The 115,343-nt window shown below is 49.9% G+C and carries 107 protein-coding genes, 1 other RNA gene, 2 pseudogenes and 1 riboswitch (1 of these 111 running past the window's edge); of the genes and pseudogenes, 99 read left to right on the top strand and 11 right to left on the bottom strand.

Features of this window, described 5'->3' with window-relative positions; genetic code table 11:
• The first annotated feature begins 112 nt into the window (after positions 1 to 112).
• The 6 genes from LAJLEIBI_RS01350 to LAJLEIBI_RS01375 all read left to right on the top strand — a co-directional run bounded on the left by LAJLEIBI_RS01350 (position 113) and on the right by LAJLEIBI_RS01375 (position 3,109).
• The gene (locus LAJLEIBI_RS01350) at positions 113 to 478 is read left to right on the top strand and encodes a DUF2089 domain-containing protein (protein WP_006444342.1); all 366 of its coding nucleotides are present in this window, start codon (positions 113 to 115) and stop codon (positions 476 to 478) included.
• Positions 479 to 503: 25 nt separating this feature from the next.
• Positions 504 to 881, top strand: a complete 378-nt coding sequence (locus LAJLEIBI_RS01355) for an SHOCT-like domain-containing protein (protein ID WP_040435776.1) — start codon at positions 504 to 506, stop codon at positions 879 to 881.
• Positions 882 to 892: 11 nt separating this feature from the next.
• On the top strand, positions 893 to 1,156 hold the full coding sequence (locus LAJLEIBI_RS01360) for a hypothetical protein (RefSeq protein ID WP_006444340.1): 264 nt from the start codon (positions 893 to 895) through the stop codon (positions 1,154 to 1,156).
• Between the two features lie 110 nt (positions 1,157 to 1,266).
• Positions 1,267 to 1,719 carry a LytTR family DNA-binding domain-containing protein gene (locus tag LAJLEIBI_RS01365; protein WP_006444339.1) on the top strand — a complete coding sequence of 151 codons (453 nt, stop codon included), beginning with the start codon at positions 1,267 to 1,269 and terminating at the stop codon, positions 1,717 to 1,719.
• A 7-nt stretch (positions 1,720 to 1,726) separates the two neighbouring features.
• Positions 1,727 to 2,416: a LiaF transmembrane domain-containing protein gene (locus tag LAJLEIBI_RS01370; protein WP_006444338.1), complete on the top strand. Its 690-nt coding sequence runs from the start codon at positions 1,727 to 1,729 to the stop codon at positions 2,414 to 2,416.
• Between the two features lie 15 nt (positions 2,417 to 2,431).
• Positions 2,432 to 3,109: a Crp/Fnr family transcriptional regulator gene (locus LAJLEIBI_RS01375; RefSeq protein WP_006444337.1), complete on the top strand. Its 678-nt coding sequence runs from the start codon at positions 2,432 to 2,434 to the stop codon at positions 3,107 to 3,109.
• 3 nt (positions 3,110 to 3,112) lie between these two features.
• Here the strand turns inward: LAJLEIBI_RS01375 and rd are convergent, their stop codons facing one another.
• Both rd and LAJLEIBI_RS01385 read right to left on the bottom strand, forming a co-directional pair.
• Positions 3,113 to 3,274 carry a rubredoxin gene (gene rd, locus LAJLEIBI_RS01380; RefSeq protein ID WP_040435774.1) on the bottom strand — a complete coding sequence of 54 codons (162 nt, stop codon included), beginning with the start codon at positions 3,272 to 3,274 and terminating at the stop codon, positions 3,113 to 3,115.
• Positions 3,275 to 3,322: 48 nt separating this feature from the next.
• Positions 3,323 to 3,694: a desulfoferrodoxin family protein gene (locus tag LAJLEIBI_RS01385; protein WP_006444335.1), complete on the bottom strand. Its 372-nt coding sequence runs from the start codon at positions 3,692 to 3,694 to the stop codon at positions 3,323 to 3,325.
• A gap of 270 nt (positions 3,695 to 3,964) precedes the next feature.
• On the opposite strand from LAJLEIBI_RS01385, the gene LAJLEIBI_RS01390 reads away from it, so the two are divergent.
• The 9 genes from LAJLEIBI_RS01390 (at position 3,965) to cytX (ending at position 10,727) form a co-directional block, all read left to right on the top strand.
• Positions 3,965 to 4,591 carry a DUF2975 domain-containing protein gene (locus LAJLEIBI_RS01390; protein ID WP_006444334.1) on the top strand — a complete coding sequence of 209 codons (627 nt, stop codon included), beginning with the start codon at positions 3,965 to 3,967 and terminating at the stop codon, positions 4,589 to 4,591.
• A gap of 100 nt (positions 4,592 to 4,691) precedes the next feature.
• The gene (locus LAJLEIBI_RS01395; RefSeq protein WP_006444333.1) at positions 4,692 to 4,904 is read left to right on the top strand and encodes a helix-turn-helix domain-containing protein; all 213 of its coding nucleotides are present in this window, start codon (positions 4,692 to 4,694) and stop codon (positions 4,902 to 4,904) included.
• Positions 4,905 to 5,015: 111 nt separating this feature from the next.
• Entirely contained in the window at positions 5,016 to 5,657 is a 642-nt protein-coding gene (locus LAJLEIBI_RS01400; protein WP_006444332.1) for a cyclase family protein, read from the top strand.
• Positions 5,658 to 5,730: 73 nt separating this feature from the next.
• Positions 5,731 to 6,234 carry a transcription elongation factor GreA gene (gene greA / locus LAJLEIBI_RS01405; RefSeq protein ID WP_040435896.1) on the top strand — a complete coding sequence of 168 codons (504 nt, stop codon included), beginning with the start codon at positions 5,731 to 5,733 and terminating at the stop codon, positions 6,232 to 6,234.
• 72 nt (positions 6,235 to 6,306) lie between these two features.
• Positions 6,307 to 6,416: riboswitch (TPP riboswitch) on the top strand.
• 60 nt (positions 6,417 to 6,476) lie between these two features.
• On the top strand, positions 6,477 to 7,298 hold the full coding sequence (thiM, locus tag LAJLEIBI_RS01410) for a hydroxyethylthiazole kinase (protein ID WP_040435772.1): 822 nt from the start codon (positions 6,477 to 6,479) through the stop codon (positions 7,296 to 7,298).
• Positions 7,285 to 7,926, top strand: a complete 642-nt coding sequence (gene thiE / locus LAJLEIBI_RS01415; protein WP_040435770.1) for a thiamine phosphate synthase — start codon at positions 7,285 to 7,287, stop codon at positions 7,924 to 7,926. Before thiM ends, thiE begins: the two co-directional genes overlap by 14 nt.
• Positions 7,923 to 8,585, top strand: coding sequence for an HAD family hydrolase (locus LAJLEIBI_RS01420; protein WP_006444328.1), 663 nt, complete (start codon positions 7,923 to 7,925; stop codon positions 8,583 to 8,585). The genes thiE and LAJLEIBI_RS01420 overlap by 4 nt, the downstream gene beginning before the upstream one ends.
• Positions 8,586 to 8,688: 103 nt before the next feature.
• A complete protein-coding gene (gene thiD / locus LAJLEIBI_RS01425; protein ID WP_040435769.1) occupies positions 8,689 to 9,516 on the top strand; it encodes a bifunctional hydroxymethylpyrimidine kinase/phosphomethylpyrimidine kinase in 828 nt (275 codons plus the stop codon).
• Positions 9,516 to 10,727, top strand: a complete 1,212-nt coding sequence (gene cytX, locus LAJLEIBI_RS01430; protein WP_006444326.1) for a putative hydroxymethylpyrimidine transporter CytX — start codon at positions 9,516 to 9,518, stop codon at positions 10,725 to 10,727. The genes thiD and cytX overlap by 1 nt, the downstream gene beginning before the upstream one ends.
• A 48-nt stretch (positions 10,728 to 10,775) precedes the next feature.
• Here the strand turns inward: cytX and LAJLEIBI_RS01435 are convergent, their stop codons facing one another.
• Positions 10,776 to 11,357 (bottom strand): LysE family transporter, encoded by a 582-nt coding sequence (locus LAJLEIBI_RS01435; protein ID WP_006444325.1) that lies wholly within the window; start codon positions 11,355 to 11,357, stop codon positions 10,776 to 10,778.
• Positions 11,358 to 11,522: 165 nt separating this feature from the next.
• Between LAJLEIBI_RS01435 and LAJLEIBI_RS01440 the strand changes: the two genes are divergently transcribed.
• The 14 genes from LAJLEIBI_RS01440 (at position 11,523) to LAJLEIBI_RS01505 (ending at position 25,370) form a co-directional block, all read left to right on the top strand.
• Positions 11,523 to 12,074, top strand: coding sequence for a helix-turn-helix domain-containing protein (locus tag LAJLEIBI_RS01440; protein WP_006444324.1), 552 nt, complete (start codon positions 11,523 to 11,525; stop codon positions 12,072 to 12,074).
• A 199-nt stretch (positions 12,075 to 12,273) separates the two neighbouring features.
• Positions 12,274 to 13,626 carry a sensor histidine kinase gene (locus LAJLEIBI_RS01445; RefSeq protein ID WP_006444322.1) on the top strand — a complete coding sequence of 451 codons (1,353 nt, stop codon included), beginning with the start codon at positions 12,274 to 12,276 and terminating at the stop codon, positions 13,624 to 13,626.
• Positions 13,604 to 14,290 (top strand): LytR/AlgR family response regulator transcription factor, encoded by a 687-nt coding sequence (locus LAJLEIBI_RS01450; RefSeq protein ID WP_006444321.1) that lies wholly within the window; start codon positions 13,604 to 13,606, stop codon positions 14,288 to 14,290. Before LAJLEIBI_RS01445 ends, LAJLEIBI_RS01450 begins: the two co-directional genes overlap by 23 nt.
• Positions 14,291 to 14,378: 88 nt before the next feature.
• Entirely contained in the window at positions 14,379 to 15,668 is a 1,290-nt protein-coding gene (locus tag LAJLEIBI_RS01455) for an ABC transporter permease (protein ID WP_167534365.1), read from the top strand.
• Between the two features lie 13 nt (positions 15,669 to 15,681).
• Complete coding sequence (locus LAJLEIBI_RS01460) at positions 15,682 to 17,166, top strand: ABC transporter permease (protein WP_006444319.1); 1,485 nt, start codon at positions 15,682 to 15,684, stop codon at positions 17,164 to 17,166.
• Positions 17,167 to 17,178: 12 nt separating this feature from the next.
• Entirely contained in the window at positions 17,179 to 17,817 is a 639-nt protein-coding gene (locus tag LAJLEIBI_RS01465; protein WP_006444318.1) for an ATP-binding cassette domain-containing protein, read from the top strand.
• A 320-nt stretch (positions 17,818 to 18,137) separates the two neighbouring features.
• Positions 18,138 to 19,616 carry a ribosomal protection-like ABC-F family protein gene (gene abc-f / locus LAJLEIBI_RS01470; protein WP_040435768.1) on the top strand — a complete coding sequence of 493 codons (1,479 nt, stop codon included), beginning with the start codon at positions 18,138 to 18,140 and terminating at the stop codon, positions 19,614 to 19,616.
• Between the two features lie 181 nt (positions 19,617 to 19,797).
• Positions 19,798 to 20,229 carry a hypothetical protein gene (locus LAJLEIBI_RS01475; protein WP_040435767.1) on the top strand — a complete coding sequence of 144 codons (432 nt, stop codon included), beginning with the start codon at positions 19,798 to 19,800 and terminating at the stop codon, positions 20,227 to 20,229.
• A 19-nt stretch (positions 20,230 to 20,248) separates the two neighbouring features.
• Positions 20,249 to 20,569, top strand: coding sequence for an MGMT family protein (locus LAJLEIBI_RS01480; protein WP_006444314.1), 321 nt, complete (start codon positions 20,249 to 20,251; stop codon positions 20,567 to 20,569).
• 109 nt (positions 20,570 to 20,678) lie between these two features.
• The gene (locus LAJLEIBI_RS01485) at positions 20,679 to 21,353 is read left to right on the top strand and encodes a response regulator transcription factor (protein WP_006444313.1); all 675 of its coding nucleotides are present in this window, start codon (positions 20,679 to 20,681) and stop codon (positions 21,351 to 21,353) included.
• Complete coding sequence (locus LAJLEIBI_RS01490; protein WP_006444312.1) at positions 21,341 to 22,603, top strand: HAMP domain-containing sensor histidine kinase; 1,263 nt, start codon at positions 21,341 to 21,343, stop codon at positions 22,601 to 22,603. The genes LAJLEIBI_RS01485 and LAJLEIBI_RS01490 overlap by 13 nt, the downstream gene beginning before the upstream one ends.
• Positions 22,604 to 22,676: 73 nt before the next feature.
• Entirely contained in the window at positions 22,677 to 23,555 is an 879-nt protein-coding gene (locus tag LAJLEIBI_RS01495) for an ABC transporter ATP-binding protein (protein WP_040435765.1), read from the top strand.
• Positions 23,555 to 24,793 (top strand): ABC transporter permease, encoded by a 1,239-nt coding sequence (locus tag LAJLEIBI_RS01500; RefSeq protein WP_006444310.1) that lies wholly within the window; start codon positions 23,555 to 23,557, stop codon positions 24,791 to 24,793. Before LAJLEIBI_RS01495 ends, LAJLEIBI_RS01500 begins: the two co-directional genes overlap by 1 nt.
• Positions 24,750 to 25,370 carry a hypothetical protein gene (locus LAJLEIBI_RS01505; protein WP_006444309.1) on the top strand — a complete coding sequence of 207 codons (621 nt, stop codon included), beginning with the start codon at positions 24,750 to 24,752 and terminating at the stop codon, positions 25,368 to 25,370. Before LAJLEIBI_RS01500 ends, LAJLEIBI_RS01505 begins: the two co-directional genes overlap by 44 nt.
• Positions 25,371 to 25,769: 399 nt before the next feature.
• On the opposite strand, the gene LAJLEIBI_RS01515 is transcribed toward LAJLEIBI_RS01505, so the two are convergent.
• Entirely contained in the window at positions 25,770 to 26,873 is a 1,104-nt protein-coding gene (locus tag LAJLEIBI_RS01515) for a hypothetical protein (protein WP_006444308.1), read from the bottom strand.
• A gap of 209 nt (positions 26,874 to 27,082) precedes the next feature.
• Between LAJLEIBI_RS01515 and LAJLEIBI_RS01520 the strand changes: the two genes are divergently transcribed.
• The 4 genes from LAJLEIBI_RS01520 to glmM all read left to right on the top strand — a co-directional run bounded on the left by LAJLEIBI_RS01520 (position 27,083) and on the right by glmM (position 32,148).
• The gene (locus LAJLEIBI_RS01520; protein ID WP_006444307.1) at positions 27,083 to 27,796 is read left to right on the top strand and encodes an IMP cyclohydrolase; all 714 of its coding nucleotides are present in this window, start codon (positions 27,083 to 27,085) and stop codon (positions 27,794 to 27,796) included.
• 14 nt (positions 27,797 to 27,810) lie between these two features.
• Positions 27,811 to 28,989, top strand: coding sequence for a phosphoribosylaminoimidazolecarboxamide formyltransferase (locus tag LAJLEIBI_RS01525; RefSeq protein ID WP_006444306.1), 1,179 nt, complete (start codon positions 27,811 to 27,813; stop codon positions 28,987 to 28,989).
• Positions 28,990 to 29,248: 259 nt separating this feature from the next.
• Positions 29,249 to 30,640 (top strand): NAD(P)/FAD-dependent oxidoreductase, encoded by a 1,392-nt coding sequence (locus LAJLEIBI_RS01530; protein WP_006444305.1) that lies wholly within the window; start codon positions 29,249 to 29,251, stop codon positions 30,638 to 30,640.
• A 161-nt stretch (positions 30,641 to 30,801) separates the two neighbouring features.
• Entirely contained in the window at positions 30,802 to 32,148 is a 1,347-nt protein-coding gene (glmM, locus tag LAJLEIBI_RS01535) for a phosphoglucosamine mutase (protein WP_040435761.1), read from the top strand.
• Positions 32,149 to 32,268: 120 nt separating this feature from the next.
• Here glmM and LAJLEIBI_RS01540 read toward each other — a convergent pair whose 3' ends face one another.
• Positions 32,269 to 33,111, bottom strand: coding sequence for a YitT family protein (locus tag LAJLEIBI_RS01540; protein WP_006444303.1), 843 nt, complete (start codon positions 33,109 to 33,111; stop codon positions 32,269 to 32,271).
• Positions 33,112 to 33,237: 126 nt separating this feature from the next.
• Here LAJLEIBI_RS01540 and LAJLEIBI_RS01545 point away from each other — a divergent pair, with 126 nt between their 5' ends.
• From LAJLEIBI_RS01545 to LAJLEIBI_RS01575, 7 genes are all read left to right on the top strand, one after another.
• Positions 33,238 to 34,353: a 4-hydroxybutyrate dehydrogenase gene (locus LAJLEIBI_RS01545; protein ID WP_006444302.1), complete on the top strand. Its 1,116-nt coding sequence runs from the start codon at positions 33,238 to 33,240 to the stop codon at positions 34,351 to 34,353.
• Positions 34,354 to 34,415: 62 nt separating this feature from the next.
• Positions 34,416 to 35,723 carry a phosphopyruvate hydratase gene (eno, locus tag LAJLEIBI_RS01550; RefSeq protein WP_006444301.1) on the top strand — a complete coding sequence of 436 codons (1,308 nt, stop codon included), beginning with the start codon at positions 34,416 to 34,418 and terminating at the stop codon, positions 35,721 to 35,723.
• Positions 35,724 to 35,824: 101 nt separating this feature from the next.
• Positions 35,825 to 36,067 (top strand): preprotein translocase subunit SecG, encoded by a 243-nt coding sequence (gene secG / locus LAJLEIBI_RS01555; protein ID WP_040435760.1) that lies wholly within the window; start codon positions 35,825 to 35,827, stop codon positions 36,065 to 36,067.
• A 92-nt stretch (positions 36,068 to 36,159) separates the two neighbouring features.
• Positions 36,160 to 38,313, top strand: coding sequence for a ribonuclease R (rnr, locus tag LAJLEIBI_RS01560; RefSeq protein WP_006444299.1), 2,154 nt, complete (start codon positions 36,160 to 36,162; stop codon positions 38,311 to 38,313).
• Entirely contained in the window at positions 38,300 to 38,767 is a 468-nt protein-coding gene (smpB, locus tag LAJLEIBI_RS01565; protein ID WP_040435758.1) for an SsrA-binding protein SmpB, read from the top strand. The genes rnr and smpB overlap by 14 nt, the downstream gene beginning before the upstream one ends.
• A gap of 35 nt (positions 38,768 to 38,802) precedes the next feature.
• A complete protein-coding gene (locus tag LAJLEIBI_RS01570) occupies positions 38,803 to 39,039 on the top strand; it encodes a hypothetical protein (RefSeq protein WP_006444297.1) in 237 nt (78 codons plus the stop codon).
• Between the two features lie 18 nt (positions 39,040 to 39,057).
• The gene (locus LAJLEIBI_RS01575; protein ID WP_006444296.1) at positions 39,058 to 39,696 is read left to right on the top strand and encodes a magnetosome magnetite crystal formation protein family; all 639 of its coding nucleotides are present in this window, start codon (positions 39,058 to 39,060) and stop codon (positions 39,694 to 39,696) included.
• A 119-nt stretch (positions 39,697 to 39,815) separates the two neighbouring features.
• Here LAJLEIBI_RS01575 and LAJLEIBI_RS01580 read toward each other — a convergent pair whose 3' ends face one another.
• On the bottom strand, positions 39,816 to 40,241 hold the full coding sequence (locus LAJLEIBI_RS01580) for an Hsp20/alpha crystallin family protein (RefSeq protein ID WP_006444295.1): 426 nt from the start codon (positions 40,239 to 40,241) through the stop codon (positions 39,816 to 39,818).
• A gap of 480 nt (positions 40,242 to 40,721) precedes the next feature.
• Between LAJLEIBI_RS01580 and LAJLEIBI_RS01585 the strand changes: the two genes are divergently transcribed.
• Entirely contained in the window at positions 40,722 to 43,640 is a 2,919-nt protein-coding gene (locus LAJLEIBI_RS01585) for a leucine-rich repeat protein (protein WP_147570540.1), read from the top strand.
• A gap of 121 nt (positions 43,641 to 43,761) precedes the next feature.
• On the opposite strand, the gene LAJLEIBI_RS01590 is transcribed toward LAJLEIBI_RS01585, so the two are convergent.
• The 3 genes and pseudogenes from LAJLEIBI_RS01590 to LAJLEIBI_RS19455 all read right to left on the bottom strand — a co-directional run.
• Positions 43,762 to 44,586 (bottom strand): class II fructose-bisphosphate aldolase, encoded by an 825-nt coding sequence (locus LAJLEIBI_RS01590; protein WP_006444292.1) that lies wholly within the window; start codon positions 44,584 to 44,586, stop codon positions 43,762 to 43,764.
• Positions 44,587 to 44,598: 12 nt separating this feature from the next.
• Positions 44,599 to 44,862: pseudogene (locus tag LAJLEIBI_RS19450) on the bottom strand (PfkB family carbohydrate kinase); the annotation flags it as partial.
• 55 nt (positions 44,863 to 44,917) lie between these two features.
• Positions 44,918 to 45,403, bottom strand: a pseudogene (locus LAJLEIBI_RS19455) (aldehyde dehydrogenase family protein); the annotation flags it as partial.
• Between the two features lie 286 nt (positions 45,404 to 45,689).
• Between LAJLEIBI_RS19455 and LAJLEIBI_RS01605 the strand changes: the two are divergent.
• The 10 genes from LAJLEIBI_RS01605 to LAJLEIBI_RS01650 all read left to right on the top strand — a co-directional run bounded on the left by LAJLEIBI_RS01605 (position 45,690) and on the right by LAJLEIBI_RS01650 (position 57,322).
• Positions 45,690 to 46,289, top strand: coding sequence for a helix-turn-helix domain-containing protein (locus LAJLEIBI_RS01605; RefSeq protein ID WP_006444289.1), 600 nt, complete (start codon positions 45,690 to 45,692; stop codon positions 46,287 to 46,289).
• A 227-nt stretch (positions 46,290 to 46,516) separates the two neighbouring features.
• Positions 46,517 to 46,868: a transfer-messenger RNA gene (gene ssrA / locus LAJLEIBI_RS01610) on the top strand.
• 240 nt (positions 46,869 to 47,108) lie between these two features.
• Positions 47,109 to 47,915 (top strand): phage baseplate protein, encoded by an 807-nt coding sequence (locus tag LAJLEIBI_RS18880; protein ID WP_006444288.1) that lies wholly within the window; start codon positions 47,109 to 47,111, stop codon positions 47,913 to 47,915.
• A gap of 236 nt (positions 47,916 to 48,151) precedes the next feature.
• Positions 48,152 to 48,856 carry a response regulator transcription factor gene (locus LAJLEIBI_RS01620; RefSeq protein ID WP_006444287.1) on the top strand — a complete coding sequence of 235 codons (705 nt, stop codon included), beginning with the start codon at positions 48,152 to 48,154 and terminating at the stop codon, positions 48,854 to 48,856.
• Positions 48,857 to 50,266 carry a sensor histidine kinase gene (locus LAJLEIBI_RS01625; RefSeq protein WP_006444286.1) on the top strand — a complete coding sequence of 470 codons (1,410 nt, stop codon included), beginning with the start codon at positions 48,857 to 48,859 and terminating at the stop codon, positions 50,264 to 50,266.
• A 45-nt stretch (positions 50,267 to 50,311) separates the two neighbouring features.
• Complete coding sequence (locus LAJLEIBI_RS01630) at positions 50,312 to 52,843, top strand: ABC transporter permease (protein ID WP_006444285.1); 2,532 nt, start codon at positions 50,312 to 50,314, stop codon at positions 52,841 to 52,843.
• A gap of 19 nt (positions 52,844 to 52,862) precedes the next feature.
• Positions 52,863 to 53,549, top strand: a complete 687-nt coding sequence (locus LAJLEIBI_RS01635; RefSeq protein ID WP_006444284.1) for an ABC transporter ATP-binding protein — start codon at positions 52,863 to 52,865, stop codon at positions 53,547 to 53,549.
• A gap of 94 nt (positions 53,550 to 53,643) precedes the next feature.
• A complete protein-coding gene (locus tag LAJLEIBI_RS01640) occupies positions 53,644 to 54,357 on the top strand; it encodes an ATP-binding protein (protein ID WP_006444283.1) in 714 nt (237 codons plus the stop codon).
• 76 nt (positions 54,358 to 54,433) lie between these two features.
• Positions 54,434 to 56,371 carry a sensor histidine kinase gene (locus LAJLEIBI_RS01645; RefSeq protein WP_006444282.1) on the top strand — a complete coding sequence of 646 codons (1,938 nt, stop codon included), beginning with the start codon at positions 54,434 to 54,436 and terminating at the stop codon, positions 56,369 to 56,371.
• A 240-nt stretch (positions 56,372 to 56,611) separates the two neighbouring features.
• Positions 56,612 to 57,322 carry a cell wall hydrolase gene (locus LAJLEIBI_RS01650; protein WP_006444281.1) on the top strand — a complete coding sequence of 237 codons (711 nt, stop codon included), beginning with the start codon at positions 56,612 to 56,614 and terminating at the stop codon, positions 57,320 to 57,322.
• A gap of 432 nt (positions 57,323 to 57,754) precedes the next feature.
• On the opposite strand, the gene LAJLEIBI_RS01660 is transcribed toward LAJLEIBI_RS01650, so the two are convergent.
• Positions 57,755 to 58,996 carry an MFS transporter gene (locus LAJLEIBI_RS01660; RefSeq protein ID WP_006444279.1) on the bottom strand — a complete coding sequence of 414 codons (1,242 nt, stop codon included), beginning with the start codon at positions 58,994 to 58,996 and terminating at the stop codon, positions 57,755 to 57,757.
• A 455-nt stretch (positions 58,997 to 59,451) separates the two neighbouring features.
• On the opposite strand from LAJLEIBI_RS01660, the gene LAJLEIBI_RS01665 reads away from it, so the two are divergent.
• The 26 genes from LAJLEIBI_RS01665 (at position 59,452) to hflX (ending at position 91,899) form a co-directional block, all read left to right on the top strand.
• A complete protein-coding gene (locus tag LAJLEIBI_RS01665) occupies positions 59,452 to 60,909 on the top strand; it encodes an FAD-binding oxidoreductase (RefSeq protein ID WP_006444277.1) in 1,458 nt (485 codons plus the stop codon).
• 3 nt (positions 60,910 to 60,912) lie between these two features.
• Positions 60,913 to 61,743 (top strand): electron transfer flavoprotein subunit beta/FixA family protein, encoded by an 831-nt coding sequence (locus tag LAJLEIBI_RS01670; RefSeq protein ID WP_006444276.1) that lies wholly within the window; start codon positions 60,913 to 60,915, stop codon positions 61,741 to 61,743.
• Positions 61,740 to 62,672, top strand: a complete 933-nt coding sequence (locus LAJLEIBI_RS01675; protein WP_006444275.1) for an electron transfer flavoprotein subunit alpha/FixB family protein — start codon at positions 61,740 to 61,742, stop codon at positions 62,670 to 62,672. The genes LAJLEIBI_RS01670 and LAJLEIBI_RS01675 overlap by 4 nt, the downstream gene beginning before the upstream one ends.
• Before the next feature lie 18 nt (positions 62,673 to 62,690).
• Entirely contained in the window at positions 62,691 to 64,133 is a 1,443-nt protein-coding gene (locus LAJLEIBI_RS01680; protein ID WP_006444274.1) for an FAD-binding oxidoreductase, read from the top strand.
• Positions 64,130 to 64,927, top strand: a complete 798-nt coding sequence (locus LAJLEIBI_RS01685) for an electron transfer flavoprotein subunit beta/FixA family protein (protein ID WP_006444273.1) — start codon at positions 64,130 to 64,132, stop codon at positions 64,925 to 64,927. Before LAJLEIBI_RS01680 ends, LAJLEIBI_RS01685 begins: the two co-directional genes overlap by 4 nt.
• Positions 64,924 to 65,943, top strand: a complete 1,020-nt coding sequence (locus LAJLEIBI_RS01690; RefSeq protein ID WP_006444272.1) for an electron transfer flavoprotein subunit alpha/FixB family protein — start codon at positions 64,924 to 64,926, stop codon at positions 65,941 to 65,943. Before LAJLEIBI_RS01685 ends, LAJLEIBI_RS01690 begins: the two co-directional genes overlap by 4 nt.
• Positions 65,918 to 66,433 (top strand): hypothetical protein, encoded by a 516-nt coding sequence (locus LAJLEIBI_RS01695; RefSeq protein WP_006444271.1) that lies wholly within the window; start codon positions 65,918 to 65,920, stop codon positions 66,431 to 66,433. The genes LAJLEIBI_RS01690 and LAJLEIBI_RS01695 overlap by 26 nt, the downstream gene beginning before the upstream one ends.
• 4 nt (positions 66,434 to 66,437) lie before the next feature.
• A complete protein-coding gene (locus LAJLEIBI_RS01700) occupies positions 66,438 to 68,039 on the top strand; it encodes a BCCT family transporter (RefSeq protein WP_147570539.1) in 1,602 nt (533 codons plus the stop codon).
• Positions 68,040 to 68,045: 6 nt separating this feature from the next.
• The gene (locus LAJLEIBI_RS01705) at positions 68,046 to 68,621 is read left to right on the top strand and encodes a glycerol-3-phosphate responsive antiterminator (RefSeq protein WP_040435755.1); all 576 of its coding nucleotides are present in this window, start codon (positions 68,046 to 68,048) and stop codon (positions 68,619 to 68,621) included.
• 16 nt (positions 68,622 to 68,637) lie between these two features.
• Positions 68,638 to 69,522 (top strand): damage-control phosphatase ARMT1 family protein, encoded by an 885-nt coding sequence (locus tag LAJLEIBI_RS01710; RefSeq protein ID WP_006444268.1) that lies wholly within the window; start codon positions 68,638 to 68,640, stop codon positions 69,520 to 69,522.
• A gap of 246 nt (positions 69,523 to 69,768) precedes the next feature.
• Positions 69,769 to 70,554 (top strand): SDR family oxidoreductase, encoded by a 786-nt coding sequence (locus LAJLEIBI_RS01715; protein ID WP_006444266.1) that lies wholly within the window; start codon positions 69,769 to 69,771, stop codon positions 70,552 to 70,554.
• Between the two features lie 45 nt (positions 70,555 to 70,599).
• On the top strand, positions 70,600 to 72,030 hold the full coding sequence (locus tag LAJLEIBI_RS01720) for an FGGY-family carbohydrate kinase (protein ID WP_006444265.1): 1,431 nt from the start codon (positions 70,600 to 70,602) through the stop codon (positions 72,028 to 72,030).
• Positions 72,031 to 72,120: 90 nt separating this feature from the next.
• Positions 72,121 to 72,903 carry a 5'/3'-nucleotidase SurE gene (gene surE, locus LAJLEIBI_RS01725; RefSeq protein ID WP_006444264.1) on the top strand — a complete coding sequence of 261 codons (783 nt, stop codon included), beginning with the start codon at positions 72,121 to 72,123 and terminating at the stop codon, positions 72,901 to 72,903.
• A 180-nt stretch (positions 72,904 to 73,083) separates the two neighbouring features.
• Positions 73,084 to 78,453 (top strand): InlB B-repeat-containing protein, encoded by a 5,370-nt coding sequence (locus LAJLEIBI_RS01730; RefSeq protein ID WP_040435753.1) that lies wholly within the window; start codon positions 73,084 to 73,086, stop codon positions 78,451 to 78,453.
• 161 nt (positions 78,454 to 78,614) lie between these two features.
• A complete protein-coding gene (locus tag LAJLEIBI_RS01735) occupies positions 78,615 to 79,295 on the top strand; it encodes a response regulator transcription factor (RefSeq protein WP_006444262.1) in 681 nt (226 codons plus the stop codon).
• Positions 79,296 to 80,762, top strand: coding sequence for a HAMP domain-containing sensor histidine kinase (locus tag LAJLEIBI_RS01740; RefSeq protein ID WP_006444261.1), 1,467 nt, complete (start codon positions 79,296 to 79,298; stop codon positions 80,760 to 80,762). It begins immediately after the preceding gene.
• A 39-nt stretch (positions 80,763 to 80,801) separates the two neighbouring features.
• Positions 80,802 to 81,407 carry an imidazole glycerol phosphate synthase subunit HisH gene (gene hisH, locus LAJLEIBI_RS01745; protein ID WP_040435752.1) on the top strand — a complete coding sequence of 202 codons (606 nt, stop codon included), beginning with the start codon at positions 80,802 to 80,804 and terminating at the stop codon, positions 81,405 to 81,407.
• 13 nt (positions 81,408 to 81,420) lie between these two features.
• Positions 81,421 to 82,182, top strand: coding sequence for an imidazole glycerol phosphate synthase subunit HisF (gene hisF, locus LAJLEIBI_RS01750; RefSeq protein ID WP_006444259.1), 762 nt, complete (start codon positions 81,421 to 81,423; stop codon positions 82,180 to 82,182).
• A gap of 67 nt (positions 82,183 to 82,249) precedes the next feature.
• Positions 82,250 to 82,918 carry a uracil-DNA glycosylase gene (locus LAJLEIBI_RS01755; RefSeq protein WP_006444258.1) on the top strand — a complete coding sequence of 223 codons (669 nt, stop codon included), beginning with the start codon at positions 82,250 to 82,252 and terminating at the stop codon, positions 82,916 to 82,918.
• A 27-nt stretch (positions 82,919 to 82,945) separates the two neighbouring features.
• Positions 82,946 to 84,373, top strand: coding sequence for a dihydrolipoyl dehydrogenase (gene lpdA, locus LAJLEIBI_RS01760; protein WP_006444257.1), 1,428 nt, complete (start codon positions 82,946 to 82,948; stop codon positions 84,371 to 84,373).
• A gap of 89 nt (positions 84,374 to 84,462) precedes the next feature.
• Positions 84,463 to 84,993 (top strand): hypothetical protein, encoded by a 531-nt coding sequence (locus tag LAJLEIBI_RS01765; protein ID WP_040435751.1) that lies wholly within the window; start codon positions 84,463 to 84,465, stop codon positions 84,991 to 84,993.
• A 264-nt stretch (positions 84,994 to 85,257) separates the two neighbouring features.
• Positions 85,258 to 87,660, top strand: coding sequence for a heavy metal translocating P-type ATPase (locus LAJLEIBI_RS01770; protein WP_083790645.1), 2,403 nt, complete (start codon positions 85,258 to 85,260; stop codon positions 87,658 to 87,660).
• A 169-nt stretch (positions 87,661 to 87,829) separates the two neighbouring features.
• A complete protein-coding gene (locus LAJLEIBI_RS01775; protein WP_006444253.1) occupies positions 87,830 to 88,189 on the top strand; it encodes an ArsR/SmtB family transcription factor in 360 nt (119 codons plus the stop codon).
• Between the two features lie 43 nt (positions 88,190 to 88,232).
• Complete coding sequence (locus tag LAJLEIBI_RS01780; protein WP_227056339.1) at positions 88,233 to 90,083, top strand: heavy metal translocating P-type ATPase; 1,851 nt, start codon at positions 88,233 to 88,235, stop codon at positions 90,081 to 90,083.
• Between the two features lie 8 nt (positions 90,084 to 90,091).
• On the top strand, positions 90,092 to 90,619 hold the full coding sequence (locus LAJLEIBI_RS01785; RefSeq protein ID WP_006444251.1) for a tetratricopeptide repeat protein: 528 nt from the start codon (positions 90,092 to 90,094) through the stop codon (positions 90,617 to 90,619).
• Between the two features lie 5 nt (positions 90,620 to 90,624).
• On the top strand, positions 90,625 to 91,899 hold the full coding sequence (hflX, locus tag LAJLEIBI_RS01790; RefSeq protein WP_006444250.1) for a GTPase HflX: 1,275 nt from the start codon (positions 90,625 to 90,627) through the stop codon (positions 91,897 to 91,899).
• On the opposite strand, the gene LAJLEIBI_RS01795 is transcribed toward hflX, so the two are convergent.
• Complete coding sequence (locus LAJLEIBI_RS01795; RefSeq protein WP_040435749.1) at positions 91,845 to 92,690, bottom strand: AraC family transcriptional regulator; 846 nt, start codon at positions 92,688 to 92,690, stop codon at positions 91,845 to 91,847. The two genes, hflX and LAJLEIBI_RS01795, sit on opposite strands and share 55 nt — an antisense overlap.
• A 167-nt stretch (positions 92,691 to 92,857) precedes the next feature.
• On the opposite strand from LAJLEIBI_RS01795, the gene dapF reads away from it, so the two are divergent.
• The 22 genes from dapF to LAJLEIBI_RS01900 all read left to right on the top strand — a co-directional run.
• Positions 92,858 to 93,715, top strand: coding sequence for a diaminopimelate epimerase (gene dapF / locus LAJLEIBI_RS01800; RefSeq protein WP_040435748.1), 858 nt, complete (start codon positions 92,858 to 92,860; stop codon positions 93,713 to 93,715).
• A 27-nt stretch (positions 93,716 to 93,742) separates the two neighbouring features.
• A complete protein-coding gene (addB, locus tag LAJLEIBI_RS01805; protein WP_006444246.1) occupies positions 93,743 to 97,093 on the top strand; it encodes a helicase-exonuclease AddAB subunit AddB in 3,351 nt (1,116 codons plus the stop codon).
• Positions 97,090 to 100,704: a helicase-exonuclease AddAB subunit AddA gene (gene addA / locus LAJLEIBI_RS01810; protein ID WP_006444245.1), complete on the top strand. Its 3,615-nt coding sequence runs from the start codon at positions 97,090 to 97,092 to the stop codon at positions 100,702 to 100,704. Before addB ends, addA begins: the two co-directional genes overlap by 4 nt.
• A 624-nt stretch (positions 100,705 to 101,328) precedes the next feature.
• Positions 101,329 to 101,652, top strand: a complete 324-nt coding sequence (locus tag LAJLEIBI_RS01815) for a PadR family transcriptional regulator (protein ID WP_006444242.1) — start codon at positions 101,329 to 101,331, stop codon at positions 101,650 to 101,652.
• On the top strand, positions 101,649 to 102,335 hold the full coding sequence (locus tag LAJLEIBI_RS01820) for a DUF1700 domain-containing protein (RefSeq protein WP_006444241.1): 687 nt from the start codon (positions 101,649 to 101,651) through the stop codon (positions 102,333 to 102,335). Before LAJLEIBI_RS01815 ends, LAJLEIBI_RS01820 begins: the two co-directional genes overlap by 4 nt.
• Positions 102,336 to 102,338: 3 nt before the next feature.
• Positions 102,339 to 103,172, top strand: a complete 834-nt coding sequence (locus LAJLEIBI_RS01825) for a DUF4097 family beta strand repeat-containing protein (RefSeq protein ID WP_006444240.1) — start codon at positions 102,339 to 102,341, stop codon at positions 103,170 to 103,172.
• A 44-nt stretch (positions 103,173 to 103,216) separates the two neighbouring features.
• The gene (locus tag LAJLEIBI_RS01830) at positions 103,217 to 103,408 is read left to right on the top strand and encodes a PspC domain-containing protein (protein WP_006444239.1); all 192 of its coding nucleotides are present in this window, start codon (positions 103,217 to 103,219) and stop codon (positions 103,406 to 103,408) included.
• Positions 103,409 to 103,577: 169 nt separating this feature from the next.
• The gene (locus tag LAJLEIBI_RS01835; protein ID WP_006444238.1) at positions 103,578 to 103,772 is read left to right on the top strand and encodes a small, acid-soluble spore protein, alpha/beta type; all 195 of its coding nucleotides are present in this window, start codon (positions 103,578 to 103,580) and stop codon (positions 103,770 to 103,772) included.
• Between the two features lie 109 nt (positions 103,773 to 103,881).
• Positions 103,882 to 104,580: a WecB/TagA/CpsF family glycosyltransferase gene (locus tag LAJLEIBI_RS01840; RefSeq protein WP_006444237.1), complete on the top strand. Its 699-nt coding sequence runs from the start codon at positions 103,882 to 103,884 to the stop codon at positions 104,578 to 104,580.
• Between the two features lie 214 nt (positions 104,581 to 104,794).
• The gene (locus LAJLEIBI_RS01845) at positions 104,795 to 105,883 is read left to right on the top strand and encodes a PucR family transcriptional regulator (RefSeq protein WP_006444235.1); all 1,089 of its coding nucleotides are present in this window, start codon (positions 104,795 to 104,797) and stop codon (positions 105,881 to 105,883) included.
• 17 nt (positions 105,884 to 105,900) lie between these two features.
• Complete coding sequence (ftsE, locus tag LAJLEIBI_RS01850) at positions 105,901 to 106,587, top strand: cell division ATP-binding protein FtsE (protein ID WP_006444234.1); 687 nt, start codon at positions 105,901 to 105,903, stop codon at positions 106,585 to 106,587.
• A complete protein-coding gene (ftsX, locus tag LAJLEIBI_RS01855; protein WP_006444233.1) occupies positions 106,577 to 107,485 on the top strand; it encodes a permease-like cell division protein FtsX in 909 nt (302 codons plus the stop codon). Before ftsE ends, ftsX begins: the two co-directional genes overlap by 11 nt.
• Before the next feature lie 17 nt (positions 107,486 to 107,502).
• Positions 107,503 to 108,612, top strand: a complete 1,110-nt coding sequence (locus tag LAJLEIBI_RS01860) for a M23 family metallopeptidase (RefSeq protein ID WP_006444232.1) — start codon at positions 107,503 to 107,505, stop codon at positions 108,610 to 108,612.
• Between the two features lie 16 nt (positions 108,613 to 108,628).
• Complete coding sequence (locus tag LAJLEIBI_RS01865) at positions 108,629 to 109,813, top strand: S41 family peptidase (protein WP_006444231.1); 1,185 nt, start codon at positions 108,629 to 108,631, stop codon at positions 109,811 to 109,813.
• Positions 109,814 to 109,908: 95 nt separating this feature from the next.
• A complete protein-coding gene (locus LAJLEIBI_RS01870) occupies positions 109,909 to 111,195 on the top strand; it encodes a dihydroorotase (RefSeq protein ID WP_006444230.1) in 1,287 nt (428 codons plus the stop codon).
• Positions 111,196 to 111,207: 12 nt separating this feature from the next.
• A complete protein-coding gene (pyrF, locus tag LAJLEIBI_RS01875) occupies positions 111,208 to 112,134 on the top strand; it encodes an orotidine-5'-phosphate decarboxylase (RefSeq protein WP_006444229.1) in 927 nt (308 codons plus the stop codon).
• On the top strand, positions 112,127 to 112,900 hold the full coding sequence (locus tag LAJLEIBI_RS01880; RefSeq protein ID WP_006444228.1) for a dihydroorotate dehydrogenase electron transfer subunit: 774 nt from the start codon (positions 112,127 to 112,129) through the stop codon (positions 112,898 to 112,900). The genes pyrF and LAJLEIBI_RS01880 overlap by 8 nt, the downstream gene beginning before the upstream one ends.
• A complete protein-coding gene (locus tag LAJLEIBI_RS01885) occupies positions 112,900 to 113,802 on the top strand; it encodes a dihydroorotate dehydrogenase (protein WP_006444227.1) in 903 nt (300 codons plus the stop codon). The genes LAJLEIBI_RS01880 and LAJLEIBI_RS01885 overlap by 1 nt, the downstream gene beginning before the upstream one ends.
• Positions 113,803 to 113,817: 15 nt before the next feature.
• A complete protein-coding gene (pyrE, locus tag LAJLEIBI_RS01890; protein WP_006444226.1) occupies positions 113,818 to 114,492 on the top strand; it encodes an orotate phosphoribosyltransferase in 675 nt (224 codons plus the stop codon).
• A gap of 14 nt (positions 114,493 to 114,506) precedes the next feature.
• Positions 114,507 to 114,659, top strand: coding sequence for a hypothetical protein (locus LAJLEIBI_RS18020; protein ID WP_006444225.1), 153 nt, complete (start codon positions 114,507 to 114,509; stop codon positions 114,657 to 114,659).
• Between the two features lie 25 nt (positions 114,660 to 114,684).
• The gene (locus LAJLEIBI_RS01895) at positions 114,685 to 115,173 is read left to right on the top strand and encodes a VanZ family protein (protein WP_006444224.1); all 489 of its coding nucleotides are present in this window, start codon (positions 114,685 to 114,687) and stop codon (positions 115,171 to 115,173) included.
• A protein-coding gene (locus LAJLEIBI_RS01900; RefSeq protein ID WP_006444223.1) for a DUF6142 family protein crosses the window boundary here: on the top strand, positions 115,133 to 115,343 show its 5' portion. The gene runs 188 nt beyond the window's last position; only the first 211 of its 399 coding nucleotides appear in the window; it begins with the start codon at positions 115,133 to 115,135; its stop codon lies beyond the right edge, outside the window. Before LAJLEIBI_RS01895 ends, LAJLEIBI_RS01900 begins: the two co-directional genes overlap by 41 nt.

Consider the following 115,343-nt stretch of genomic DNA (forward strand, 5'->3'; position numbering starts at 1 on the left):
AATTAAACAATAAACTCAAAAATATTAATATAATAATTAAAATAATTAATATAAACATTGACATTTTTAAATATTGGTATTATATTGTTAATATGAGAAAGGAAGTGAACGTATGAAGAAAGTGATCAGCCAGTGTCCGGTCTGCAGTGGAGAACTGAAAGTGACCCGTCTGAAGTGTTCAGACTGTGATACCGTGATTGAAAATGACTTTACATTGAGTAAGTTTGATTATCTGTCCGGAGAGGAATTGTATTTTACCGAGACCTTTATCCGGTGCAGGGGAAACATCAAGGAGGTTGAAAAGGAGCTTGGAATCTCGTATCCGACCGTCCGGGCGAAGCTTGACGGTATCATCAGGAAGCTCGGATATGAGGAAGACGCGAAACAAGATGAGGAGATGCAGAAGCGCGAGGCTGTGCTGAAAGCGCTCGAGCTGGGACAGATCACGGCGGAAGAGGCGATCCGCCGGCTGAAATAGATCAATAGAAAAGAGGAGAATGGATATGGATGAAAGATTGAGAGTTTTAAAGATGATAGAAGAAGGTACGATCACGGCGGAACAGGCGGCAGAACTCCTGAATGCAATGGGTGTGGAAGAGGCAGGAGAGCCGCCGGCCAGAACGAACTATGACAAAAAGATGTTCCGCATTATCGTGGACGGAAGCGGAGACAAGGTAAACATTCAGTTCCCGGTCGGGGCTGTGAAAAAGATACTCAAGGTTACGGGGAGGCTTCCTATCCCGGAGAAGGAGCTGCAGGGGGTGAATCTGGAAGAAATGATGGATGCCATTTCCGACTGCCTGGACGGCGAGATAGAGGGCGACTTAGTCAGTGTGGAGGCAGCAGACGGTACGAGAGTAAGAATATACGTAGATAAATAGGGGACGGATATATGAAAGTAATAGTAAAGACGAAAGACTTGAACTTCCGTATGCCGGTCCCGCTGAGAATGGCAGGGTTTCTAATAAAAAAGCTGCCCCGGTCTGCTTTTGAGAAGATGCGCGCAGAGGTACCCGAACCTTACGCATGTCTTATCACAAAGGAGAATATATGCATGATCGTGGAAGAGTGTACGGATGTGCTGAGGGAGAACAAAGGACTGGAAGTCGTGCATGTGGAGGCAGAAGACGGAACATTTGTGTCCATACGGCTGTGATATGTTGAGGGAGGCTTTTATACCACTTACCTGCAAAAAAATACCACTTGCCCAAATATCGTTTACATTCCTGCCTCATTGTGGTTATATAGGACCAGGGAGAGGGAAAGATGAAGATACGGATCGAGATTGAAGACAACTTAAAAGAAGCAGAGATCATCATCCGCAGCAGCGTGCTGAGTGAAGAGGTACAGAAGATCCAGAAAGCAGTTGCAGATGTCGTATCCATGGAGCAGAGGCTTGTGTTCTACAAAGGAGATACTTCCTATTATCTTCCGCTGGAGGAAATTCTGTTTTTTGAGACGGAGGATAATGAAGTGTATGCGCATACGAGGAAGGAAATATACCGGACAAAATACCGGCTGTATGAACTGGAAGAGATGCTGCCCGGCTTTTTTATGAGAGTGTCCAAATCCGCGATCCTGAACACGCGGAAGATCTATTCCATGACAAAGTCACTCCCCGCTTCCTGTACGGTAGAATTTCAGGGAACGCACAAGCAGGCGTATGTTTCCAGATATTACTACAAGCCATTAAAAGACCGATTAGAAGAAAAGAGGTAGATATAGTATGAAAAAAGAACGGATATTCTGGGGATTATTTTTTATCGTGAGCGCGGTATTCCTGATCGTGAGCCGTATGGGAGTGCTGGGAGATATTGGTGTGTTCAGTCTTCTTCTCACTGTGTTTTTTGCAGCGTGTCTCATAAAAAGTGTCGTTCACAGAAGCGTCACGGGAGTATTGTTTTCCGTCGCTTTCCTGTGCATCATTTATGCACGGCCGCTCGGCATAGAGCCTATCACTCCGTGGCCGGTGCTGGGAGCGGCGCTTCTTGGGAGCATCGGGTTCAGCTTTTTATTCCATCCGAGAAGAAGCTGTTATCATCACCATCACATAGACAGTGAGGAATCGGTGGAGACAGTGGACGGAGCCCAGATGGAGTTTTCCACGACGTTTTCCGGCAGCATCAAATATGTGAACTCCGATGATTTCCAGAGCGCGCGGCTGCACTGCGCGTTTGGTTCCCTGAAGGTATATTTTGACAATGCCGTTATACAGCGTGGAGAGGCCGTGCTTGACCTGGATGTTTCCTTTGCCGGCGTGGAGCTGTATATCCCGAAGAACTGGTCGCTGGTCAACAAGACGAGTACCGCATTCGGGGGGATCGATGAGAAGAACAGGAATGATTCTTCCGGCGGTCCGGTCGTGAGGCTGAAAGGAAAAGTGAGCTTTGGCGGCGTGGAGATCGTCTATGTATAAAAGAGGGATGAAGCTATGAACGTTGAGAAACTGAGTCTGTTCCAAGGTTTGACGGAAGATGAGATAAAGAGAAGTCTTACCTGTTCCAGAGCATTTGTAAAAACTTACGGGAAGGATGAGTACGTGTTCCGGCAGGAGGATACGCCGGAGCATTTGTACTTTATTCTGAATGGTGAGGTAGAGCTTGGGCAGATCAATGCGCTCGGAAGGCAGAACTATGTAGATTTTGTGAAAGAAGGGCAGGGATTCGGCGAGGTAGACTTATTCCTCGAGCATGAGAGCTACGCGTATTTTGCCGCCGCAAGGCAGGAGACAGAGGTTCTGGCCGTATCAAGACACTTCTTTTACAGTACATGTGAGAAGAACTGCGCCCACCACAGCAGGATCATCTTTAATATGATGCGGCTGTTTGCCGAGGAGGCGGAGAAAAAAACGAAAAAGATCCACCTTCTCACGTGCGGAACGCTGAGACAGCGTATCGCGTATTATTTGTCAGAGTTAAGCGCGGGAAACGCAGACATCAGACTTCCCATGAACAGAGAAGACCTTGCGGCGTATTTAAATACCGCAAGGCCGTCTCTGTCAAGAGAATTATCCTGGATGCAGGATAAAGGAATTCTTAGTATTTCAGGAAGAAATCATATCCATATTTTAGATTTTCGTCGTCTTCAGGATGAGATAGAAGGAATGTAAGGTTTATTCTTCTACGATAAATACATCCTTTCCAAGCCCGCACACCGGGCATACCCAGTCGTCCGGAATATCTTCAAAGGCTGTGCCCGGCGCGATCCCGCCGTCCGGGTCGCCAACCTCCGGGTCATACACATATCCACATGGTTCACATAAATATTTTTTCATTTTCATTACCTCCGTTTTTCTTGTTTATCATTCATGTATAAAGAAGGGTTATGCCCCTGCCTTCCACAGTCCGTGCAGATTGCAGTATTCATATGCTGCGATAAATTCATCCCCGTCCTCGATCGTAAAGACAGCTTTCGGCTCTTCGCCCGGGGAAAGTCTGCGGTATTGGCCGCCTTTCTTTGTCTCTATAAATATGACAGTGATGGAATGCTCCTCCTGCATCGGGTGAGAGACAGAACCGACAGCTACTTCCACCTTATTTCCGTTTACTGTGATGACAGGCACATGTTTTTCCTGCGCGGCATCTGTCGTATTCGCATTGAGTTTCTCAAGTTGAGGAGCTTTATTTTGTTCTGCGAGCGTCATAAGTTCTAAAAATATATTTTGTGAGTTTTGGTCTTTATAAAAATTTCCCATGTAAAGAACCTCCTTCGATTTATTTCATTTAGTTTATGTTCTTTCTGGTAATAGAATACATAAAAATGAAAATGATTTCTGTAACATTTGTTACAAATAAAAAAATAATTTAATTTTAGAAAAACATTCTCACTTTTTGATTTGTTATCATAAATAAATAATTATTTAATGATTATCATTAAATAATAGTTGAAAAAGATTAATAAGTGTGATATAGTCTAGACATAAAAGAAAGAACAGAAATAAATATTCAGAGCAGGAGGGAGAGCTATGAGGAGGAAAAGAAGTGTAGAGATCACAGGCTGCCTCGATGAGGCAGGACAGACCCATTATGATACGTGTGAATTATTTCTCAAGTTTGCGATAGCCATATACATCGTGAGAATGATCGCGGGCGTAGTCAACATTGTCTATGCGGGACTGCAGCCGGATGTGGCAATTACGGAAAAAGGTGGTTACTGGGTGTTTGATCTGCTTGTGGGAACTTCCAGGATCAGCCCGGATTATCTTCCGGCCGGGACGCAGATAATAGACAACAGGGTACTTACCATAGGATTTCTGCTCACTGCAATGGCAGTCAATTTTACGCCGATGCTCTTTGTGATGAATTATATAAGGAACATACTTAGAACGATCGATAATTCGCATTCTCCATTCGTGCCGGAAGTCGTCAGTAATATTAGGAAGGCAGGCAGGACTCTCATATTGATAGGAGTGTTCAGCAAACTTATATTGAAGATCATGCTGCAGCTGCTTGCATGCCACAGCTTGTATTCTTTCGGGATACCGGACGATCTGCAGCTTTCATGGATATTTGCCGGGGTGATCGTGCTGCTTGTCAGCGATATATTCCGCAGAGGCTGTGAACTGCAGCAGTTTTCGGATGAGACGCTGTAAGGCTGAAGGAGACAGGATGAAAGAAAATAAGTGAAATTATCCGGTATGGCACTGCGTACCAGAAAAAAATCGATACGCTTATATAGCAAGGGGTGTAAAAATGGCAATAATACTGCGGCTTGACCGGGTGATGGCAGACCGGAAGATGTCATTGAATGAACTGTCAGTTAAGGTTGGCATCTCCAACGTCAACCTGTCAAATCTGAAGACCGGTAAGGTAAAGGCGATCAGATTCTCGACGCTGGAAGCCATCTGTGATGTGCTGGACTGCCAGCCCGGAGATATACTGGAATTTGAGAGAGAAGAAAAATAATAAATCCTTAAGATTTATGTCCCGCAATCTTAATAATAGTCTGGTAGAATATACCTGTTGAACTTCTGCTGTTCAATGGGTATATGTCACGTAGAAAGGAAGGGATAATCTGTGGAAATTATCGATCTTACCTACACAATAGACAAAGATATTCCGGTGTGGCCGGGGACACCGAAGCCGAGGCTCGGCAGTCTGTGCAGTTATGGAAAAGACGGTTTCAGAGAGACGGCTCTTGAACTGACGTCGCACATGGGGACGCATATGGACGCGCCGGCGCACTTATTTGCAAAAGGGAAGACGCTGGAGCAGTTTCCCGCGGCCCACTTTATCGGCAAGGCTGTGGTGATCGACTGTACCGGGATCAAAGAGGGAGAGTATATTACATGTAAATACATAGAACCGGTCAGAGAACTGGCGGACGCCGCTGATTTTCTGCTGTTTCGGACAGGCTGGGAGAAGTTCTGGGGACAGGAAGAGTATATGAGACGTTCTCCCGGTCTTGAAGTGGATACGGCGAAATATATCGCCAGGGCCGGTAAAAAAGGTGTAGGTATAGATACGATGAGCATTGACGCGGCTGAGGCAAGGGAACTGCCGGCGCATAAGGTGCTCCTTGGGACAAACCAGATGGTGATCATAGAGAATCTCTGCCGGCTTAAAGAGCTTGGGAGCGGGCTTTCAGATCTCATTGCCCTTCCCTTAAAATATGAATATGCCGACGGGGCGCCCGTGCGCGCCATGGCATATATCTGACAAAAGAACTGGACAAACTATGATCTCCGGCGATACAATAAAAAACGAACGAGTAAGAAAGGCAGGAGATTTTGTGAGAGAACAGTTGACGAAAAGTGATGTGCAGAAGATCAAGGAAGAGATAGAGTACCGGAAGCTGGTCGTGCGCAAAAAAGAGCTGGAGGCAGTGAAGGAAGCGCGGGCCCAGGGCGACCTGAGTGAGAATTTTGAATATAAGGCAGCCAAACAGGACAAGAACAGGAATGAAAGCCGCATAAGGTATCTGGAGAAAATGCTGAAAACGGCCAGGATCGTCTCGGATACGTCCCGGGAGGATGAAGTCGGAATCAACAATACGGTGGAACTGTATTTTGAAGAAGACGATGAGACAGAAAAGTACCGGCTCGTCACAAGTGTGCGCGGGAATTCGCTGGAAGGGCGCATCAGCATAGAGTCACCCCTTGGAAAAGCGATTCTCGGCCATAAAGAGGGGGAGCGCGTCAAAGTGACGGCAAACGGCGGCAGCGGGTATTATGTAGTGATCCGGGCCATTGATAAATCGTCGGATGAGAGCGGGGATACGATACGGAAGTATTGATGCTTTCGGCAGAACATAATTCTTTCATTGCAAAATCCGGAAAACGTAGTATAATAAAAATTGTGAAAACATCATAGCAACAAGGGGAGCTCGCGGAAAGCGGGCTGAGAGTAAGCTGTCAGTGCTTAGACCCGTAACCTGATTTGGATAATGCCAACGTAGGGATATAGCGTAAGTATTTTTAGCGGATATGTCAGACTTTGGCATATCCGTTTTTTCTGTTTTTAAAGGAGGATCAAGGAATGTTAGGAAACTGTATTGACGAGGTGAGAAAGCAGGGAACGCTCGTACACAACATCACAAATTATGTGACGGTCAATGACGTGGCCAATATACTGCTGGCGTGCGGAGGAAGCCCGATCATGTCGGATGAGGCGGAGGAAGTGGAAGAGATCACTTCCATCTGCAGCGGACTGAATATCAATATTGGGACGCTGAACAGACGGACGATAGAAGCCATGTACATTGCGGGCAGAAAGGCAAAAGAACTGGGACATACCGTGTTGCTTGACCCGGTCGGCGCGGGAGCCAGCAGTCTTCGGACAGAGACAGCGGCCAGGCTTATGAAAGAGATAAAGTTTGATGTTATCCGTGGAAATATATCAGAGATCAAGACGCTTTCCCGGGGGAGCGGAAGTACCAAGGGAGTAGATGCCGATGTGGCCGACGCAGTGACAGAGGATAATCTGGATGAGGCAGTGGCGTTTGTCAAAGCATTTGCGTCGGAGACAGGGAGTATCACCGCCGTGACAGGCGCCATCGACCTGGTCAGTGACGGCGCCGACTGTTACGTGATACGAAACGGCCGCCCTGAGATGGGCAGGATAACAGGCACCGGATGCCAGCTGTCCGGCATGATGACCGCTTTTGTGGCCGCCAATAAGGAGCAGAAGCTTAAGGCCGCGGCCGCCGCGGTATGCGCCATGGGGCTTGCGGGAGAGACGGGCTTTAAGTATATGCGGGAGGGCGGCGGAAATGCGTCCTACCGCAGCCTGATCATAGACGCGGTATACAATATGGATGGGAAAATACTGGATGAAGGAGCACGTTATGAAATTCGATAAAAAGAGTCTGCTGCTCTACGCAGTGACTGACAGAAGATGGCTGAAAGGCAGTACGCTTACCGCTCAGGTGGAAGAAGCGATCAGAGGCGGGGCGACGTTTATCCAGCTTCGGGAAAAGAACCTGGATGAAGAACAGTTCCTCCGGGAGGCACGGGAAGTACAGCAGCTTTGCAGAAGCTTTCATGTTCCGTTCGTCGTCAATGACAATGTGGAAATCGCGGCCGCCATAGACGCGGACGGAGTCCATGTGGGACAAAGTGATATGGAAGCCGGCGATGTACGGGCCAGGCTTGGACATGATAAGATCATCGGCGTGTCCGCCCAGACAGTGGAGCAGGCGCTGCTGGCACAGGAAAGGGGAGCGGACTATCTCGGCGTAGGCGCCGTGTTCTCCACCGGCTCCAAGGCCGACGCTGTGGAGGTGAGCCATGATACATTAAAGGAGATCTGCAGAGCCGTAGAGATACCGGTCATTGCCATAGGAGGGATCGGCAGGGAGAATGTGGACATGCTTGCGGGCAGCGGCATCTGCGGCGTTGCCGTTATCAGCGCGGTCTTCGGCGCCCCTGACATAAGACAGGCGGCCCGGGAACTGAGAGGGGCGGCAGAAAAGATGGTGGGAGTATGATCAGGGGAGCCATTTTTGATGTGGACGGGACACTGCTCGATTCCATGCCCATATGGGAGGAAGCCGGAGAACGTTATCTGACATCCAGAGAGATCGTGCCGGAGCGCGGTCTAGGGCAGAGGCTGTATCCTATGACGATGGAGGAAGGGGCCTGTTATCTGAAGCATACGTACGGGCTCCCTGAAAGCACCGGAGACATAATAAGCGGGATCAACCGTCAGATCGAACAATTCTACAGGTACAGCGCCCGTTTAAAGCCCGGGGCGGCAGAATTTCTCGAAGGCCTCAGGAAAAAAGGAGTCAGGCTTACGGCCGCAACGTCAAGCGACAGGCATCTGATCGAGGCAGCGTTTACCCGTCTTGGGATCGGACCGTACTTTGAGAGAATATTTACCTGCACCGAAGTGGGCGAGGGGAAGGATAAACCAAAGATATTCCGTGAGGCGGCGGCCTGTATGGGAACGGCGCCGGAGGAAACGCTTGTGTTTGAAGATGCATTGCATGCTATTGATACTTCCCTTGGATCCGGCTTTAAGACCGTTGGAGTTTATGACACTTCCAGTGAAGACCGACAGGAGGAGATCCGCGCCAAAGTACATATATACATGAGTGAATACAGAGCGTTTGATTTATTCTGGGAATCAGCATCAAGATGTTGATGTCAAGCGGCAGATTGGGGGCACCACCTTCGGCCGCTATATAAAATTAATGCTAATCCTTACATCACATGAGGAAATATTTGCGAAGAAAAGAGGAAGAAAAATGAGAACAGCATTAACGATCGCCGGAAGTGATTCCAGCGGAGGCGCCGGCATCCAGGCAGATATCAAGACAATGACGGCAAATGGCGTGTACGCCATGAGCGCAGTCACTGCACTTACTGCACAAAATACGACCGGCGTGACAGGAATCATGGAGGTAACTCCGCAGTTTCTAAAGGAGCAGCTCGACAATATATTTACAGATATCCGCCCTGACGCGGTGAAGATCGGAATGGTATCTTCCGGTCCGCTCATAGAGACGATAGCCGCAGCATTGCGAAAATACGGCGCTGAGCATGTGGTAGTCGATCCGGTCATGGTGGCCACAAGCGGCTCCAGACTCATAAGCGGCGACGCGGTCGCGGTACTGAAAGCAGAGCTTCTGCCGCTTGCGGAAGTGCTGACGCCAAACATTCCGGAGACGGAAGAGCTGTCCGGGATGCCTGTAAGGACAGAAGAAGATATGGCCGCAGCAGCGGAGTATATCGGCAGGACGTATCACTGTGCCGTACTCTGCAAAGGAGGCCACCAGCTTAACGATGCCAATGACCTGCTGTACCGGGACGGCGGCTTGCGATGGTTCCGGGGAAAGCATATCGACAATCCGAACACGCACGGGACCGGCTGTACACTGTCAAGCGCCATTGCGTCAAATCTTGCGAAGGGGTACGACATGGCGGACGCGGTAGAACGGGCGAAGGCATATATATCAGGCGCGCTTTCCGCCATGCTGGACCTCGGACACGGAAGCGGTCCGATGAATCATGCATTTGACCTGAGAAGCGAATTTATTGAAACGGAACATATGGACGGGGAGGTGTGGCTGTAATGGAAAAGAGGCGTACTTCTTTATTTGAAAACGGGCTGATCTGGTTCGGCGCGGGTGTTTCCATCGCCGAGATCCTCACCGGCACTTATCTGGCGCCGCTTGGGTTCGGGAAAGGACTGGCCGCCATCCTCATCGGCCACGTCATCGGGTGTACCATGCTCTTTTTTGCCGGCCTCATTGGAGCCAGGACGAGAAAAAGCGCCATGGAGACTGTTAAAATGAGCTTTGGACAAAAAGGCAGTCTGCTCTTTTCTCTGTTAAATGTACTGCAGCTGGCCGGCTGGACCGCGATCATGATATACGACGGCGCGCTGGCGGCGGACGGGGTGATAAAGACAGGCGCGTGGTTATGGTGCCTCGTCATAGGAGCGCTCATCCTTCTGTGGATCGCCATCGGCATCACAAATCTCGGAAAGATCAATACAGTTGCCATGGCGGCATTGTTTGTTCTGACGCTCATTCTGAGCAAAGTGATATTTTTCGGCGGCGCCCATGCCGGAATCATCTCCGGCGAAGGGATGACGTTCGGAGCCGCGGTGGAACTGTCCGTGGCCATGCCCCTGTCCTGGCTGCCGCTGATCAGCGATTATACGAGAGAGGCCCGCAGTCCGGTGAAGGCTACTGCCGTAAGCGCTGTCGTCTATGGCGTGATCAGCTGCTGGATGTATGTGATCGGAATGGGAGCAGCCATATATACAGGGGTATATGATATCGCCCAGATCATGCTGAAGGCCGGTCTCGGGATCGCCGCGCTTCTCATCGTTATTTTCTCCACAGTGACGACTACCTTTCTGGACGCATATTCGGCAGGCATATCCAGCGAATCCATTGCAGCAAAGCTGAACGGCAAGTACGTTGCGGCTGCTGTGACGGTCATCGGGACGGGAGCGGCGATTCTGTTTCCAATGGACAATATCACGGATTTTCTCTACCTGATAGGTTCTGTGTTCGCGCCGATGACAGCGATACAGATCGCAGACTTTTTCCTGCTGAAACGGGACAGCAGCAAGACGGCAGTCAATACGGCCAGCCTGCTCGTATGGCTGGCCGGGTTTGCGGCATACCGCATCCTTATGAACATCGACATGCCGGTGGGCAATACGCTTCCCTGCATGGTGATAACTGTAGCATTGTGCGTGATTGCCCAGCTGCGGACAAAGAGAGGCAGAGATGCCAAAGCGCTGCAGACGCCAGGTGAGGCGGACCTATAAAGTATGCTGTTCAGAATCAAAGCCGCGGCAACTGATGGGTCTGCCGCGTTACAGAAACAGGGAGGCGGCACAATATATAAGAAGCAGCGCCATGACAATATTGACTCCCTTTGTATGTCTGGAGAGATATTTACAGAAAACCGAACCGCAGAGAGCCCAGACAAAGGAACCGGACGCGCCAACGAGCGCCAGAAGGATCGTGAAACCAATGAGTGCGCCGGCGGAGTGATAGACAGGCAGGATATAAAGCGTCATTGCCGTGACCGCATAGATGTAAATTTTCGGATTGGCAAACTGCAGTATCATGCCGGATAGAAAGCTGGCCTCTTTACTGGGATCTGCGCTTGGATCAACAGAACTTTTCCAGACCTTCCACGCAAGATAAAGCATATAGGCAGCCCCTAAGATCTGCATTACAAACTTAAATTTGGGGAGCAGGGCAAACAGCGTCGTGCTGAACACCATGCAAGCCGTCATTACAATGACAAATCCGGCCAGGATACCGAGATTAAAACGGTAGCTGCGGCGTATGCCAAGCCGCACCGCATTACTCATGGACAGTAAATTGTTGGCTCCCGGGGTATACGCTGTGACAAAACAGTAGATCAGAAAATCAGATAAATGAAACATATTGGACCTCCTCTGCCTTCATAAATGAAGGACGCTTAATTGTATATTCTCTTTACAAGTCCGGACAAAAATTATATAATGATACAAAGAGAATATTATATTGCACTTGTACGATATAATAATACAATATGTGCAATATATTGTCAATAGGAAAGGAGATTATTTATGGATCCCATGAATATGATTGTCGCCAAAAATATTCGGAGACTGCGTGAAGAAAATAAGCTCAGCATGGAGGAACTGTCAAAACTGAGCAGTGTCAGTAAAAGCATGCTTGCTCAGATTGAACGTGGAGAGGCTAATCCGACCATATCCACGCTTTGGAAGATCTCGAACGGGATGAAGGTACCTTTCGATCATTTGACAGTTCGTCCAAAAACTTCTTATGAGATCGTGAACACTTCGGAAATACAGCCGCTGCTTGAAGATGGAGGAAGGGTAAAGAATTATCCTGTTTTCCCGGACGATGAAAACCGCAGATTTGCTGTATATTACCTGGAATTAGATAAAGGAAGTTATTGGGAGTCAGAGCCGCACCTGAAAGGAACGACCGAATTTATCACTATCTTTGCAGGCTGCGTTGAGATCAGCGCCGGCGGGCAGCAGTTTACTGTTGGCAGAGGTGAAAGCATACGGTTTAGGGCTGACAGCACTCATTCTTATAAAAATACAGGAGATGAGACTGCGATTTTGCATATGATAATATATAATCCATAAATAACGAGAATCTTACAAAAGTGAGTTTAGTGGCAAAAGCGCATTCTGTCCGCGGTAAAACGGACAGAGTGCGCCTTTCTTTTACTGATTTTACATGCTGAAGTGAAACAGAGTACATAAATGAAGCGGTGGCGTACATATATAAGTTTGCTTTGCCTTCTATAAATTGTTAAAATGGAAAAAAGAGAGGAGTCCATTTATGAATATGCATTGGTTTTTGTGGGGAATCCTTCTCACAGCTATGGAAATCTTTCTCAAGTATTATTTGCTGGAGAGACGGCTGGGAAGTGGTAAAAACGGGATGAAACCGATCGTGGGGGCGCTTATCATCTTTATCTTAATGGCCGTTTTCAGGAGTATGCCTGTAAATTCGTCTTTCCTGCTTGGTATAAACTTTCTGGTTACTATCGGATATGCGTACGCTACATTTGGCAGCGGACAGATCGCGCGCATTGTATGGGGCTGCTTTGCGGGCCTGCTCCCTGCCATTACTGACACTTTGGCAGTGCTTATCGCTGAGACCTTCCACTACGGGGATCTGTCCGGGATGTGGAGTCCCGGCAGTGTGTGGTTTTACATTACAGCTACTTCCCTTATGATCGAGATTATCATTGTGCTGACTGCGGCAAACATAAAGAGCTATAGTACATACAGTCTGACAGTACGCCAGCTTCTGTTTCTTGTGGGCATGTCTGCGGTTTCCATCATAGCGTTGAATCTGCAGATGGAAATAGTATCTACGCTGGCAAATATGCTGGGAACACAGAAAGCGCAATATGAGGCGGTTTTTGTAAGCCTCTGTTTTCTGATCATACTGACTGCTCTTATATTTCTTGTATATAGCCTTGGAAAGCAGTCTCAGAAAACGATCGAAAAAACATTGGAGGCCCGTCAGGAGCATCTGGAAAAAGAATATTACAGAAGTAACGAAGTCTCTGTTAATGCCCTGCGCGGCCTGCGGCATGATATTTCAACTCATATGCATGTCATGAAGCGCTTAATGGATGAAGGGCGGACAGAAGAACTGCGGGAATACTTTGACAGTGTTGAAAATCAGTACAGAAAGAGTAGTGCGCTGTTTCTGACAGAGGATACGATGCTCAACGCACTGCTGACAAGTAAGCAGATGACTGCACAGAACAGCCATATCAATATGCAGCTCAGTTATGCCACTAAAAGAAGGATTCCTTTATCAACGGCCGATCTTTGTTCTCTGATGGGAAATATGATAGACAACGCCATGGATGCCTGCAAAAAAGTGACGGATGAGAAGCTGCGGTATATTGACATATCTGTAGGCGACAGGGGAGAAATGATCTACATCAAGGTAAAAAACGGTTCAGACGGCACTTATCATATTGTGGACGGGGAATTACAGACGACTAAAACAGGTACCGGACATGGAATCGGATTAAAACGTATCAGGAGTATTGCGGAAAGCGCCGGAGGATTCTTTGATATAAATCCAAGGCCGGATGTGTTCACCGCAATTGTGATGCTGCCGTCTGAACAGAAGGAGGGAGACCACCGTGATCAGAATCGCCATAATTGAGGACGAGCCTATATATTGCGACGAGCTGGTGTGTCTGCTTCAGGAATGTGCCGGCAGTAAGACGATGGAAATCAACTGTTTTGCTTCCGGAGAGGAATTTCTGGAATCCGGCCGGACAGACAATTCTTATGCGGCTGTCTTTGTCGATATTGAACTAAAGGGGATAAACGGACTGGAACTGGCAAGAATCATGCGCAGTACCGGGTATAAGAATATGCTCGTGTTCACTACGAATTATGAACAGTACGTGTATGACGGGTACGAGGTGGAAGCCTTCCGTTATCTTAGAAAGCCGGTAAAAAAGCAGGATGTCCAGTCGTGCTTAGATCGTGTCAGCCGGAATATGCGTGAGGCGATGCTTGTATTTTCATTTAACAGAAAAAAATACAGTATCAGTTACCGTGATATTATCTATATATCCAGCTATGGGCATTACCTGACCATTCACACTGCAGAGCAGGATTATAAATGGAAATATCTGATCAAAGACTTACAGCCGCATTTGCCGGAACAGTTTATCCGCTGCCACCGATCCTTTGTTGTAAATCTGGATTTTATGCGTAAGCTGGACGGAAAGCGGCTGGTATTAAAAAATGGCGGGGAGATCGATGTGGCTGGAAATTATCTGCCCAGTGTGCGCAAAGCGATCACCAGTACGATCTGAAAGGAGAGGGAAGGAAATGGCCGGAAAAATAAGGTTGTATAACCGAGCCCTCATCTATATAGTCAGAAAAAAATCACAAAGCATACGTTTGTTCATTGTATTTTTTATATTATTTACTTTAGTCATGACAGGTATCACCATAAGCAATGCGGCTGGGAAAGCGGCTGACGGACTGCGGAACACGCTCGGGGGCTACTTCAAATTAGAAGAAGATCCGGAATATGCGGGGAAACGCGAAGCTATAACCGACACCCTGGCAGAGCGCATTGAAAAGCTGGACGGTATTGAGCGCAGCAATAAAATCAATACTGAATACCTGTATACCCCAAAGCTGACTTTGCGTGCAGGACGGTTTTCCCGGGAGGGAGATATAAAAGCACAGATGGCGCGGTTTCTGGGAAATTCGGACAGCAGTCTGAATGAGTTTTTTATACGGCGGTCCTTTTGCCTGACAAAAGGCCGTCATATTGGCCCCGGCGATGTGGAGAAGGCCGTTATATCAGAAAGTCTTGCGGATATAAATGAACTGGACATCGGGGATTTTATAGAAGGGGTGCTTTATACCCAGGACAATTCAAGAGTTCTTGGAAACTACAAATGGGAAGTCATCGGAATCTTCGCGGAGAATACGGTACAGGAGAGCAGCGGGCTGACTGCGGAATGTGATCTTAGGGATAATTTTATCTTTGTAGATGAAACTTCCCTTATGAATGTACAGACAGATGAGAGTGAAGAAAATGCAGGAAAATACCGGGAAGCAGTTTTTTTTCTGGAGGACCCTGCACGATCAGATCAGGTTGTGAAAGAGGTTTTCCGATTAGATGGCGTCAACTGGGATTCATTTTGTATCAAGGAAAACAATAAGGCATACGAAAAAGCAGCGGCGCCTTTGAAAAAACTGAGGCTGCAGACAGAGGTCCTGCTTCTTATGATCATAGGAATCAGTATAGTGCTTGTAACGCTGCTTCTGTTTATGTGGATGAGGGAACGCCTCAGGGAAGTGGGAATTCTGCGCTCCATAGGCATTTCCAAATTATCGGTCATCGGACAGCACATGACGGAGACGCTGCTGGTCGTTCTGGCGGCACTTGTGCTGACAGTTCCGGCCACGCATCTGCTGACAGACTATGCGCAGAAAAGGATCGCAGATACGGATGTTGTTGTGGAGGACCAGAAAAACGAGCTCCGTCAAATAACGGATGCGCCGGCAGATTCTGAGGAGACAGAAGAATACGTAGAAATAACAGTCTCAGTCGGGAGAAAGGAATTCTGGTTCGTCGTCCTATATGGTCTGGGGCTCAGTGCTGCTGCAGTCGGGGTGTCATCTATCCGGATCATCCGTATGAAGCCCAGGGACATCATGGCGGCATTGGAGTAAGGGGGGGATTCTTATGTCATTGCTGAAACGGGCATTTTTATATGTAGCAAGAAAAAAAACCAGGAGTATATTGCTGCTGCTTGTAACGTGCGTGATGTCAGCTTTTTTACTCATTGGGATCTCTATTAAGTCAAGTGCGGACCAGGCGGCAAAAGAGCTGCGCAAAAGCATGGGCGGCAGTTTTATCGTGAAGATCGATAATAATGCCCCCGAACGCTGCGAGGCAGTAACACATGAGAGCGGATATTCTTATATAAGATACAAAGGGCCGTTCATAACAGAGGAGATGCTGCAGAGCATTCTGGCTGTCGAAGGCGTCAGCGGATATACGGTCAATCATAATTATATGTCTCTGTTTGTTGATCTGGAATTATTTCCAGGCATGTATGCAGATATGTATAAGGATATTGTAGAGAACGATTACCCGGATAAGGATCCTCCTGACAGAAGAGCGGATTATCAGGTAGCCATGAACAGCACCCTGCTCTTTGGTGAAAAGGACAGTCAGATGCAGGAATATTTCCGGTCAGGTGCGCTTACCCTTGTTTCAGGGAGGCATCTTACAAAGGGAGATGAACGTCAGGCGCTTATCTCCGCGGATATGGCGAAAAGAAATGATCTGACGATCGGAGATACATTTACAGTTGAAAATAAAGAGGGAAATGTGATGATCAGTGATGACCCTGTGAGATCAATGGGGCCGCCGGTGGAACTGACCGTCCTCGGGATATTTGATGTTAATTTTCAGCAGGAAATATCTATTTTTACAACGGAGGATATGATCGCCCATAACTATATCTTTACAGACACAGATACCTATACGCAGCTTCGGGAATATCGGGGGATCAAAGAGGATTCTGCCTATAGTGAGCTGACGTTTTTTGTGGATGACCCGCAAATGTCGGACCGTGTTCTTAATAAAGTGCGGTCTCTAAAAAATATAGAGTGGGATAAATATATCCTGAAGCTGGATGATTCTTCCTACCGTGCGTCCATCAAACCATTACAGCGCATGAGCGGGTTTTCTGCCTTCCTGATGACGGCGTCTGTACTTGGCGTACTCACTGTTCAGTATCTTATATTGAATATGTGGACCAGGGGCAGAAGAAAAGAAATTGGCATCCTTCTTTCTATAGGGATCCAGAAAAGAATGATCAGGATGCAGCTCATACTGGAAAGCGTGATGATATGTGCGGCCGCTCTGATGCTCGCCCTATGCATTGCAGGCTTTGCGTCCGGACATTTGGGGCGTCTGGCAGAGCGCGCGGCAGCCCCGGATGCCGGGGGTGATGCATTTACGGTTGAATATGATACAGGGGAACTGGCGCCTGATATTGACAAGGTCTCAGCCAGCCCGGTTCAATTAAGTTATCCGGTGAGTCCGGCAAACATTTTTGCGGTCGCAGTGCTCACCTTAGGTGTAACCGTGCTGAGTGTTTTTCTTGCATCCATACAGGCCTTAAAAATGAAACCGAAAGATATTTTGTCATCCATATAGCGGAGGATCGTGATGAGCATAATAGAATTAAGAAATGTCAGTTACTATTATACACCGGGCAGATACATACTGAACCATGTGAATGTCTCATTTGCTGCCGGGAAAATGTATGTCATAACAGGTCCGTCGGGCTGTGGAAAAACGACGCTTCTCTCTCTGCTCGGCGGGCTTGACACACCGAAAGAGGGGGCTGTTTTTTACAGGGACAGTGAGATTACCGGGGCTGGCCTTGAAAAGCACCGGAGGAACAATGTTTCGTTTGTCTTCCAAAACTATAATCTGATTGAGTACATGACTTCCATAGAAAATGTGCGTTTGACGGCAAAGACAGATCCTCTGCCCATACTGGAACGGCTGGGGTTAAGCGCAGAAGAATCCGGGCGAAATATATTAAAGCTTTCAGGGGGACAGCAGCAGAGGGTGGCGATCGCGCGGGCTCTTGCCTCACAGTCAGAGGTCATACTGGCAGATGAACCGACGGGCAATCTGGATCAGGAAACTGCTGTGGAGATCACAGAAATATTAAGGGAAAGCGCTTCTGAATATAAAAAATGTGTGATCATTGTCTCGCATTCAGAAGAAGTGGCTCATATGGCGGAGGAAGTATATGAACTGTCGGAGGGAAAATTGCAGAAAAGGCGTTTTTGTTGACTTGACAGAGCGTATCTGCTATAATCGGGGCAGATTATAAAGAGATGGGAGATGAAAGGATGAATTCAACTTCTTGCTAATGATTTAAGTGCATGGTAAAGGCTTTCAGACGATATTTACATATATCGTGTCTTTTTGCCGTGCGCAGAGCAGGAAAGTTGAACTGTCCGTCCGTCTTTAACTATACAGATATCTTCCGGCCCGGGCGCCGGAGGTCAGTTGCGTGTAGAAGGCTGTAGGAATGTACTTTCCTGCGGCTTTTTCTATTCGGAGAGAAACAAGGTAATGTGATCTGATCTTTTAACAGGAGGTATGTGTATATGTCAATGATCAATGTAACGGATCTCAGTTTTGCTTATGAGAGCAGCTATGACAATATATTTGAACATGTGTCTTTTCAGATAGACACAGACTGGAAACTTGGATTTATCGGCCGGAACGGGCGGGGAAAGACGACGTTCCTGAAGCTGCTGCTTGGGAAATACGAATATGATGGAACGATTTCCGCCAGTGTGGAATTTGAATATTTCCCATATGAGGTGAAAGATGCAGGCCGCATGACGGTGGAGATTGTACAGGAGATGAAGCCCCAGGCACAGGTGTGGGAGATCATGCGGGAACTGAATCTGATGGAAGTGGCAGAAGATGTGCTTTACAGGGAGTTTGACACACTCAGCCATGGCGAGCGCACGAAGGTGATGCTGGCGGCGCTGTTTCTTGGAAGCGGCCGGTTTCTGCTCATAGACGAGCCGACCAATCATCTTGACACGAAGGCAAGAGCAGAGGTGGCCGCATATCTTAACCGCAAGAAAGGGTTCATTCTTGTCTCCCATGACAGGCATTTCCTCGATGCGTGCGTGGATCATATTCTGTCCATCAATAAGATGGATATCGAGGTGCAGAAAGGTAATTTTACGACATGGTATACGGGTAAAGAGGCAAGAGACCGGATGGAGGCGGCGCAGAATGAGAAGTTGAGATCAGAGATCAAACGACTCACGAAGGCGGCCAGGCAGTCGGAGAACTGGTCGGATAAGGTTGAGAAGACCAAGAAAGGAGAGCGCGTGGCCGGACTCCGCCCGGACCGGGGCGCCATCGGCCATAAGGCAGCCAAGATGATGAAGCGCTCCAAAGTTCTGGAAAAAAGGCAGCATATGGCGCTGGAAGAAAAGTCAAAGCTTCTGAAAAATATTGACTTTGCAGAGACATTAAGACTGGAGCCTCTTGCGTACCACGCGCACCGGCTGGCAGAGCTTCAGGATGTCGCCGTCCGTTACGGAGAGCGGGAAGTGTGCCGCGGCGTATCCTTTGAGATCTGCCGCGGAGACAGAATCTGTCTGTCCGGGAGGAACGGGTGCGGTAAATCAAGTATCTTAAAGCTTCTGCTGGGGGAGGATATTCCCCATACCGGACAGATGCAGACCGGGAGCGGCATAAAAATATCGTATGTGCCGCAGGACACCTCCCATCTGAGAGGAACTCTGAAGGAACTGGCCTCAGAGTACGCAATAGAGGAGAGTCTGTTCAAGATGATGCTGCGCAAGCTGGATCTTGAACGGGTCCAGTTTGAAAAGGACATTGCCGACTACAGCGCCGGGCAGAAGAAAAAGGTACTGCTTGCCAAAAGTCTCTGCGAACAGGCGCATCTGTATGTCTGGGACGAACCACTTAATTATATCGATGTGCTGTCGAGGCTCCAGATCGAAGAGCTTATACAAAATGCTGGTCCGACAATGATATTTGTGGAACACGACGAGGCGTTCAGAGAAAAGATCGCCACGAAGGTCTGCCAGCTTTAAGGAGCTGGCCGGATGGGACATCCGGCTGCCTGCGCTTGCTTTATGCTGTAAATATGACCGGAAACGGTGCAGGTTCGGGCGAAATATGATATAGTGGTCTCAAAGTATCCGTCTGCATAGGCGTATAAGACTTGTGCTGACTGCCAATACTACTGTTAAAAAGTGGAAAGGCGGAACACACATGAATGGAAATGCAGAAATGCTGAATTATGTTTACCAGAATACGCAGATGGGAATCGAATCTTTAAAGCAGCTGCTGGAGATCGTAGACAACGATGACTTCAGAAAGTGCCTCGAGAAGCAGCTTGGCGGTTACCGGGACATCAATACGAAAGCAAAGAAGATGCTCAATGAGAACGGCTTTGATGAGAAGGGGATCCCTGGCATGGAAAAGATAACTTCTTATCTGATGATCAACATGAAGACACTGATCGACAAGTCTTCCTCCCATATAGCGGATATGCTCATCAAGGGCAGCAGTATGGGGATCGTGGAGGCAACAAAACAGCTGCACAAATATGAGGGAGATGTGGAGAAGGATATTATTTCCCTTATGAAAGAGCTTCAGAAGATGGAAGAGCACAATGTGGAGGAACTGAAAAAATATTTATAGTGTACGGATGTGGAGATAAATGAAAGAGAAAAATACGTTTGATAAAATCTACGATGTAGTCGGACAGATACCGGAGGGAAAGGTGGCATCTTACGGCCAGATAGCCGAGCTTGCAGGCAACCGGAGGTGGGCCCGGGTCGTCGGCTATGCGCTGCATGTCGTTCCAGACTCCATGCATCTGCCCTGCCACCGTGTCGTGACAAAGGAAGGACGCGTGTCCGGCGCATTTTTGTCGGGAGGAGTCAACCGGCAGGCCCGCATGCTTGAGGAGGAAGGGGTAGAGATTGAGGAAGACAGAGTGGACATGAGAAAATACCAGTGGAGTAAAAGAATATTCTAAACAAAGTAAATAGGGAATTTGTAGTGATTTCTGTGTTATAATTACCCGGGAACAGTTGGTATATAAGAGCTGTTTCCGGGTATTTGATTATAAAAAAGGCGGCAGGACTATGGAATATAAGATATTGATCGCAGACGATGAACAAGGGATCATACAATTACTGAAAGATTATTTTGAAATACAGGGTTACCGGGTGCTGGAAGCACTAAACGGGGCAGAGGTGCTGGAAAAGCTGGCGCGTAAGCCGGATATCATACTGCTTGATGTCAGCATGCCGGGAATCGACGGCTTTGAAGTGTGCAGAAGGATCCGTTCGCACATATCGTGTCCCATCCTTTTTCTGACCGCCAGGATAGAGGAACAGGACAGGATCAACGGACTTAAACTTGGCGGGGACGATTATATCATGAAGCCGTTTTCGATAGAAGAGCTGGGCGCAAGAGTGGAGGCCCATCTCCGCAGGGAAGAACGGAAACGTCTGAACGGTTCCGTGCTGATGTCAGACAGGCTGGCGATCCGCTACAGTGAGCGGAGTGTTTATTATGAAAACGATCAGGTAAATCTTACCAAAATGGAGTTTGATATCGTAGAGCTTTTATCCATGAATCCGGGCCAGGTATTCAGCAAAGACCAGCTGTACGAGAAGACAAGGGGATACGACGGAGCGGGAGACAGCAGCATCGTCACGGAGCATATCCGCCGGATCCGCACAAAGCTGGCAGAATATACAGAGAAATCATACATTGAGACTGTGTGGGGAGTGGGATATAAATGGATTGGATAGAAGAGAAGGCAGAACAACTGAAAACGTGGATACGCGATCTTACCTTTCGGAAAGCCATGCTTGCCTATATCGCTGCCGCCGCGCTCATTTCGGTCATACTGTCTGCCGTGACAATGACAGTATGCTACCGTTTTGAAAGTATCATCTGGAATAAGTACGCGGATATGATGCAGTACAACGAAGTAAACGGCGTTCCTTTATGGCCTGACTGGTCTATAGCTGCCAACTGGAACATCTGGGCAAAAGATTTCGCGGGCTTCAAAGGACATGACAGGCAGATGATGCTTATGTTGGATATCATACGCGTCTGGTGTCCGTTTTTCTACAGCTTTTCAGGAACGGTGGCAGCGGTTTTTCTCTTTTACAGAAATCGTTTGAAGCGTCCGTTTGGTATATTAAAAAATGGGGCGGAGCAGATCAGGCAAAATAATCTGGATATCCATGTTACTTACGACAGCGAGGATGAGATGGGACAGCTCTGCCGTTCTTTTGACATGATGCGGGTGGAGGTCATCCACAATAAGGAAGAGCTGTGGCAGAGGATCGAAGGCCAGAAGAAGCTCAATGCGGCGTTTGCACACGACTTGAGGACGCCGCTTACAGTGCTGAAAGGATATTCCGATTTCCTTGCCAGATATATACCCCAGGGTAAAGTGAGTGAACAGAAGATGCTCGATACACTGAAGCTCATGTCCTCCCATCTGGACAGGCTGGAACAGTTCAGCAGAACAATGAAAGGCATACGAAGTATGGAAGAACGTCCTGTGAATCCGGAAGAGACAGGCGCGGCGAGTATATACGCTGAGATCAGGGAGATCATTTTTGCGCTGAATCAGATAAAAGATATCGAGATCACCCTGGACTGCGCAAAAGAGGCGCAGACAGGGCAGAGGATATATGTTGATAAAAATATTGTGGCGGAGGTTTTTGAAAATCTTTTGTCCAATGCCATCCGTTATGCGGTATGCAGAATTACCGTATCGGCGGAATATGACAGTGCAGAAGGGCTATTTCTGCTGGCGGTGTCAGACGACGGGCCGGGATTTACGCAAGAGGATCTGCAGAAAGCAACCTTGCCCTATTACAGGGAGCACGGGGAAAATGAGGAGCATTTTGGTATAGGGCTTCACATCTGCGCGCTCCTGTGCGGGAAGCACGGCGGTACTTTGAGCATAGCAAACAGCATGTACGGCGGTGCTGTAGTCACGGCTTCTTTCAATTGTCTTTATAATATATACAGCGAATCTTAATTCTTTGTAGAGAAATTATAGATATTTTCTGTTTATGATAGGAGCAGAAAAGGCAGAGAAAAGGAGAGGCAAAATGACTACAGAAATTGAGATACGCCATCTGAACCAGTTCTACGGAAAGAAGCAGGCGTTAAAAAATGTGGATCTTACAATTGATAAAGGAATGTTCGGCCTGCTTGGCAGAAATGGCGCCGGAAAGACTACACTGATGAAGGTGCTGGCAACATTGCTGCCAAAGTCAGAAGGGGAGATAAACATATGCGGCGTACCGGTGGAGCATGCGGCCGCAGTCCGGAGCATGACAGGATATCTTCCGCAGGAATTTTCCATGTACCCGAATATGACCGTATATGAAGCAATGGATTATCTCGGGGTGTTGTCAGGATTGAGCAAAGGGGAGCGGAAAAAGAAGATACTGGGGCTGCTGAAAAGGGTCAATCTTCAGGACGACCGGAAGAAAAAGGTGAAAGCATTGTCGGGCGGGATGAAACGCCGGCTTGGAATTGCGCAGGCGATCCTGCACGATCCGAAGGTACTCATTGTGGATGAGCCGACGGCAGGGCTGGACCCGGAGGAGCGTGTGCGCTTCCGCAATCTGCTCTGTGAGATCGCAGAGGAGAGGATCGTTATACTTTCTACTCACATCGTAGGGGACATTGAGGCTACATGTGAACAGGTGGCGGTGCTGAATAAAGGGGAGATTATTTACCGCGGCTCTGTGGCAGAGCTGACTGCAATGGCGGACGGCAAGGTGTATTCCGCGGAAATCAGCAGGAATGAACTGACAGAGCTTAAGAGTAAGTATATTGTCACAAGTATGCTGACGCTTGGCAATAACGTTATCGTCCGTTTTCTGGCAGATAAAACTCCATTTCCGTCAGCCAGACTTGCGGAGGCAGGAGTGGAAGATGCATATATGTATCTGATGCGCGGCGAGAGGGGGGAGGAATAATGTTCTGTTCCTTATTTGCCAAAGAGTGCCGCCAGACGGTAAGAAGTCTTATCTACTGGCTGACAGTCATTGTACTGACACTGTTCTTTTTCTCTCAGCTCGGGGAGCTTGAGATAACCGGAAAGCCTGCGAAGGGTCAGGAAGAGTACGGTATGAAATATAGTGATGACAAACAGGTGATCATGAAAAATACGCTGGGAAGCCTTGCGGAAGAGTATTACGGTGGGACGTACAGCACATATCCAATAGGGTTTCATAAGTCAGTGAAGCCCAGTAAAGAAGAAAATAAAAGAATCGGAGACATAGTGAAAGAGACGACCGGCATCACAGATATGACAGTGATCGAAGACTTGATGGCTGAGCATTATAATACGGGCGATGTAATAATGACCGGTCTGTCGGTGCCGCCTGTCAAAGGGCTGTCATATGAACGGTTTCAGAAGCTTATGCAGGAGGTGGACGATATGCTCGGCGGAGGGTCCTCCTACGGCGCAGAGATGCTAGAATCCAACGCCATGGAACCGATGACGTACGAAGATGCCATGGAAGAGTATAATACGCTTGTGGAAAAGGACCATTTGACGGGAGGCTATGCGCGGCTGTTCTGTGATTACATGGGGATCATGCTGTCAATACTTCCGGTATTTCTGGCTGTGACGCGTGGACTGAGAGACCGGCGGGCTCAAATGCAGGAGCTTATAGCCGTGCGGAAAGCATCCTCTGCAGTCATAATCGCAAGCCGATATGCGGCGATGCTCGTTATGCTCATGGTGCCGGTGCTCATATTATCGTGTTTTCCACTGGCGGAATGTATGAGTTACGCCGCGGAGGCAGGAATCTCCATCGATCATTTTGCATTTGTCAAATACAGTTTTGGCTGGCTCCTGCCGTCTGTGATGACAGCGGCGGCCGTGGGACTTGTCCTGACGGTTCTGACAGACACTGCGCTCGGCGTGCTCGTTCAGGGCGTCTGGTGGTTCCTGTCCATTTTCAGCAGCATGTCCGGCATGGACGGCGGCAAGTATGGCTGGTCCTTTGTGCCGAGGCATAATACGGCAGGCAACTATGCCGGGTTCCATGATAATTTTGCGCAGCTTGCGGCAAACCGGGCGCTGTATGCAGCGGTTTCTGTTGTACTCGTTTTAGCCGCCATCTGGATCTATGCGAAAAAAAGAAGGGGGAAGATGGATATACATGGAAAGATATCTGCAAATCGGAAAAATAAATCTAAAGCATAATATATTACCGCATCTGCTTGTGACTGCCGCTCTTCTGTGTCTTTCCCCGCTCGTGCTCGGCGTTTCCAATCTCGAAGCGCCGGATACGGCCAAAGTGCTGGAAATGTATGTGGCGCTGACCGGAATCATCCTTTTGACCCCGGTATTTCTCCCGGAGCAGAATAAGGATCTGCGGGATCTTGTGTACGCCAAGTATATGAGGGCGTCTTCGGTATATGCTGTGCGCATTGCGGAGGCCATACTTGCAATGGGAATCTTTCTCGGCGTCTATGTGTGGATGCTTTGCTATAATAACTGCGAGATGGATGTGCTGAGATATTATGGGGGAACCCTGGCCGAAATGCTCTTTCTGGGCGGACTCGGAGTGCTCTGCTACGGCCTGGCCGACAACCTGGTCATCGGGTATATGGTGCCGGTATTCTACTATATCGTGGCGATGGGAAGCGGCGCCAAGTATCTGAAAATGCTCTATCCCTTCTCAATGGCAGCAGGAAGCTACGAAGAAAAGATATATCTGCTCATTGCCGGAATCGTCATGATCGCCGCAGGAACCGCCCTGCGGAGCAGGCGGGGGTAAATTGGGGATTCCCTGAGTCGTCTCGATAGATAAAGTTGTATCATGTAAATCCATTGTGTCCTGCCAGGGAATCTAACGCGTTTGAGAAATTTGAGATTTGTGTGATGTCAGGCGTAGGAAGGGCGGCAGTGGGCTGCAGGGCGTTGGAGGGAGCTTTGTCAAGCCGTTAGGGAAGAAAATATGGTGGGAACAGACCAGAAACTGCGCCACAAGTGCAGTTTCTGAGACAGCTGAGACAGCAGATCATCCAGATTTGCTGACGAATTCTGTCGGTGTCTGTTCCCACCATGTTTTCTTCCCTTACAGCTTGCAAGCGCACCGACCGTCCCACAGCCCACTGCCGCCCTTCCTACGCCGTACGTTGCATCCACCCCAAATTCCACCCAACAAAATTCCCAATTACTCAGGGATCGGGCAGATTGTTTTGGCGAGGGTATAAAGGTCCCGGTTTTCGTCCTGGGAAGCCAGGAGTGAGGAGAGGCTTAGTTCCACTGTCATGGTCGTCTCTTCGCCGTATACTGGCGCGGCTGCATATTTTTCAAAGGTTTCTGTATATGCGGCGCTGGCTTCTTCCATGCTGTAAAATGTGCAGGCGTAGAACTCGTCAGAGGCCTGCTTGATACTATTGTTTGGCGTGACGGTCACGTCTACCGTGTAATGGAACAGGTTATCTACCTTATGCGGGATCCCGACCGAATACTTACATTGCTTCAGTATGGCTTTATAAGCTTCCGTGCAGCGTTCCTTATACTGAGGTGAGAGGTCGGACGGAGGGTCAAAGGCACCGTCTGCCTCATACCATGCCTGTGCTTCCTCCTCTGTTTGGTCAGTATGTTTCATATATTGTGTGAATTCACCTTTAAAAGACGCGTCAAGAAAGGCCTGAAGCAGATCCCGGGCATCCAGGATACCGCAGATGGTATCGTAAGGGGCCATGCAGTCTGCCAGTGATGCAGAGACCAGTTTTTCGTACTCTTCGTCAGAGATAGCGTATGAACCGCCCTTCTTTTTCACTTCTATCTCTGTCGTTGTCTCTGCGCTGTACTTGGGACTGTCTTTAACGGCCTCCGCTGCTTTTACGAGCAGGGCACTCGTCTCTTCTGTCAGGTCGGTTCCCTGCATGGCTTCTGCATAGGCATCGTTCACTTTTTTGGTCGTCCCGCCGATATCGAGAGGGGTGAAAGAGACCTGCACAGCGTAGCTGCCGTTATCTTTTTTGTCCGCGGAGGCTACTTCAAATTCTACGGAAGCGAACGCTTTTTGGAGGAACTCAAGATATGGTTCTCTCAGTTCATCCGGAAATGTGAGTACATACATATTTATATCCATTGTCTCTGAAAGCTGTTCGTCTAAAAGTGATGAGAATCTGCCGGTGTCTTCTTTTTTCATGGCAGTGATCTGTTCTCCGAGATATTCGTCCGCGGACGCTCCGCCACAGCCGGTGAAGAGAACAGAGGCTGTCAGGAAGAGTACAGGCAGTATGGCTGATAGTTTTTTCTTCATAATAATGGTCCTCCCTCATATTCATTGATTCTATTGTACCATTGCCGTTCTCCGGCTTCAATACCTTTGGCGTTCCCATTGTCTGTGAAACGCGGACAGTAATATATAAGAAAAAATACGGCGGTATTTTATAGATACTTATTGAACTGCCGGTATTTAATAGGTATAATGAAGAAACACGATAAACCAATGAAAAAGGAGATGTATTCATGGAAATGCGATCAATTGAAAAGGAACTGCAGGAGAATTCTTATCCGGGACGCGGTATCATAATCGGGAGAAGTGAAGACGGGACAAAGGCAGTGGCCGCTTATTTTATCATGGGCAGAAGCGTTAACAGCAGGAACCGTATCTTTGTGGAGGACGGTGAGGGAATACGTACGCAGGCATTTGACGAATCAAAGCTTACGGACCCAAGTCTGATCATCTATGCACCGGTCCGCGTGCTTGGCAATAAAACGATCGTAACAAACGGAGACCAGACAGATACGATTTACGAAGGCATGGACAGGCAGATGACATTTGAGCAGTCATTGAGAAGCCGCGAGTTTGAGCCTGACGGACCGAACTATACACCGCGTATCTCCGGTATCATGCATGTGGAAAACGGCGGGTACAGTTACGCGATGTCTATATTAAAGAGTAACAACGGCAGCCCCGAGTCATGCAACAGATTCACATTCGCATATGAAAACGCAGCGCCGGGAGAAGGGCATTTCATCCATACTTACATGCATGACGGCGATCCGCTTCCAAGCTTTGAGGGTGAACCAAAGCTTGTTTCAATTCCTGACGATATGAATACATTTACAGATATGCTGTGGGACAGTCTGAATGAAGACAATAAAGTGTCATTATTTGTCCGCTATATTGACATTGCGACAGGCACATATGAAACTAAGATCATAAACAAGAATCAGTAAGGAGCATGAGACGAATGAAAGAATTAGAGTTAAAATACGGATGCAATCCAAATCAAAAACCGTCCAGGATCTATGCGGCAGACGGTGGCGAGCTGCCGATACAGGTGCTGAACGGAAGACCCGGGTACATCAATTTTATGGATGCGTTCAACGGCTGGCAGCTCGTAAAGGAGCTTAAGGAGGCCACCGGACTCCCGGCGGCCACATCTTTTAAGCACGTCTCTCCGGCAGGCGCGGCAGTTGGCCTTCCGTTAAGCGGTACACTTGCCAGGATCTACTGGGTGGAAGATCTGGGAGAGCTTTCTCCGCTTGCGTGCGCTTACGCAAGGGCGAGGGGAGCCGACCGTATGTCATCCTTCGGCGATTTCATTTCCCTGTCCGATGTGTGTGACGCAGACACGGCCCGGCTCATCAAGAGGGAAGTATCCGACGGCGTGATCGCTCCGGGATATGAACCGGAGGCGCTTGAAATGTTAAAGCAGAAGAAGAACGGTAACTATAATGTCATCCAGATCGATCCGGACTATGTTCCGGCGCCGCTGGAACACAAGGAAGTATTCGGTATCACTTTTGAGCAGGGCAGAAATGAACTGAAGATTGACGACGAATTCTTTTCAGACATCGTGACTGACAATAAAGAGCTGACGGAGCAGGCGAGGATCGATCTGGCGATCTCTATGATAACGCTGAAGTATACACAGTCCAACTCCGTGTGTTATGTAAAAGACGGACAGGCTATCGGAATCGGCGCAGGACAGCAGTCCAGGATACATTGTACAAGACTGGCCGGCACAAAGGCAGATAACTGGTGGCTGAGACAGTCTCCCCAGCTGCTGGAGCTGCCGTTTGTAGATACGATCAGGCGGGCGGACAGAGACAATGCCATCGATTTATATATCGGCGAGGATTACATGGATGTACTTGCAGACGACGCATGGCCGAATATCTTCAAAGAAAAACCGGAAGTATTTACAGCAGAGGCAAAACGCGCATGGCTTGATAAGATGGAAGATGTATCCCTCGGCTCCGACGCGTTCTTCCCGTTTGGAGATAATATTGAGAGAGCCCACAGAAGCGGAGTAAAATATATCGCTCAGCCGGGCGGCTCCGTAAGGGACGACAATGTGATCGCTACATGTAATAAATATAATATGGTTATGTCCTTTACAGGGATAAGACTGTTCCACCATTAAAAACGGCGGAAGCGGCCCCGCGGCAGCAGGTTTCGGACCTGCAGCCGCGGGGTGTTTTTTTGTTTTTTGTGAATGATTCGAGGTTGGGGACAGGGGTTTTCTAAGTTGGGGACGGGGTTTTTTGAAAAAAACCCCGTCCCCAACTAACATCCTCAATTAATGCCTTGTTTTTTTATGTCCGAAATGATATGATTATCAGGGCAAAAAGCCCGGATTTACAGGGAAAAACCATTATTTGACAAGAAAGTGAAGTGACGGCATGAATCAGTATGATGTAATAATTATCGGGGCAGGTCCATCCGGGATATTCTGTGCATATGAACTTATGGAAAAGAGACCCGGCATGAAGGTGCTCGTTATAGAAAAAGGCAGGTCCATCGAACAGAGGCAATGTCCGAAGCGTAAGACAAAAGTATGTGTCGGCTGTCAGCCCTGCTCCATAACAACAGGGTTTGCAGGCGCAGGAGCCTTCTCCGACGGGAAGCTCTCTTTGTCACCTGATGTAGGCGGGACACTTCCGGAGATCCTCGGATATGAGAAAGCGACTTCGCTCATCCACGAGGCTGACCGTATATATTTAAAGTTCGGCGCGGATGAGAAGGTGTACGGCATGGAAGATCATGAGGCGATCGAAAATATCAGGGCCAAGGCCATCCGGGCAAATCTGAAGCTTATCGAATGCCCGATACGCCATCTTGGAACCGAAGAAGGATATAAGATATACACAAGACTCCAGCAGCACCTGGTGGAGCAGGGCGTAGAGATACGCTTTATGACTATGGTGAAAAATATAATTGTAGAGGACGGAGCGGCCAAAGGCGTTGTGACCGAAGACGGAGAAGAATTCTATGCGCCGGAGATCGTGGCGGGTATCGGAAGGGAAGGTTCCGAATGGTTCTCGCACATCTGCAGGGAACACGGGATCGAGACAAAGAACGGCACAGTCGATGTAGGCGTCAGGGTTGAGGTGCGTGACGAGATCATGAAGGAGCTGAATGAAAAGCTGTATGAGGCGAAGCTTGTCTATTATACACCGACATTTGACGATAAAGTCCGTGTGTTCTGCACCAATCCATCCGGGGAGGTTGCGACAGAATACTATGATGACGGCCTGGCCGTTGTGAACGGTCATGCATACAAGTCTAAGGACATGAAGACGAACAACACCAACTTTGCGCTGCTCGTGTCAAAGAATTTTACGGAGCCGTTCAAATCACCGATCGAATACGGCAAGCATATAGCGCAGCTTGGAAACATGCTCTGTGACGGAAGGATCCTGCTGCAGAGATACGGCGATTTCCGGAGGGGAAGAAGGACGACAGAAGAAAGACTGAACCGGAACAACATAGTGCCTACGCTGAAGGACGCGGTGCCGGGAGATCTGTCTCTCGTGTTCCCGCACCGGATCATGGTGGCTATCGACGAGATGATACAGGCGCTTGACAAAGTCACACCGGGAATTGCCTCCGACGAGACCCTTCTCTACGGGGTGGAGGTGAAATTTTATTCCAACAAAGTCGTCGTAAATGACTCCTTTGAGACGAGTATCCGCGGTCTGCGCGCTATGGGCGACGGAGCCTCGATCACGAGGGGACTGCAGCAGGCGTCGGCCAACGGGCTTCACGTGGCGAGAAGCATATTGAACAGCTGACGGACAGGGCCTTTAAGCGGAGGCGCCAGGAGGCGCTTCCGCTTTTTTTGTCTGAATGGGTTGTATGTTAAGAAAAAAACTTATATAATAGTAAAGGCACAAATGCTGATCGTGCAAAAAAAACGGTAAATATGTCAAATGACATGGAGGAGACTTTTATTATGGGTAAATATTTTGGAACAGACGGATTCCGCGGGGAAGCAAATGAAAAACTGACGGTGGAGCACGCCTTTAAGGTGGGCAGGTTTCTCGGCTGGTATTACGGTCAGGACCATAAGGCAAAGGTTGTCATTGGAAAAGATACGAGAAGAAGCAGCTACATGTTTGAATATGCGCTTGTAGCGGGACTGACTGCGTCGGGAGCGGATGCGTATCTTCTGCATGTTACAACGACTCCAAGTGTATCTTATGTGACGAGGACAGATAATTTTGACTGTGGTATCATGATTTCCGCAAGCCACAACCCGTTCTATGACAACGGAATCAAAGTCATCAACGGGAAGGGCCATAAGCTGGAGGCAGAGGTAGAAGACAAGATCGAGAAATATATTGACGGCGAGACAGGGGAGATCCCGCTTGCCAAGCAGGAGAAGATCGGACGAACGGTCGATTATGCCGCGGGAAGAAACCGCTATATCGGATATCTTATCTCTCTGGCTACCCGCTCTTTTGAAGATATGAGAGTCGGACTTGACTGCTCAAACGGAAGCGCGTTCGCGATAGCCAAAAGTGTTTATGATGCGCTGGGCGCAAAGACTTACGTGATCAACAATGAACCGGACGGGACAAATATCAATACAAACTGCGGCTCTACCCATATCGAAGTGCTTCAGGAATATGTAAAAGAAAAGAAGCTGGATGTGGCTTTTGCCTATGACGGGGACGCAGACAGGTGCATCGCTGTGGATGAAAACGGCAGTGTGGTGGACGGAGACCTCATCCTCTACATATGCGGAAAGTACCTCAAGGAGAACGGACGGCTCAACGGCGACACGATCGTGACGACGATCATGTCCAACCTGGGACTTTACAAAGCATGTGACAAAGCAGGATTAAAATATGAAAAAACAGCGGTAGGCGACAAGTATGTATATGAGAATATGGTACAGAATAACTTTTCTCTCGGCGGAGAACAGTCAGGACATATCATTTTCAGTAAGCATGCCACGACGGGAGATGGTATTCTGACCTCTCTTATGGTGATGGAGGTTATGCTGGAGAAGAAGATGAGTCTGTCCAAACTGGCGGAGGAAGTGAAGATATATCCTCAGCTGCTTAAGAATGTGCGCGTGTCAGACAAGAAGACGGCAAGAGAAGATCCCCAGGTCGTCAGGGCAGTCGAGGCAGTCGCAGAGGCGCTCGGCGACGACGGACGTATTCTCGTGAGAGAAAGCGGTACAGAGCCTGTTATCCGTGTAATGGTAGAGGCGGCGACGGATGAACTGTGCGCGCGATATGTGGATCAGGTCATCGATGTGATGGGACAGCAGGGACTTATCACAGGTTAATCGTATAATTACAGAGAAGAAAGCCCGGGAAGACTGGCATACAGCTGAAAGCTGGCCTAAGTTCCCGGGCTTTTCCGTATGATCTCAACGAGCCTTTAAGTTGTGAAATGTCCGTGTATTCTATATAGAATGGAATCCTTTTCCAATGATCTCGCTTGTATTCGAGATGAGCATGAATGCCTCCGGATCATTTTCCTTGATAAAGTTCCTTAGCTTGACTGCCTCTATCCGGTTCAGCGCAGTGAAGATGATATATTTGTCCTCCCCTGAAAATGCGCCCTGGGCCAGTACGATCGTTGCGCTGCGCTTCAGCGTATCATTGATGAAGTCACAGACCGGTGTTGGATCGTTGCAGACGACATTAAAGTATTTGGACAGATTCAGGCTCTCTATAAATCCGTCTATCATAAATGAGCGGACGGCCAGACCGAGGAAAGAATAGAGTCCTGTCTCAATGTCGAATACAAAACAGCCTGCCAGTGTAATAATAAAGTCAGTGATGAGAAGCGCTTTGCCGATATCCGCGCTCGTGTATTTTCTCATGATCATGGCAATGATATCCGTACCTCCGCTGGAAGAGCCGATATTAAACAGCACCGCGGAGCCAAGAGACGGCAGGGCGATCGCAAATGCCAGTTCAAGGACCGGCTGGTCTGTCAGCGGATGAGTCAGCGGATAGACACGTTCCAGCAGGGAGAGACAGACGGAGAGCAGTATACTGCAGTACGCTGTCTTGGCCGCGAATTTTCTGCCTAAGATGATAAATCCGATAACAAGTAATATCATATTGGCGATAAAGGTGAAGTCACTGGCAGATATGACGCCTGATTTGGCAACGAGTACAGCCAGACCTGTAATACCGCCAAAGGTGAAGTTGTTGGCAAACTTGAAGAAGTAGATGCCCACAGCCATGATGAGTGTACTGCCCGTAAGCAGGGCAAAGCTTTTGGTTTTAGATTTCATTTGTACATTCCCCAATGCATATTTGTTTTAATTCATGAAGATTGTAACGCCGGGATATGGAAAAGTCAACGGAATAATGATATATTTACCTTATCATAATTTACGATAGAAAAGAGGTAATAAATAATGAAACTATTCCAGCAGAAATCCCGCATCCAGCAGTTTGATCTGGCAGAAGACTTTGTGAAGGAGTATGGTATCGGTGAGGGAGATTTTATACTTGCAAGCAGAACGATATACGACAAGTATTTCGGGCCTCTTGACCTGAATGCCTGTGTAAAATATAAGGACGACTACGGAAAAGGTGAACCGACCGATAGTATGATGGAAGCTCTGCTGCGTGATTTCCGGTCTTCCGGATGCGAAAGGATCGCTGCGATCGGCGGAGGAGCAGTCATTGATATGGCGAAGATACTCGTTCTGGATGGCGCATATTCCGTAAAGGATATATTTGAAAAGAAGGCGGTCTTTAAAAAGAAGTATCCTCTTATAGCAGTCCCGACCACGTGCGGCGCAGGGTCAGAAGTCTCCAATGTCTCTATCACGGAGATGACAGAGCTTAACAGTAAACTCGGCCTTGCAGCGGATGAACTGTACGCGGACGATGCGGTGCTTATCCCTCAGCTGCTGAGTGAACTGCCGTATTCCTTCTGGGCCACAAGCGCTATAGACGCGTTTATCCACGCGATAGAATCTTATGTGTCTCCGAAAGCGAATCTGTATACAGAGATGTTCAGCATAAAGGCGATGGAAATGATAATCCACGGTTTCAGGAGTGTGATCGAGAATGGCCCTGACAGACGTATGGAGCTGATGGAAGAATTCCTGACAGCCAGTAATCTGGCCGGCATCGCATTCGGCAACGCGGGAACGGGAGCAGTCCATGCCATGTCCTATCCTCTGAGCGGTGTGTACCACGTGACACACGGAGAGGCGAACTATCAGTTCCTGATCGCGGTCTTTTGCGCCTACCAGAGATTCAGGCCGGAAGGAAAGCTTAAAAGATTAAATGAATGCCTTGCAGGCATGCTTGGCTGCAAGGCAGGAGAAGTGTACACAGAACTTAAAAACGTGCTGGATAAGATCATCGAGAGAAAGCGGCTGCGGGAATACGGCATGAAAAGAGAAGAGATAGAAAGCTTTGCCAAAAGTGTTGAGACGAGCCAGCAGCGACTGCTGAATCAAAGCTACGTAAAATTTTCGTGGGAACAGATGGCAGAAATCTACAGTCAGCTATATTAGGCGATCTGCGAATCAGAACATTTGATTCGGTACATAATATGCTCCATAAGGAGGATTGAAACATGTATAATTGTCTACCGATCACAGATGTATACGCAAGAGAAATATTAGATTCCAGAGGGAATCCTACAATAGAAGTAGAAGTATTGGCCGGGGAGGAATTCATCGGGCGTGCCGGCGTGCCGTCCGGTGCTTCCACCGGACAGTATGAGGCAGTGGAGCTGCGGGACGGAGGAGACCGTTATGGCGGGCTCGGCACGGAACAGGCGGTAAATCATGTCAATACCATTATCGCCCCTGCGGTAATCGGAATGAATGTCTTTGCGCAGGCGGAGCTTGACGAGGCGCTGATCCATATGGACGGCACGGAGAACAAGAAGAATCTCGGGGCAAATGCACTGCTCGGCGTTTCCATGGCGGCGGCGAGGGCGGCGGCCAAAGCGCTTGGAATGCCGCTCTACGCATATCTCGGAGGCGCCAATGCCAAGGAGATGCCGGTACCTATGATGAATATCATGAACGGCGGCAAGCACGCAGATAATACGATCGATATACAGGAATTTATGATCATGCCGTCCGGGGCATGCTGCTTTCGGGAGGGCCTTAGGATCTGTTCGGAAATATATCACACACTGAAGAAGAACTTAAAGAAAGAAGGTTACAGCACGGCTGTGGGAGATGAAGGCGGTTTTGCCCCTGACCTGCCGGATGCCAGAGAAGCGCTTCGGTTTATCACAGACGCTATCCGCATGGCAGGCTACCAGCCGGGGGAAGAAGTAGTGATCGCGCTGGATGTCGCGGCGACAGAGCTTTATGACCGCAACTTTAAGAAATATGTCTTCGAGGGTGAAGGCAGAATGCACGGCTACAAAGTGATACGTTCCGTGGAGGAGCTGATCGATTATTACGAAGATCTGGCAGAAGAATTTCCGATCGTGTCTATCGAAGATCCGCTCGATGAAGAAGACTGGGAAGGCTGGGAACTGCTCACCACACGGCTTGGACTTAATATGCAGCTTGTGGGGGACGACCTCTTTGTGACGAATACAAAGAGACTGAAAAAGGGCATTGAGACAGAGGTTGCCAATGCCATTCTGATCAAAGTCAACCAGATCGGCACGCTGACGGAAGCGTTTGATGCAATAGAGATGGCCAAAAGCGCAGGATATAAAACGATTATTTCCCACCGGTCAGGCGAGACGGAGGATTCTATTATCGCCGATATCGCAGTCGCGTTTAATTCGGGGCAGATCAAAACCGGAGCGCCCTGCAGGTCAGAGCGTGTGGCCAAATACAACCAGCTGCTCAGAATCGAGGAGAGGCTGGGAGATACGGCTAAATATGAGAATCCCTTTAAGAGCGACAATTAAAAAGGGCCGCCACACACATTGTAAGCTGTATAAAATTTAACTTGCCATATTCACCCTGTTGTGCTAAACTAAATATGGTTTATCCGCAGGAGGTGTTTGAAGTGGAGATTTTAAAGACAATATTATTGATCATATTTGCAATAGACTGTATCGCACTGGCAGCTATCGTACTGCTGCAGGAAGGAAAGTCCGCCGGACTTGGAACTATCGGTGGTATGGCTGATACTTACTGGGGACAGAACAAGGGCCGGTCCATGGAAGGAGCGCTTGTCAAGTCGACAAAGTTTCTGGCGATCCTGTTCATTGTATTAGCTGCAGTGTTGAATTTAAAAGTATTTGCTTAAGAGAAGTATTTTTTGAGAAATTGATGGGACACTCTTGTAAAAGAGTGTCTTTTTATTCATATTACGGAGATTTGCCGGAGGGAGTGTGCAGGATGGATAAAGCATTTGAAAAGAGAAAAAAGGTTATATATGATCTGGTCTGTGATGAGATGTATGTCCCGATGAAGTTCAAGGAGCTCGCCATGCTGCTGCAGGTTCCGAAGGAGCAGAGAAAAGAGCTGAAAGAGGTGCTTGCGTCACTGGAAGAAGAGGGCAGGATCCACCGGTCCAGAAAAGGGAAATACTGCAAGGGGGAAGCGAAGCACCTGACTGGAATTTATCAGGCCCATCAGAGGGGCTTTGGGTTCGTCACCGTAGAAGGAGAAGAGACGGATATCTTTGTGGGTGAAGAGGACACAAACGGCGCATTTAACGGAGACACGGTTGAGGTAGCGATAACGAAGGAACCGGAAGGCAAGAGGCGTGAGGGAAAGATAATAAAAGTCGTTTCCCGGGGCGTTACGAGACTGGTGGGGCTCTATCAGACGAAGCGCGGCAAGAGCTATGGCTTTGTGATACCCGACAACCAGCGGTTTGTCCAGGATATCTTTATACCTGAGGAAAAGTCAAAAGGGGCCGTGGACGGGCATAAAGTAGTGGCGGAACTGACATTTTACGGGGAGCCCGGCCGGAAGCCGGAAGGCAAGATCGTGGAAATAATCGGCCATATCAACGACCCGGGCACAGATATTATGTCCATAGTCAAAGGATACGACCTGCCGGTCGATTTTCCTGAGAAGGTCCTGAACCAGGCAGAGCGTGTGGCAAAGCCGGTCAGCGAAGCGGATATGGAAGGCAGAAAAGATCTCCGTGACTGGCAGATGGTCACGATCGACGGTGAGGACGCCAAGGATCTGGACGACGCGGTTTCTGTCACAAAAGAGGGGGACGATTACATCCTCGGTGTGCATATCGCAGACGTCACGAACTACGTACAGGAGAACAGCGCTCTTGACCGGGAGGCACTGAAGCGGGCGACAAGCGTTTATCTTGTGGACCGTGTCATACCCATGCTGCCGCACACGCTGTCCAACGGTATCTGCTCCCTGAACGCGGGGGAGGACAGGCTGGCTCTGAGCTGTATCATGAAGATCGACAGCAGGGGCGCTGTCATTGACCATGAGATCGCGGAGACAGTGATACACGTAGATGAAAGAATGTCATATACAGGGGTGAAGAAGATCCTTTCAGACAAAGACGAGGAAGAGAGAGCACGTTTCCGGGAGTTCGTTCCAATGTTTGAGCTTATGCAGGAGCTGTCGTCCGTTCTCAGAAAAAGACGTCAGGTGAGAGGTTCCATTGATTTTGATTTTCCGGAGACGAAGATGATACTTGATGAGAATGGGAAGCCGGTCGATATACAGCCTTATGAGCGCAACACGGCCACTAAGATCATTGAGGATTTTATGCTCCTTGCAAATGAGACAGTAGCGGAGGATTATTACTGGCAGGAACTTCCTTTCGTATACCGTACGCATGAGGCGCCGGATGATGAAAAGATACGTACACTGGCAGCTTTTATCAACAATTTCGGATATTCCATGCACATCGGACCGAACGAGATAAGGCCCAAAGAGGTACAAAAGCTTCTTGCAAAAGTGGAGGGCTCCCCGGAGGAAGCGCTCATTACGAGACTTGCGCTGCGCTCTATGAAACAGGCGCGGTACACCCCGGACAACAGCGGGCATTTTGGTCTCGCCGCAGGCTATTACACGCATTTTACCTCCCCGATACGGCGGTATCCTGATCTGCAGATCCACAGGATAATCAAAGACAGTCTCCGGGGACGTATGGATGAAGAGAAAACAAAACACTATAAAAAGATACTGCCGGAGGTGACAAAACACGCCAGCGAGATGGAGCGCAAAGCCGATGAGGCAGAGCGGGAGACGATCAAGCTTAAGAAGGTTGAGTATATGGAAGCTCATGTAGGCGAGGTGTTTGACGGAGTGATCTCCAGTATTACGAAATGGGGAATGTACATCGAACTTCCCAATACAGTCGAAGGCCTTGTCCATGTGACAAACATGACCGACGACCATTATGAGTATTATGAGAGCCGGTACGAGATGGTGGGCGTCCATAGAAGCAAGGTATTTAAGCTTGGGCAGCATATATCTGTCCGCGTCATAGGGACCGACAGACTTATGCGGACGATTGATTTTGAGATTGCAGATGAAGGAGAGATGGGAGATGGCGAAGAGTAACGGGAAGATGATAGCCAACAACAAAAAGGCATATCACGATTATTTTATCCTGGATACTTACGAGACCGGCATAGCCCTGCACGGGACGGAAGTAAAGTCGCTGCGCATGGGCAAATGCAGTATAAAAGAATCGTTTATCCGGATAGAGAACGGAGAAGTATACATCTATGGCATGCATATCAGTCCTTATGAGAAGGGAAATATCTTTAATAAAGACCCGCTCAGGGTGAGAAAACTTCTGCTCCACAAGTCGGAGATCAACAAGATGCTCGGCAAGACGAAGGAGAAGGGGATTGCCATAGTTCCCTTGAAGGTGTATTTCAAAGGAAGTCTCGTAAAGGTGGAGATCGGCCTTGCCAAAGGAAAGAAGTTATATGATAAGCGTCAGGATATCGCAAAGAAAGACCAGCAGCGGGAAGCCCAGAGAGATTTTAAGGTGCGCAATCTCGGATAGACGGCGGTATCGGCGTACAGAATGGAGGATATGAGATGGTACCTGTAAATAAGGAAGACCTGCGCAGGCTGGTCACTCAGACGACGGTAGAGACATATGAAGAACTGACGCCCCAGCTCATTGGGCTGATCGACGGGACAAAACACAATGAGAAACTTACAGAAGCGCAGAAGCAGGATGAGATTTCACTGCACATGATGGGATATGTAAAGTCATGTACCAATGAGATCATTATTGAAGTGCTTTCTGAGATACTGGGACTTACAGAATAAAGTGACGGAGGATAAGACATGGGCTATTGTATTAAATGCGGCGCAAAAGTCGGTGACGGTATAAGATACTGCCCCCAGTGCGGTGCAGAGATCCCTGCACAGGGACATCAGGAATACACGTACGGGCAGGATGCGTACGGACAAAACACTTACGGAAATGATACATACGGACAGAACGCGTACGGACAGGATACGTACGGACAGAACGCATATGGACAGGATACATACCGGCAGGAGTATGGCAGGCAGGACAGTAAAACAACAGGCCCCGGCAGCGGGAACAGGCAGGGCGGCGGGACATATTTTGACAGGGATGATGTACGTTCAAACAAAGGGGTGGGCGTGCTGTCATATCTTGGCATACTGGTTCTCATACCGCTGCTTGCCGGCAATAAGAATTCCGAATACGTCAGATTCCACTCCAATCAGGGACTCGTATTATTCATCACATCGGTGGTAATAAATCTGCTTTCAGGCAACTGGGTATTTGGACTGCATTCTCTGATCAGCTTCAGCGGCTGGTGGTTTGGATGGATCTTCGACCTCATTGGACTTGTATTATTTATATTTGCGGTCATGGGGATCGTATACGCATGCAGAGGTGAAAAAAAGGAACTGCCCTTTATCGGCCAGATCCATCTGCTCAGACGTGAATAGGCAGACTGCTGCGGGAAGCCTGGCGGGCAGCGAAAAAGAGAGGGTGTCCTCAAAGTCATGTGATGACTTAAGGGGGCGCCCTCTCTTTGGCTGTTGAGATTCACGGAACTTTATTCCGATTATTCGATGGTTATTAACTTGGGTTGTTCTTCAACTTTCTGCACTTCTTTCGGGATCTGAAGAAGAAGCACTCCGTCCCGGAAGGATGCTTTGATATCATCCTGTGTTATCTTGTCTCCCACATAGAAGCTTCTGTTGCAGCTTCCGGTGTAGCGCTCTTTGTGCAGGCAGTTGCCCTTTGCGTCTTTTTCTTCTTTTGTCTCATCGCGGTTTGCTGTGATCGTCAGATAACCGTCTTTTAAGTCTGCCTTGATGTCCTCTTTGGCATACCCGGGAAGTTCCATCTCGATCATATAGCTGCCGTCTTTTTCGTGAATGTCAGTCTTCATGATCTGTGAAGATGAATTCTCGAACGGACGGGAAAAGAAAGGGTCTTTAAACATATCATCAAATAAATTGTTAATACTTCTGTTTGCAAGTAACATAGGTCATTCCTCCTTGAATATTTGTGATTTGCTTTTTGTTGCATTTGTTTTATTTGCTATATATTATATATAACACTAATTATCAGCACTGTCAACAGTTGAGTGCTAATATTTTTGATTTTTTTTAATTATCTGGATGGCAGATGGTTTTTCTTCCAAGAACAGACTCGTTTCAGGGGATTTTTGGAGTGTTTGCGGACAGCCTTGCGCGCCTCGTCGGGGTAATAGGCCGCCAGTACCTCTCGAAGCACCGGTCCGCGCAGCCGCGCTCCTAAAAGACACAGCAGCATGAGAAAAAGTGTCAACTTTTTTCTCACTTAATCGTCTATTCCAGTTTGCATTTTGGTATGCTATACTGTTCTTAGCTAACAAACAGGGTACGGAAAAGCGCTGGCAGTTCTCCCACGGGCACGCCTATTTCCTGTGGGAGAAGCGGCAGATCAAAACAGTTTGATCCGTTCTGACGAAGGAGGAATCCACATGAAGAAAGCAAAGAAAAGCATACTGGCACTGTTGCTGGCGGTGATGATGCTGTTCTCGCTGGCGCCGGCGCCGGTGTTTGCCACCGGCGCGGACGACGCGCCCACGGGCAGCAGCACACAGACGAAAGCATCCGAAGGGGCCCCTTCGGATGTCGGGAGCGGAGCTCCCGACATAATAACCTCTGAACAGCAGACGGACGGAGCGCAGACCGGCGCGCAGTTCGACCAAAGCGGAACGGTGGACCTGAACAGGTACGATTCTTTTGAGGAGGCGGCCTCTGCCCAGACCAATGAGCCGCGCACCCAATATACCACCCTGAAAATCACAGGGAAAACCAATAGAGATACATGGACGACCGACGACCGGAACTATTTCCGAACAAACTTCTCGAGAGTGGCCGAACTGGATTTGGGGAACTTTACCGGTACGTTTGGGGAGAGGGCATTTGAAAAAAGCAGTATAGAGAAAGTGCGCCTGCCCGCTGATGTGTCGATTCCTATCTATATGTTCTCAGGCTGCAAAAGCCTGGCCACGCTGTCTGTGGGAAGCAACTTACCCGCCTCCGGAGTGATCGACCTGACCGGCTTTACCGCAGCCTACAGCGATAGGGCCTTCGAGGACTGTACTTCTATCAAAGAGGTAAAGCTGCCCGCTGATGTGGCGATTGCTAACGCTATGTTCTCAGGCTGTAAAAGCCTTGCCACGCTGTCCGTGGCAGGCAATATAAACGCACAGGGAGGAGTGATCGACCTGACCGGCTTTACCGCAATCTACAGCGGTACTAGGACCTTCATGGGCTGTACTTCCATCAAAGAGGTAAAGCTGCCCGCTGATGTGGCGATTCTTGACTATATGTTCTCAGGCTGCGAAAGCCTTGCTACGCTGTCTGTAGGAAGCAACTCATCTACACCCAACGTGATCGACTTGACCGGTTTTACTGCGGCCTGCGGCATTGATGCCTTCCAGGACTGTACTTCCATCAAAGAGGTAAAGCTGCCCGCTGATGTGGCGATTGGTAATTATATGTTCTTAGGCTGCAACAGCCTAGCCACGCTGTCTGTGGCAGGCAATATAAACGCACGGGGAGGAGTGATCGACCTGACCGGCTTTACCGCAGCCTACGGCTATAATGCCTTCGCGGGCTGTACTTCCATCAAAGAGGTAAAGCTGCCCGCTGACGTGGCAATTAGTGATTTTATGTTCATTGCCTGCAAAAACCTGGCCACGCTGTCTGTGGCAGGCAATATAAACGCACAGGAAGGAGTGATCGATCTGACCGGCTTTACAGCAGCCTACGGCGGCAGTGCCTTCGCGAGCTGTACTTCCATCAAAGAGGTAAAGCTGCCCGCTGATGTGGCGATTGGTGGTTATATGTTCTCTAGCTGCGAAAGCCTAGCCACGCTGTCTGTGGCAGGTAATATAAACGCACAGGGAGGAGTGATCGACCTGACCGGCTTTACCGCAACCTACAGCGAGAGTGCTTTCGGGGCCTGTGATTCCATCAAAGAGGTAAAGCTGCCTGCTGATGTGGCAATTAGTGATTTTATGTTCATTGCCTGCAAAAACCTGGCCACGCTGTCTGTGGCAGGCAATATAAACGCACAGGAAGGAGTGATCGATCTGACCGGCTTTACCGCAACCTACGGCGGTGGTGCCTTCAGGGCCTGTGATTCCATCAAAGAGGTAAAGCTGCCCGCTGATGTGGCGATTGGTGATTATATGTTCTATGGTTGCGGCAGCCTAGCCACGCTGTCTGTGGAAGGCAATATAAACGCACAGGGAGGCGTGATCGATCTGACCGGCTTTACCGCAGCCTACGGCGATGATGCCTTCAGGGACTGCATTTCCATCACGGAGGCCAGGCTGCCCGACGCGGCCATTTCACAGGAAGTGTTTATCGGCTGCACTAATCTTGATGTGCTGATGTTTTACGGCGCCGGCGCCCCCGGCGTGGGATTCAAAGCTTTCTCCGGCGTACACGACGGCGGCACGCTGTATTACCCGCAGGGCGGTATGGACTATACCAAAGGAACCTTCGGCGCGCCGGATTTGGCAAATTGGGACTTTATTGAAGCCTTTGGCCCGGAGGTTGTAACTCAGCCGTCCGCGCAAACAGGGACAGTGGGACAAACCGCGGCTTTCCAGTTTGCGGTGAGCGGCGCGCCGCTCGCCTTCCGGTGGCAGCAGTCTGTCAATAACGGGAGTTGGACGGATCTTGCGGACGGCGGCGGGTATGCGGGCACAGCCACCGATATGCTGATCATCGACAATTTGCAGCAGGAGCAAAACGGGTACAAGTTCCGTTGCGTGGCATCCAACTATGGGAATTATAGCGCAGATGTCATATCCAAAGCCGTGACTTTGACGGTGAGCGCAGAGCCGGCGCTGCAGCCGCCCGCTGCGCCGTACGACAAGGCGGCCCCCGGGGATCTGGTATTCACGTACACCGGCGCTATCGCCGGCCCGGACGTCGGAGTGTCTGCCCAGTTCACCTACCTGCCCACAGGGGAGGTAAGCACAAACCTGCCCCCTGAGAGCCGTACCGGCGCGGGGGATGGTTTTGTGTACACACCGGACGTGGGGGTCACTTTCCCGCTGGCGCTGATGCAGCAGCACGCCAGTCCCAATGGCAGCGGCGTGGCGGGCCTGCGCACCGGGCGGTACCGCTTGGATCTGACGGTGATGCTGGCTGACGGCGTCAGCAAGGTATATTCCGCCGAGTTTGAAATCATTGACAGCACGCCAGTCCCCGTGCCCAAACCCGGATCCACCATCCCACAGACCGGCGATACGGCGAACCCGCTGTCCTGGCTGCTCATCATACTGGCCGCTCTCGCGGTTTGCGCTTCCCTGCTGCTCTATCGTAAGAGAAGGGCAAAGGATTCAAAAGCAACAGGGATCCCGCGAAAGCGGTAGGCGCGGGGCCCTGAACCAAGCAGAACCGGCGTGACTTACGCCACACCGGTTCTGCCTTCTCCCTATTTTACGTCCTTGTGCGTCTCCGGGTAACTGGAGATGCGCTTTTTTGCCTATTACTTTACAGCACCTCTATTTTCTGTCTTGCTTTTTTTTCGACCTGTGTCATGCAGCTTTGAAACATCACGATCCGGTCGAACAATTTCTCATCGGCTTCTATCTGCCGGCGCAGTTCCTGTCCAAAGGCCATCCGAAGTGTGGTGCCCAGATTAACCTTGCGGACGCCGCACAGAACCAGCTTTTTCAGATCTGCATCAGAGATGCCGGAGGAACCGCGGATCACCAGGGGGGTGTTTACTGCTTTGTGGATCCGTTCCAGCAGGCCGAACTGCAGTCTGGCAGTCTGTGTCTGCATCCGGTGTACGGTGCCCACGGCTACAGCCAGCGCGTCTACACCGGTGCGTCCGGCAAATTCCTGTGCCTCCTCCGGCTGCGTGTAACGGGCCTGATAGGTATCCGGTGCGTCGCTGTATCCGACGGCTCCGATCTCTGCCTCTACGCCGGCCCCAAAGTCCCGGGCCATCTCCACTACATATTTGGTACGGGAGATATTTTCCTCAAAGGGAAGCTGTGAGGCATCGATCATGACGGAAGAATACCCTGTTTGAAGAGCCGCCTCTATTACCTCCAGGTCGTCGGCATGATCCAGATGGACGCCCACGGGGACGGACGCTTCCCGGGCCATCTGGATCAGCATCCCTCCCAGAAGATGTACCGGCATATGGGCAAGTGCAGGCTTATTCGTCATCAAGATCACCGGACGGTCCAGAGCTTCTGCCGCGTCAATGACAGCCCGGGCATCCTCGTATCCGAAGACATTGAAGGCGGCGGTGCCGTGTCCCTGTTCTTCTGTGATCTGTATGATGTGTCTTAGTGTGTCCAGCATATCCGGCTCCTTTCATGAACAACGGGCAATCATTTCCCCGTAGGTGTCTTTTTCTTTTCGTATGAACGCCTCAAGTTCTTCCATGGAAGGCATATCCGGAGAACATCCATGGCTTGCCACCAGCATGGAAGCCGATGCGCTGCCGTGTTCCAGACAGTCGATGATCTCGCACCCGTCCAGCAGGCAGCTTAGAAATGCACTGCCGTATCCGTCGCCGCCGCCGAAGCCCTTCAATGCCTTTACCGGAAATGGGCGGATGGAGTAGGAGCCGCCGTCTGCCGGAAGAAGCAGCCTCTGAATAGATATGAAGTCCCACGGAAGTGGAGCCGACGAAGCTGATTCCTTTTATGTCCGGGTGATAGAGAAACAGTTCGGACTTATTTCGGGAGCAGGTAACAATATTCAGGACGCCGTCCGGCAGTCCGGCTTCCTGATAGAGCTCGGCGATACGCAGGCAGGTCTGAGGCGTGAAGGTAGCGGCTTTTATGACCGTGGTATTGCCGCAGGCGATACACATAGGCGCCATCCAGCTCATGGGGATCATGGCCGGGAAGTTAAAGGGAACGATTCCTGCAAATACGCCCAGGGGCTCCCGGTACAGCACCGTATCATAGCTGGAGGAAGCGTCCATCAGACTTTCCCCCATCATAAGAGATGAAGCGGAGATGGCCTGTTCCGTGCCTTCTTTCGCCTTCAGCACATCCCCTTTGGTCTCTTCCCATGCCGTTTCGTTTTCTTTTGCCACCAGCATCGTAAGCTCGTCCATGTGCTCGATCAGAAGTTCACGCAGACTGTAGAGTACCTGTACCCGTTTCAGTACCGGCGTTGCCGCCCAGCGGGATACGCGGCGTTGGCGCCTGCGATGGCAGCTTCCACCTCATCCTATGTACAGCAGGGAACTCTGGCTGTGATCTCCCCGGTGCTGGGGTTGCATGCATAGGTATATTTTCTGGGGCGGACGGCTCGAACCTGCCGTTTAAAATAGTTCAGTGTCTTTACTTCACTCATGTTTTCTTTCCTTCTGTTATTATCCATTAGTCATAATAGCCTTCCGTTGATTTGATCAGTGTTGGGTCAAATACAAGGATCAGATCAAATATGCATTGGACAACCGGCATCCGGTACAGGCGGGAGAACTGCTGCAGCGGTTCATCAGAAAAAGCCATGGAGAACGTTTAAGTCCGAAGATCATTCTGGCAGGCTGTACAGGGATCATGTACGATCTTATGAATTATATAGTCTCTGTCACAGGAGAGGATAATATCTCCAGAACCGAGGAGATGATCGTGCGTCTTATGAAGATCCAGACAGCTTTAGAACTGGAGGAATATATGAAAGAACATATAGAGCAGTTCTACGAGATCACCGGCAGCAGCCCCAGAAAGTATTCTCCTTCCATAGAGAAGAGCATCCTTTACATAGAAGAGAACTGTACGGAAAAGATCAGCCTGGAGCAGGTAGCCGGCAAGGTGTTCCTGAATAAAAATTATTTCTCGGAACTGTTCAAAAAAGAAGTGGGTATGAATTATAACGACTATCTGAATGAAGCACGCATCCGCAAGGCATGTGCCTATATTGCATCCGGTGAGTATTCCCTGTCCCAGGTGGCGCAGATGACTGGATTTTCCGACCAGAATTATTTCGCCAAGATATTTAAAAAAGTGGTGGGAGAGACACCTATGGGGTATCGGAAGAGGCTGTAAGTGTGGAGGATATTGTCAGACGAGCAGAACGATGGAGAGACATCCTGAATCTTTTATGCTGGTCAAATGAACAGGCCAAAGTCTCTGTATTGCAGAGTCTGTAAATTTTATCATTATACCTTGACATTTATTATATCTGAACATATAATTAACTATACTTATGGAACAATTCATGTTTAATGAGTGCAACATGAGAGATGTCTGCAGACCAGGTACACAAAATATCAGGGCTTGTACTGGTTTCGACGGGGGTCTGGAAGTTGGAGAAGCCATCCGTAGCGGGACACTACGTTAAAAGTTCCAATTAAATATAAACGCAGACAATAGAGAATTAGCGTACGCAGCCTAATTAGGCTGCAGTCGGCCTTAGGTTTTCCACCGCTTAAGTAACCGGCTTCAAATAGGGTGGAGCACTTCGTTCTCAAAGCTTTGAGGGAATGGAAGAACTTATGAAGCTACTGAAACCGGAAGCCTGTCATTAGGCGGCCGGCAGAGGGAATGTCAATATAATGACTGTGATGGGAGATGCTTCGATGGAGGGGCTTTCGGACGCGGGTTCAACTCCCGCCAGGTCCATTTAAAAAACGCCGTAGTTACGGCGTTTTTTTCAATTCATGTCATAGTCCGTGTCATATAGATCTGCCCATAGTTTTAAAATGTGCGTTAATCTTATCTGTTGATTTTTTCTCCTCGCCGGAGATTACATTTCCATAAATATCCCGACCAGTCAACGCGCATATTAAAATTTATGAGTGTCCCTCTTTGTCCTGGCAGATGTTGATAAGATAAAGCTATCTAATCATAAGGAGGAAATAAAATATGACAACCAACAAATTTATATTTCAGGTTTATGTAGGCGAAAATGGTAACTGGTATATTAACGATACCGATACCGGCGCAAAAGCACAAGGAGAGCAAGGAGAGAAGGGGATCACACCGCATATCGGAATCAACGGAAATTGGTTTATTGGAGAAACTGACACACAAGTACCGGTCACTGGCCCTAAGGGAGATACTGGAGCTGTTGGTCCACAAGGAATCCAAGGCCCAAAAGGCGAAAAAGGAGAGCAAGGCCCGGCAGGTCCAGTGAATATCGCAAATAACCTTGATACAATGGAAGAAGGGTATGCTTTGGATGCCAGACAGGGAAAATTACTTGATGAAAAAATCAATCAGATATTTTCAGATTTTTCAATAATTTCACCTATGGTCCAAAAGTTATATCAGTTAATGCATCCAGTTGGAAGCATAGTAATTCAAACAGTCGAGACAAATCCAAGTGAATTATATGGTGGAACATGGGTCGCATGGGGAAATGGAAGAGTACCGGTTGGAATAGATAAGGGGCAGATAGAATTTAACGCCGCAGAAAAAACTGGAGGCATGAAAAAACATACGTTAACTATTGACGAGCTTCCAAATCATAATCACGCTATTGTAAATAAACGTTATGCGACCACTTTTTCTACAGGCGGTACAGGGCATGAACCCCTCCAGACAACAGGAAACAGAAGCTGGACAAATATATCAGATGAAGATATATCAACAGCATTTGCAGGCAGCAATGCATCACATAATAATTTACAGCCTTATGTTACTTGCTATATGTGGAAACGAACAGCATAAAAATAGGGATTAAACTATGAGAGTCTGGAAGCAGGCTCTCTTTTAAACGAAAGGAGTGGCATTAGCTTTTCTCTAAATATATTGACATGTTAATTCTCGATATGTATGCTACTATAATAGTAACAATACCGAATTAAGAAAAGTCCGGAGCGTAACAGCCCCGAAGCATATCTGTATTGTATTACTTACTGCATAAGGGTATGTTTTTACTGACATACAGAAAGAGGGGATAATCAATGGCGGATAAGATTTTGCTCGTGGATGATGAAAAGGATATCGTGGATCTGCTGGAAGAGACATTAAGAAAAGACGCCGCGTACGAGATAAAAAAAGCACACACAGGGGCGGAAGCTTTGAGTATGTGCAGGGAATTTCATCCGGATGTCATCATACTCGATATCATGCTCCCCGATATCGACGGCCTTGAGATATGCAGACAGATCCGTGGATTTTCCTACTGCTCCATACTGTTTTTGTCTTCCAGGGATGACGATATTGACAAGATTCTCGGCCTGTCGGGCGGAGGAGACGATTATATTACAAAGCCGTTCAGCCCGCGTGAAGTTGCGTTCCGTGTAAAAGCACAGCTGCGCAGGCAGAAGTATCAGCACAGTATACCGCCGCAGCAGGAAAAGCTGTTGCCTGCCGGCGGTTTGACGATAGACAGCGAGAGCTGCCGCGTATGTAAAAACGGAGAAGAAATTGAACTGACCGGACGGGAATTCCTTCTTTTGTCGTATATGGCCGAAAACGCCGGCAGGATCATAAGCAAAGAACGTCTGTATGAGCAGGTCTGGGGAGAATACAGCAGTATCTGTGACAATACGATCATGGTCCACATACGCCATATACGGGAGAAGATAGAAGACAACCCTTCTGAACCGGAGTTGCTTGTCACGGTTAAGGGGTTGGGCTATAAGCTGAAGAAAAGGAATGATTAGATGAAAAGATCCGGGTACCGCACAAGTCTGCATATATATTTTATATTTCTGCTGTCACTGCTTTGCATACTGATAACAGCTTCTGTGCTCTTTTTTATGCTGATCACAGTCCGAAAAGCAGACGGGACTATCGTCAGAAGTGACTGGCCGGAGAGCTTTACGCAAGAATTTGAAAAACAGATCGTATTCATTGACGGAAAACCGCGCGTTACGCAGGCAGGTCTTGAATTGCTGCAAAAAGAAGAACTGGGAATTCAGATACTGGACGCGGCCGGTGAGGAGCAGTTCAGTTTCAGGAAGCCGGAACAGGTTCCGTCCGGCTATTCTTCTGCCGGACTTCTGGAAGTGGAGAGAGCCGGGCATCTGGCGGACAGAAAGACAGCATCGCTGATCGGTGTGGCTGCGGACAGTAATTGCACTTACATCGTACACTTTCCGACAGCGGTCAACAGGCTTACCATGCAGCTGAACGGAGAACATCTTATACGCGGCCGGACGATCGCTTTCTGGCTTGGCGGCTTAATGCTTCTGCTCATATTTCTTTCCGGTATCGTGTATGGCTTCTGCATGACACGGACGATGGGGCGGGTGACGGATGCAGTAAAGGCGATCGCGCTCCGCGCGTATATGCCGGTACAGGGAAAGGGGACTTTCAGCGACATATATGACAGCCTGAACGTGCTGGACGCTGAGATCAGAAGCAGTGACCGGCTGAGAGAGCAGACGGATACAATGCGCAGGGAATGGATCGCCAATATCACACATGACTTGAAGACGCCCCTGTCACCGGTGAAGGGATATGCGGAGATCATGCAGGAGGAAGGCGGCGCGGGGGCAGAAGAGCAGTACAGGCGCTACGCGGAAATAATACTGAAAAATGTCTCTTATATGGAGCAGCTGCTGGATGACCTGAAGCTGACATACCAGCTGGAAAGCGGGACGGTTCCGCTGGAGCGGAAACGTATGGATCTGGTCCGTTTTTTGAAGGAGACGGTAATTGATATACTGAATACTCCGGAGTACGAAGAGCGAAGTATTCAAATACAGAGCAGCCGGGAGGACATATTTTTTTCTTTTGACAGGACACTGTTCAGGCGGGCGTTTAATAATCTCATAGTAAACGCCCTTATCCACGGAGGCAGAGATGCCCAAATCACGGTAGGCGCAGCTGTTTTTAAAAACGAGATACAAGTCACTGTATCAGACAATGGGAAGGGAATGACCGCTGAGGAGGCAGACAGAATGTTCCGCCGCTATTACAGGGGAACGGATACAGACAAAAAACCGGAAGGGACAGGTCTCGGTCTTGCCATAACAAAGAACATCATAGAGAGTCACGGAGGTGCGGTAGATGTGCACAGCGCCCCGGACGAAGGGACGGAAATAAGCATTACATTTAAGGTTAATTAAGGCTGCGTACAGGATAGATTAAGGCCGGCAGAGTATCATTTCATTATGATAACTGCCGGCTTTTTCTATGGCAGAAAAGAAAGAAGGTGCGTTTTGAAGATCATAATAAAATACATTCTTACAAACATGAAAGAGAGGAAGGTGCGCACAGCCGTGATGGCGCTTACGATCCTTCTTTCCTCCGCCCTTTTGTTTGTCTCTGTCTCCATCGGGACATCGTATGAAAGTGCGCAGAAGAAAATGGCGCGGGGAATGACCGGGGCTGCATCCGTCTCTGTGACGGCCGCAGACAGCCGGGCCGGACTGGACGACAGTACAATCCCCAAACTGCCGGAGGTAAAGGCTGCGGCGGGCATATTAAAGAGTTCTGCGCTGTACAGTGAAGACGGGTATTACGAATCCGTTGATTTAGTGGCGGCGGATCTCGAACAGCTGAACCGCATCAACAAGCCGCGCATGGCAGATGGAAAAGAAATAACCGGTTTTTCCGGAAATCAGATTATTCTTCCGGAGCGGTTTACCTCCAAGTTCGGGATAAAAAAAGGCGACACGGTTACGCTTCAGATCGGCAAAAGGCCAGTCTCTTTTGAAGTGTATGGTATCGCGGCGTATGATACGCTGTTTTTAAGACAGACGAGGGGAGCCACGGCTCTCGTTCCGCTGGCCGCCCTGACGGCGGTCGTGCAGCCGCCGCAGAAGTACAGCGATATACTGCTTGAGCCGTCTGAAGGGGTTACGGCTGCAGAACTTAAGTCCTGTCTGGAGAACATACTGCCGCAACAACAGTATCATGTGTCGGAGACCGTAGATGAAGCTCAGATCACGGCCGACGCAAGGCAGAAGTCCATGCCATTCTTTCTGATCAGCTTTTTTTCGCTGACGATGAGTGTGTTTATCATATTCAGCAGTTATAAAGTGATCACGCTGGAACGGCTTCCGACGGTCGGAACATTCCGCAGTATCGGGGCGGAGGAAAAGACGGTGACGGCAATTCTTCTGGCAGAGAGTATTGTGTATGGACTGGCAGGAGGGCTCGTCGGTATTCCTGCGGGGATAGCGGTCCTTAAGGCAATATTGCACGGAATGGGGAAGGAGCTGACAGAGGGGATAGAGATTCCCGCCGTGATCACACTGCCTGGAATCGTCCTTTCATTTGCAGCCGCAATGACAGTTTCCGTCCTCAGTGCGTGGATTCCTGTGCGCCGCGCGGGCCGTCTGCCGGTAAAAGACGTGGTCCTCGGCACGGTGGAGGAACAGGGAAGACCGGCGCGTTATGCCGTTGGTATGGCTGTTGTGCTAGCTGCCGTCTCAGTCATACTTCCCCGCGTTGCTCCGGAAGGGCTTCTGTATCTAGCAGGCGGGATATCTCTGCTTGGCCTAATAACGGCGGCGCTTCTCATCATTCCGTCACTTACGGATCTTGCGGCGAAATATCTGGAACGTCTTTACGGAGTTATTTTTCATAATGAGGGAATACTGGCGGCGCGTAATATGAGGGACAATAAGAATATCACGCAGAATATCACACTGCTGTTCATCAGCATCTCCGCCGTGATCTCCATCAGTGTTGTGGGGAGCTTTGTGACTTCTTATATAAGCGACGTCTTTCAGGGCGCCGAGCTGGAAGGGTTTGCCGACGGTTACATGGATGAGGACTTTGTGGAACAGGTCAGGAAGATGGAAGGAGTGGAAAAGGTACTGCCGGTCCGCGTGCTGGAAGACAAGGTTCAGGCAGAAGGGTATACGTTTTCCCGTTTTGAAGCTGCGGATGATCTGGAGAGATACAGTTCCATGTTTGCCCTGCGTTATACGGACAGTTCCATGAAACAGAACGCAGTGTCCGCCTTTAAACAGGGCGGCAGGGCGCTGCTCATGAGTGAAGCGTACATGAAGGAAGCTAAACTGAAGACAGGAGATACCATTTCACTGTCAGACGGAACGTTCAGCGCTGATTACAGGATCGAAGGCAGCTTCAGGTCGAGAGCTACGGATGTAGAGGCGGTCATACCTTCCTCGTGTGCGGTGCGGGATTTTGGGGCGGATGCCTATAATTTTCTCGCGTATACGGCGGCAGACCCGGATGCAGTGATGGTTCAGATCCGAGGTCTCTTTGGAGAGACGCCGAACTGGAGCCGTACGGTGGAAGAGTTTAATTCAGACGCAGCCCGCACGGTAGGTGCATTTCTGGAGCCGATGCACAGTATGACTTATTTCATATTGCTGATGGCCGCGGTGGGCATCGTCAATAATCTGCTGATCAATTATATGCAGAGGCGAAGAACGATAGCCATGTATAAGTCGGCGGGTCTGAGCAACAGACAAAATGTAAAAATGATGCTGATCGAAGGATTTACTTCCGGATCCGCAGGTGCGGTGACCGCCATATTTGTGTCGTATTTGGAGATACAGACGATATTTATTGTGGCAGGGCCGAAGATATCTGTAAAGCCGGAGTTAGACATGGTTACTTTTCTGGCGGCCGGAGCAATGGGGATCGCGATCACCGTGGCAGGAACCGCCGCGCCTATCTTTAAAAGCTGCCGTATGAAGCTTGTGGAAGTAATTAAATTTGAATAGACATTCAGGAGGTCTGTATATGAAGGAGTATGACGGCACTGCCGCTGTCGAGGGCAGAAATATTACAAAGGATTTTATAGTCGGAGACACAGTATCCAAGGTATTAAAGGGGATATCGCTGAAAGTAATGCATGGGGAATTTGTCTCAGTCATGGGGCAGTCGGGTTCGGGAAAGAGTACACTGCTCTATATACTGGGAGGCCTTGATACACCGACGGAAGGTTCGGTATACATCAATGGAACAGACATCAGTCGCTTTAACGACGCAGATATGAGCAGAATGCGGAGGCAGAAGACAGGGTTTGTATTTCAGTTTTATAACCTGATCCCGAATCTGAATGTAGAGGAAAATATTATGCTTCCGCTTCTGCTGGACGGTAAGAAAATGCGTGACTATAGAGATCAGCTTGCTCACATTCTTCAAGTGGTCGGACTGTCGGACAGGAGAAAGCATACGCCGCGCCAGCTGTCGGGCGGACAGCAGCAGAGGACGGCCATAGCGCGCGCGCTGATCGGCAGTCCTGAGATACTCTTTGCGGACGAACCGACCGGGAATCTGGACAGCAGGACGGGGGCGGATATTATGCGGCTGCTGGAAGAGATCAACCGCACAAGCGGACAGACGATCATTATGGTGACACACTCCCCGGAAGCGGCAAAGAGCAGCGGCCGCATCATAACCGTGCGGGACGGGATAATAAGTTAACAGCATTTTTTAAAATATGTTGTAAATACAACATACAGAACCATATGATTGTATTATACTGAACGAGGAAAGTTACCTTAAGGAGGACAAGAATATGGTACGTAGGATCATACAGATCGATGAAGAAAAATGCAACGGGTGCGGGCTGTGCGCAAAGGCCTGTCACGAGGAAGCTATCAAAATGGAGAACGGCAAGGCGAAACTGCTGCGGGACGATTACTGCGACGGCCTGGGAGACTGTCTGCCAGCCTGCCCTGCAGGGGCCATTACCTTTGTAGAGCGGGAAGCGGCGGCATATGATGAGGAAGCTGTCCGGAGGAATAAAAGGAAGAAAACCAATGAAAAGGATGGGACACTGCCGTGCGGCTGTCCGGGCAGCCATTCCGGGCAGATCGTAAGAGAGCCGTCCTCCGGGACAGCCTGTCAGGCGCCGGCAGTGCATTCCATGCTTCGGCAGTGGCCGGTGCAGATAAAATTAGCGCCTGTAAACGCACCTTACTTTGACGGCGCCGACTTGCTTATAGCAGCAGACTGTACGGCATACGCATACGGAAACTTCCATCAGGAATTTATACGGGGCAAGGTGACGCTCATCGGCTGCCCCAAACTGGACGACACTGATTACAGTGAGAAACTGGCTGAGATCATAAGAGAGAACGATGTCAGGAGTCTGACCATTGTAAGGATGGAAGTGCCTTGCTGTGGAGGGATCGAACATGCCGCGGCATCAGCTCTTAAGGAAAGCGGTAAATTTATACCGTGGCATGTCGTCGTGATATCGACGGACGGACATATATTAGAGCGTTGATGACTGAAACGGTTTCTATTCCTGCCATAAGCTGATATAATATAAAAAATTATATTTAATGTAAGGAGTCGGCGTTATGGCAGATAAAAGAGAAAAGTGGATCCTCATGGCAGTCCTGCCGTTCATTGCAGTTTTGCTGTTGGCAGTGTGGAGCGTCAAGCCGCGCGTGGATGAGGTCCGCACGATCGATTCAAAAGCCGGGACATGGGACTTGGCTGCCGCCGGTTTTGAACAGTCGGCAGTCAGGCTTGACGGCGATGTGGAGTATGTGCCGGATGCGCTGCTTTCCCCGGAGGAATTTTCGCGGCGCGGCGACATACAGGCAGGACAGCCGGGGGATGAGACTCAATATGCTACCAGCCGGATGCGTCTGATAATACCGAGCGGCAGCTATCTCATCTGCGGGTACAGCGTGGACTTCGCAAGCCGCATGTATGTAAACGGTGAATTGCTCTTTGAGGCAGGCGCGCCGGGAGACAGCCGTGAATCAGCCAGGCCAGGCGTGAAGTTCTTTGTGCTGCCTGTGTCGCCGGATGAAAACGGTGAGATCGTCATAGTGCAGCAGGCGTCCAATTTCATTCATAAGGACGGCGGGTCCTACGGACATTTTTATATCGGCACGCCGGAACAGATCGACCAGTATATTTCCCGGAATCTTTGGCCGGAAGTCATATTAATGGGTGTGTACCTTGTGCTGTTTGTCGTCCACTTGATCTTATATCTGATGATGAGGAACTACAAACCGAATCTGCTGTTTGCTTTGTTTTGCCTTACGTGGTTTGTGCGCACCGGAGTTACCGGGCAGCGGCTGCTCGATGTGATACTGCCGAAGCTGCCGTGGGTGGTTTTGTTCCGGCTTGAATACCTGACGATGCCGCTGAGCGGCATTCTGCTCGTGTGGCTTTTATACCTGATCTTCCCAGGTGTGCTGCAAAAATGGTTTTCACTGGCTGCCAGTATCTTGTGCGGGGCAGTTGCCGTACTGGATGTGTTCGCTTCCACGCTGCTGATATCCTACACAGCAGTATGGCGAGTCGTGCTGCTGGGAGTCATTGCCCTGTATTTTTTTGTGCGGCTCATTCTGCGATGGCGGCGGCCGGCCGCGGAACAGGCTGCCGTGCTGTCAGGATTTGCTTTTCTGGTGTTTGCGGCCGTTTGGGACATGTGCTATCATCGGGATGTTTTTCTGCTGCCTGCCCTGCGTTTTGCCATATCGGAGGTGGCGATCGCTGTGTTTGTGCTGTTTGCCATGACGGCAATGTTCTTCGGCACCATGCGGGAAGTGCGCATGGCCAGAGAGCGGGAGGAGCGTATGGCGGCGGAGAAGGCGGCGGCGGAGGAGCTGGCCCGCCTGAAAGGCGAATTCTATACAGATCTTTCCCATGAAATGAAAACACCGTTGACAGTCATGGTAGCCAACGCCGAATTTGCGGCCAGGAACATACGGGCCGGAGCCATAGACGAGGAGACGGGTGTAGACCTGGATGCCATCGCGGCGGAGGGCAGGCGTCTTGCCAAGCTCGTAAACGGTCTTGTGAATCTGAACCGGATGCGGGATAAGGGCGCGCAGGACACCGTGGTGTCCCTTGCAAAACTGACGGAGGAAACTGCCCGTACATATAAGGCGCTGGCTGAAAAGCAGGGCAGCCGCCTGTCGGTGGAGATCGAATCCGGCCTGCCTGCGGTGAACGGCAACGCCGACCAGCTGGCGCAGGTGGTCATAAACTTGCTGGCGAATGCCGGCAGACATACGAGGGACGGAGTGATCACAGTGAGTCTTCGCCGGGAGTCAGGGCGCCTACGCCTGGAGGTAGCCGATACCGGCGACGGTATATCGCCGGAGATCCTGCCCCATATCTTTGACCGGTTCTGCCGCGGGGATGAGAGCGGCACAGGGCTCGGTCTTGCCATCTGCAGAGAGATCATAGAGAATCACGGCGGGAAAATTGATATACAAAGTGATATGGGGAAAGGAACTACAGTGTGGTTTACTCTGCCGGTCATAGGAGAATAACAGAATAAGCGGCGAAAAAAATAGTGCGTAGAATTCGTTCGGAATTCTACGCACTTTGCTGTCCGGCGCGATCAAAATAACATATTTTTCGAGAAAAATAACAAAAGCTTTTTAAATAAGCTTTATTTTTTTGAATAAAATCGTAACAAATATGTAACAATTGTAATAAATAGAAAATATCTGAATATAATTAATTAAAACAATTTTAAAATATTGTTATTTTCAGGAGGGTATAAATTTATGAAATCTAAAAAACATGTGGGGCTTCTCGTAACATTGTTAACTGTCACGTCGCTGTTTACCGCAGGGTATTCCAGCGAAGCGGCGGCGGGTGAACCGGAGGCTTTGCCGGTAACGGCGGATGCAAATGCAGATAAATACGCATCCTGTCTTATGGACATGAAAGAGACAACCCAGAAGATAATAGAAGAACAGCAGAAAATAGCAGAAGAAAAACGGATCGCAGAAGAAAAGAGGATCGCGGAAGAAAAAAGAATAGCAGAAGAAAAAGCAGCCCAGGAGAAGGCGGCGCAGGAGAAAGCAGCCCAGGAAAAGGCCGCTCAGGAAAAAGCTGCCCAGGAGGCGGCTCAGGCAGCGCAGCAAAGGGCAGTTTCAGCGAGCCAGTCAGACCAGGACCTTCTGGCGGCGATCATATTCTGCGAGGCGGGAAATCAGCCGTATGACGGACAGGTTGCCGTAGGTGCGGTCGTAATGAACCGGGTGAGAAGCGGAATCTTCCCTAATTCCATCCGTGACGTCATCTACCAGTCAGGACAGTTCGGTCCGGCCGTGACAGGCTGGCTCGATCAGGTACTGTCTTCCGGCGGGTACACTGACACGGCAAGAGCGGCCGCCGCAGATGCGCTTGCGGGAGCTAACCCGATAGGGGACTGCCTCTATTTTGACCAGGGTGGGTCTGGAATGCAGATCGGGGCGCATTATTTCCATTAAGTGAGAATTTGAGATGTAGTGTTTTTGAAAGATTGGCGGTGGACGGCGAAGCGGACAGGTGCACAGAAGTGGTTTATGGGCGCTGCGTCAGGCGGGAAGCCGTAACCGCAGAAAGAGCCGGAATCGGATAACCGAGCCTATTCGGAATGAAATCCTGAAGGGATTTCTTTCCTCAGAGGCTCTCGTGGATGTTATTTGTGATAACATCCACGTATCTGATTCCGGCTCTTTCTGCAGCAACGGCTTTCTCACCTGACTCCGAACGCCCATAAACCGCTTATGTGCACCCGCCCGCTTCGCCTGTTCATCTCCAGGTGTTTAAAATACTCAACCGGGAGAGATTCCCTGGGGTGTCTCGATGGATGGTATTGTTAGGATGTAGATTAAGAAGACACGGTGCTCATATGCGCCGTGTCTTCTTTAGGTATTGGATTATGCGGTTTTCTGTGCGTTTTCTTTTTTGACGATGCGGCTCAGGATGAAGGTGATGATGGCGCAGAGGACTGCGGCTATCATCGCGTAGGCCCATGTCATGTTGTAGCCGGTCCTGCCGTAGTTGTCCATCCAGCTTCCGACTAAGGTGTACATGAAGATGTCAGGTGTATATCCCAGGCAGGAGGCAATGCCTGACACACGTCCGCTCATGTTGATAGGGATTCCGGCGTCGTCGTGTACTGCAAAGTATTGGCTTCTTACAGCGTAGATGAAGAACAGGCCTACGAAGAAGTTGGCTACTACCATAACGCAGAGAGAAGCTTTGGACGGCATTACGATGAAGAGGCCGAAAGATAAAGCGAGGCCGATACATCCGCCGATGATGACTTTAAACCGGGACTTCATTTTATCGGCCAGGAAGCCTCCGACAATACCGCCGGCGCCCTGGATCAGGTAGCGGACACCGCCGAGTGTTGCGGCTGAAGCGGCGGATAATCCGTAGAACTGCTGTGCAAATGTGGTCGCATACGCGATCAGTCCGTATACACTGTAGGCAGTGAAAACAATTGCTACGAGCAGCCAGACTCTGGGAATGAGCAGGGCCTTGAACATTCCTTTTGTGATTTCTGCCAAAGATTCTGAGTTTTCTTCCTTTTTTGTGTCCTCGATAAAGATAAAGTTGAGGATACCTATTATAATGACTACGATAGAGCATACTTTGATAGCCGCTGACGCGCCTGCAACTTCATCGGCAAAACGTGTAAATGCGGCTGTCATACCAAACACGAGCAGTGCGTTCATGATACCGCGGAGACCTTCCTGCAGGCCGAACAGACGTCCCTGCTCTTCGTCGGTACCGAGCATACGCGTTGCCTTGATGCAGGCAGACCAGTATGTAATGATAGTAGAGATACCCATAAGTACAAAGATCACGCGGCTTATGGTATAGCCGGGGAAGGTGGAGAACCAAAGTCCCAGGATACCTGTCGCGATGAAGGAAAAGGTAAGCAGTTTCCTTGCCGAGAACTTATCGGCGATAATACCTCCTATGAAATAAGAGAAAAGTGACATTGTTGCATATCCGGATGATAAGAGTCCCATCTGTGCATTGGAAAGATTCATGGCATTCTGAATCGGCACATAGAAGGTCTCACGGATGTACGGTAATTGAAAAATGATTCCGGCACCTGTCGCAAGAAGAAGCAGGGTACCATACTTTTTAACAAAAGCTTTGTTCATGATTTCGCCTCCAGATCAACTATAATAATATTGGTGGTACAGACGCTGCAGCCGCCGTACCTGTTATTAATGTAACAAAAAAAGAGAAAAGTAATGCCAGGGTGGCGTTACTTCTCTCTTCACTCTTTGTAACTAACTCGAATAATAAAATAATTGTGAAAAAAAGTCAATCACTAAAAGACAAAAAAACGAAATATAAACATTGTGCACAAAAAGCCGGATATAATAATATGAAAAATAAACAATTGACAACTCCCGGCATATGGTTTTATACTATATGCAGTTACCGAAAGAGATTTTCAGAGAAAAGTAACCAACGTGGCAGGCGTACTGCCCGTGTTGTGTTGCTTTTCTTTTTTTGCGTTTACGGAACTTTGCACCGTGTTGCGCTTCCTTATCTCTTTCAGTGAGGTATCAAAGAAAAAACGTGTTAATAGTGAAAGGAGTCCAGAGTCATGGCAATTATTTCAAGAGAACAAATCGTAGAAGGGTTAGTTGACATTCTTGGCAGCGAGCAGGTCGTAACAGACGAACAGGTATTAAAGGAGAGCAGTCTCGACAGATACAGAAAATATGAGCAGGTATGTGAAGTGTACACACAGCCGATACCGGCAGCGGTAGTATATGTAAAGAGCGCGGAGGAAGTATCCGAGGTGCTTCAGTTCGCCAATGATAATGAGATCAATGTAGTACCGAGAACAGGACAGTCTGCGATCGAAGGAGGTCTTGAGACAGCGCTTAAGGATTCCGTGGTTATCGATGGTTCTACTATGAATAAGGTGATCAAAGTGGATGAGTACAACATGCAGGTTACATGCCAGTGCGGCGTACCGCTTCAGGAGCTGGATGACATGCTCAGAGAGAGAGGATATACGACAGGACATTCTCCGCAGTCCAAGCCTCTGGCTCAGATGGGAGGACTTGTAGCGACGAGAAGTATCGGACAGTTCTCAACGCTGTACGGCGGAATTGAGGACATGATCGTGGGACTTGAGGCAGTATTCCCGAACGGTAAGATCTGCAGGATCAAAAATGTGCCGAGACGTGCTGCAGGGCCTGACATCAGACATATTATCTGCGGAAATGAAGGAGCGCTCTGCTACATAACTGAAGTTACATTAAAGTTATTTAAATGGCAGCCGGAAAACAACCGTTACATCGGATATATGCTGGATGATGAGTATATGAAGCTTGGATTTGACTGTCTGCGTGAAGTTATGGTAGCAGGATACAAACCTTCTTTTGCAAGACTCTATGACGCGGCAGACGCGCAGCAGCATTTCAGCGCATGGCTTCCGGAAGGAAAGGCTATCCTGATCTGGATGGCAGAAGGCCCTGCAAACATTACGCCGGCAATTGAGGCAGGGATCAAAGAGATGATGTCCAAACATCCGGAGCTTGAAGAGGTTGACCCGAAACTCATTGAGAAATGGTACGGCGGACTGAACTGGGGACCGGAGCAGATCGCAGAAGAAAAAGAAGAGATCAAAGCCACACAGAATATCGGTATCACGACAGAAGTATCAGGAAGCTGGGACAACATCTATGATATCTATAAGACAGCATGTGACAGGATCATGGAAGAGGTTCCGGATATGACTCTCATGGGCGGACATTCTTCACACAGCTACATCAACGGTACGAATATGTATTTCGTATACTATTATAATATCGTAGACTGCGCGCCGGAAGAAGAGATCAACAAGTACCATGACAGAATCAACCAGATCATCTGCGAACAGGTTATCAAATACGGCGGATCTATTGTTCACCACCACGGCCTCGGCAAAGCAAGAGCAAAATACGTGACACAGGAATACGGTTCTTCCTATTATATGCTCAAAACTTTGAAACAGGCGTTTGATCCAAACGGAATCATGAACATGGGAACATTGATCCCCCTCAGAAAATAAGCCATGAAGATATTAGGGTGTTTTAAAATAGTACCTGATCTGGATCTGATAGCTGAAGAAGACTGGACCGCAGATGACCGGCTTCGGGTAGATACAGGATACGCAAAACTTTTATGGAATTGTTTTGATGAAGGAGCACTGGAAATGATGTTAAAGCTTTCTGATTTATCAGAAGGCTTTGACGTCGTATATGAGCTGAACGCGCTCACCGTAGGCGGACGGCAGCATGAGACATTTTTAAAGACGCTTTATGCACTGAAGTTTGAGCACGCGGTACGGGTCGAGGCGGACGGGGACACGGACATCCGTTTCTGTCCGGAAATTATTGCACAGATAGTGGCGGATCACGTAAGACATAATGCGGCTCAGGATGTGGTAGTTATGGGTATCCAGAGTTCAGACGGCAGTAATATGAAGACGCCGCTCCTCCTGGCAGAAATGCTCGGGTGGCCGTGTATCACCCAGGTGACGGCGATGGAACCGGTGGATGAAGCGCATCTGAAGGTCACGAGCCAGGAAGATGGATGCACGGCGGTACAGACGGTTACGGTTCCGTGTGTTCTGGCGGCAGGGAACGCTCCTTCCGCCTATCTGAGGGTGCCTACGCTGAAAGACAAGATGAAGTTTGGCAAGAAGCCGGTCGAACATATAAGCCCGGACTGGGAAACTCTTTTGGGAAGTAAGGGGGGCGTCTCAGAGCCGGCTGTGGAACTTGTGGAATTGAAGCAGGTGGTAGAGAGCAGGGACACGGTGCTTATTGACGGAGATACTCCGGAAGAGAAGGCGGAGAAACTGTTTGAGACATATTTGAAAGAAAGGCTTGAAAAAGTATGAGATATCATTGTATCATAAATGCTCACTCGGAAGATATAAACCGGCAGCTGGAAGAGTTCTGTGCTTTTAAAAGGGCCTTCCTGTCAGAGTCAGAAGAAGGAGAAGCCTTTATCCTGTGCCGGGACATGTCAGATGCAGAGAAATTAAACGGACATGTTTCCAAAAGCGCGGCGGCCGTAACAGCCGGGGAATATTGCCCTGAGACGGTGCTTGCGGCATTGCACGGGGAGATCCTGCCGGAAGATCTCTATATCTTCGGGAGCGGATACAGCGGAACAGAACTGGCCGTACGCCTGGCCGAACGGGCCGGGGGCAGTTCCGTCACGGCTGTTCACAGCCTTGAGAAAAAAGAACGGCTGACAGTCCGGAAGATGGTGTATGCGAATCATATGGAAGGCGCGTTCTGTATGAGAAGAGGTCCATACTGCATATCTCTGGCAAAAGGAATGGACCGGCAGCAGCCGGAGAAAAAAGAATTCTGTGACTTCAGGGAGATCCAATGTCCGCAGAAGTCCGGATTTGTGGTTTCAAGAGAGACATGCGCCGAAGAAACATCAGGCGGGCTTGGCGATGCGAACATCGTGATAGCTGCGGGCAGAGGTGTCAGAAATAAAGAGAATGCGGAGTTTCTGCAGAAATCGGCAGAAGCGCTCGGCGGCGAACTTGGAGTCAGCCGTCCGGCGGCCATGAATGCATGGGCTCCGATGAACAGGTTGATTGGTGTGTCAGGGGCAATGCTTAAGCCGGACATCTGCATCGCGGCAGGCGTATCCGGCGCCGCTGCATTTTACGCGGGAATAGAGAAGAGCAAGTTTATTGTAGCTATTAATACGGACGAACAGGCGCCGATCATGAAGAAGGCCGATGTGGCGGTGGCGGATGATTTTGTCCCGGTAATGAAAGCGTTGCGGAAACTTGCAGAAAAGTAAACGACAGGGGATAGTTTTATGAGACAATTGATATTTCCGATGAAAGAACAATATGAAGAGTTTTTGATCGATGAGTCAAAGTTTTCCGGCTTTGCAGACAGCATTTCTTTTCCGGAAAGCGAAGAAGAGATACAGGAGGTGCTTCGCGCCGTGAACGGGGAGCGCTTACCTGTAACGATCCAGGGAGGGAAAACCGGAATTACCGGCGCGGCAGTACCTGAAGGGGGGCATGTCATGAACCTGTCCCGTATGAATAAGGTAAAAAGCAGTGTTCTTCTGGAAGACGGGACAGGGCGGATAACCGTAGAGCCCGGAATCAACCTGATGGACTTAAGCAGGGAGATCGCGGCCGCGTTCCGTAAAAATCCGCTGTTCTGGCCGCCGGACCCGACGGAGACTTCCGCCACGGCCGGCGGTATCGCGGCGACAAACGCCCAGGGTATCAGCCGGCTGTTGTATGGGCCCGCCAGAACATATATTGAATCACTGAGACTGGTGAAAAGTGACGGACAGGTCATTACGGTGGAGAAAGGGCAGAAAATGACGCTTCCTTCCGGCCGTGTGATCGACCGGATAGACGCCGTACTTGGAAAAGAAGGCATCACAGGTGTTATGAGCGAGCTGACGCTGAAGCTGCTTCCAAAGCCGGCCGGCATATGGGGGATCGCTTTTTTCTTCGGTCAGACAAAAGAAGCCGGACGGTTTGTGGATATTCTGAGGCAGCATATGCCTGAGTGTGAGAACGCCGCGGTCGCCGCAGTCGAATATATCGACAGGACGTCTATGGATCTGATCGAAAAGCACAAAGGAGTCATGACGAAGATCAAAGAGCTCCCGGACATCAGTGAAGAGACGGAAGGGATGGTATACGTAGAGCTCCACGGTGAGGAAGATGAGATCGAGCTGCTGGCAGAGTCGCTCATGGAGACTGCCATGGTGTGCGGCAGCGATCCGGATGAAGCGTGGGCTGTCTCCGGTGAGACGGATGTGGAGAGGCTCCGCGCGTTCCGGCACGGGGCGGCAGAGACGGCCAATCTTTATATAGAAGAAGTCCGCCGGAACGACGAGCGCATCACCAAGCTTGGAACAGACATGGTCATTTCCGACATGTCTTTTTCGGATACGCTCTGCAATATGACAGAGGAACTGAAGCAGGCCGGGCTGAAAGCAAGTATTTTCGGCCATGCCCTGGAGAACCATCTTCATGTGAATATACTGCCCGATGATCATGACGACTATGAAAAGGGGATCGCGCTCATAAGAAAGTGGGCGGCGCAAGTGAGGGAACGTCACGGACAGGTGACCGGGGAACACGGCATCGGAAAGCTGAAGCTCCGGATACTGGACGGACTTCTTTCCAAGCCGTATATCGAGCTCTGCACAGAACTGAAGGAAGAACTGGATGCCGGCTTTGTATGGAACAGAGGGAATATTATAGGCGGAAAGGCAGGGGGCGTATGAGAATCGCTGTATGTATGAAACAGGTGCCCGCCGCTTCTGAGGGAAATATGGACCCGGAGACGGGCGTACTTATCCGGACCGGCCTGGAGGCCATTGTAAATGTGTATGATCTGGCGGCCCTGGAGGCCGCCCTTCAGTTGAAGGAGACATATGGAGCACAGATCCATGTGTTTACCATGGGGCCGGCAAAAGCGGAGCATGTGCTGCGGGAGGCGTTTGCCATGGGGGCGGATGAAGGATATCTTATCTGTGACAGGGCATTTGCAGGGGCGGATGTGCTCGCCACATCCTATACGCTTAAGCAGGCGATCGGCTCTGTCGGAAAGTATGACCTGATCCTGTGCGGAAAGCAGACGACAGACGGAGATACTGCACAGGTGAGCGGCGCCCTGGCAAAATGGATGGACATTCTGCATGTGAGCTGGGTGACAGAAATATCAGAAATATCACAAAATACCGTTAAGATTTGTTATAATATGGATAACCGGGTTATATCGGCACAGGCAGAGCTGCCGTGCCTCCTGTCTGTTGAAAAGGATGCGTTTGTTCCGAGAATGCCCTCTCTGAAGCTTAAGATCAGCGGGAGAAAAAAGGAAATACATATGCTGGATATGACATCTTTTGAGGACCGAAATGAAGAAAACTATGGTTTAAAAGGCTCTGCCACAAGAGTCCGCAGGATCTTTCCGCCGGAGCGCACGAAGAGGCGGGAACTTGTGAACGTAAGCAAAGAGAAAGCGGCAGAGTATATATGGAATATACTGAATACGGATGTACAGGAGGAGCGGGTATGAGGCAGGCAGATACAGCAGCGTGGTCCGGAATTCTCGTATATCTGGAATGCAGGCGGGGAAAACTGCATCCCGTAGGGCGGGAGCTCATTGCAGAGGCGGCGCGGCTTTCGGCAAAGCTTGGAGGCAAAGTGTACGCGGCGGCTATTGGATGCGGTCTGGAAGATGTTCCCAAACAGCTCGCGGACTGTGCTTTGGATAAAATTTATCTATATGAGACAGAAGAGGAGTACAGCCCTGTTTTATATGAAAAGATAATGACAGAATGTATATATGACATAAAACCATCTGTTGTACTTATCGGCGGAACTTATGAGGGACGCGCTCTGGCGCCGCGTCTTGCGGTTGCCTTTGGGAGCGGACTTACGGCGGACTGTACAGCGCTTGACATAGACGAAGAGGACAACCTTGTACAGATCAGGCCTGCCTTTGGGGGCAATGTGATGGCCAGCATTGTGACACAGTTTACGAGGCCGCAGTTTGCGACAGTAAGGCCCGGCATTATGGAGGCGTTCTTTGGGGAAAACCCCGGCAGGGCAGAGATCGTAAGGAAGACAGTGCGGCCGGCGGACGATTCGTTCCGGATCCTGGATGTACAGGAGAAGGAGGCTTCCGGGGGGATAACGGACGCGCATGTACTCGTTGTGGCAGGCAGAGGTGTGAAGAAGAAAGAAGACCTTGCGATGCTTCGGGAACTTGCCGGGCTGCTCGGTGGGCAGCTGGCTTCAAGCCGCGCGCTTGTTGAGAAAGGGTGGATGCCGCCTGAGAGGCAGATAGGACTTTCGGGAAGCACAGTGAGTCCTGACTACATGATCACGTGCGGTGTATCCGGCACGGTCCAGTTTATGGCAGGCATGAGACACACAAAGAATATTATTGCGGTCAATACAGATCCCGACGCCAGGATATTTGAGATTGCCCATTATCCGGTGTGCGGGGACTTGTATGAGATAGTGCCGGAGCTGATCAAGAGGCTCGGGGCCGGGAAAGGTGATGGTTCTCCTGAGATTCATTTATAAATTAGAACAAAAAGAGATCGAAGAAGCGCTTCTCGATCTGAACTGGCGCAGAGAAGGACGGTTTCGGACCGTCAATCTCTGGGTATTGAGTATCCTCGGTGTTCTCGTATTAACAGCATATATGAAGGATCCGGGACAGTTTTTTCTGTTTCTGCTTCTGCTGCTCATTATACTGCTGCTGTTTTATATGGCATACGGCGCTGTGTACAGCAGAAGGAGACGGGCGGGAAAGATGGCGGCCCGGGGCGGGGAATACCGGCTGGAGATCACAGAATCATGTATAATAGCGGGGGATAAAAATGAGAAGATAAAGCTGTCCGGTAAGAAGCTTAAGTTTCTCTGTTCAGAGCATGTGATCGTCATCCGTGCGGACCGGGACGTATTTACGGTTCCGAGACGCATAGTGAGTGAGGAAGAGTCCGGGGAACTGAAGAAAATTGCAGCGAAATATGGGTGCGGCTTTATAAATATAGTAATAAGAAAGGAGTGACTGTATGGAGGCGGAAGTAAGAGAGAAAACAGTGAAGCTGTCATTGAGAAAAGGGGTGTTCTTCCCGCCGTGGCTTCTTCTTGTGGCGATGGTCGTCGTAAGCCTTACAAACGGCGATGCGTTTATGGCGGGGCTTAACGCTGTGACCAACTGGATACTGGGCAACTTTGCGTGGGCGTTCAATCTGACCACGGTCGGCTGCGTGATAACAGTGATCATGGTATATTTTTCTCCGCTTGGGAAGGTGCGGATCGGGGGAAGTAAAGCAAAACCGATGATGAAGTTTCTCGATCTCGTATGGATCACACTCTGTACGACGATCGCGGCCGGGATCCTGTTCTGGGCCTGCGCAGAGCCGCTGTATCATATGAACGCTCCGGCCGTGGCGGAAGGAGTGGAGGCAGGAGGCGCCAGTTCTGCGCTTTTTGCCATGAAGACGATGTTCCTTGAATGGACGTGGTCTCCATATGCTATTTATACCGTGGCCACATTGATATTTGCTTTTGTATTTTACAACATGAACCAGTCCTATTCGATGGGCTCCGCCCTTGTGCCGGTATTTGGGGAGAAGGTAAAGAAGTATAATGGAGTTGTGGATGTCATCTGTCTGTTCGCCCTTGTAGCCGGAATGGCGGCGTCGCTCGGAACAGGTACGATGACGATAGGCGGCGGTGTGGAAAAGGTGTTCGGGTTTGAGAGCGGCCCGGTATCGTGGGGGATCATCATTGCGGTCATCGTTACGACATTTATCATATCGAGTGTTTCCGGAATCATGAAAGGAATCCGTCTGCTTTCCTCCATCAATGCCAAAGTATATATGGTCCTGCTTTTGTTTCTGTTTGTATTTGGGCCGACGGCATTTATGCTGAATTTTTCAGCGGAGTCCTGGGGAGCATATATACAGGACTTCTTCAGGATGAGTCTTATGACGGGCGATATCTTCCAGGACGGCTGGGCGAAGAGCTGGCCTATATTCTACTGGTGCAACTGGCTTGCGTGGACACCGATCACAGCAGTGTTCCTCGGAAAGATACTGAGAGGTTATACGATAAAAGATGCCATCAAGTGCAATTTTATTATACCGGCAGTCTTCAGCACAATATGGATGGGGCTGTTTGCAACGGCCTCTATCTACTATGAGATGAACGGCGCAGGGCTGTATGACACGCTGTTAAATAAAGGAACAGAGTCTGTTGTATATGCAGTGTTTGACCAGCTGCCGCTGGCGGTGATCGTTATCCCGTTCTATCTGTTTATTGTGTTCATCTCCTTTGTCACGGCATCGGATTCCAATACGAACGCCATGGCAGGACTGTGTACGAACGGTATCACTCAGGACGAGCAGGAATCTCCTTCCTGGCTTAAGATCGTCTGGGGAATCTCCATTGCACTCATGACGTGGCTTCTGATCAGCTTCGCGGGGATCGACGGGATCAAGGCAGCGTCCAATCTCGGCGGTTTTCCGAATATGTTCCTTGTCATCATCATGATAATAGGACTGTGGAAGATAAGCCGGAATCCGCAGAAGTATGATGTGCACAAGGAAGATTATGACAGCAAGGGGCGTCCTATTGTGACCCCGCGGCTGCCGATTGAAAAGGAGTAAATGATTATGTCTTTGACGAAAGAATATTTTATGGAAGCGACGGAGGCCTGCCCGGTCATTCCGGCCATCAAAAATGAGGAGTGGCTGGAGGGCTGCAGGGAATCGGAGTGCGGTATCGTCTATATCATCTACGGGGACATCTGTACGATCGCGGATATCGTCCAGAAAGTGAAAGAGATGGGGAAGAAGGCGATCGTTCACGTAGATCTGATCGTAGGTCTGTCTTCAAAAGAGATCAGTGTAGATTTTATTCAGAAGTATACGGAGGCAGACGGCATCATCAGCATGAAACCGGGACTTATCAAGCGCGCAAACGAGCTGGGCATGTTTACGATACAGAGATTCTATATGATGGATGCGCTCACGTATGCCAATATCGTCAAGCATGTGAAGAACTGCAATCCGGATGTGGTTGAGTTTCTTCCGGCAGGACTGCCGAAGGTCATACAATATCTTTTGGAAGAGATCGATAAGCCGGTGGTGGCAAGCGGCCTCATTCTGGACAAAGAAGATGTGATGGGAGCGCTCAAAGCCGGCGCATTTGCGGTATCCACCACGAACCGGAAGATGTGGGACTGTTAGGAGTGAGGAGAACAAGATGAGAGCAGATAAAGAATGTTATGCGTGCTGCCTGAAAAAGGCAGAGAGCCTTCTTTTGCAGTATCAGGTGCCGCAGAGCACCTCGGCAGGCGTGCTCGCGCATATAAAGGAGCAGCTTGCCTGCGCGGATCCGGATACTTCAGCTCCTGTGCTCATGGCCCGGGCCATGAGCCTGCTGGGGGAACAGACCGGAATCACGGACGCCTTTGACCTGCCGAAAAGGAAGTACAATGAACTGCTGCTTCGGCGGGAAGAAGAGGTATATGATGAGGTGATGGGGGAGAAAGACCGCTTTTTTGCGGCCCTTCAGTATGCTGTCACCGGGAATTACATAGACTTTGGGGCCATGTCGGATGTGGAGGAAGAAAAGCTCAAAGAGCTCCTGTCCGCCCGCCCGCAGGTGAAGCTTGACATGGAGGAGGCGTCCAGGCTTTCAGAGGATCTGTCCAGAGCTTTAAGACTCGTATATATCACCGACAACGCAGGAGAGATCGTGCTGGACAAGGTATTTCTGCGTGTGATAAAGGAGCTGTATCCGAAGCTGCAGGTGACGGTGCTTGTGCGGGGAGTGCCGGTGTTAAATGATGCGACGTCAGAAGACGCCGCGCTGGCCGGGATGGACAAGATCGCCGTCGTCATACCGAACGGGACAGACATACCGGGAACGCCCATTGACGCCATCAGCCGTGAGGCGAGGGAGGCGGTGGACGCTGCAGACCTCTGTATCGCCAAGGGGCAGGGGAATTTTGAGACGCTGCGGGGCTGCGGAAGAAATGTATACTATCTGTTTCTATGCAAATGCGAGCTGTTCGTCAGGAAGTTTCAGGTGGAGCGGTTTACTCCGGTGCTGAGTAATGAGAAGAGAATTATACAATATGCATAAAAACGAGAGGGCACTTTTAAGTATAATCACGATATTGACAAATGATATGACACGATTTACAATGGACATAGTTACTAAAAGAGCGGAAGAGAGAGTAACTTTTACCTGCGTGCAGTGGGTGGAAGTTGCTCTTTTTTTTGTCTGCGGGAAGACTGTATCCCGTCCGGCATTCCGGTCCTGTTGTGCGCAGACAGAGGCGGCGGGCTCTTTTGCAATAATGATCAAATAACATATGGAGGTATTAAAATGAGCTTAAATATCAATGATTTTTCTATGGATTTCTTTTCACTGAAAGGTAAAAACGCAATCGTTACAGGTGGAAACAGCGGGCTGGGCCAGGCGTTTGCGCTTGCGCTCGCAAAAGCAGGAGCCAACATTTTCGCATTTGCGTTTGTAGATGACGACGGGACAACACAGAAGCTGATCGAAGACTGTGGTGTGAAGTATACATTTATGCAGGGAGACTTGACTGAAGACGGGATGTGTGACAAGGTTGCCGAGAAATGTGCTGAAGTATACGGCAGCATTGATATTCTCGTAAACTGTGCCGGAATCTGCAAGATAGCAGATGTACTTGACTTTGGCAGAGCAGAGTGGGATCCGATGATCGCTATCAATCTGACGGGCGCTTTTGACTTAAGCCACGCAGTCGCAAAATATATGATTCCGCAGAAGAGCGGTAAGATCATCAATATCTGTTCCCTGTTCTCCTTCCTCGGCGGACTTGGCTCTCCTGCGTACGCGGCCATGAAGGCAGGCCTCATGGGACTTACAAAAGCATATGCCGATGAGCTCGGAAAATACGGCATATCTGTAAATGGTATTGCGCCTGGATATTTCCAGACTGCCATGACTTCAGGAACAGGCAGCGCAAACGATGAAAAATACAACAAGATCAAAGACCACATTCCGGCTGACCGCTGGGGGGAGAGACAGGATCTTATGGGTGCCACCGTATTCCTTGCAAGCCAGGCGTCCAATTACGTGAACGGAACGGTATTAGTTGTGGACGGAGGCTACCTTGTAAGGTAACAGCTTATTTACAGAAAACTTAGACAAAGAAAGAGGTTTGGACCAATGAGTGAGAAATATATCATCGGAGTAGATGAAGGTTCCCAGAGTGCCAAGATACTTATCTTCGACACAAAGGGCAATATCGTATGTGAGGGAAAACATCCTCTGAAGCCTTACAACCTGCCGGAGCCGGGACTTGTAGAACACCCGGACGACGACTGGTGGGACGCCATCTGCGAGGCGGCTAAGAAATGTATGGCCAGCTTTAAAGGAAACATAGAAGACATTGTGGGAATCGGCCTCTGTACGATCCGTTACTGCCGTGCCTATCTCAAGGCGGACGGAACACTTGCGCAGCCTGCATTAAGCTGGATGGACGTACGTGTTGCGCAGCCTTATGAACATACGAACCCGGATGTGAAATACATCGTTGCGTCTTCAGGCTACATAACCAACCGCCTGACGGGTGAATTCAAGGATACGGTTGCCAATTACGAAGGCGTATGGCCGATCGATGTGGACAAATGGGACTGGTCGGATGACCCGGCAGCTTATGAGTCGACAGGGATGCCAAGAGAGATGCTTTTTGACCTTGTGATGCCGGGGGATGTGCTCGGATATGTGACGAAAGAAGCAGCTGAGGCGACAGGATTTCCGCAGGGGCTTCCGGTCGTGGCGACATCCAACGACAAGGCAGTGGAAGGACTTGGGACGGGATGCATGGGGGATACGACCGCATGTATTTCTCTTGGCACATACACGGCTGCCATGATGGAAGGAAAAGAATTCCTCAGAGATACGAAGTATGTATGGCCGAAATTCTCCTGCGTGCCGGACAAATACCTCTATGACAGCAACGGGATCCGAAGAGGGATGTGGACGATCAGCTGGTTCAGAGATATCCTCGGGGACAGCTATGTGCAGGCTGCGAAAGAAAAGGGACTCTCTGCGGAAGAACTTCTGAGCGAAGAGGCAGAGAAAGTGCCGGCAGGTTCTGACGGGCTTATGACTGTGCTGGACTGGCTGGCTCCGGTAGATGCAATGTACAAAAAGGGCATCATGATCGGTTTTGACGGAAGACACACGAGAGGGCATATATACCGCTCTATTCTTGAGGCGGTGGCTTTGACGATGAAGAAACATCTGGACGACATGACCGGGGAGATGGGCGTGAAGCTTGACAGAGTCATCATCACCGGAGGCGGATCCAACAGCGACCTGTTCATGCAGATCTTTGCAGATGTGTTCAATATTCCGGCAGTGCGCAATGAAGTGAACGGCGCTGCAGGCCTCGGCGCGGCGATCTGCGCCGCAGTGGCGGCAGGCGTCTACGGAAGCTTTGACGAGGCAGTGGACAATATGGTAAGGATCAAAGACAGCTTTGAGCCGGATGCGGAGCATGTGGAATTCTACGCAAAGATGCTTCCGATCTATACGGATATAACAAATCACACAGATGATATATTAAAGAAATCATATGAACTATTTCATTGATTTTGAAAGGGGTCAGACCCCCTTGGCCATGGGGGCCGGACCCCTGTGGAGATTCCAAGGGGGTCCGGCCCCTTTTGCGAGGTGAAGCGTATGAAAAGACCACTTATTTTAATTACAAATGATGACGGGATTCATTCTCCCGGCCTGAGGGCAGCGGCCGAAGCGGCGGCGGACATGGCGGATATCGTGATCGCGGCGCCCCACACACAGCAGACGGGGATGGGACGGGCATTTCCGGATACGGAAGATATGGGAGTGATCGAGACGGAATCTATGGACATACACGGCCGTACGGTCCGGGCGTACGGCGTCCACGGTTCTCCGGCTCTTGCGGCGGCTCACGGCATACTAGAGCTGGCAGGCCGCAGGCCGGACCTCTGTGTCAGCGGAATCAATTACGGGGAGAACATGGGCGCGGTGCTGACCTGCAGCGGAACGCTCGGAGCCGCGTTTGAGGCGGTCAGCCATAACGTGCCTGCAATAGCGGTGTCGCTGGAAACAGACCTTAAGATACAGCGGTCCAATGATTTTCAGGCGGCCGATTTCGGCCCGGCCGCAGAAGTGCTGCGCACATGGACCGCCCGCGTTTTGGAAGAGGGCATGCCGGAGAATGTAGATATCCTTAACATCAATGTGCCGGCAAAGCCCCGAAGTCCGGGGGAATACCGTATCACGACCCAGAGCCGTCAGAATTACATTGAATTTATCCGGCCCGGGAAGCGGGAACTGGACCGGCCGTTTTCAATGAAGTCCCGACTCTATGTCGATGAAGAGACGCTGGAGAGGGAGAGTGACATCTATGCGGTGTATGTGGATAAAGTGGCTTCGGTTACTCCTCTAAATATCGTGATGTCGGTAGAGATGATACCTTGATCAATGTCAAAGTACAGAAAACCTAATACCGTATGAGTGATATCTTGTATAATTGCCTTTATTTCCATAATATTCCGGAAAACAATTTGTCCAAAGTCTAATACCGTATAATTTCCGCCTCCGCTGAACCGCTATATAATTATCTTATACTAGTGTTTATTTACCTAAATGGAGGGAGAGATGATAGGAATGCGGAGGATAAAAGGGAAGATTGCGGCATTTATGGCGGTACTTGTCATGGTTTCGATGCTTGTATCGCTGCCGGGTCCGGTGTCATATGCAGCGCCTGAGAATACAGAAGACAAAGAAGCGCAGGCCGCTTCAGAAAGCAGCAACGCAGCAGCGGCAGACAACCGCCACGATGCGCTCTCTCAGGAGGCGTACAAGGAATTTGGCCTTCCGGCAGGGACGATAGAGGAATATACATCAGACGAGCATCCGCTTGAGAATTATGAGCCTGCGCCAAAGTCTTGGCTGTATATGAGCTATATGAACAAGACAAGTAAGAACAATGGACAGTTTGCGGTTCTTGACAGTATGAAGGCGCTGACGGAAAAAAATGCCACGCTGACCGATAAGAATCAGAAGGTGACCGGTAATCTGGACGCGAGTCCGATCGTACCATATACAGATAATGCCGCGGCCTCAGGGAGCGGCAGCAGGATCGTCGGGAAAAACGCGGTGGCGCTGGCGGATGGAATGAACGACAGTACGATCGTGGAGATGAACCTGTACTACCGCGAGACCGGGACCTTCTCCAAGACCTATGAGAGCGGCTTCTTCTTTCAGACGATGAAGCGGCAGAAGAATGGAGCTTACCTTCCGCTCACAAGCCAGAACTATGATATAAAAGGGGGCACGGCATTTAAAAAACTGGGCTCCCGGGCTGCCGCCGCGCTCACCGCCATGACTGCGGTAGATCTGGACGGCGACGGGGTGGACGAGCTTGCGGTCTATACTCCGTATTTTACAGGGCCAAGCATTACCATCTTTAAACAGAAAAGTGAAAAAGACCGCATGACTCTTGAAAAAATCGGAGAGATACCGCTTAAGGATCTGAATACCGATTCCGATGCGTGGCAGTTTGATCAGGGATACGGCGGGGAGAATTTCCCGGTTGTCGGACTTTCTACATCTTCACTCGCCGGGGCAAAAGAACATCTGATCATCACCGCATGCTGTCCTGCCAGTGTGGCGAACCACAGTAATGTCTCTGCTCTGGCCATCTACAGTATGGACGGAGGGACTCTGAAAAAAGAGTATACAGCCGATATGGAATTTGTGGAGCTGATAAAGGACATACCTACTCCATATGTCTATCGGTATGCGTCTGCGGTTCAGGCGGACGTAGATGGAGACGGGCAGGACGAGATCGTCCTGGCCGGATATAACAATGGCCGCGACGGTTATTATCTCAATATGCTCACCTACGATAAGGGGAAATACAAGAAGGTAAACAATACTGCATTTAAAATCAGTGTATCTGGTGATACGAGTGATATCACGGCCAGACAGCACTTTGGCATGAGTGAGGCTGTGACACTTCAGGCCGCGAAGCTAAACGAGAAGGATGATTCGGATTATATCTTCCTTGCCGGCCACGTGTTAAAATTTAAGCAGGGGGATACAGGGGATTCACTGGAGGACGGAGAATTTGACGTCGTCAAGTCCATGGATCTAAGTGCCAATAAGTGGGGAGACTTCCATTTTGTCAGCAGTGCGGCCGTGGGCCGTTTTGCAAAGGATAAAGGCGGCAGCGAGCAGATCGCCGTGGTATGGCAGAGCTATTCCAAGAAGGACGATGTGACGATGAACATCTCCTGGCTGTGGGCGGACGGAACTTCGGTAAAGCAGTATAACACGAATGAGAAGTACTTGTATGAGCGGGGAGCCCTCGGCTATGGCAGCAGTATCATACTCTGTCCGGTCAGCGATGTAAACAGCGCTGCCTATTATCAATATGAGGGAAAAGACTTTGGCTGGAGCGCCCCCCAGGCTCTTGCAGCCATACCGGCCATGCCGTACTGGGGAGAACTGGGCGCAGGCGGTACCCCGACCGTATCCTTCAGTGTATCCAGAGAACGGACGACAGGAGCCCGGGGGGATGTGAGCCTGCAGGGCGGGTTTATGGCCGGGTTTGACGCGGCTGCCGGAGCAGGCCTGGTAGGAAACGGGCTTGCAGGGGGAGCCGGATTTGACCTGGAGGGTCTGATCGGCTTGGCTTACGAGTTTTCTAAAACCCATACAAAGGGACAGGAACGGACGATAACGGCAGATGCCGGGCGGGACAGCGCTGTCATACTATCCATACCGATCGTGACGTATCATTATAAAAGATACCTGCCCGAATCAAAGGTGACCCAGCAGGCGCTGGATAAGATCATAAAAGAGACAGGCGTGGCTCCCTATTATGAAAATGACCCGTCCAGGCTCATAAAGGCAGGGGATGTGATACCGGCAGGCTGGTACAGCGCAGATACGGTCATCCAGTTTGATGAAGTCTACAGTAGTATGTATGTGGACGATTATAACAAGTTATGTGACAAATACAGCACAGCATCCATCCCAATCGAGAAGATCGATATGAGTGAACTGTACAGTTCGGATTACCGCAAAGGTGACCCTTCTACGTATCCGTCCCAAAAGGAGGAGATCAAGTCCATCGGCGGCAAGTCGGCTGTCGTGGGCCCGATGGCGGTAAAAAGCAACGGGGGAACGGTGGAGATGGCCTTTACACAGGAGAGTGCGCTGACTTCGGACTTCGCCTTCCATCTGTCGGTGGATGGGGATATATACGGACAGGCAAAGGGTAAGTTCTGCCTCTTTGCAAATATTGAAGTGGAGGGAAAATTTGGAGCTGCAGGCGTTTTTGACCTTCAGGCCGGAAATGTCAGCGTCACGACAAAGGGAGAAGGGATAAAAGCACAGCTTGTGGGACCGCCCACAGAAAAGAATTTCTACTCCTATGAGGCCAGCCTTGTGGCATGGAACGCGGCGTGGGGCAAGGATAAGAAGGATACATTACTCATGGTAGGACCTCTTGCTGACGCAAGGAAAGATATCCCCCTGCCCCCGGAGAATCCTTACGTGTATGAAGCCGGGACGGATATGGCGCTGCTTGGCTGGGATAATTCGGCTGACAACGGACTGCGTCAGGCGGAGAAGTACCGGGTCTATCAGGACACTGGGGGCAGTCACAAAACGTTGGTTGGAGAGGCCGACAGGAAAGAGAATCTTTTTGTCGTCTCAGGACTGACCCCGGGTAAGGATTACACATTTTACTTCACCGGTGTCGGCGCAGCGCCGGATTCACTGGAGAGCGAGTACAGTATGCCCCTGGAGGTTACGACAAAGACTGCTGACAGCCGGATACACATACCGGCAGATCAACCGGAGGATGCCTATGTGAAGGTGGGAGAAAGTGCAGTGTTTTCTGTACAGAATCTGACGCCGCCTGAGGGTTACGAACTGCATTATCAGTGGTACGAATATATACCGGATGCAGACACGCATATGGGAGACTGGCAGGTGGCGGCAGATAACCAGATATCGGATACGCTGACAATAGACAATGTCACGGCAGAGATGGATAACAACAAGTACCGGCTGGAGGTACAGCTGCGTAAGAAGGTGCCCATAGGAAATGCAGTTACAGAAGAAACGGTATATTCCAGAGCGGCCTCACTGCACATAGGGGATGACAGCCGGCCGTCCTGTGAGATCACGAGCCTGACACGTGACAAAGGTGGAGCGGATGAAAGAGAACTTAAGCCTCTTAAGGGAACCTATTACATCGCGGCCGGTCAGATGGACAAGCCGGTGAGCATAGAAGCATCTGTAAAAGAAAAAGGCGGCGGTGCAGTCACGTCCGGAACGGTCACGTTCATGTACCGCAAGGACGGCGGTACACCTCAGCCACTGGGAGGATCTCTGCTCCTTGATGGTTCGGGAATTGCAGGCACAACCTGGACGCCTTCGGAAGAAGGGCGCTATGAGTTTGCGGCAGTATACGAGTCTGACGGGGGGACGCAGCTTGTCATGTCTGCTCCTTCCGTTGTAAGAGCGGGAAACTTAAAGGACAGTTTTTATCTTGTCCGGTATGTGACAGACGGCGGGACGAAACCACCGGAGAATCCATACGGCATCAGCAGAACTGCCGGCAGTACGCCGCTTGCGGATGCATCAAGAGATTATTATACATTCCAGGGATGGTATACGAAGGCTTCGGGCGAAGGGACGAAAATCGAGGAGCTTAACCCGGAACAGATCGCCCGGGAGCTCGGCGGAAACGGTATTGTATATACGCTTTACGCTTACTGGGAACCGATTCAGTACTCTATTGTTTATGAACATGGACATGTCACAGGTACGGTCCAGAATCCGAATCCTGATTCTTACACGATACAGCAGTATTATGATTTAAAGGATCCGGTTCTGCCGGGGTATGAATTCAAGGGATGGTATGAGGAACCGTCATACAGTACAAAGGTCTTTTCTCTGCCGCTTGGCGGTGAGTCAAAGGACGCTGCGGGCAGCAGTACTCTTTATGCAAAATGGGAGGAACAGGAATATCCGATCCGATATATTCTAAATGGATTTCCTCTTCTGACAGGACCGGATACATATAAGGTTACAGACCTGCCGCTTAACCTGCCAAATCCGGAAGAGCCGGATGCGGAGAAGTGGAGGATGAAACAAAATGTCCCTGTTAACAATGGGATGCAGGGAGAGAAAAGGTACGTATATAAGGAATGGAAGGATACGCAAGGCAATCCTATAACTGCCATCCCGGAGGGAACGACAGGCGAATTTATTGTGGAAGCAGGCTATGAGAGGGAGTTTACCGCTGTGTATCTAAACGAGATAGGCGGGGAAATGCAATCGGGATGGTATCATATATACTATCTGCACGCTTCCAGCTTCCCACTGACAGTACCAGGCCAAGACGATATACATAAAAAAGGTTTTATATTTGATGGATGGTATAGGAAATATAACAGTACAACGGGAGAATATGAAGATAAACGTGAGTACATGACTTATGATGAAAATGTAAATAATGTAATGCTCTACGCAAAGTGGGTGGATGACCCGAACCAGGTGATCGTAAAATATCATCTGAATTATGGGGGAAGTACGGACTATTATCTGCCGGCGGACACCTATACCGTGAAGGGGGATACGGTTGACAGACCAGATGACCCGGAGAGAGACGGCTATACATTTACGGGGTGGTATCTGGACAAGGCATGCACGACAGAGTGGGATTTTGGTGATAAGGTGCCGGATGACTATGAAAATAGGACACTTGTACTTTACGCCGGATGGGAGAAGAACAAGGGGTCAGATGACACGCCGGGAGGCGGCACTGTTACTCCGGGGAATAACGGCGCGCGCCCGGGAGCCCATACAGGCGGCAAGAACGGCGGCGCAGGGCAGGCCGGGGCCCGTACCGGTGATACAGCGCTTCCGGTAATGTGGGGCGGAATCATTATGATTTCGGCCGTGGTCCTCTTTATCATACTGAGGAGAAGAAAACAGGACAAATGATCGCCCGCGGCAGAGGGCCGGGTATTCTGTGAAAATGCAGAATTCCGGCCCTTTTCTATTTGTGCTGTGATATGGTAAAATAGGAGCAGGTATTTCACAGAAATATCATAAACGTCTGATATGATGAAATATAAGAATGATATACTGCGGAGGTATGTTAGATGGACAAGGTCAAAATATTAGTGGTTGATGATGAGAGCAGAATGCGCAAGCTTGTGCGGGATTTTCTCGGACGGGAAGGGTATACTGTTCTGGAGGCAGGAGACGGCATGGAGGCTATGGAGATCTTCTATGAGGATAAGGAGATCGCTCTCGTTATTCTGGATGTCATGATGCCGAAGATGGACGGATGGCAGGTGTGCAGAGAGATCCGCCAGTCCTCGCAGACACCTGTGATCATGCTGACAGCCAGGTCAGAAGAGCGGGATGAGCTTCAGGGATTTGAACTCGGCGTGGATGAATACATATCCAAGCCGTTCAGCCCGAAGATCCTCGTGGCAAGAGTGGAGGCGATCCTGCGGCGTTCTCACGTGCTCGGCGCAGAGGAGATAATTGATGCGGGAGGGATCCAGATCAACAAGGCGGCTCACGAGGTGAAGGCGGAAGGAAAACAGATAGACTTAAGCTACAAAGAATTTGAGCTGCTCGTATACTTTGTGGAGAACGAGGGGATCGCCCTGTCCAGGGAAAAGATACTCAACAATGTGTGGAATTATGACTATTTTGGGGATGCGCGTACGATAGACACCCATGTAAAGAAGCTTAGGAACAAGCTGGGAGACAAGGGGAATTACATTAAGACCATCTGGGGGATGGGTTATAAATTTGAGGTAGAAGAATAGATGAAACGTTCGATCAAGAAGCAGATGACAGCGGTGTTTGTGGGCCTGACGGTCTGTCTGCTGTTTGCGCTCATAGTGCTCAATATACGGTTCCTGGAACCGTATTACATCAGTAATAAAGAATCGGAATTTGTCAATATGTATGAGAAGCTTGCCGAGTCTGTCCACAGCGGTACATGGAAGAGCGAGGATACGCAGACAGAACTCAGACATATGGCGGAGAAGGGCAATCTCTCATATCTTCTTATGAATGTGGAGACAAAGGAAGGTATATTTAACGTGCCGGATATCGACATGCTCAATGACCAGCTGACCGGGTATCTGCTCGGACAGGCACAGAAGGAGAGCAAGGTGCTGGAAAGCGCCAGAGACTATCAGATCGCACAGTATAAAGATCCAAGGACGCAGACGGAGTACATCGTTCTCTGGGGCGCCATTGACGGAACTTATAATACGTTTCTCAGGAGTCCCCTTGAGAGCATTAAGGAAAGCGTAGCTGTTTCCAACCGTTTTCTCCTGTATATCGGAGGGGCCGTGACCTGTATCTGCATCTGCCTTGTCTGGTATTTTTCAAAGCGTCTGACAGATCCGATCAAGGAACTGGCGCTTTTGTCGGATAAGATGGCGGACCTGGATTTTAACGCCAAGTATAAAAGCGGAGGGGAAAATGAAATAGGAGAGCTGGGCGCCAACTTTAACCGGATGTCCGAGAAGCTTGAAAGTACGATCTCAGAGCTGAAAAGCGCCAACAACAGTCTGCAGAAAGATATCGAGCGCAAAGAGAAGCTGGAACAGATGCGCAGCGATTTTCTCGGGAATGTCTCACACGAGCTTAAGACGCCGATCGCCCTCATCCAGGGGTATGCCGAAGGGCTGAAGGAAGGGGTCAGCGACGACGCGGAGAGCCGGGAATTCTACTGTGATGTCATCATGGACGAGGCGGGGAAAATGAATCAGATGGTGCGCAATCTTCTGACATTAAATCAGCTGGAATTCGGAGACGAGGACATACAGTTCGAGAGGTTCGACGTCACGGAGCTTATACAGGGAGTGCTCCAGAGCATGGAGATCATGGCCCAGCAGAAAGAGGCAAGGGTAAATTTCATTCAGGAAGCTCCGGTCTATGTGTGGGCGGATGAACTGAAAGTAGAGCAGGTCGTAAGAAATTATGTGAGCAATGCATTTCATCATCTGGACGGCGATAACGTTGTGGAGGTAAAGATCACGGTCACGGATGAGAAAGCCAGGATCAGCGTGTTCAATACAGGCGCGCCCATCCCGCAGGAAGATATTGCGCACATATGGGACAAGTTTTATAAGGTGGATAAAGCGCATACGAGAGAATACGGGGGCAATGGGATCGGTCTGTCCATCGTGAAAGCCATCATGGAATCCTTTCATCAGAAATACGGGCTCAATAATTATGATAATGGAGTGGAATTCTGGTTTGAACTGGACGTCAAATAATGGTACACTATATCCTATAAAGAAAGGATGGGAGTTACCGTGATCGCGATTATTGATTATGATGCAGGAAATATAAAAAGTGTGGAAAAGGCCATGTCACTTCTCGGACAGGAGGCTGTCGTCACGAGAGACAAGGAGACGATCCTGTCTGCGGACAAAGTAATACTTCCGGGCGTCGGTTCTTTTGGCGACGCTATGGAAAAGATCCGGCAGTACGGACTTGAGCCGGTCATCCGGCAGGTGGCCGGGAGCGGGACGCCTTTTCTCGGGATCTGTCTCGGCCTTCAGCTTTTGTTTGAAGAAAGCGGCGAGAGCCCGGGCGTGCCGGGGCTTGGAATTTTGAAGGGCAAGATCGTGCGGATCCCGGAGTCTGAAGGGCGGAAGGTACCGCATATGGGCTGGAATTCTCTTGAATTCCCGGTGAAGGGAAGGCTGTTTCACGGACTTTCGGGGGAGCCGTACGTATATTTTGTACACTCTTATTATCTGGAGGCCGCGGATGAACAGATCGTGACCGCTGTGACGGAGTATGGGGTAAGGATCCACGCTTCCGTGGAGCAGGGCAATGTATTTGCCTGCCAGTTCCATCCGGAGAAAAGCAGTGACACAGGGATCCATATCTTAAAAAATTTTGTGGAATTATAGGCGGAGGATACATATGCATACGAAGAGGATCATTCCATGTCTGGATGTAAATAACGGGAGAGTCGTCAAAGGGGTAAACTTTGTGGACCTGAGAGATGCGGGCGACCCGGTGGAGATCGCAAAGGCATACGACGCCGCCGGAGCAGACGAGCTGGTGTTTCTGGACATTACAGCCTCGTCTGACGCGCGCAGTACAGTGGTCGATATGGTGCGCAAGGTGGCTGAGACGGTGTTCATACCCTTTACCGTAGGCGGAGGCATACGCACGGTGGAGGATTTCAAGGCGCTGCTGCGGGAAGGGGCAGATAAGATATCGATCAATTCTTCAGCCATCAACACACCGGACCTTATATCGGAGGCGGCCGGAAAGTTCGGAAGCCAGTGCGTCGTGGTGGCGATAGATGCAAGGAAGAGAGCGGACGGAAGCGGCTGGAATATCTATAAGAACGGCGGCCGGATCGATGTCGGGATCGATGCGCTTAAGTGGGCGGCGCGTGTGGAAGAACTTGGGGCAGGAGAGATCCTTCTGACGAGTATGGACTGCGACGGTACAAAGGGCGGTTACGATCTGGAACTTACCAGGGCCGTGGCGGATGCCGTATCTATACCTGTCATTGCCTCTGGCGGCGCGGGGACGCTGGAAGACTTTCACAGGGCTCTGACGGAGGGAAAGGCAGACGCCGCGCTGGCGGCATCTCTGTTCCATTACAAAGAGCTGGAGATCAGGGAAGTAAAAGAATATCTGAAGGAAAAAGGAGTCTCTGTCCGTCTGTAGCATTTGGATATCAGAAGAAAAAGAAATACGATCAGATAAAATGATAAGAAAATGAGGTGGCATAACAATGGCAGCAATTAATAATGACTGGCTGGAAGCGCTCAGGGGAGAGTTTAAGAAACCTTATTACAAAGAACTGTTTCAGAAGGTGAACGAGGAGTATAAGACGAGACTTATATTTCCGCCTGCGGATGACGTGTTCAATGCATTCCACCTTACGCCTCTTAAGGACGTGAAGGTAGTCATACTCGGTCAGGACCCGTACCACAACAACGGGCAGGCGCATGGCCTGTGCTTTTCAGTAAAAAAAGGGGTTGAGGTGCCGCCGTCACTTGTGAATATATACCAGGAGCTGCACGATGATCTGGGATGTACGATTCCGAACCACGGTTGTCTTACGAAATGGGCAAAGCAGGGAGTGCTTCTTTTGAATACCGTGCTGACTGTGCGGGCGCACCAGGCCAACTCCCACAGGGGGATCGGCTGGGAGGAGTTCACGGACGCCGCGATCGCGGCGCTCAATGCCCAGGACCGGCCGATCGTATTCATATTGTGGGGAGGACCGGCCCAGCGGAAAAAAGCAATGCTGAACAATCCGAAGCATCTCATACTCGAGTCGCCGCACCCGAGCCCGCTGGCTGCATACCGGGGATTCTTCGGCAGCAGGCCGTTTAGCAGGACAAATGAATTTCTGAAAGAAAACGGGCTGGAGCCTATAGACTGGCAGATTGAATAGGAGGAGGCGGCAGAAGGGGGGATACATATGGAACAACAATATGACTTATTGATAATCGGGGCCGGTCCGGGAGGCTATGTAGCTGCAAAGAAGGCGGCAAAGCTTGGAATGTCTGTGGCTGTGATCGACAAGGGCGAACTGGGGGGCACGTGCATCAACCGCGGCTGTATCCCGACAAAAGCGCTCATACACGCGGCCTCTTTATACCGTGAAATGCGGGAATGTGAACGGTTCGGGCTGTCTGCCGGCGAGGTCGGTTTTGACCTTCAGAAGATCTATGAGTATAAAGATCTGTCTGCGGCGGAGATGAGAGCGGAGCTCGGCCGGGAATTTGACGGCGCCGGGATCCGTTTTATCCAGGGAAAAGCTGTGATTCAAAGTGACCGCAGAGTGCGCGTTGTATCAGATGAAAATGATACTGCATACTATAAAGGAAAGTACATTCTGATAGCTACAGGCGCCAGGGCAAATATGGTTGATCTGCCGGGCATGGATCTGCCGGGCGTCATGACAAGCGAAGAACTGCTTACAGCCAATGAAAGCCAGTATGAGAAACTGCTCATACTCGGCGGCGGTGTGATCGGACTGGAGCTTGCAACTGTATTCAACGCGCTTGGTACAGAGGTGACTGTGGTGGAAGTTTCCGACCGGCTTCTTCCGAACATGGACCGGGAATTTTCGGATGTGCTTGAAGAGATATTGGGGCACAGAGGTATCCACATTTACAAGGAAAGCATCCTGGAGAGAGTGGAGAAACGGGGAGATAACATCAGCTGCCAGTTTGTGTGCGGGGGCAGCAACCGGGAAGTGGAGGTAAACGCGCTTCTCGTCTCTGTAGGGCGCAGCGCAAACACAGAAGGACTGTTTGATCCGGATGTGTCGGTGAAGACAGATAAAGGGAAGATCGTAGTAGACGATTTCTACATGACGAGTATGCCGGATGTCTATGCGGTGGGGGATGTCATCGGGGGGATCCAGCTTGCCCATGTGGCCTCCGCCCAGGCGACCTATGTCGTGGAGCGGATGAACGGAGTTCAGCCGTCGGTTATCATTGAGATGGTGCCGAGCTGTCTCTTTACTCCTATTTCCATCGTGCCGAGCTGTCTGTACACGGATCCGGAGATCGCGTCTGTCGGAATAACGGAAGAAGAGGCGAGGAAAAAGGGCGTGCCGGTGCGGTGCGGAAGGTACACTATGAGTGTGAACGGACAGGCGATCATCTCAAAAGAGGAGAAGGGATTTATCAAGGTTCTCTTTGCGGCGGACAGTGACGTGCTCCTTGGGGCGCAGGTCATGTGTCCCCGGGCGACAGATATGATAGGCGAGCTGGCGACGGCGATCGCCAACGGGCTCACTTCGACCCAGCTTATGTATGCCATGCGCGCGCATCCTACATTTAACGAGGCGATCTCCTGTGCGGTGGAAAACAGCAGGGAAAGTGAAAGCCGGTGGTAGAAATTCGCTCTTTTTCTTGCGTTCAGGAGAATCAAGAGCGTATAATATTTACAGAAGCTAAAGGTAAAAAGGGAAATGGAGGGCCAGTTATGGAATTAAAACAGACGAGGACGCTTATGGATGTGCGCAGAGGGTTTTTAATGACAGTCCTCAGCGTGAGTGTTGTAGCCATACTTATAGCGGGCATAGTTTCAAATTACTTCTTTTACAGTATTCCGATATTTACAATATGCGTATTTGCCATATTTATCGTTATGCTGTCGATTTTTTACGATATATATATCAACTCCACATATCGGATCTTTCTAGTGGACGGCGACGTATATATCTATTATCCGACGTACAGCTCAAGAGCCGGGAATGAATTTATCTTCTACCGGGTGAAGGAAGTGGATTACTCAACCGTAAAGGGCAGTTCCATTTTGTTCAGCGGTACAGTGGAGGTCAGGACAGAAGGAGTTGAGCGGGAAGGGATGAAAGAAGTTGCGGACCCGGAAGCGCTGTTCAAAGATGTATTCTCGGGAGAGACGTATAATATCCAGAAAAGATTCCGTATCTCCAGAATTTTTGAAAATGAGAATGAACTCATGGGACTGCTGGCGGAAAAGCGGAAGAAATAAGCAGGGTGGACGTATAAACAGGCGGGCGCGCGAAGATGCGCCCGCCTGTTCTGTCTGTTCTGCCCGGGGATCATGATTTTCTCAAGCTGGTACTGGCGGTGGCTGGCAGGAAGGGGAGAGATTTAGCAGCCCATGTATGAAAACCAGAATCTTCTATTGACATTTTTGAAAAAGTATGATTATATTAGAGTATAACATATGAATGGTTGTTCACATGTTCATAAAAACAATTGATATAATTTTAAATGTTCAGGAGGATTAGTTATGTTAGCAGCTGAGAGAAAAGCATTTGATGAATGCGGGTGCGGCCATGGGCTTCACGGACATGACGGGCAGAATGAGCACGATCATGACCGCGGCCACGGGCACACAGAGGAATGTCATGAACATCACGAACATATAGACGAAGCACATAATCATATCGGTCATAGCCACGCACATGAATGTGGCGGTCAAGACCACGCCGGTCATGACCATGGCGGCCATCAGCATGACGGCAGCTGCGGCTGCGGCCATGAAGAGGCGCACACAGGACAGGAGTTTGCACAGGTGAGCGCGGGTGTTCCGCAGAAAGTATATATTCTGGAGAACCTGAGCTGCGCGAACTGCGCGGCGAAGATGGAGGAGCAGATACGTAAGATGCCGGAAGTAGAGATGGCGACGATCACCTATGCGACGAAACAGCTTAAGGTGGCTGCCAGAGAACAGGAAAAACTGCTTCCCACATTCCGGGAAATATGCCGCTCCATTGAAAGTGAAGTGACTGTGACCCCGAGAGATGAGATACAGAGTCAGCCGAAGCAGGAGCGTTCCGGATTTTTTGCGGAGAACAGAGCCGATGTTCTTGCGATCGCAGGGGGAGCCGTCCTGTTCGTCGCAGGCGAGGTGCTGGAACGGACGGCGGCGGATCCGGTGATCGCCTCGGCCGCGTTTATCGTGGCTTATATACTGCTCGGATGGGAGATCGTATTTACGGCGGTGAAAAATCTTTCCAAAGGCCATGTGTTTGATGAAAACTTTCTTATGAGTGTGGCTACACTGGCGGCGTTTGCCATCGGGGACTTTGCCGAGGCAGTCGGAGTCATGCTGTTTTACCGCGTCGGAGAACTGTTTGAACATATAGCGGTGGAACGAAGCCGTTCTCAGATAATGGATGCGGTGGATCTAAGACCGGAAGTTGTCAATCTTGTGCACGGGGAAGCAGTCGACGTGATACCGGCTGAGACGGCCGAAGCCGGGGATCTTATCCTCGTGCGGCCGGGTGACCGGATACCGCTTGACGGCAAGGTGGAAGAAGGTGAGAGCCGTATTGATACCTCTCCGGTGACGGGGGAGCCTGTACCGGTCAGTGTTAAGCCGGGGATGGATGTCGTCTCAGGGTGCGTAAATGAACAGGGTGTGCTGAAGATAAGGGTTGAAAAACCGCTGAGTGAATCTATGGTGACAAGGATCCTGGATTCGGTGGAGAACGCGGCGGCCAGCAAGCCGAAGATCGACCGTTTTATCACCAGATTCGCGAGAGTGTACACTCCGATCGTAGTTGCGGTGGCCGCGGCTACGGCGGTCATACCGTCGCTTGTGACAGGTGATTGGAATCACTGGATATATACGGCGATCACTTTTCTCGTGATCAGCTGTCCATGCGCGCTTGTACTCAGTGTGCCGCTTGCGTTCTTCTCGGGTATCGGCGCCGGTTCACGGCAGGGGATCCTGTTTAAAGGCGGCGTGGCCATCGAGGCGCTCAAAAGTGTGAAAGCCGTAGTCATGGATAAGACAGGGACGATAACAAAAGGTAATTTCGAGGTACAGCAGGCGACGGCGACGGGACGTTTTACAGAGAAACAGGTGCTCAACATTGCGGCTGACTGTGAGCTGGATTCCTCCCATCCCATCGGAAACAGTATTGTGAAGGCGGCCAGAGAGATGAAGCTTGCGCTGGTGAGGCCAAAGAGATCAGAAGAGATATCCGGAAAAGGCGTGCGCGCCCTATTCCCTGAAGGAGAAGTGCTCTGCGGAAATAAGGCGCTGCTGGAAATGCACGGTGTAGACACATCCGCGTACCACAATAAAGGCTATGGCACAGAAGTTCTCGTCGCCGTAGGCGGGGAGCTGGCAGGATGGCTCGTCATAGCAGACATCATCAAAGAGGAGGCAAAAGAGGCTGTCGGCATGCTGAAAGCAAGAAATCTCGTCACGGCCATGCTGACCGGAGATGCAAAAGACAGCGCAAAGGCTGTGGCGGCCCGGACCGGAATCGATGAAGTGCACGCACAGCTTCTTCCGGAAGAAAAGCTCGATCATCTGAGACAGATACGGAGGAAACACGGTTCGGTCATGTTTGTCGGCGACGGGATCAACGATGCTCCCGTTCTTGCCGGCGCGGACGTCGGCGCGGCGATGGGAAGCGGCGCGGACGCGGCTATTGAGGCGGCGGATGTGGTATTTATGACATCTTCCGTGACGGCCATACCGGAGTCTGTCGCGATCGCCAACGCAACAGGAAAAATAGCGATGCAGAACGTAGTATTCGCCCTTGCGCTGAAACTGCTGATCATGATCCTTGGTTTTGCGGGGATGGCAAATATGTGGATGGCAGTGTTCGCAGATACAGGGGTTGCCATGCTCTGCGTGCTGAATTCGATCCGCATATTGTATAAACGTGTGTAGTGGTTGAATACAGACCTTATAATGAGTGAAACATATTAAATAGGAAATAATGACACCAAGATTACGAAAATGTTAATTTTGGTGTCATTTTAGTAAAATGGTTGAAAAGGGATGTCCTATGTTGCATAATTAACAAGTGAACGGATATTCATATGAAAGGGAGAAATCAATGAGGAAACCAGAAGCGGAATGTTGTGAGGTCACCTGTATCCACGATGATGTGATCAGCAGAGTGAGCAGACAGATGCCTCCGCAGGAGAGAATGAAAGAACTGGCCGATTTTTATAAAGTATTTGCAGACGCCACGAGAATCCGTATCTTGTGTGTGCTTCTGGAGTCTGAGATGTGTGTCTGTGACCTGGCGGAGGTGCTCCAGATGACGCAGTCTGCCATATCGCACCAGCTGCGCGTGTTAAAGCAGGCCAAGCTTGTGAAAAACCGCAGGGACGGCAAGACAGTCTATTACTCGCTGGCCGACGGGCATATACAGACGATCATCAGCCAGGGAATGGAGCATATTACGGAGTAGACAACATATATATACAAAAAAGGGAAGTAGAATGACCAGGCAATTGAAACAGAGACTTTTAATATACGGAGCAGGCGTGTTTGTGTACGTGTGCGCAGTTGCGGCAACGATACAGTATACGCTGTCTGACTGGGTGAAGTTCATATTGTTTTTAACGGCATATCTTGTGGTAGGATTTGACGCGTTCCGCCAGCTTGCGGAGCACCTGATGAAAAAGGAGATATTTTCAGAGTATCTGCTTATTATCCTGGCGACGACAGGCGCGTTTGGCGTGCAGAGATATACGGAGGGCGTACTTGTCATGCTTCTGTTTGAACTCGGGATGATGTTTGAGGCAGTGTCCACAGACAGCGCCAGGCGTTCTATTGAACAGATGATCGACATCCGGCCTGAGTATGCCACAAGAAAGGTGCGGGGCAAAGAGACGAGAGTGGAACCGTCGGAGCTGAAGCTGAGACATATCATCGTCGTCAAGCCGGGAGAGAGGATTCCGGTGGATGCCGTTGTCACAGTGGGGACGTCCACGGTGGATACAAAGGCGCTGACCGGAGAATATATGCCCCAGACGGTGGAGCCCGGGGACGAGATATATGGAGGATGCATCAACCTGAGCGGTGTGATCGAAGCGAGAGTAAGCCGCATTTACCAGAATTCCACAGTATCCAAGGTGATGGAGATGGTGGAGGAGGCGCAGAATAATAAGGCGGAGAGCGAGACGTTTGTCACGAAGTTTTCCAGAGTTTATACGCCTGTCATGATCGTGTGCGCACTGTTCATCATGATCTATCCGTCTCTGACTTTTTCTTACGGCAACTGGGATACATGGATCTACCGGGGACTCATCTTTCTTGTCGTCGCATGTCCGTGCGGCCTTGTGCTGTCCGTACCGCTTGCGTTTCTGGCAGGGATCGCGTCTGCGGCCCGGCAGGGGATCGTAGTAAAAGGCGGAAATTATCTGGAGTTTCTGTCAAAGGCAGATACATTTATATTTGACAAAACGGGTACGTTGACAGAAGGTGTCTTTAAGGTCAAGGAGATAAAGGCAGAAGGCATGACGGAGAATGAGCTTCTGGAGATGGCGGCCCATGTAGAGAGTTATTCCAATCATCCGATCGCAAAGTCGCTGCTAGCGGCCTATGAGGGAAAGCTGGACAGATCACGGGTGCGAAGAGTCAAAGAAGCGCCGGGATTCGGCATCAGCGCCACCTATGACGGCAAACGTGTCCACATCGGCAATTACCGGATGCTGGAGAAGCAGAATATAGAACACAGCAGGATAAAGAGGACGGGAACCGTGATTTATCTCGTGGCCGATAAGAAGTATGCGGGTTACATAGTCATTGCCGATTCGGTGAAAGAAGACGCGGGCCCGCTTATGCAGTACCTGAAGGAAAAGTGCAGGGCTGTTCTCGTTATGCTCACCGGGGACAATGAAGCTTCCGGCATGGAAGTGGCCGAGGCGCTTGACATGGATTACGCTTATACAGATTTGATGCCGGAAGATAAGCTGGAGCAGATAGAGGATTTTCTCGGTCTGCAGGACAAGACGGAAAAGGTCGTGTGCGTCGGAGACGGCATCAATGACGCGCCCATACTGGCACGCGCCGATGTGGGGATCGCCATGGGCGCGCTCGGTTCAGCCGCGGCGATCGAGGCGGCCGATATAGTGCTGATGGAAGATGAGCTTATCCGGATAAAAGACGCGATCCGCATCTCCAAGGAGACACTCAGAGTAGTCAGCCAGAATATCGCATTTTCAGTGGGCATGAAGATCATCATACTGCTGCTGGCGGCGGTAGGGTATTTCGGCATGTGGGAGGCTATTCTCGCAGAACTTGGAGTTATGTTTGCGGCGATACTGAATGCAGTGTGGGTTGTAAAATATACGGTATAGGAGGAAATATGAAGAAATATATGGTCATCCTGTCCGCCGCGGCGGTCAGTGCCGTGCTGACAGGATGCGTTAAGAACTATGCTGAAGAAGGAGTAAAATACCTGGAAAAGGGCAAATATAAAGAAGCGGCAGAACAGTTTGAGAAGGCGGTCGAGGCAGACCGGAATGTAGGAGACGCCTTCCGGGGCATCGGCATGGCCAAGTGGGAACAGGAAGATTACGAAGGAGCCCGCGATGCATTTAAGGAAGCGCTTGACAACGGAGCTGAAAAGACAGGCGCCATATACAATCTGCTCGGCAGCTGTGAGATGAAGCTTAATGATCCGCAGGGTGCCCTCAGCTATTACCGGCTGGCGCTCTCCGCCGAAGACAGCAGCGAGGATCTTCTGAAGGAAGTAAAATACAACATGATAGCTGCCTACGAGCAGTCAAAAGACTGGGAGAGCGCAAGGGCAAAGCTGAAAGAATACATTGCAGAGTACCCTGATGATGAGACGGCCGGGAAAGAGGCCGAATTTTTAGAGACGAGACAGTGAGGCGTATGATAGATTTAAAAGAAGAAATAGAACGGATCATTCTGGTCGGCGTAAGTGTGTCGGATCAGGATGATACAGAAAAGTCATTGGATGAGCTTGCGGAACTGGCTGCCGCCGCCGGCGCGGAGACGGCGGGGCGCATCATCCAGAGCAGGGAGCAGGCGCACCCTGCCACTTATATCGGAAAAGGGAAGCTTGAAGAGCTTAAAGACCTCATCTGGGAGACATATGCGACGGGCATCATTTGTGACGATGAGCTGTCGCCCGCGCAGATGGGGAATCTCCAGGATGAACTTGATGTGAAGGTCATGGACCGGACACTTGTGATCCTGGATATTTTTGCATCCAGGGCGTCCACGAGCGAGGGGAAGATACAGGTGGAGCTTGCACAGCTCAAGTACCGCCAGTCCAGGCTGACGGGATTCGGGAAATCTCTGTCCAGGCTCGGCGGCGGGATCGGGACAAGAGGTCCCGGCGAGAAGAAGCTGGAGATGGACCGGCGGCTTATCAAAGGAAGGATCGCCCAGCTGAACAGGGAATTAAGGGATGTAAAGCGCCACCGCGAGGTGACGAGAGAACAAAGGAGCAGAAACCAGGTGCCGGTGGCCGCTGTTGTCGGATATACGAATGCGGGCAAATCGACGCTTCTCAATGCGCTCACGGGGGCGGATATTCTGGCGGAAGATAAGCTGTTTGCCACGCTGGATCCGACAACCCGGGAACTGAAGCTTCCGAGCAAGCAGAGCGTGCTCCTCACGGACACGGTCGGATTTATCAGAAAGCTGCCGCATCACCTCATAGAAGCATTCCGCAGCACGCTGGAGGAGGCGAAGTATGCGGATATGATACTGCATGTGGTGGATACGGCAAATCCACAGATGGACGAGCAGATGCATATTGTATACGAGACGCTTCGCAGCCTCGGCGTAAAAGACAAACCGGTCATCACTGTATTCAACAAGCAGGACAAAGAGGGGGCGCAGCGGACCGTGCGTGATTTCCAGGCAGACTATACGGTGCGGATATCGGCAAAGACAACGGAAGGCCTGGATGAACTGAAAGAGATGATAGAGGCAGTGCTGCGCGGGCAGAAGGTGCTCATCGAGCAGCTCTACTCCTACAAAGAGGCGGCGAAGATACAGCTCATCCGTAAGTACGGAGAACTGACCGCAGAAGAGTACCGGGAGGACGGGATCTTTGTGAGCGCATACGTACCGGTATCTATTTATGATAAGGTGAGAAGTGTATCTCTCGGTGATTCTTTGAATAATGCCTTGTAGGCGCGCTGAAAGGTAGAGTAATCCTTATAGCCGCACTCATAGGCAGCCTGGGCGGCGGATGTGCCGGAGAGGATAAGTTCCCGTCCGAGCAGGAGGCGCTTCTGTGAGATATAATTGCCTATCGTGCAGCCGGTCTCCTGTTTGAACAGGCGCATCATATAATATCTGCTTATGAAGAAAGTCCCCGCAATGCCGTCGATCGTTAGTTCATCGGACAGGTGGCTGCCTATATATTCCAGTATATCGATGATCTTCGGATTACAGGCATCCGTGTCAATGAATTCCAGATGGTCTCCCTGGGCGGCGCGGCTCAGGTGGATCATGAATTCGATGAAGAGCACCTGCCGGTAAAGAGCGGCGGCATACGCGTCATCAGAGAAAGAACGTTCCAGCCGGGTGATGGATCTAAACAGAGAACTCTTTTCAAGAGAGGGAATACGCAGGACATTAGTTCCTGCTTTTTCTGCCTTTAAAAAGCAGCAGTTCAGGTCGTAGTCCTCTGTCTTATAGGCATTCATGAAATTGGGTGAGATGTAGACGATGATACGTTCGTAAGGAAAATGATTGTCCACAACGAGGCGGTGGATATCATTGTGTTTTACGAGTACGATATCGTAAGGCTTCAGTTCATAGGATTTTCCTTCAATTATATAATTTACGCGGCCGCGGATCAGGATGGTGATCTTATCAAATTCATGATAATGGTATTCTATCTCTTTCGTCTCCGTGTCTGTCAGGTGAAACAGACGGAATTCGCTGTTTAAGTATCCTCGTTTTTCATATTGTCCCATCGTTTTTTCTCCTTTTGCAATTATTTTAGCGGAATGGGGCATTATTTGCAATATAGTAAGCATTATTTGTATTGAATTTGAAAATAATGCCTGTTATGATATACATATAATGCAGACCTTGAGTGATCAGGGATATATGAAGACGGTATGTTATGGAGGTAACGAAAATGAAAGTTGTTTTGGAAAGATACCATGGACTGGGAAATGATTATGTCGTGTTTGACCCGAATAAAAATGAGCTGGGCCTTACGCCGGAGAACGTCCGCATGATCTGTGACAGAAATGCGGGACTTGGCTCCGACGGAGTTCTGGAAGGCCCCGTCATGAAGGAGGAGGGCATGTTCGTAAAAGTCTGGAATCCGGACGGCAGTGAATCTGAGACGAGCGGCAACGGTGTCCGCATCTTTGCCAAGTATCTGAAAGACGCCGGATATGTGCAGAAGAAGCATTTCAGACTGTTTACAGAGCACGGACCGGTTGAGGTGGCTTTCTTGAATGAGGACGGAAGCCGTCTGCGCGTGTCCATGGGAAAACTTTCCTTTTACAGCGATGATATCCCTGTGACGGGAGAAAGAAGAGAAGTGATCAACGAGGATATGGTGTTTGGCAGAACGCTTTATCCGGTGACTTGCGTGACGATCGGAAATCCCCACTGTGTCATACCGATGCGGGAGATATCAAAGCCGCTCGTGTGCAAGATAGGCGACTATGCCGAGATCGCAAGATACTTTCCGAACCGTATCAACACACAGATCATGCAGGTCATCGATAAGGAAAACATAGCGATAGAGATATACGAAAGAGGAGCCGGATACACGCTGGCATCAGGCACCGGCGCGTGCGCCGCCGCAGGCGTGGCATATAAGCTTGGAATGACGAACAATAAAGTGATCGTACACATGCCGGGAGGGGAACTCCAGGTGGAAGTGGAAGACGACTGGAACGTATATATGACAGGGGATGTGTTCTATGTGGCAAAGATCACTCTGAGCAATGAATTTGTAGAAAAATTAAGAAGCGTATAGTATACTAAGGCATAGGAGGAAAGACCTATGCCTTTACAATTTATATTCGGGCCGTCAGGTTCGGGAAAATCAACGTATCTTTATGAACGTGTCATAGAAGAATCTCAGCGTTATCCAGAGCAGAAATTTCTGGTTCTTGTGCCGGAGCAGTTTACGATGCAGACCCAGAAAGATCTTGTCAGTATGCATCCCAATAAAGGAATCATGAATATCGATGTCTTAAGCTTCGGACGTCTCGCTTACCGTGTGTTTGAGGAGACGGGCGGCGGGGCGCTGCCGGTGCTTGACGACGAGGGGAAAAACCTTATCCTGCGCAGGATCGCCGGCAGTTATGAGGATAAGCTTAAAGTGCTGAAAGGAAACATGAAGAAGCTTGGCTATATCAGTGAGGTCAAATCTGTCATCTCGGAATTTACCCAGTACGATATCGGGGAGGAGGAGCTTGAGAGGGTGATGGAGACGGCCGGGCCGGATTCCAGGCTCTATTATAAGCTCAAGGACATCCTGCTGCTGTACAAAGGCTTCTCTGAATATCTGGAGGAAAAGTATATCACAAAAGAGGAGCTCCTCGATGTGCTGAGCCGCATGGCGGGCCAGTCTGAGCTTCTGAAGGACAGCACGGTCGTGCTGGATGGTTTTACAGGATTTACCCCGGTACAGAACCGGCTTCTTCTCGAGCTGATGCGCTGCTGCAGGGATGTGATCGTGACAGTGACGATGGATGACAGAGAGGATCCTTATGTGTATACGCATCCGTATCAGCTCTTTGCAATCAGCAGACAGATGGTCACATCCCTCATAAGGATCGCCCGTGAGTCTTCGATAGAAGTGAAAGAGCCGGTCTGCCTGTACAGCAGGCCGCTTCCCCGTTTCAGGGGAAATGACGCGCTGGCGTTTCTGGAGCGCAGTCTGTTCCGTTATGGACAGAGTGTCTATGGAGGAGAGCAGGAGGCGGTATCCGTCCACGCAGCGAGAAATCCGGAGGAAGAGGCGCTGGCTGTGGCCGGGCGGGTGCGGAATCTTGTGCGGACGAAGGGATACAGATACCGTGAGATCGGAGTGATCGCCAGTGATATGAATACGTACGGGGACTATCTTGAGCAGGCCTTCGATATGTACGGCATTCCGGTATTTATGGATCATAAGCGCAGTATACTGCTGAACTCTTTTGTGGAATATATCCGCAGTCTGCTCCATATGGTGCAGCAACGGTTCAGCTATGAGAGCGTATTTCGTTTCCTGCGGACGGATCTTGCGGGATTTACGGGCGAGGAGGTGGACGAGCTGGAGAATTATGTGCTCGGCCTCGGTATAAAGGGTTACCGGAAATGGCAGGAAAAATGGGTCAGAAGGCTGAAAGGCATGAAGGAAGAGGACCTGGGGCGGCTGAATCATTACCGGACAGTATTTGTGGAGAAGGTGGACGGCTTCAACTATGTGCTGCGCCAGAGGAAAAAGACGGTGCGGGATATCACGATGGCGGTCTATGACTTTATGGTGCAGGAAGAACTGCAGGTGAAGCTTAAAAGGCAGGAGGAAGCGTTCCAGAGAAGCGGTGAGCTTGCGCTGGCGAGAGAGTATGCGCAGGTATACCGTATTGTTCTGGAACTGTTTGATAAGTTTGTGGCGCTGCTCGGAGATGAGCCTGTGAGTCTGGACGAATATATAAAGCTTCTGGACGCGGGGCTTGAGGAGGCCAGGGTGGGCGTGATCCCGCCGAGTCCCGACCAGGTGGTGGCAGGAGATGTGGAGCGAACAAGGCTCAAAGATATAAAGGCGCTGTTTTTTGTCGGCGCCAATGATTCATTTCTGCCGGGGGCGCTCGGACAGGGCGGCCTTCTGTCGGAACATGACCGGCAGCAGTTTTCAAAAGAGAAGCTCGCGCTCTCTCCCGGTAGCAAAGAAAAAGCATATATCCAGAAATTTTATCTGTATATGAATCTGACAAAGCCGTCGGACTTACTGGAAGTATATTACAGCAAGGTGTCTTCCGACGGCAGGAGCAGCAGGCCGTCTTATCTGATCCAGGAGCTCAGGCGTCTGTTTCCGCATTTGTCCGTGGAAGATGAGGAAGAAAAAGAACTGCATCTGCAGGAGATGACGAAGGAGACTGCGGTGAGCCGGCTGATCGACGGGCTCGGGAGCGCAGATATTCAGGCGGATGCCGGATGGAAGGAACTGTTCTCGTGGTACAGGAGGAGTCCGGAATTTAAAGACCGCCTTGAGAGGCTTATCGAAGCGGGATATTATACTTACACGATGGACGGGCTTACCAGATCCGCGGCGAAGCGGCTGTACGGGGATACATTTGAGGACAGCATTACGAGGATGGAGCGGTATTCCACGTGCGCGTTTGCCCATTTCCTCACATATGGGCTTGGACTTACCGAACGACAGGAATACGAATTCCAGGCTGTGGATCTGGGGAATGTATGTCACAGCGCGCTTGAGAAGTATTCAAAGCGGGTGGAGGAAGCCGGAAGAGACTGGACGGATATCAGTGACGGGCAGCAGCGGGAATGGGTGGAGCAAAGTGTTGAGGAGGCGGTGACAGACTACGGCAATTCCGTGCTTTACAGTTCTGCCCGCAACGAGTACATGATAGGGCGGATGAAACGGATGCTCTCCCGCACGATATGGGCGCTGACAGAGCAGCTGTCGGCCGGTGATTTCAAGCCGGCCGGCTATGAGCTGAGATTTGCCAACGGGAAGATCGACAGGGTGGATACGTGTGAAGACGGCGGTAAGATATATGTGAAGGTACTTGATTACAAGACCGGCATGAAAGCATTTGACATCGTGTCGCTCTACGAAGGGCTGCAGCTCCAGCTTATGGTATATATGGACGCCGCGGTAAAGCTGGAACAGCGCAGGAATCCGGGGAAAGAGGTCGTTCCGGCAGGGGTCTTCTACTATCGTATACAGGACCCGCTCGTTGAGAAATCAGAAGGAGAGGAAGAGCGCAGGGAGGCGGTGCTGAAGGAACTGAAGCCGGACGGGATCATGAGTCAGGAGGAAGAAGTGCTGTCCCATCTGGACAGAGACCGGTCGGGGGAATCCATCGCTGTTCCAGTCAAATATAATAAAAACGGGAGCCTTGCGAAGGGTTCTAAGACCGTGCCGGGGGAGGACTTCCGCGCTTTGATGGAATATGCGGTGGGGAAGGTGTCCGCCGTACATCAGGAGATCACGGAAGGAAATACGGCGGTGCGCCCATACCGGAAAGGCCAGGAGACGGGATGCGATTATTGTAAATTCCGGCATGTGTGCGGATTTGATCTGAAGGTGCCCGGATATGCGTACAGAGAACTGGATAAGATGAGCAGGGAGGAGGCGGTTGCCGCCATGAAAAGGGAGAAAGGAGAAGGAGAGAAATGAGTGTCGCGTGGACAGAGGAACAGCAGAAAGTCATAGATTTACGTAAGCGGAATATTCTTGTGTCTGCAGCAGCCGGTTCCGGGAAGACCGCCGTGCTCGTGGAACGCATCATAGCGATGCTCACGGACGCGGAGGATCCGGTATCGGTGGAGAGTCTTCTTATCGTAACTTTTACAGAAGCGGCGGCGGCGGAGATGAAGGAGCGTATCCGGGACGCGATTGAGAAGAAGATTTCGGAGGATGGGGAAAACGAACATCTGAAGACGCAGGCAACGCTGATCCACAGCGCCCAGATAACTACCATCCACAGCTTCTGCCTGTCGGTCATACGCGATCATTTTCATGCGATCGATATCGACCCGGGATTCCGCGTCGCAGAAGAGGGAGAACTGAAATTGATGAAGCACGATGTTCTCGGACAAGTGCTGGAAGATAACTATGAGGAAGGCGGTGAAGCGTTTCAGGAGTTTGTGGAGGCCTACGGGAGCGGGCGGGACGACAGGAAGATAGAGGAGCTCGTTCTGAAGCTGTATGAGTATTCGAGAAGCTATCCTGATCCTGGAGGGTGGCTGCAGTCCTGCGTGGACGCCTATGACATAAAGAATGTGGAAGAACTGGAAAGCAGCACATATATGGAGCTTATCCGGAGGCAGATAAAGCTGTACATGGCAGATGCGGAGAGTCTGACCGAAGAAGCGCTCGGTGTGTGTATGGAGCCGGACGGCCCTTCTGTCTACGAGGAAGCGCTTCTGGCCGACGGCGGGATCGTACAGAGCTTTCTTGCGGCCAAGTCATACGAGGAGCTGTACGAAGCTTCCGGCCGCATAAAGTGGACGAAGCTGAAGGCCAACAGGGATAAAACGGTGTCGGAAGAGAAGGCTGCTCTTGTGAAGGCTGCCCGTGATGAGGTGAAGAAGACGGTAAATGACGTGGCGGCCCAGTATTTTTACCAGGCTCCTGACGGTGTGCTGGAAGACATGGCGCTGTGTAAGAAGGCCATGGCTGTGCTTGCTTCGCTTGTGGATCAGTTTGCCGCCAGGTTTGAAGAACAGAAGCGGACGCAGAATATGATCGATTTCAGCGATATGGAGCAGTATGCGCTCCAGATACTGGCTGTGAAAGAAGGGGACAGTTTCGCGCCGACTGCCGTTGCAGGAGAATATCAGCAGCGGTTCCGGGAGATCATGATCGACGAGTATCAGGACAGCAACCTGATACAGGAGACGATACTTACGAGCGTGTCTACGGTTTCGCAGGGAAAAAACAATATTTTTATGGTAGGTGACGTGAAGCAGAGCATCTACCGGTTCCGGCTCTCCAGGCCTGAGCTTTTCATGGAGAAGTTCCACACATATGACACAAAGGACAGCAGCCGGCAGAGGATCGACCTGCACAAGAACTTCAGGAGCCGTTCGGAAGTGCTTGAAACCGTCAATTATATATTTGAACAGATCATGACGCCTGCGCTTGGCGGCATCCGGTATGACGACGAGGCGGCTCTTTATACCGGGGCTGACTACGGGGACGGCGGGGAGGAAAGCAGTAACAATACGGAGATCCTTCTTGTGGATACGGACCTTTCGCCGTTTGCGGACGATGAAAAAAAAGAGAAGAAGGAGGCGGCCCCGTCGGACAGAGAACTGGAAGCCAGGGCGATAGCGGGGCGGATCCGGAAGCTTTTGGACACGCAGAAGGTACTGGACAAAGCGGCCGGAACGTACCGCAAGGCGAGATACTCGGATATTGTGATCCTCACAAGAAGCGTAAAAGGATTCAGCGACGTATTTTCAGAAGTGCTGAATAAAGAAGGGATCCCCACATATGCGGGCACGAGGGAAGGATATTTTGAGACGCAGGAGATCGGGGTGCTTCTCGATTATCTGCGCGTGCTGAATAACAGGAAGCAGGATATCCCGCTCGCGGCAGTGCTTAAGTCCCCGTTTTTAGGATTGACGGACGAAGAGATGGCCGACATAAAAAATAAGGCAGGAGATCTGCCGTTTCATGAGGCGGTGCCTGCCTATGCGTCCCGGGAGGAGACGGCTGCCGCTCGAAGGCTGAAAGCCTGCCTGGATATGATGGAGCATTTCCGCAAGAAGGTGCCCTACACGCCGATCCATGAGCTGCTCCATATGATCCTGAAAGAGACCGGATACGGGGATTACACGGCGGCCATGCCCGGCGGAGAGCAGAGAAAGGCCAATCTTAAGATGCTGGCGGAGAAGGCGAAAGCATTTGAATCTACAAGCTATAAAGGGCTGTTTCATTTTATAAGATATATAGAACAGCTGCAGAAGTATGATGTGGATTACGGGGAGGCCAGTCTTGAAGATGAGCAGTCTGATACGGTCCGGATCATGACGATACACAAGAGCAAGGGTCTGGAGTTCCCGATCGTGTTCGTGTCAGGTATGGGGAAGCAGTTTAATATGATGGATGCCAGAAGCAGCGTTGTCCTTCACGCGAGACTCGGCGTGGGGCTGGATGCTGTGGATACAGAACTGCGCACGAAAAGTCCGAGCCTGCTCAAACGGGTGATCCAGAAGGAGGAGGCGCTTGACAGTCTCGGCGAGGAGTTGAGAGTGCTGTATGTGGCGCTTACGAGGGCGAAAGAGAAGCTGATCGTGACAGGCGCGGTGAAAAATGCAGGGAAAAAGATGGACTCCTACGGCCTTACGAAGCGCCGGAGCGAACGGCAGCTGTCGTTCACCCAGCTTGGACGGGCGGGCAGTTATCTCGACTGGATCCTGCCGGCTATGATGAGAAGGACAGAAGAGATTCCTGTTGACATAGAGCTGGTTACGGCAAAAGATCTTGTGAGAGAGTCGGCAGGGGAATATATCAGAAACCGGCTCACAGCGGAAATGCTGAGGCGCTGGGATACAGAGAGGGTCTATGACGGGCAGATGCATACACTCATAGAAGAACAGTTTTCTTATGAGTATCCGTACAGTTTAAGTAAAAACCGGAAGCTGAAATATACAGTCTCTGAACTTAAAAAGAGAGCCTACATGGCGGAGGAGGCCGGTGAGCTTCTTTATGAGGAAGAAGAGGTCGTTCCGCTCATTCCCGAATTTCTGAAAGAGGGAGAAGAACTGACCGGAGCTTCGAGAGGTACGGCGTACCACAGACTGCTGGAGCTTCTGGACTTTACGGCGGATCACGCAGATGCATCACTGAAAGCGGAGATCATAAGGCTCAGAGATGAGGGGAAGATGACGGCTGATATGGCGGAGTGCATCCGCACGGAGGATATCCTCGGATTCCTGAACTGCGGCGCAGGAAGGCGTATGAGAGAGGCTGCGGGGAATCAGAGACTATATAAAGAGCAGCCCTTTGTGCTCGGCACAGACGCGAGGGAGATGTATCCGGATGAGGCGGAGGGCGAACTGATACTCGTACAAGGGATCATCGACGTATATTTTGAGGAGGCGGACGGCCTTGTTGTCCTGGACTATAAGACGGACAGGGTGAAAAGCGCCGGGGAGTTAAAGGAAAAGTATCATGCTCAGCTGGACTATTACGCCCGGGCGCTGGAGCAGATAACCGGGAAGCATGTGAAAGAGAAGATCATTTATTCATTTGCGCTGCGGGAGGAGATCAAGGTTTAGGGTTAGAGAGAGTTTGTGATGTTATGGTAGTGTACGGAGGAGCGCAGCAGTGTACAGAGCCGCAGCAAAGCGGCTTCGCCAGCCGGGAATCCGTAACTGCAAGAAGCGCCGGAATCAGGCAATCAGACCTATTCGGAATGAAATCTTGAAAAGATTTCTTTCCTCAGAGGTCTTCTCGGATGTTATTTGAGATAACATCCTCGTGCCTGATTCCGGCGCTTCTTTCGTAACGGCTTCCGCGTCTGGCTCCGAACGCCTTGCTGCGGCTCTGTACACTGCTGCGCTCCTCCTGTTCCTTTCCTAAGCTCTAGACCCTCTCTGCGCCAAAGATGTTGAAGGGCTGTTTCAATGGATATAGTTGTATGTGGAAGAGGGAGTATTTTTGTTTTTATTTTTGTGAGGCGCCGGGGCGGCGTTTTTTTATTTGGAAAGGGGAAATGGCGGAGAGGATTGGGGGCGCTGCTGTTTTCTTTTTGGGGGGGCTTCGGCATATTTTTGGTTGTATTTTGAAGAAAAATATAATATGTGTTGACAAATGATATTATACAACATATAATATAGACATAGAAATAATATTGATATTTACATAATATTATTAAAAATACACGGCAAAGAGGTGATAATATGGTATTTAACACCGGAGCAGCTCTTTTGGATGCGATTGTTCTTGCGGTTGTGTCGAGAGAGAAAGAGGGGACTTATGGTTATAAGATCACCCAGGATGTGCGGCAGGCGATCGATGTGTCTGAATCGACACTTTACCCTGTGCTCAGAAGACTGCAGAAGGATGAATGCCTGGAGGTATACGATCAGCAGTTTGACGGCAGGAACAGACGTTACTATAAAGTTACGGAAAAGGGAATGGCCCAGCTGAATCTGTACAGGGTTGAATGGAAGAATTATTCGAATAAGATCAATGAATTGTTTGAGGGAGGTGCAACTGCATGAATCGCATTGAATTTATGACAGAATTAGCCGCATTATTACAGAATGTACCTGTGGAAGAGCGCCGGGAGGCGATGCAGTATTATAATGACTATTTTGATGATGCAGGTGAAGAAAATGAACAGAGAGTTATAGAGGAACTTGGAAGTCCCGCGAAAGTGGCAGGAACGATAAAGGCCGGTTTGAGCGGAGACGACGGCGCGCAGGGAGAGTTCAGCGAGACAGGATACAGAGATACCAGATTTGAGAGAAGAGACGTGCCGGCAGGAAGAGAAGGGTACAGATACGGGGACGAGGAGCCTCCGAGAACAAACCGGACACTGAAGATCATACTTATCGTTGCGATCATCATTGTAGGTGCTCCGGTTGTCATACCTTTAGCTGTGGGAATATCAGCGGCAGTATTTGCATGTGTGGCGGCTTCGTTTCTGTTTTTTCTGGCGCTCGTCATTGCATCCATAGCAGTAGCGATCGCAGGTATATCCCTGCTCTGTATAGGGATCGCCAATCTGGTGCCCGCACTTGCGGTAGGAATGGCGCTTGTAGGAACAGGACTCTTGCTGACCGTGCTGGGAGCGATCGCCACGGTGGGAACGATAAGGCTCTGTATTATCGTTTATCCCGGCATAATCAGAGGAATTGTATGGATACTGAGAAGACCGTTTCAGGGAAAGGTGGTGGCGTAAGCTATGAGAAGAGGGTGGAAGATATTCTGGATCATATGTGCAGTCGTTGCTGTGACTGGTTTTGCCTGCTGTATGGCAGCGCTTGGACTCGGTGTTACAGTTGAGGCGATAGAGGACCGTTTTCCGAATGGGATCGGCATTGTGAAAGACAATGACTGGCACCACAGCGGAAAGACATATACAGGTGATGTGGATGAAAGTGAGACATTTTCTAAAGAACAGATCCGTGAGATAGACGCTCACATATCCGGAGGAGAACTGCAGGTTCTGCAGTCGGATACGGATGAGATCAAGATCGAGACGTCAGGAGTAGATTCCCGTCTGAAGCTGAAATACTATGTGGAAGACGGAGAACTGAAGATTGAGACGAAAAAGCACATATGGGGACTGAACGGCGGGAAACATATAGGCACCATATATTTGTTCGTGCCAAAAGACTGCCAGTTTGAAGAGGTAAACTTTGAGGTGGGCGCAGGCTACCTGTATGTGGAAGACATATTGGCGAACAGCCTTGAAATAGAAGTAGGAGCAGGGGCGGCCGATGTAGACAGCTTTCACGCCGGCGAGGCAAGCTTGGACTGCGGGGCGGGAAAGATCACGGCCTCCGGACTGGCTGACTGGGAACTGGATATTGACTGCGGCATAGGTGAGATCGACCTGGACGTCAATGCAAAGATGGAAGAATACAATTATTATATCAAATGCGGTATCGGCCAGGTAGATGTGGGAGACGACTATTATTCCGGGCTGGGAGCTAAAAAAACAATTGAGAACAATTCCGGAAAAGATATGAATATTGACTGCGGAATAGGCAAAGTGAGCGTGGATTTTTATTAGACATGAAGCGCAGCGATCGACAAATAAAAAGGAGGAATTAGACTATGGAGACAAAGAGATTATACCGTTCAAGGGAAAACCGCATGATCTGTGGAGTATGCGGAGGTGTTGCAGATTATTTCAACGTAGACCCGACACTCATAAGACTTGGACTCGTACTGCTCGCTTGTACAGGTACCGGCATTCTGGCATATTTCATTGCCGCGATCATTGTACCGGACCAACCTCAAACATAAAACTACAAGAGAAAAAAAGCGCCTTTTGGGCGCTTTTTTTCTGCAATTTGCAGAATTTGCATAGGGGTCTGACCCCTCCATATGAGAGGGGTCAGACCCCTATGCAAATTCTGTATATTTTCAGAAAACTTGTCAATACTCTCTAAAAATGAGAAGGAGTGTTTTGACTATGTCTGGTAAAAAGAATAAACCAATTAATCTTCAGGAGCTTACGGATGAGGAAAAGGTAAAATATGAGATCGCCGAGGAGCTCGGACTTCTGGACAAGGTTATGGCGGACGGCTGGAGGTCGCTGTCATCCAAGGAAACAGGGCGGATCGGTGGCTTGATAACGAAAAAGAAACGGGAGAAGGAGAAAAAGTAACAGAATTATTACGAATATTAATAAGTGTGAACAATTGACGACAAAGGTTGAAAATCCAATATCCTTTTGCTATAATCGAAAAACTGAAATAACATGATAAGGTGAGCATATGAACGATAAGATTAGCGTTTTAGATATTGATATTGACAACTATACGGCAAAAGAAGCGATGAAAGAGACGGTCAGCTACATGGAGTCGGACCCGGTAAATGTCGTGGAGCTGGTGACGGTTGACGGACTGATGCAGATGGATGAAGTGCCGGAGCTTAAGGATGACATAAGGAAATTTGACCTTGTGCTCGCAGGAGACAAGACGATCCTGGAGGCTGCGGAGATCACGGACAGAAGAACGATCCAGGAGACAGAGGGACATGTATTTTTGAAGATGTTCTTCCGTTATATCCATAAGAACCATAAAAGAGTCTATCTTCTTGTGGAGTCTGAAGATGAGGGGGAGCATCTGTATAATTACCTGGAGCATTCTTACAGCGGTTCCCAGATCGTGGGACTGGCCAAGGTATCGGCGCTGAACCGGGCAGATGACATGCTGGTGAACGCCATCAACGGGGGCGAGGTCGACTGTGTGATATCTGTTCTGTCGTCTCCGCTGCAGGAAGAGTTTATAGCCAAAAACCGCGGGATCCTCAACATAAGGATCTGGCTCGGACTCGGCAAAGGAATACTTCCGGTCGGCCGGACCGGTTTCGGCCAGGGGAGGATCACCCAGTTTCTCCTGAAGAGAATTTTCAAAAAAGAAATTGAAAAAAGAAAGAGAGATATGAGCGGTGCGCTCGTGTCCGCGAAATAAGAAAAATATAAGAAATTATTTTTGGTAACAATGTACATGGTTTTGACTGTGAAAAATATATGAAAAATTGAGGAAATTAACAAAAAATTGTTATTTCCTCTTTCTTTTTTTGTTGATATATATTAATATAGATTTTAGTAGTATGCGTTTGGGGGCTTTGACAGCTTTTTTTGTTGTGAAAAATGCATATTGAAATGAGTGGAGGAGATGGAATATGATATCTAATCAAATACTTCAAAATACAATTGAAGGATTGAAAGGGATTACGAGGATAGACTTCTGTGTGATGGACACCGACGGTAAATCTCTTGCAAGCACTTTTTCAGAACAGGAGAATTATGAGGAAGAGGTAGTATCCTTTGTGGAATCTCCGGCTGACAGCCAGGTAGTACAGGGGTATCAGTTTTTTAAAATCTTTGACGAACACCAGTTGGAATATATTTTACTTGCCAACGGGGGTGGAGATGATGTATATATGGTAGGGAAGATCGCGACATTCCAGATCCAGAATCTTCTCGTCGCATACAAGGAACGTTTCGATAAAGATAATTTCATTAAGAACCTGCTGCTCGACAACCTGTTGTTAGTGGATATTTACAACCGTGCCAAAAAGCTACATATTGACACGGAGGTGAGACGTGTTATCTTTATTATTGAGACAAAGCACGAAAAAGACAGCAATGCGCTTGATAACGTGCGCACGCTTCTTGGCAACAAGTCGAAAGATTTTGTGACGGCGGTTGATGAAAAGAATATCATTGTCGTAAAAGAACTGGAAGCCAATGACGGCCATGAAGAGCTGGAGAAAGTTGCAAAGGAGCTCTATGAGCTGCTGAAAGAAGACGGTGAGGAAGATATACTGATTGCCTACGGCACCATCGTCAATGACATCAAAGAAGTTTCAAAATCCTACAAAGAGGCAAAGCTTGCCCTGGACGTAGGGAAGATATTCTTCGGTGAGAAGAATATCATGGCGTACAGCGCGCTCGGAATCGGACGTCTGATCTATCAGCTTCCAATTCCGCTGTGCAAGATGTTCATCCGTGAGATTTTTGAGGGGAAATCACCAGATGATTTTGATGAGGAGACATTGACAACGATCAATAAATTCTTTGAGAATAATCTGAATGTGTCGGAGACATCGAGACAGCTGTATATACACCGCAATACATTAGTGTACCGGCTGGATAAATTACAGAAAAGCACAGGGCTTGATCTGCGCGTATTCGAGGATGCCATAACATTCAAGATCGCACTTATGGTAGTGAAATACATGAAATATATGGAATCCTTGGAGTATTAGTAATTCAGGAGGAGAATATGATTGAATTAAAAGAAGTAACGAAAGAGTACTCAAAAGGGGTAGCAGCCCTGAATGGTATCAATCTGAAGATTGACCAGGGCGAATTTGTATTCATAGTCGGCGACAGTGGTTCGGGTAAGTCCACGCTGATCCGTCTGATCATGAAGGAACTGGATCCTACGTCGGGGACGATCGTAGTAAACGGACAGAGTCTGAACAGAATGAGACACAGAAAGATTCCGATGTACCGCAGAGGGCTCGGCGTTGTGTTTCAGGATTTCCGTCTTTTAAAAGACAGAAATATCTATGAAAATATAGCATTTGCACTGCGGGTAACGGAGAAGCCGACCCGTGTGATCAAGAAAAAAGTACCGGCGGCGCTGTCTCTTGTCGGTCTGGCCCAGAAGTATAAGTCATTCCCTAAGGAACTGTCCGGTGGAGAGCAGCAGCGTGTAGCCATCGCCAGGGCAATAGTAAATGAACCTGCCATACTGCTGGCGGATGAGCCTACCGGTAATCTGGACCCCACCAATTCATGGGAAATTATGAAGCTTCTTGAGGAGGCGAATGAAAGAGGAACGACGGTACTGGTCGTTACTCATAACCAGGAGATTGTAAACGAGATGAAGAAGCGCGTAGTTACGATGAAGAAGGGTGTCATCGTCAGCGATGAGAAAAAAGGTGGGTATAGTAATGAGAATTAGTACAGTTGGATATTCGATGAGACAAGGGGTTAAGAACATCCGCAGAAACAAGATGTTTTCCATTGCATCTATCGCCACTATGGCGGCATGTATCTTTCTGTTCGGACTGTTCTATTCCATTGTGATAAACTTTAACTACATAGTAGACAAAGCAGAAGAAGGAGTGGCGATCACCGTGTTCTTTAAGGATGATATCACTCAGAGCCAGAAGGATAAGGTCGGTGAAGATCTGAAAAAGGCCGATGGAGTTTTGAAAGTCAACTATATCAGCGCGGATGAGGCGTGGGATAAGTTCAAAGGAGATTATTTCGGTGAATCCGACGACCTGGCCGAAGGCTTCAAAAGCGACAACCCGCTGGCAAACTCAGATAACTACGAGGTATACATGTCAGATGTCTCGAAGCAGAAAGATGTCGTTTCCTACGCGGAAAGCCTGGACGGCGTGCGGAAGGTCCGCAAGTCCGACGTGGTGGCAAAGACGCTCACGAGTGTAAATAAGCTCGTCGGATACGTGTCGGCGGCGATCATCATGATACTGCTCATCGTGTCTGTATTCCTCATAAGCAATACCGTTACGATGGGTGTTACCGTTAGACGGGAAGAGATAGCGATCATGAAGTATATAGGAGCCAAGGACGGTTTCGTCAGGGCGCCGTTCGTCATAGAAGGTCTGCTCATAGGAATACTCGGGGCCGTGCTGCCGCTCATCCTGCTGTATTTCCTTTACAGTAAAGTAATAGAGTATATCATGGTAAAATTCAGTCTGCTCAACAATATAGTGGACTTCCTGCCGGTAATGCAGGTATATAAGACATTACTTCCTGTGGGCCTTGCTTTGGGAGTAGGCATTGGCTTCCTCGGAAGTTTTGTGACGATAAGAAAACACCTTAAAGTATAAGATCAAGGGGGATACGTATGATGCGAGGGAAGAGAATAAGCAGTGTGCTGCTGGTGGCAGTTCTCTGTATGGGGATGGCAATGCAGGTGAATGCGGCAAGTATCAGCGACACGAAGAAAAAGGCGGAGGAACTGGAGTCCAAGAAGAAAGCGGCCGAGAACGAGAAGAGCTCTCTGGCAGCTCAGCTTGAGTCGATCGTTGCCGAGATGGAAGACACAAAGGTAAAGATCGACGAAAAAGAGACTGAGATCGAGAAGAAAGAAGAAGAACTGATCCAGGCAAAAGTGGACGAAAATGACCAGTACGAGAGCATGAAAAAGAGAATCCAGTATATGTATGAAAATGGTAATTCTCAGTTTATAGAGATTCTTGTACAGTCAAAGAGTATCGGTGATTTTCTGAATAATGCAGAGTATATCACAACGATATCAGAGTATGACCGAAACATGCTCGTAGAGTTCCAGGAGACCGTCAAGAAGGTTGAGGAGCAGGAAAAAGAGCTTAAAGAAGAATACGATGAGCTGGAGACGATGCAGAACGATCTGATCGTAAAGCAGGACAGCGTCAACACGATGCTGGAAAGCAAGAACGCGGAGATCAGCCAGTTGGAGAGCGAGATCGGAGATACGACAGATAAGCTTGCCGAGCTGGAGGCCGCGGCGGCGGCTGCTGCAAGAAAGCAGACGGAGGCGACCCAGACGTATACAGGAAACGCGGGAGCGTCGGTCGCGTCAGGGAACGGTATGTTCACGCATCCGTGTCCGGGCTACAGCTACATATCCAGTGAATTCGGCTGGCGCGCGCAGCCGCTTCCCGGCGCGAGCACCAACCATAAAGGCATGGATTTTGCCGCAGCTACAGGCACGCCGATCTATGCGGCAGCGGCAGGGACTGTAGTATCCGCAGGTTACAGCGGAAATGCGGGTAATTTGATCATCATCAACCACGGCAACGGCCTGCAGACATATTACATGCACTGCAATAATATCTATGTAAGAGCAGGGCAGACTGTGAGCAGAGGACAGAACATAGCCGCGGTAGGAACTACAGGTAATTCCACAGGTCCTCATCTTCATTTTCAGGTGATGTCCGGAGGAATACCGGTCAACCCACGTAATTATTTTTAAGAACAGGACTCGTATCATGAAGAAAAACAAAGGATTTATCAAAGGGGCGCTTTGCGGCGCCCTTGCTGTATTATTGATCGCAGGGATCGTATCCTGCGCAGGTAAGAAGAATGTATTGTCCGCCGGCGGGGATAAGATCGTGGACAGTAAGACAGAGGAGAAGCTTAGCCAGCTCCAGGGACTCATAGACGGCAAATACCTCGGGGATGTGGACGAGGATGCGCTTCAAAGCGGAATATACAAGGGCTATATCAATGGGCTCTCTGATCCGTATTCTGTCTATTACGACAAAGAAGAGACAGAACAGCTGCTCGAGACGACATCCGGGGAATACAGCGGTATCGGAGCTGTTTTGAGCCAGAACAGAGATACCGGCATTATCACGATACTGCAGGTATACGACGATTCTCCGGCGCAGAAAGCGGGTATCCAGGATAATGATATCCTCTACAAGGTGGATGGGGAAGAAGTGACGGGAATTGACCTGACCGAAGTTGTCTCCGGCATCAAAGGCGAAGAAGGCACGGAAGTAAAGCTGACCGTCCTGAGAGGCGACGCAAAGGACGAAGTGGAAGTGACGGCGGTCAGGGGCAAAGTGGAGGCACAGACCGTAAAGTATGAGATGAAAGAAGATCAGATCGGCTATATCCGGGTGACGGAGTTTGACTCTGTCACATATGACCAGTACAAAGAGGCCATTGACGACCTGGAGGGACAGGGCATGAAGGGGCTTATCGTAGACTTGAGAAACAATCCGGGAGGAAACTTGTCTACGGTGTGTGACATGCTTGACCTCATGCTGCCGGAAGGGCTGATCGTATATACGGATGATAAAGACGGCAACCGTTCCGAGGAGACGTCGGACGAGGAGCACCAGTTCAAGCTTCCGATGACAGTGCTTGTCAACGGCAACAGCGCCAGCGCGTCCGAGATATATGCGGGAGCCATCCAGGATTACAGCCTGGGGGAGATCATCGGGACCCAGACTTACGGAAAAGGCGTAGTACAGCAGATATTTGATCTAAAGGACGGCACGTGTGTGAAGCTTACGATCGCTGAATATTTTACGCCAAAAGGGAGAAATATTAATGGAAAGGGCATTACACCGGATGTGGAAGTAGAGTTTGAGGCGGACGAGGCAGATCCGGAAGCTGATAACCAGCTTGAGAAAGCGCTGGAAGTAATAAAAGGCAAAATGTAAATGCAAGGGAATGTCTGTTTGGCATTCCCTTTTAAATTCCCTTGTGATAAAATAAAACATAGTATGTACTTTTACAAGTTAGAAAGGAAGCATATATGAAAATATTGATTCAGAACGGGCATGTCATTGATCCGCCGACCGGAAAAGACGGCATATTTGACGTGCTCATAGTAGAAGATAAAATAGTCAAAGTAGAGCGCCGGATAGAGGATAGGGCGGACCGCGTCATTGACGCAGGAGGCTGCTATGTCATGCCGGGATTCATAGACCTGCATGTGCATTTAAGAGATCCCGGGCTCACTCATAAAGAGACGCTCGAGACAGGAGGAAAAGCGGCGGTCAAAGGCGGCATCACCACAATGTGTGCCATGCCCAACACGAAGCCGGTCATAGACGACGGGGAGAAAGTGGCGGAGGTTCACGCGAGGGCGGCAAAAGAATCACCGGCCCACGTCATACAGATCGGCGCGGTGACGAAAGGCCAGCTTGGCCGTGAGCTTGCCGATATAGAGGGAATGGCCAAAGCCGGCTGCCACGCCATAAGTGAAGACGGAAAGTCGGTGATGAACGCATCAATTTACCGAAGAGGCATGAAAAAGGCTAAAGAGTGCGGCATTTCCGTATTTGCCCACTGTGAGGATATCACCATGGTGGAGGGCGGCGTCATGAACGCGGACGGGAATGCAACACGGCTCGGGCTGAAAGGGATCACCAATTCCGTGGAGGATGTCATTGTGGCGAGAGATATCCTGCTCGCCAAGGAGACAGGCGCCAGACTGCATCTTTGCCACTGTTCCACAGCGGACAGCGTGGAGATGATCCGGCTGGCCAAGGAGGACGGGCTTCCCGTCACCGGAGAAGTGTGTCCTCATCATTTTATACTGACGGCAGATGATATCCCTGCAGACGACGGCAATTATAAGATGAACCCTCCGCTTCGGGGCAGGGCAGATGTGGAGGCGCTCAGGGAAGGGCTGAAAAACGGGATCATGGACGTTATATCGACGGACCACGCCCCCCATTCAGCGGAAGAGAAAAACAGATCTATGGCGGAAGCCGCATTTGGCATCGTCGGCCTGGAGACATCGGCCGCGCTTACGTATACCGAACTCGTGGAGCCGGGGATACTGACAATGACGGATATGGCGGAGAAGATGAGCACAAATCCGGCCAGGATACTCGGGCTTTTGGACAAGGGTTCCGTCTCGGAAGGAAAGACCGCGGATATCGTGATCTTTGACACGAGGCAGGAATATACAATAGACAAAGACACGTTTGTCTCAAAAGGAAAGAACACTCCGTTCCACGGCCGTAAAGTAAGAGGCACAGTCAGATACACGCTGGCAGACGGAGCGGTTGTATATGAAAACGAGATACATTAGGAGGAAGATAAAGTGATCAATCAGTTAGTGTCCAATATTAAAAAGACAGGAGCGCCGGTCGTAGTCGGCCTCGATCCGATGCTCAGCTATATTCCGGAGCATGTACAGAAAAAGGCGTTCGCCGAATACGGTGAGACGCTTGAAGGTGCTGCGGAGGCGATCTGGCAGTTCAACAAAGCGATCGTAGACAGTACGTGCGACCTCATCCCGGCGGTAAAGCCGCAGATAGCCATGTATGAGCAGTTTGGCATTCCGGGCCTTGCCGCATTCAGGAGGACAACGGAATACTGCAAGGAAAAAGGACTTGTCGTGATCGGCGACATTAAGCGTGGAGATATCGGCTCCACCTCAAAAGCCTATGCAGTCGGACATCTCGGGAAGGTACAGGTGGGAAATAATACATGCGTGCCGTTTGACGAGGATTTTGTGACAGTGAATCCGTATCTTGGTTCTGACGGGGTCGATCCGTTCCTTGAAGTGTGCAGGGAAGAAAAGAAAGGTGTATTTGTACTCGTCAAGACATCAAATCCGTCCAGCGGAGAGTTCCAGGACCAGCTGGTCGGCGGGCGTCCGCTCTATGAACTTGTAGGGGAGAAAGTGGCCGCATGGGGAGAAGAGCTCATGGGAGACGACTACAGCTATGTCGGCGCGGTCGTGGGCGCGACCTACCCGGAGATGGGAAAGGCGCTCCGCGCGGTCATGCCGAAGGCGTATATTCTTGTGCCCGGATACGGCGCTCAGGGAGGAAGAGGCAAAGATCTGGTACATTTCTTTAATGAAGACGGACTCGGCGCCATCGTCAACTCATCCAGAGGTATCATAGCGGCGTACAGGCAGGAGCAGTATGCACGGTTCGGGGAGGCGAACTTTGCCGATGCCTCCAGAGCCGCGGTGGAGGACATGATAAAAGATATCAAAGGAGCACTGGAACATGAGTAAATATAAAGGACAGGCGGCCGTCATATCACAGGAGCAGGCGGCGGCCGATATATACAGCCTGTGGATCGAGGCTCCGCTCATAGCGGCGGAAGCAAAAGCAGGGCAGTTTCTTTCCCTCTATACGCAGGATGAGAGCAGACTGCTTCCGCGTCCTATAAGTATCTGCGAGATCGATAAAGAAAAAGGAAGGCTCCGGCTCGTATACCGCGTGACCGGAAGCGGTACCGGAACCGAACAGTTCGCACGGCTTCGGGCAGGGGATGCGGTAGAAGTAATGGGCCCGCTCGGCAACGGTTTCCCGCTTGAGAACCCGGGAAAAGCGTTTCTCATCGGCGGCGGCATCGGAATACCGCCCATGCTGGAACTGGCAAAACAGCTCCCGGGCGACAGGCAGATCATTGCAGGCTATAAAGATGAACTGTTCCTGACGAAAGATTTAAAAAAATATGGGGAACTCTATGTGGCTACGGAAGACGGTAGTGCAGGCACAAAGGGAAATGTGCTCGATGCGGTGCGTGAAAACGGGCTTTTAGCAGATGTGATCTACGCGTGCGGGCCCGCGCCCATGCTCCGGGCGCTCAAGGCATACGCGAAAGAGCACGGGATCGTGTGCTACATATCGCTGGAGGAGAAGATGGCATGCGGGATCGGAGCATGTCTTGCCTGCGTGTGCCAGTCAAAAGAGAAAGACAGCCACAGCAATGTGCATAACAAACGGGTCTGCAAAGACGGCCCGGTATTCTTGTCAACGGAGGTGGAGATCTGATGGATACAAAAGTAAATCTTGCCGGCGTGGAGTTAAAGAATCCGGTAATGACAGCTTCGGGAACCTTTGGTTCCGGGGAAGAATACAGTGAATTCGTAGATCTGGGCCGGCTCGGCGCGGTCGTGACAAAAGGAGTCGCCAATATACCATGGCCGGGAAATCCCGTTCCCCGGATCGCGGAGACAGCATCGGGCATGATGAACGCGATCGGTCTGCAGAATCCGGGAATCGATCTGTTCTGCAGACGTGACATCCCTTTTCTGAAACAGTTTGATACAAAGATCATTGTGAACGTGTGCGGCAGGACGACGGAAGATTACTGTGAAGTGGTGGAGCGTCTTGCGGAGGAAGACGTGGATATGCTGGAAATAAACATATCCTGTCCAAATGTCAAGGAAGGCGGGATCGCCTTCGGACAGAATCCGAAGGCAGTGGAAGAGATCACGGCTGAAGTCAAAAAGCGCGCAAAACAGCCGGTCATAATGAAGCTGAGCCCGAATGTGACAGATATCACGGAGACGGCCAGGGCGGCGGAAGCCGGAGGAGCGGACGTACTGTCCCTTATCAATACACTGACCGGTATGAAGATAGATATACACAGGCGTACATTTGCGCTTGCCAACAAGACAGGAGGGCTGTCAGGTCCGGCGGTGAAACCGGTGGCGGTGCGCATGGTCTATCAGGCGGCTAATGCGGTGAAGCTCCCGATCATCGGAATGGGCGGCATTGCCACGGCGGAGGATGCCATAGAGTTCCTTCTGGCAGGGGCGTCCGCCGTGTCCGTAGGTACAGCCAATTTTTATGATCCGTCTGCAACCGTGCGGGTGGCGGAAGGCATTGAGGCGTATATGAAGCGGTACGGCTTTGAACACGTAAGTGAACTGACAGGGCTTGTAAAATAGAGGAGGATAATATAGATGGAACAGTATAAAAAAGAGTTTATCGAGTTTATGATCGACTGTGAGGTGCTCAAATTCGGAGATTTTGTGACAAAGAGCGGCAGAAATACGCCGTTTTTTGTAAATACCGGGTTCTACCGCACAGGGGCGCAGCTCAGGAGGCTTGGCGAATATTATGCAAAGGCAATAGAGAGCAGCTTCGGGTTTGATTTTGATGTGCTGTTCGGACCTGCCTATAAAGGAATTCCGCTTACAGTGGCGGCCACAATGGCTATCAGCGAATTTTACGGCAGAGACATCCGGTATTGTTCAAACCGCAAAGAAGTAAAGGATCATGGGGACAAAGGTATTCTTCTCGGCAGCCCGATCACGGACGGAGACCGGGTCGTAATCATTGAAGATGTGACAACTGCGGGCACTTCCATCCAGGAGACGCTTCCGATCATCAAGGCACAGGGGGATGTGACTCCTCTGGGGCTTGTCGTGTCGGTCGACCGGATGGAGCGCGGTCAGGGCGACAAGAGCGCCCTCGCTGAGATCGAGGAGAAATACGGCCTGAAGACGACGGCCATCGTCACGATGGAAGAGGTGACAGAACATCTTTACAACAGGCCTTACAAGGGAAAAGTTATCATTGACGATACATTAAAATCAGCAATTGATGCATATTATAAACAATATGGCGTGAAGTAGCAGGAGGAGTTCTCGTGAGTGAAAAAGCATATAAGACGATGAGTTTTGCAGGGGCGGCCGGCATTGTCACCGGCATTGTCGTACTGGTTGCCGGTGTTGCGGCAGGAGTCATTATGATCGTGAGTGGGGCACGCTTGTTAAAAGATAAAAAAGGACTTACATTTTAGTCCGGACTGAAAGGGTGCTATATTTTTGAATGCGAAAAACAGAAAAAGAATCCGCGTGATCGGGAAAATATTATTTGTTTTTTATATTGCGTTTCTCGTTTATTTTCTTTTGCTATCGGACTGGTACGGCCGTACGGGGGTGATGCAGGAATATCGGTATAACCTTGTGCTGTTTCGGGAGATCAAGCGTTTCTGGGAGTACCGGGAACAGCTCGGGATGTTTGCCATGTTCACGAATCTGTTCGGCAACGTACTGATCTTTATGCCCTTTGGATTCTTTATGCCTATGGCAAGCCGTCACAGAAGTTTTTTTTCCGCGCTGTTCTACAGCTTCGGGCTGAGTCTCTGTGTGGAAACCTTTCAGCTTGTGACGAAAGTGGGCAGTTTTGATGTGGATGATCTTCTGCTGAATACAATAGGCGGTGTGTTGGGTTATATTATATTTGCGATCTGTGCAGCGGTAAGGAGAAGATATGATCATAAAAAGAAAGCAAAAAGACAAAGAAGAAAGTAGTGCAAAAGATAAACAGAAAGAGCGGGAGAAACGGCGCAGAAAGATGATGCGCGGCAAGTACGGACAGGCGCCTCTTAAGCATGCCAGGAAAGGGATCAATTCCTGCTGTTATGCAGGCACGGTATTCCTTATACTGATGGCGATGCTCGTTTTTTCCTACGTGTCAAAGG

This window comes from [Clostridium] hylemonae DSM 15053 (assembly GCF_008281175.1).
In the GTDB taxonomy this organism is placed as follows: Bacteria; Bacillota; Clostridia; order Lachnospirales; family Lachnospiraceae; genus Extibacter; species Extibacter hylemonae.

Bases quoted from the DNA above. Each gene is read 5' to 3' on its own strand.
- LAJLEIBI_RS01350 (WP_006444342.1), top strand. From the start codon at position 113: ATGAAGAAAGTGATCAGCCAGTGTCCGGTCTGCAGTGGAGAACTGAAA.
- LAJLEIBI_RS01355 (WP_040435776.1), top strand. From the start codon at position 504: ATGGATGAAAGATTGAGAGTTTTAAAGATGATAGAAGAAGGTACGATC.
- LAJLEIBI_RS01360 (WP_006444340.1), top strand. From the start codon at position 893: ATGAAAGTAATAGTAAAGACGAAAGACTTGAACTTCCGTATGCCGGTC.
- LAJLEIBI_RS01365 (WP_006444339.1), top strand. From the start codon at position 1,267: ATGAAGATACGGATCGAGATTGAAGACAACTTAAAAGAAGCAGAGATC.
- LAJLEIBI_RS01370 (WP_006444338.1), top strand. From the start codon at position 1,727: ATGAAAAAAGAACGGATATTCTGGGGATTATTTTTTATCGTGAGCGCG.
- LAJLEIBI_RS01375 (WP_006444337.1), top strand. From the start codon at position 2,432: ATGAACGTTGAGAAACTGAGTCTGTTCCAAGGTTTGACGGAAGATGAG.
- rd (WP_040435774.1), bottom strand. From the start codon at position 3,274: ATGAAAAAATATTTATGTGAACCATGTGGATATGTGTATGACCCGGAG.
- LAJLEIBI_RS01385 (WP_006444335.1), bottom strand. From the start codon at position 3,694: ATGGGAAATTTTTATAAAGACCAAAACTCACAAAATATATTTTTAGAA.
- LAJLEIBI_RS01390 (WP_006444334.1), top strand. From the start codon at position 3,965: ATGAGGAGGAAAAGAAGTGTAGAGATCACAGGCTGCCTCGATGAGGCA.
- LAJLEIBI_RS01395 (WP_006444333.1), top strand. From the start codon at position 4,692: ATGGCAATAATACTGCGGCTTGACCGGGTGATGGCAGACCGGAAGATG.
- thiM (WP_040435772.1), top strand. From the start codon at position 6,477: ATGTTAGGAAACTGTATTGACGAGGTGAGAAAGCAGGGAACGCTCGTA.
- thiE (WP_040435770.1), top strand. From the start codon at position 7,285: ATGAAATTCGATAAAAAGAGTCTGCTGCTCTACGCAGTGACTGACAGA.
- LAJLEIBI_RS01420 (WP_006444328.1), top strand. From the start codon at position 7,923: ATGATCAGGGGAGCCATTTTTGATGTGGACGGGACACTGCTCGATTCC.
- thiD (WP_040435769.1), top strand. From the start codon at position 8,689: ATGAGAACAGCATTAACGATCGCCGGAAGTGATTCCAGCGGAGGCGCC.
- cytX (WP_006444326.1), top strand. From the start codon at position 9,516: ATGGAAAAGAGGCGTACTTCTTTATTTGAAAACGGGCTGATCTGGTTC.
- LAJLEIBI_RS01435 (WP_006444325.1), bottom strand. From the start codon at position 11,357: ATGTTTCATTTATCTGATTTTCTGATCTACTGTTTTGTCACAGCGTAT.
- LAJLEIBI_RS01440 (WP_006444324.1), top strand. From the start codon at position 11,523: ATGGATCCCATGAATATGATTGTCGCCAAAAATATTCGGAGACTGCGT.
- LAJLEIBI_RS01445 (WP_006444322.1), top strand. From the start codon at position 12,274: ATGAATATGCATTGGTTTTTGTGGGGAATCCTTCTCACAGCTATGGAA.
- LAJLEIBI_RS01460 (WP_006444319.1), top strand. From the start codon at position 15,682: ATGTCATTGCTGAAACGGGCATTTTTATATGTAGCAAGAAAAAAAACC.
- LAJLEIBI_RS01465 (WP_006444318.1), top strand. From the start codon at position 17,179: ATGAGCATAATAGAATTAAGAAATGTCAGTTACTATTATACACCGGGC.
- abc-f (WP_040435768.1), top strand. From the start codon at position 18,138: ATGTCAATGATCAATGTAACGGATCTCAGTTTTGCTTATGAGAGCAGC.
- LAJLEIBI_RS01475 (WP_040435767.1), top strand. From the start codon at position 19,798: ATGAATGGAAATGCAGAAATGCTGAATTATGTTTACCAGAATACGCAG.
- LAJLEIBI_RS01480 (WP_006444314.1), top strand. From the start codon at position 20,249: ATGAAAGAGAAAAATACGTTTGATAAAATCTACGATGTAGTCGGACAG.
- LAJLEIBI_RS01485 (WP_006444313.1), top strand. From the start codon at position 20,679: ATGGAATATAAGATATTGATCGCAGACGATGAACAAGGGATCATACAA.
- LAJLEIBI_RS01490 (WP_006444312.1), top strand. From the start codon at position 21,341: ATGGATTGGATAGAAGAGAAGGCAGAACAACTGAAAACGTGGATACGC.
- LAJLEIBI_RS01495 (WP_040435765.1), top strand. From the start codon at position 22,677: ATGACTACAGAAATTGAGATACGCCATCTGAACCAGTTCTACGGAAAG.
- LAJLEIBI_RS01500 (WP_006444310.1), top strand. From the start codon at position 23,555: ATGTTCTGTTCCTTATTTGCCAAAGAGTGCCGCCAGACGGTAAGAAGT.
- LAJLEIBI_RS01505 (WP_006444309.1), top strand. From the start codon at position 24,750: ATGGAAAGATATCTGCAAATCGGAAAAATAAATCTAAAGCATAATATA.
- LAJLEIBI_RS01515 (WP_006444308.1), bottom strand. From the start codon at position 26,873: ATGAAGAAAAAACTATCAGCCATACTGCCTGTACTCTTCCTGACAGCC.
- LAJLEIBI_RS01520 (WP_006444307.1), top strand. From the start codon at position 27,083: ATGGAAATGCGATCAATTGAAAAGGAACTGCAGGAGAATTCTTATCCG.
- LAJLEIBI_RS01525 (WP_006444306.1), top strand. From the start codon at position 27,811: ATGAAAGAATTAGAGTTAAAATACGGATGCAATCCAAATCAAAAACCG.
- LAJLEIBI_RS01530 (WP_006444305.1), top strand. From the start codon at position 29,249: ATGAATCAGTATGATGTAATAATTATCGGGGCAGGTCCATCCGGGATA.
- glmM (WP_040435761.1), top strand. From the start codon at position 30,802: ATGGGTAAATATTTTGGAACAGACGGATTCCGCGGGGAAGCAAATGAA.
- LAJLEIBI_RS01540 (WP_006444303.1), bottom strand. From the start codon at position 33,111: ATGAAATCTAAAACCAAAAGCTTTGCCCTGCTTACGGGCAGTACACTC.
- LAJLEIBI_RS01545 (WP_006444302.1), top strand. From the start codon at position 33,238: ATGAAACTATTCCAGCAGAAATCCCGCATCCAGCAGTTTGATCTGGCA.
- eno (WP_006444301.1), top strand. From the start codon at position 34,416: ATGTATAATTGTCTACCGATCACAGATGTATACGCAAGAGAAATATTA.
- rnr (WP_006444299.1), top strand. From the start codon at position 36,160: ATGGATAAAGCATTTGAAAAGAGAAAAAAGGTTATATATGATCTGGTC.
- smpB (WP_040435758.1), top strand. From the start codon at position 38,300: ATGGCGAAGAGTAACGGGAAGATGATAGCCAACAACAAAAAGGCATAT.
- LAJLEIBI_RS01570 (WP_006444297.1), top strand. From the start codon at position 38,803: ATGGTACCTGTAAATAAGGAAGACCTGCGCAGGCTGGTCACTCAGACG.
- LAJLEIBI_RS01575 (WP_006444296.1), top strand. From the start codon at position 39,058: ATGGGCTATTGTATTAAATGCGGCGCAAAAGTCGGTGACGGTATAAGA.
- LAJLEIBI_RS01580 (WP_006444295.1), bottom strand. From the start codon at position 40,241: ATGTTACTTGCAAACAGAAGTATTAACAATTTATTTGATGATATGTTT.
- LAJLEIBI_RS01585 (WP_147570540.1), top strand. From the start codon at position 40,722: ATGAAGAAAGCAAAGAAAAGCATACTGGCACTGTTGCTGGCGGTGATG.
- LAJLEIBI_RS01590 (WP_006444292.1), bottom strand. From the start codon at position 44,586: ATGCTGGACACACTAAGACACATCATACAGATCACAGAAGAACAGGGA.
- LAJLEIBI_RS18880 (WP_006444288.1), top strand. From the start codon at position 47,109: ATGACAACCAACAAATTTATATTTCAGGTTTATGTAGGCGAAAATGGT.
- LAJLEIBI_RS01620 (WP_006444287.1), top strand. From the start codon at position 48,152: ATGGCGGATAAGATTTTGCTCGTGGATGATGAAAAGGATATCGTGGAT.
- LAJLEIBI_RS01625 (WP_006444286.1), top strand. From the start codon at position 48,857: ATGAAAAGATCCGGGTACCGCACAAGTCTGCATATATATTTTATATTT.
- LAJLEIBI_RS01630 (WP_006444285.1), top strand. From the start codon at position 50,312: ATGATAACTGCCGGCTTTTTCTATGGCAGAAAAGAAAGAAGGTGCGTT.
- LAJLEIBI_RS01635 (WP_006444284.1), top strand. From the start codon at position 52,863: ATGAAGGAGTATGACGGCACTGCCGCTGTCGAGGGCAGAAATATTACA.
- LAJLEIBI_RS01640 (WP_006444283.1), top strand. From the start codon at position 53,644: ATGGTACGTAGGATCATACAGATCGATGAAGAAAAATGCAACGGGTGC.
- LAJLEIBI_RS01645 (WP_006444282.1), top strand. From the start codon at position 54,434: ATGGCAGATAAAAGAGAAAAGTGGATCCTCATGGCAGTCCTGCCGTTC.
- LAJLEIBI_RS01650 (WP_006444281.1), top strand. From the start codon at position 56,612: ATGAAATCTAAAAAACATGTGGGGCTTCTCGTAACATTGTTAACTGTC.
- LAJLEIBI_RS01660 (WP_006444279.1), bottom strand. From the start codon at position 58,996: ATGAACAAAGCTTTTGTTAAAAAGTATGGTACCCTGCTTCTTCTTGCG.
- LAJLEIBI_RS01665 (WP_006444277.1), top strand. From the start codon at position 59,452: ATGGCAATTATTTCAAGAGAACAAATCGTAGAAGGGTTAGTTGACATT.
- LAJLEIBI_RS01670 (WP_006444276.1), top strand. From the start codon at position 60,913: ATGAAGATATTAGGGTGTTTTAAAATAGTACCTGATCTGGATCTGATA.
- LAJLEIBI_RS01675 (WP_006444275.1), top strand. From the start codon at position 61,740: ATGAGATATCATTGTATCATAAATGCTCACTCGGAAGATATAAACCGG.
- LAJLEIBI_RS01680 (WP_006444274.1), top strand. From the start codon at position 62,691: ATGAGACAATTGATATTTCCGATGAAAGAACAATATGAAGAGTTTTTG.
- LAJLEIBI_RS01685 (WP_006444273.1), top strand. From the start codon at position 64,130: ATGAGAATCGCTGTATGTATGAAACAGGTGCCCGCCGCTTCTGAGGGA.
- LAJLEIBI_RS01690 (WP_006444272.1), top strand. From the start codon at position 64,924: ATGAGGCAGGCAGATACAGCAGCGTGGTCCGGAATTCTCGTATATCTG.
- LAJLEIBI_RS01695 (WP_006444271.1), top strand. From the start codon at position 65,918: ATGGTTCTCCTGAGATTCATTTATAAATTAGAACAAAAAGAGATCGAA.
- LAJLEIBI_RS01700 (WP_147570539.1), top strand. From the start codon at position 66,438: ATGGAGGCGGAAGTAAGAGAGAAAACAGTGAAGCTGTCATTGAGAAAA.
- LAJLEIBI_RS01705 (WP_040435755.1), top strand. From the start codon at position 68,046: ATGTCTTTGACGAAAGAATATTTTATGGAAGCGACGGAGGCCTGCCCG.
- LAJLEIBI_RS01710 (WP_006444268.1), top strand. From the start codon at position 68,638: ATGAGAGCAGATAAAGAATGTTATGCGTGCTGCCTGAAAAAGGCAGAG.
- LAJLEIBI_RS01715 (WP_006444266.1), top strand. From the start codon at position 69,769: ATGAGCTTAAATATCAATGATTTTTCTATGGATTTCTTTTCACTGAAA.
- LAJLEIBI_RS01720 (WP_006444265.1), top strand. From the start codon at position 70,600: ATGAGTGAGAAATATATCATCGGAGTAGATGAAGGTTCCCAGAGTGCC.
- surE (WP_006444264.1), top strand. From the start codon at position 72,121: ATGAAAAGACCACTTATTTTAATTACAAATGATGACGGGATTCATTCT.
- LAJLEIBI_RS01730 (WP_040435753.1), top strand. From the start codon at position 73,084: ATGATAGGAATGCGGAGGATAAAAGGGAAGATTGCGGCATTTATGGCG.
- LAJLEIBI_RS01735 (WP_006444262.1), top strand. From the start codon at position 78,615: ATGGACAAGGTCAAAATATTAGTGGTTGATGATGAGAGCAGAATGCGC.
- LAJLEIBI_RS01740 (WP_006444261.1), top strand. From the start codon at position 79,296: ATGAAACGTTCGATCAAGAAGCAGATGACAGCGGTGTTTGTGGGCCTG.
- hisF (WP_006444259.1), top strand. From the start codon at position 81,421: ATGCATACGAAGAGGATCATTCCATGTCTGGATGTAAATAACGGGAGA.
- LAJLEIBI_RS01755 (WP_006444258.1), top strand. From the start codon at position 82,250: ATGGCAGCAATTAATAATGACTGGCTGGAAGCGCTCAGGGGAGAGTTT.
- lpdA (WP_006444257.1), top strand. From the start codon at position 82,946: ATGGAACAACAATATGACTTATTGATAATCGGGGCCGGTCCGGGAGGC.
- LAJLEIBI_RS01765 (WP_040435751.1), top strand. From the start codon at position 84,463: ATGGAATTAAAACAGACGAGGACGCTTATGGATGTGCGCAGAGGGTTT.
- LAJLEIBI_RS01770 (WP_083790645.1), top strand. From the start codon at position 85,258: ATGTTAGCAGCTGAGAGAAAAGCATTTGATGAATGCGGGTGCGGCCAT.
- LAJLEIBI_RS01775 (WP_006444253.1), top strand. From the start codon at position 87,830: ATGAGGAAACCAGAAGCGGAATGTTGTGAGGTCACCTGTATCCACGAT.
- LAJLEIBI_RS01785 (WP_006444251.1), top strand. From the start codon at position 90,092: ATGAAGAAATATATGGTCATCCTGTCCGCCGCGGCGGTCAGTGCCGTG.
- hflX (WP_006444250.1), top strand. From the start codon at position 90,625: ATGATAGATTTAAAAGAAGAAATAGAACGGATCATTCTGGTCGGCGTA.
- LAJLEIBI_RS01795 (WP_040435749.1), bottom strand. From the start codon at position 92,690: ATGGGACAATATGAAAAACGAGGATACTTAAACAGCGAATTCCGTCTG.
- dapF (WP_040435748.1), top strand. From the start codon at position 92,858: ATGAAAGTTGTTTTGGAAAGATACCATGGACTGGGAAATGATTATGTC.
- addB (WP_006444246.1), top strand. From the start codon at position 93,743: ATGCCTTTACAATTTATATTCGGGCCGTCAGGTTCGGGAAAATCAACG.
- addA (WP_006444245.1), top strand. From the start codon at position 97,090: ATGAGTGTCGCGTGGACAGAGGAACAGCAGAAAGTCATAGATTTACGT.
- LAJLEIBI_RS01815 (WP_006444242.1), top strand. From the start codon at position 101,329: ATGGTATTTAACACCGGAGCAGCTCTTTTGGATGCGATTGTTCTTGCG.
- LAJLEIBI_RS01820 (WP_006444241.1), top strand. From the start codon at position 101,649: ATGAATCGCATTGAATTTATGACAGAATTAGCCGCATTATTACAGAAT.
- LAJLEIBI_RS01825 (WP_006444240.1), top strand. From the start codon at position 102,339: ATGAGAAGAGGGTGGAAGATATTCTGGATCATATGTGCAGTCGTTGCT.
- LAJLEIBI_RS01830 (WP_006444239.1), top strand. From the start codon at position 103,217: ATGGAGACAAAGAGATTATACCGTTCAAGGGAAAACCGCATGATCTGT.
- LAJLEIBI_RS01835 (WP_006444238.1), top strand. From the start codon at position 103,578: ATGTCTGGTAAAAAGAATAAACCAATTAATCTTCAGGAGCTTACGGAT.
- LAJLEIBI_RS01840 (WP_006444237.1), top strand. From the start codon at position 103,882: ATGAACGATAAGATTAGCGTTTTAGATATTGATATTGACAACTATACG.
- LAJLEIBI_RS01845 (WP_006444235.1), top strand. From the start codon at position 104,795: ATGATATCTAATCAAATACTTCAAAATACAATTGAAGGATTGAAAGGG.
- ftsE (WP_006444234.1), top strand. From the start codon at position 105,901: ATGATTGAATTAAAAGAAGTAACGAAAGAGTACTCAAAAGGGGTAGCA.
- ftsX (WP_006444233.1), top strand. From the start codon at position 106,577: ATGAGAATTAGTACAGTTGGATATTCGATGAGACAAGGGGTTAAGAAC.
- LAJLEIBI_RS01860 (WP_006444232.1), top strand. From the start codon at position 107,503: ATGATGCGAGGGAAGAGAATAAGCAGTGTGCTGCTGGTGGCAGTTCTC.
- LAJLEIBI_RS01865 (WP_006444231.1), top strand. From the start codon at position 108,629: ATGAAGAAAAACAAAGGATTTATCAAAGGGGCGCTTTGCGGCGCCCTT.
- LAJLEIBI_RS01870 (WP_006444230.1), top strand. From the start codon at position 109,909: ATGAAAATATTGATTCAGAACGGGCATGTCATTGATCCGCCGACCGGA.
- LAJLEIBI_RS01880 (WP_006444228.1), top strand. From the start codon at position 112,127: ATGAGTAAATATAAAGGACAGGCGGCCGTCATATCACAGGAGCAGGCG.
- LAJLEIBI_RS01885 (WP_006444227.1), top strand. From the start codon at position 112,900: ATGGATACAAAAGTAAATCTTGCCGGCGTGGAGTTAAAGAATCCGGTA.
- pyrE (WP_006444226.1), top strand. From the start codon at position 113,818: ATGGAACAGTATAAAAAAGAGTTTATCGAGTTTATGATCGACTGTGAG.